Genomic DNA, 115,343 nt, shown 5'->3' on the forward strand with positions numbered 1-115,343 from the left:
AAGGTCACTCTGTAGAACCATCTGTTAGCTTGGTTCCAGTAAACGACCCAACGCTTTTGTGGATTAACTCAGGGGTTGCCACTCTTAAGAAATACTTCGACGGAACCATCAAACCTGAAAATCCACGGATTACCAATGCTCAAAAAGCCATCCGTACCAACGATATCGAAAACGTAGGGAAGACTGCCCGTCACCATACCATGTTTGAAATGTTGGGGAACTTCTCTATTGGAGATTACTTCCGTGATGAAGCCATTACGTGGGCTTATGAGCTTTTGACAAGTCCGGAATGGTTTGATTTCCCTAAAGACAAACTTTACATGACCTATTACCCTGACGACAAGGATTCATACAACCGTTGGATCGCTGTTGGGGTAGATCCAAGTCACTTGATCCCAATCGAAGACAATTTCTGGGAGATCGGTGCGGGACCTTCTGGACCAGATACAGAAATCTTCTTTGACCGTGGAGAAGCCTTTGACCCTGAAAACATCGGTCTTCGTCTGCTTGCGGAAGATATCGAAAACGACCGTTACATCGAAATCTGGAACATTGTCTTGTCACAATTTAACGCTGACCCAGCAGTTCCTCGTAGCGAATACAAGGAATTACCACACAAGAACATTGATACGGGCGCAGGTTTGGAACGTTTGGTAGCCGTTATCCAAGGGGCGAAGACTAACTTTGAAACAGACCTCTTCATGCCGATCATCCGTGAAGTGGAAAAGATGTCTGGTAAAACCTATGATCCAGATGGCGATAACATGAGCTTCAAGGTGATTGCTGACCACATCCGTTCGCTTTCATTTGCGATTGGAGATGGGGCTCTTCCAGGTAATGAAGGACGCGGTTACGTTCTTCGTCGTCTCCTCCGTCGTGCTTCCATGCATGGTCAAAAATTGGGGATTGAAGGAACCTTCTTGTATAAATTGGTTCCAACCGTTGGGAAGATCATGGAAAGCTACTACCCAGAAGTACTTGAAAAACAAGACTTTATCGAAAAAATTATCAAGAGTGAAGAAGAATCATTTGCTCGTACCTTGAACTCTGGTCAACACTTTGCCCAAACCATCGTTGAAGACTTGAAAGCCAAAGGTCAAACAGTGATTGCTGGTCAAGATGTCTTCAAACTCTATGATACATACGGATTCCCAGTGGAATTGACAGAAGAAATCGCAGAAGAAGCAGGTATGACAGTCGACCGTGAAGGTTTTGAAGCAGCCATGAAGGAACAACAAGAACGTGCGCGTGCATCAGCTGTTAAAGGCGGATCCATGGGGATGCAAAATGAAACCCTTCAAAACATTACAGTTGAAAGTAGCTTCAACTACAATGCTAGCCAATTGCCTTCTAAGTTGGTGGCTATTGTAGCGGACAATGCAGAAGTAGAAGCTGTATCTGAAGGGACTGCATCACTGATCTTTGCAGAAACTCCATTCTATGCTGAAATGGGTGGACAAGTTGCGGACCATGGTCAAATCTTGGATGCTCAAGGAAACGTCGTAGCGACTGTAACAGATGTACAAAAGGCACCAAATGGACAACCGCTTCATACGGTTGAAGTTCTTGCTCCTCTTGCCTTGAACCAAGAATACACCTTGGCGATCGATACCAATCGTCGTCATCGTGTCATGAAGAACCACACTGCGACTCACTTGCTCCATGCGGCTCTTCACAATATCCTTGGTAACCATGCAACCCAAGCAGGATCTCTCAACGAAGTAGAATTCCTTCGCTTTGACTTTACCCACTTCCAAGCCGTAACTCCTGAAGAATTGCGAGCTATTGAACAACAAGTCAATGAAAAGATTTGGGAAGCGATCGCAGTCGAAACAATTGAAACAGATATCGATACTGCTAAAGAAATGGGAGCCATGGCCCTCTTTGGTGAGAAATACGGTAAGGAAGTCCGTGTTGTCACTATTGGTGATTACTCTGTTGAGCTCTGTGGTGGTACTCACGTAGGTAACACTTCTGAAATTGGTCTCTTCAAGATTGTCAAAGAAGAAGGGATCGGATCAGGAACTCGTCGTATCTTGGCAGTGACTGGTAAGGAAGCCTTTGAAGCTTATCGTGAACAAGAAGATGCTCTGAAAGCAGTCGCAGCAACTTTGAAAGCTCCTCAACTCAAAGAAGTCCCTCACAAGGTGGAAGGTCTTCAAGAACAACTCCGTCAATTGCAAAAAGAAAATGCAGAATTGAAGGAAAAAGCAGCAGCAGCGGCAGCAGGTGATGTCTTCAAGAATGTTCAAGAAGCAAACGGACACCGTTACATTGCCAGCCAAGTTTCTGTATCAGATGCAGGTGCCCTTCGTACCTTTGCGGATAACTGGAAACAAAAAGATTACTCTGATGTGCTTGTTCTTGTCGCAGCCATCGGTGACAAGGTCAATGTCCTTGTAGCCAGCAAGACAAAAGATGTGCATGCAGGTAATGTGATCAAAGAATTGGCTCCAATCGTCGATGGACGTGGTGGTGGTAAACCAGACATGGCCATGGCAGGAGGAAGCAACCAAGCCAAGATCCAAGAATTGTTGGATGCTGTAGCAGGTAAATTGTAATTATCGAAGAGGTTGGATGTTTGTTCAACCTCTTTTTTCAAAAAAGAAGCAGATCCAATTAGAAAAAGATTGCAACAAAAAAACCTTTCCGTCTGGAAAGGTTTCAGATTGAAGATAAAGTCTTCTGAAAAACTTTCCTTAGGTGAGTACGGACGTCAGCGAACTTCTACGAAGTTCCATGACTAATTCTTGAGACTAAGGTCTCAAGAATTCCGAGTGTCTGAGACTACTATGTCTCAGACACTTTTCTCACGGCGGAAAGTTTTTAATCTTTAAAAAATAAAAGTCATTTTTTGAAAATCATCTATCTGTTTTATGTAAAACAATAGGTTGTCTACATTTAAAAACCTTTCCAAACGGAAAGGTTTTTCTTCTTATAGTCCGTAATTGTAATCGTCATCCTGCATGGCTTCTACTTCACCGAGAAGGTAACCATTTCCGACTTGAGAGAAGAAGTCGTGGTTAGATGTACCGGTTGAGATTCCGTTCATAACGATTGGGTTGACGTCATCCGCTGAGTCTGGGAAGAGTGGATCTTGTCCCAAGTTCATGAGGGCTTTATTAGCATTGTAGCGAAGGAAGGTCTTGACTTCCTCTGTCCAGCCCACACCGTCATAGAGGCTCTCTGTATAGCCTTCTTCATTTTCATAGAGGGTATAGAGCAGGTCATACATCCACTCTTTGAGTTTTTCTTGTTCTTCTTCTGGTAATTCGTTAAATCCAAGTTGGAACTTGTAGCCGATATAGGTTCCGTGAACTGATTCGTCCCGAATGATCAACTTGATGATCTCAGCTACGTTGGCCAATTTGTTGTTTCCAAGATAGTAGAGAGGTGTGAAGAAACCAGAGTAGAAGAGGAAGGTCTCAAGGAAAACGCTGGCGACTTTCTTTTCAAGGGGAGTCCCATTGAGATAGATTTCGTTGATGATTTCTGCCTTCCTTTGAAGGAAAGGATTGGTGTTGGTCCATTCGAAAATCTCTTCGATTTCTGACTTGGTATTCAAAGTAGAAAAGATAGAAGAGTATGACTTAGCATGGACAGATTCCATAAATTGGATGTTGTTAAAGACAGCTTCTTCATGGGGAGTACGAATATCCGCACGAAGGGCTTGAACACCTGTTTCAGATTGCATGGTATCTAGAAGAGTTAATCCCCCAAAGACTTTACCAACTAGGTCTTTTTCTTTATTAGATAACTTTCTCCAGTCATCCAAGTCGTTTGACAAAGGGATACGTGTATCCAACCAGAATTGCTCTGTCAGTTTTTCCCAGGTCGATTTATCGATGACATCTTCGATCGCATTCCAGTTAATGGCTTTGTAGTATGTTTCCATTTGCATCACTTTCTTTTTCTATTCATTCAATCGTTACTATTCTACCATAAATTGATAGAATACCGCACAAAAAGTCGGCGAACCGACTTTTGATAGCTATCTAGGATAGCGGATTAGATGACACAGCTTTCACATTGGTTGGCGCCAACTTCTCCACCATCATCTGTAAAGGTACGGACGTAGTAGATAGACTTGATACCCTTGTTAAAGGCGTAGTTCCGAAGGATAGACAAGTCACGAGTGGTTTGTTTGTTTTCAGTTTTCCATTCGTAAAGACCCTTTGGAATATCGCTGCGCATAAAGAGAGTCAGTGAAAGACCTTGGTCTACATGCTCAGTTGCAGCAGCATAGACATCGATGACTTTTCGCATATCCATGTCGTAGGCAGAAGTGTAGTAAGGAATCGTTTCCGTTGACAATCCTGCTGCAGGGTAGTAGATCTTACCGATTTTCTTCTCTTGGCGTTCTTCAATCCGTTGTGTAATTGGGTGGATAGAAGCAGATACGTCATTGATGTAGCTGATAGATCCATTTGGTGCGACAGCTAGGCGGTTTTGGTGGTAAAGACCATCTGCTTGAACTTTAGCACGCAGTTCTGCCCAATCCTCAGCACTTGGGATAAAGATATCTTTAAAGAGTTCTTTGACGCGATCAGATTTTGGTACAAATTCTCCAGTCGTGTACTTATCAAAGTAAGTACCATTGGCATAATCAGATTTTTCGAAGTTGTGGAAGGTAACACCACGTTCGCGCGCAATGTTGTTTGATTCTACGAGAGTCCAGTAGTTCATGAGCATGAAGTAGATGCTCGTAAACTCAATAGACTCCGGTGATCCGTATTCGATCAATTGTTGGGCAAGGTAGCTATGAAGTCCCATGGCTCCAAGACCAAAGGTATGCGCCAGTTTATTTCCGTGGTCAATAGTTGGAACGGCTACGATATGAGAGCTATCTGTAACGAAGGTCAAAGCACGAACCATGGCACGAATCGAACGACCAAAATCAGGTGAAGTCATCATGTTAACTACGTTGGTTGAACCAAGGTTACAGGAGACGTCTGTTCCCATTTGAACAAATTCTTGGGCATCGTTGATCAAGCTTGGTTCTTGAACTTGAAGGATCTCTGAACACAAGTTACTCATGATGATTTTTCCATCAACAGGGTTTGCCCGGTTAGCAGTATCAATGTTGACTACATATGGATAGCCAGATTCTTGTTGCAATTTAGAAATTTCAGTTTCCAAATCACGTGCCTTAATTTTAGTCTTGCGGATATTTGGATTAGCAACCAACTCATCGTATTTTTCAGTGATGTCGATGTAGTTAAATGGTACTCCGTATTCACGTTCCACAGAGTATGGGCTGAAGAGGTACATTTCTTCATTCTTACGCGCCAACTCGTAGAACTTGTCTGGCACGACGACCCCAAGTGAGAGAGTCTTCACCCGAACTTTTTCATCAGCATTTTCTTTCTTAGTTGAAAGGAAGGCGATGATGTCTGGGTGGAAGACGTTGAGGTAAACCACCCCAGCCCCTTGGCGTTGTCCCAATTGGTTAGAGTAAGAGAAGCTATCTTCGAAGAGTTTCATAACTGGAACCACTCCAGAAGCGGCTCCTTCATACCCTTTGATTGGTGCTCCAGCTTCACGAAGGTTGCTGAGTGAAATCCCTACACCACCACCAATACGTGAAAGTTGAAGAGCTGAGTTGATAGAACGTCCGATAGAGTTCATATCATCTGTAACCTGGATCAAGAAACATGATACCAATTCACCACGACGTGCACGTCCAGCATTTAAGAAAGAAGGAGTAGCTGGTTGGTAGCGTTGGTGAATGATTTCATTTGCGATGTCTTTAGCAATTTCTTCATTTCCATCCGCAAAGTAGAGAGCATTGAAGAAGACGCGGTCTTCCATGCTTTCGAGATAGTACTCTCCATCATTTGTTTTCAGAGCATACTGGTTATAGAATTTATAGGCAGCCATGAAGGACTTGAATTGGAAGTTTTGATCTTTGATAAATTGGGCCAATTCTTCCAAAAATTCAGGACGGTATTTCTCGATAAAAGCTCTCTCAATGTAATTGTGCTCGAGAAGGTACTGAATCTTGTCTGTAATCGAGTCAAAGGTTTTAGTATTTGGTACAACATTTTCTTTAAAGAACGCATCCAAAGCTTCTTTATCTTTATGAAGCATGATTTGGCCGTTTACTGGACGGTTGATTTCATTGTTAAGACGAAAATACGTCACATCTTCAAGAGATTTTAATCCCATAATAATCCTTTTCTAGTTCAAAAAATGAAGAGGAGAAGTCCTCTCTTTCCAAGTAAAAAGTCTAGTGTTAGGTTGCTAACGCTAGACCCTATTTAAGCAAAATACTGTGTTAATTAAGAAAGTTTCTTCAACTTAGCTGGTTGAAAACCAGAAAATACTTCATCCGGTGTTTGAATAACTGGAGCAGCATTGAAACCAAGGTTCTTAACATGCTCTACAAATTCTGGCTGTTCATCTAAGTTAATTTCGCGGTATTCCACATGATTGCTATCGAGGAATCGCTTGGTCATTTTGCATTGAATACAATTATTTTTTGAATAAATGGTTACCATTTCTTTTCCGTTCTCCTATCGAAATATAAATCTGTAAACAGTATAAACAAAATCCAGCAACTTGTCAACAAAATAAAACTAAATATTGTGCAAAGAGATGAAATGGAGTTTTCAAAGCACAATATATTGTGGTGAGTGAAAAGTGTGAAAATCGAAGAAATGGGATAGGAATAGGCTTTAAAGCATCTTTAATTAGTTATAATTTTTTGGTGAATCAATATCCTGTGGTTAAAGAGCTTCTTTTCATTGAAAGCGGAGGAAAATGTTACTTATAATATAGTAGAAAATTGAAAAGATATTTCCTCTGTTCTTCAAGTGCTTCTTAAAATGTATCTAAATTGGGATTTTTCGCAGTCTTTTTCTGTAAGTCAGTGATAAAAATCTTGAAAAAAATTTCAAAAGATGATATAATACCAAATTGTAAGGGTTATCAAAAGGTAACTCAAAAACTATTTTTAAAAAGGAGAGTCAAACTATGGCTTCTAAAGATTTCCACATCGTGGCAGAAACAGGTATCCACGCACGTCCAGCAACTTTGTTGGTTCAAACTGCTAGCAAATTTGCTTCAGATATTACTCTTGAATACAAAGGTAAATCAGTTAACTTGAAATCAATCATGGGTGTTATGAGCCTTGGTGTTGGTCAAGGAGCAGACGTTGTAATCTCTGCAGAAGGTGCTGACGCTGATGATGCTATCGCAGCTATCTCAGAAACAATGACTAAAGAAGGATTGGCTTAAAATATGACAAAAATGCTAAAAGGAATTGCAGCATCTGACGGTGTTGCCGTTGCTAAGGCATATTTGCTCATTCAACCAGACTTATCATTTGAGACTGTTTCAGTCGAAGATACAAGTGCAGAAGAAGCTCGTTTGGATGCAGCTCTTGAAGCTTCACAAAACGAGCTTTCTCTTATCCGGGAGAATGCAGTAGCAAGCCTTGGTGAAGAAGCAGCGCAAGTTTTTGATGCGCATATGATGGTTCTTGCTGACCCTGAAATGATTGGTCAGATCAAAGAAACAATTCGTACGAAAAAAATCAATGCAGAAGCAGGCTTGAAAGAAGTCACTGACATGTTCATTGCGATCTTTGAAGGAATGGAAGACAATCCTTACATGCAAGAACGTGCGGCAGATATTCGTGACGTTACCAAACGTGTCCTTGCCAACTTGCTTGGTAAGAAATTGCCAAACCCTGCTTCTATCAATGAAGAAGCAATCGTGGTTGCGCATGACTTGACTCCATCTGATACAGCGCAGTTGAACAAAAAGTATGTAAAAGCTTTTGTTACGAATATCGGTGGACGTACCAGTCACTCAGCTATCATGGCTCGTACACTTGAAATCGCAGCTGTTCTTGGTACAAATAACATCACAGAACTTGTCAAAGATGGTGATGTTTTGGCTGTTTCAGGGATCACTGGTGAAGTGGTGATCAACCCTACTGAAGAACAAATTGCAGAGTTCAAAGCAGCTGGTGAAGCTTATGCTAAACAAAAAGCTGAATGGGCTCTCCTTAAAGATGCGAAAACAGTGACTTCTGATGGAAAACACTTCGAGTTGGCTGCCAACATCGGTACACCTAAAGACGTTGAAGGTGTAAACGATAATGGTGCAGAAGCTGTTGGTCTTTACCGTACAGAATTCTTGTACATGGATTCTCAAGACTTCCCAACGGAAGATGACCAATACGAAGCCTACAAAGCAGTTCTTGAAGGTATGAATGGTAAACCTGTGGTTGTTCGTACAATGGATATCGGTGGGGATAAAGAACTTCCTTACTTCGACCTTCCTAAAGAAATGAACCCATTCTTAGGTTTCCGTGCTTTGCGTATTTCTATCTCTGAAACTGGTAATCAAATGTTCCGTACCCAATTGCGTGCCTTGCTTCGTGCATCTGTTCACGGTAAATTGCGGATCATGTTCCCAATGGTTGCTTTGTTGACGGAGTTCCGTACTGCTAAAGGTATTCTTGAAGAAGAAAAAGCTAAATTGCTTGCTGAAGGTGTTGCTGTGGCAGATGATATCCAAGTAGGTATCATGATTGAAATCCCAGCTGCAGCAATGCTTGCGGACCAATTTGCTAAAGAAGTTGATTTCTTCTCAATCGGTACAAATGACTTGATCCAATACACAATGGCTGCTGACCGTATGAACGAACAAGTTTCATACCTTTACCAACCATATAACCCATCAATCCTTCGTTTGATCAATAACGTGATCAAAGCAGCTCACGCTGAAGGCAAATGGGCAGGTATGTGTGGTGAAATGGCCGGTGACCAAACTGCTGTTCCACTTCTTGTCGGAATGGGCTTGGATGAGTTCTCTATGTCAGCGACATCTGTCCTTCGTACACGTAGCTTGATGAAGAAACTCGACACAGCTAAAATGCAAGAATACGCTAACCGTGCTCTGACTGAATGTTCAACAATGGAAGAAGTTCTTGAACTTTCAAAAGAATACGTGAACGTAGACTAAGAGTCGATCAAGACTAAGACAAATTTGTCTTAGTCTTTTTTTACATTGTACATAAAAATGTTCATTTTATTCGTAATAAACTAGTTAGTAATAAAAATAGTGATTTAAATGTTCGGTTTTTTGTTTAATTTTCCTCGTATATATAGTATAATCGTAAGTAAGATTAGGAGGAAAGCGAAGGAATGAAGTAAAAGGTTCGGGAAAGAAAATGGAAAAACTTTTCCTGATAAATTTACATGATTTTACAGGAATCAACTTGAAAATTAAGTGATTTTATAGTAAAATAAAAACAACTAGAAAACGCTTTCAAAAAATAAAGAGGTGAGTATATGGATAGAAGCACAGACTTATGGACATTTGGAAGAGGGGATAATTTCCATCTTCAAGAGTACTTAGGAGCTCACAAGGAAACAAGGGGAGAACAAGAAGGCTTTACCTTCCGTGTTTGGGCTCCCAATGCTCAGGCGGTGGATCTGATTGGTGATTTCACTGATTGGGAAGCTCATAAAATTCCAATGGTTCGTAATGAAGGAGGCGTCTGGGAAGTCTTCTGTTCCGATGCAAAAGAGGGAGATATATACAAGTATTTGGTGACTCGACAAAATGGTCATCAGGTGCAAAAAATCGATCCTCTAGCGTTATGGATGGAAAAGAGACCCAATACAGGATCTATTATTAAGACCATTCCAGAGAAAAACTGGAAAGATGGTCTCTGGAGAGCACGCCGTAAAAAACTTGGTTTTAAGGAACGACCTGTTAATATTTACGAGGTTCATGCAGGATCTTGGAAACGAAATGAGGATCACAGTTCCTACACCTTCAAACAACTAAAAGATGAACTCATTCCGTATCTGGTAGAGATGAACTACACCCACGTGGAATTTATGCCAGTGATGGCCCATCCATTGGGCTTGAGTTGGGGCTATCAGCTCATGGGATATTTTGCACTCGAGCAGACTTATGGTAGCCCAGAAGAGTTTCAAGACTTCGTGGAAGAATGCCACCTCAACAATATCGGAGTGATCGTGGATTGGGTACCAGGACATTTCATTATCAATGATGATGCCTTGGCTTATTATGATGGAACACCAACCTTTGAATACCAGGATGAACATCGTGCCCATAACTACGGATGGGGAGCCTTGAACTTCGATTTAGGGAAGAATCAAGTCCAGTCATTCTTGATTTCTAGTTTGAAGTTTTGGATTGATACCTATCATTTAGATGGGATTCGGGTCGATGCTGTGAGCAATATGCTCTATCTTGACTACGATAGTGGTCCATGGACACCAAATATTGATGGTGGAAACCTCAACTACGAAGGCGTTCATTTCCTTAGACGTTTGAATGCGATTATCAAGAACGAACACCCAGATGTCATGATGATTGCAGAAGAAAGTTCTGCTGGTCAAAAGATCACGGGTCCTGAAGAAGAAGGTGGACTTGGTTTTGACTATAAATGGAATATGGGGTGGATGAATGATATCCTTCGATTCTACGAAGAAGATCCCATCTACCGGAAATTTGACTTTAACCTGGTAACCTTTAGTTTCATGTATGCATTTTCTGAAAACTTCTTACTACCATTTTCACATGATGAAGTGGTGCATGGTAAGAAGAGTTTGATGCATAAGATGTGGGGAGATCGTTACAATCAATTTGCTGGACTCCGTAACCTCTTGACCTATCAGATTTGCCATCCAGGTAAGAAATTACTCTTTATGGGTTCAGAATTTGGTCAATTTTTGGAATGGAAGTCAGAAGAGCAATTGGAATGGGGCAATCTAGAGGATGAAATGAATGCTAAGATGCGTCGTTTCACTTCTCAGCTCAATCATTTCTACAAAGAACACAAGGAATTGTGGGAGATTGATGATAGCTTTGATGGCTTAGAGATTATTGATGCAGATAACCGGGATCAGAGCGTCTTGTCTATGATCCGGAAAAATCGTAAGGGTGATCTTTTGGTGTGCGTCTTTAATATGGCACCAGTAGAACGCAAGGACTTTACGATTGGTGTGCCTATATCAGCGGTCTATGAAGAAATTTGGAATACAGAATTAGAAGAATGGGGAGGTGTCTGGAAAGAGCACAATCCGACAGTTCAGTCTCAAGATGGACTGTGGAAGGATTATGAACAAACTTTGACCTTTACTTTGCCGGCTTTAGGAGCTAGCATTTGGAAGGTGAAACGGAAGGTTCGCAAAACGAAATCTAAAACATCAGATAAAAAATGATGATCGGTTGACTCTAAGGGAGTCCAAGCTTTAAAAAGAGGAAGTAGTCAATGAAGAATGAAATGCTCGCTTTAATTCTTGCCGGTGGGCAAGGAACACGTCTTGGAAAATTAACCAAAAACATCGCGAAACCTGCGGTTCAATTTGGTGGGCGCTATCGGATTATCGATTTTGCTCTCTCAAACTGTGCCAACTCAGGAATTCACAATGTTGGTGTGATTACACAGTATCAACCACTTGCCCTTAACAGCCATATTGGGAATGGTTCCAGCTGGGGTTTAGATGGAATCAATACGGGTGTGTCTATTCTCCAACCTTATTCAGCTAGTGAAGGAAATCGTTGGTTTGAAGGAACTAGCCATGCTATTCTTCAAAACATCGACTATATCGATAGCATCAATCCGGAATATGTCTTGATTCTATCTGGGGACCACATCTATAAGATGGATTACGATGATATGCTTCAAGCGCACAAGGATAATAATGCAAGCTTAACTGTTGCCGTCCTAGATGTACCTTTGAAGGAAGCAAGCCGTTTTGGAATCATGAATACAGATGCCAATAATCGGATTGTCGAATTTGAAGAAAAACCAGCTGAACCAAAATCTACCAAGGCTTCCATGGGGATTTACATCTTTGACTGGGCTCGTCTCCGCAATATGTTGGTTGCTGCTGAAAAGAGTGATATCGATATGTCAGACTTCGGTAAAAATGTCATTCCAACGTATCTAGAATCAGGCGAAAGTGTTTATGCTTATGAATTCAATGGTTATTGGAAAGACGTTGGTACGATTGAGTCTCTTTGGGAAGCCAATATGGAATATATCGATCCAAATAATGCCTTGGATAGTCGCGATCGTCACTGGAAAATCTATTCACGCAACCTCATTTCTCCACCGAACTTCTTTGGGGAACATGGCCACGTCGAAGATTCTCTTGTCGTCGACGGTTGTTCGGTAGACGGTACAGTCAAACACTCCATCTTATCAACAGAAGCTCAAGTTCGTGAAGGAGCAGTTGTCGAAGATGCTGTCGTGATGAGCAATGCCATTATCGGTAAAGGAGCTGTCGTGAAACGCGCGATTATCGGGGAAGGTGCAGTCATTGCAGAAGGTGTCGTGATTGATGGAACAGAGGAAGTACAAGTTGTCGGTTACAATGAAAAAGTGGGGGTAGCAACAGATGAAGATTGATAAATATTCAGCCATTTTAGGAAATACAGTTGGGTATCATGATATGTCCACTTTGACCAGCCATCGTCCGGTAGCATCTCTACCATTTGATGGGAAATACCGCTTGATTGACTTCCCGTTGTCTAGTCTTGCGAATGCTGGTATTCGTAGTGTTTTTGGGATTTTCCAACAAGAAAATATTAGTTCGGTCTTTGACCATATTCGTTCAGGTCGTGAGTGGGGCTTGTCTACTTTATTGAGCCACTATTACCTCGGAATCTATAACACTCCTGTTGAAAATACAAATGTAGGGCCAGAATACTACCAACAATTATTGACCTATTTGAAACGGTCTGGTTCCAACCAAACAGTTGCTTTGAACTGTGATGTCTTGATGAATATTGACCTCAATCAAGTTTTCCACTTGCATAATAGCGTTGACCGTCCGATTACAGTGGTTTATAAGAAGTTGCATCTTCAAAATATCTCTGAAGTCAATGCTATCTTGGAAATTGATGAAACAGACCATGTTACAGAGCAAAGACTTTTCGATGGCAAGGATCCTGACGAAGTCTACAACATGTCGACAGATGTCTTTATTGTGGATACTCCTTGGTTGATTGAAAAAATTGAAGAAGAAGCCAAGAAAGAATACCCACAAAAATTGCGCTATATCTTGCGTGATTTGGCGGTGGAATACAATGCTTTTGCTTTTGAATATACAGGTTACCTAGCCAATATTCATTCAGTTGAATCCTACTACCATGCAAACTTGGATATGTTGGAAAACCAAAAATTCATGAAGCTCTTTTCACCAAACCAAAAGGTGTATACGAAAGTGAAGAATGAAGAACCAACGTATTATTCCAAGACTTCACATATTAAAACGTCTCAATTTGCTTCGGGTAGTATTGTAGAAGGAACCGTTGAACGCTCCGTTGTTTCACGGCGGGTACACCTTCATGAAGGTTCAGAAGTCCGCAGTAGTCTTCTCTTCCCTGGTGTTGTGATTCATGAAAATGCAATCGTCGAATATGCCATCCTGGATAAGGGTGTCGAAGTGGCTGCTGGTGTGACGATTCGTGGGACAGAAGAAGCACCTGTCGTGGTTAAAAAAGGAACGATTGTTACAGAGGATATTGTCTAATGAAACTATTATTTGTTGCAGCTGAAGGTGCACCATTTTCTAAAACAGGCGGATTGGGAGACGTTATTGGCGCTCTTCCTAAATCCTTAGCGAAAAGTGGTCATGATGTGCGCGTGATCCTCCCTTACTATGATATGGTAGAGACTAAGTTTGGAGATCAAATCGAAGATGTTTTGCATTTTGAGACCAAGGTTGGCTGGAGAAGTCAATATGTTGGTGTGAAACGTATTGTGCGTGATGGAGTCACCTTTTACTTTATTGATAACCAACATTATTTCTTTAGAGGTCATGTCTATGGTGACTTTGATGATGGAGAACGCTTCGCCTTCTTCCAGCTCGCGGCTTTAGAAACGATGGAACGGGTTGACTTCATTCCAGATGTTCTTCATGCCCATGATTACCATACGGCGATGATTCCTTTCTTGCTGAAGGAAAAATACCGTTGGATTCAAGCTTATCATGAAATTAAAACAGTATTGACTATCCATAATTTGGAATTCCAAGGTCAGTTCGACCCAGGAATGTTGTGGGACCTATTCGGAGTTGGATTTGAACGCTATGCAGATGGAACGCTTCGGTGGAATGATTGCCTGAACTGGATGAAAGCCGGCATTCTATATGCTGACCGTGTAACAACGGTTTCTCCTAGCTATGCGCATGAGATTATGACTGCTGAATATGGTTGTGGCTTGGATCAGATCCTTCGGATGGAGTCTGGCAAGGTGACCGGAATTGTTAACGGGATTGATGCAGATCTGTATAATCCTGAAACGGATCCACTCTTGACGTATCACTTCAGTCTCTCAGATCTTTCAGGTAAAGCAGCTAGCAAACGAGCTCTTCAAGAACGTGTTGGTCTACCTGTTCGCGATGATGTTCCTTTGTTTGGGATCGTCTCTCGTTTGACACGTCAAAAAGGTTTTGATGTGGTGGTAGAAGAGTTGCATCAACTCTTGCAAAAGGATATTCAGATTGTTTTGCTCGGTACAGGAGATCCTGGATTTGAAAATGCCTTTGCTTGGTTTGGTCAAGCCTACCCAGATAAACTTTCAGCGAATATCACATTTGATGTCCAATTGGCTCAAGAAATCTATGCAGCGTCGGATGTCTTCTTGATGCCAAGTCGCTTTGAACCGTGTGGCCTTTCTCAAATGATGGCCATGCGTTATGGAACCCTTCCTTTGGTGCATGAAGTCGGCGGACTTCGTGATACCGTTCAACCGTTTAATGCTGTTGATGGAAGTGGAACAGGCTTTAGCTTCAATAATTTGTCTGGTTATTGGTTTAACTGGGCGGTTGATGAAGCCTTGGCTGTCTACTACAATGACAAACAGGCTTGGTATGGTCTCCAAGAGCAAGCTATGACGCGTGACTTCTCATGGGATACGGCTAGTCAACGATACAATGATTTGTACCAATCCTTATAAATAGATCTATAATACAAACGCCTTTCGAGGCGTTTTTTGTGTTGCTTTCTTCCTATAAAGAAAACGGTTTATTTTTTTGAGTTTTAGAGCTTGCTAAAATAGAAGAAAAAAGATAAGATAGGTAAAGGTAAAAAATCCCGGGAAGGTTCTTATTTCTAGAAAGGATCCCAACCTCTCTAAAAACAATCAGGTCCTTGCTTGAGGGTTAAATATTACTATATAGGAATTTTAGGATGAAAAAAGCGAAACAAACGTTTGAAAAAATGACCAAATATTCGATTCGAAAATTATCTGTCGGTGTTGGTCCGGTAGCCATTGGAGTCTTTTTATTAGGAGGAAGCTTGTTAGGAGCTCGTCCTGTCAAAGCAGATCAGGTGACTCTACCTGCTCATGTGCACTTAGGATATGTGACAGAAGAAGAGCTGACTGCTGAAGAAAAAGCACAGGTGATTCATGCAATCCCTGAAGCATATCAAAATGAAGATACTTTCTATCTCGTCTATAAGAAGAAGGAAGCAACTCAGTCGGTTCTTCCTCAAACAGGAAGTCAGGAAGTCGCTCTTTTTGGGTTAAGTCTAGCCACAGCTTCCTTTGCGGTCCTCTTACTTTCTAAAAAGCACCGAAAGAAGGTTATGGGCGTCCTTTTGATTGGAGCCATGGGACAAAGTCTTCTACTTCCAGTTGAAGTCGCAGCCCTACAAAATCAAGTTTTGCGCGCTTATAACCAGGATCTTGCGATCGCATCGAGCGAAGATCTTGCAGATGGTGTGATTCAAATTGATGGCTATGACTATGTGGGCTATCTGCGCTACCCGTCAGTCCAAAAGACGAGCTTACGAGAGCCAAAGGCTATGCAGGAAACGAAACCTTCTGTAGAAGGAACGATCAAAACAAGTACAGGTATTCCACAAGTGGAAGCACAAGCGCGTGTGACGCCAGAAGTCGCTCCAGCCTTTCCTCAAGTTAAAAAACCAAGCCTGGAAGTCTCTACTGAGCCTGTGCCATTTGAAACCGTCAAGCAAGCTGATCCTACATTAGCCAAAGGGCAAACCAAGGTGCTGACTGCTGGCCAAAATGGGGAGCGTACCATATTGACGGAAGTGAGTGTGGTAGATGGACAAGAAGTTCGCAGAGTAGTCGAAAGCAAGGTCACCAAAGAACCAGTTTCACAAATTCTTGCTGTTGGGACAAAAGAAGATGCCCAACCAACCCCTCAACCCAGCCCTTCTCCAGTTGTAACGGCTAAGGGGACACAAGAAGAAGGCCATGTCGGCGAAGCTCCTGTTCAACCAGAGAATCAAGCCTATACAGGTGTGGTGGAAGCCAAGGGGACACAAGAAGAAGGCCATGTCGGCGAAGCCCCAGTTCAACCGGAGAACCCAGTCTATACAGGCGTGGTAGAAGCCAAGGGAACACAGGAAGAAGGCCATGTCGGTGAAGCTCCTGTTCAACCAGAGACTCCAGCCTATACAGGTGTGGTGGAAGCTAAGGGAACGCAGGAAGAAGGCCATGTCGGAGAAGCTCCTATTCAACCGGAGACTCCAGCCTATACAGGTGTGGTGGAAGCAAAAGGGACACAAGAAGAAGGCCATGTGGGAGAAGCTCCCGTTCAACCGGATAATCCAACCTATCAAGTTACGGAAGGGACGGTAACAGAGACAGAAACGGTAATCCTTCCATATGAAACAGAGTATGTAACGGATGCCAATCGTTACACCGATGAAGAAAGCCTTCTTCAGAAAGGCGAGGCTGGTAGTCAGGAGATTCGTCGTGTTTATAAGACGGTCAATGGTGAGAAGATTGGCGAGCCCGTGAGCACGACAACTGAAACGGTAAAAGCTCCTGTGACAGAAAAAATTAGTCGTGGGACTAAGGCGATTGAAGGCCAAACAGAGGATGTTTCGTATGAGGAAATTCCATTTAAGACGGTAACCGAACAAGATGCCACCTTGCTAAAAGGATCAGAAAGGGTTTCTCAAGCCGGTAAAAATGGGAAGAAGAAAATCACCAAGGTTTACAAGACCATCAAGGGGGGTAAAACGGCGGATGCTCCTACGATTTCTGAAGAAGTAGTTGAACAGGCGCAAGATCAGATCATTCAACAAGGGGCCAAAGAACTTGACAAGCCAACCTTGACCTTGACCCAGGTCGATAAGGAAGAATTGAAGCGCAGTGCTAAAGCTACTTATCGTTTGGACAAACCAGACGGTGTGACCATCAAGTCCATCCAGGCTGTATTGAAGAAGGGTGATCAAGTGGTGAAAACCCTGACCCTTTCAGAGACGGACTTGGCAGCTGCTTTAGCGGACTTGGACTACTACAAGGATTATACGCTCGCAACGACCATGGTGTATGACCGTGGAAATGGGGACGAAGAAGAAGTTCTTAAGGAAGAACCACTGAGAATCGACCTTAAAAAAGTCGAAGTCAAAAATATTAAGGAAACAAGCTTAATCAGTGTGGATGACCAAGGAAATGAGACCGATAGTAGTCTCTTGTCTGAAAAACCATCGAATGTTAAGCCTTACTACTTAAAGGTCACCACCCATGATAATAAGGTTACAAAACTAGCCGTTGATAAAATTGAAGAAGTAACGGTAGATGGCGTGACCCTATACAAAGTAACAGCCAAAGCTCCTGATCTCATTCAACGGACTGCGGACAACCAGTTCAGTGAGGACTATGTCCACTATATTGCGAAACCCAAAGCACATGAAGGTGATGTCTACTACAATTTCAACGAACTTGTAAAAGCTATGCAAGCCAATCCGACTGGCACCTTTAAACTGGGTAGCAATATGAATGCGACTAATGTCCAGCCAGCAGGAAAATCCTATGTAACCAATGCCTTCAAGGGAATTTTGGAAAGTACGGATGGAAATACATTTGCCATCCATAACATTACAAGACCATTATTTGGTAACATCGAAGGTGGCTCGGTTAAGAATCTCTTGCTTGAAAATGTCAATATTGACCTACCTGGGACAGATCGAGTAGCACCAATCGCAGGTGTCATCAAAAACAATGCAACTGTTGAGAACGTTAAAGTAATAGGAAGTGTTGTCGGGAACAATGACGTAGCAGGAATTGTCAATAAAATTGATGGTAGCGGGAAGGTCAGCAATGTTGCCTTTATCGGGAAACTGCATGCTGCTGGCAACAAAGGTGGCTATCTAGCGGGTGTTGTTGGTGAGAACTGGAAAGGTGTCGTTGAAAAAGCTTACGTTGATGCTGAAATCACTGGTAACAAAGCCAAAGCTGCAGGTTTAGTTTATTCTTCTCAAAATGGTGGAAATAACAATACGTTAGGTAGAGAAGGAGTTCTCAGAAATTCAGTTGCTAAAGGTTCAATCGAACTGAAAGAAGCGGTTCAATCTGGTGGCTTACTGGGGACCAACTGGGCCTTGGGGGCTATTGAAGACAACATCACCATGATGAAAGTCAAAACAGGTGAGATGGTCTTCGGGCATTCGGATATCGACGCAGATGATTACTTTACTTACTCAAGAACCAAACGCAATTACAGTGTGGAGGGCGTGAGTGAAGGTAAGAAAACCTATAACAACTCTCGTAAAATCCCTAGCATTTCCCTTGCAGAAGCTGAGAATAAAATTGAAGCAATGGGGATTACTGCTAATACATTCACCAGCGACAAACCGATTGAAGATAGGCTCAATCACCTTGTTAGCAAAGACGATCAATACAAGGCCATCACTGCTTACGATGCGACTCGTGAGTTAGCTTACCGCAATATTGCTAAATTGCAACCATTCTACAACAAAGAATGGATTGTCGACCAAGGGAATAAATTGGCTGCAACGAGTCCTCTCTTGACCAAGGAAGTCTTGTCTGTGACCGCTATGAAGGGCAATGATTTTGTCACTGAACTAGCTGATGCCGACCACATTCTGATCCATTACTCGGATAAGACAAAAGATATCTTTAGCATTTCACCGAAAGATTCAAAAGTCAAACAAGTCAAAGAGTACAGTGTAGCAGAACTTGGTGAAGTAGTCTACACACCGAATATGGTGGACAAGGACCGGACGGATCTCATTAGCGCCATTGTTGAAACATTAAATCCAATCGAATTGCAATCAGACCCTATTTACACACATCTAGGAAGAACAGGACCTAACAAAGTCAATGCTATTAAGAACCTCTATCTGGAAGAATCCTTCAAAGAGGTGAAGGATAATCTGACTCACTTTGTAAAACAGTTGGTTGAAAATGAGGATCATCAATTAAACACAGATGAGGCTGCCAAACGGGCGCTTATCAAGAAAATTGAGGATAACAAGGCAGCGGTTCTCCTGGGTCTTTCTTATCTCAATCGTTATTACGGAGTGAAGTTTGATAACTTGAATATCAAGCAACTCATGTTGTTCAAGCCAGATTTCTATGGGAAGAATGTTGATGTCTTAGACCGCTTGATTGAAATCGGTTCAAAAGAAGACTATATCAAAGGGACTCGTACCCACGATGCCTTCCGTGAAGTCGTGGCTAAATCGACTCTTTCTGGAAATCTTAATGACTTCTTGCAATACAATATGGAACTCTTTACAAGTGATAGAGACTTGAATGATTGGTTCATCAAAGCAACCAAAGACAATGTCTATATTGTGGAGCCTGAGACGACCAATCCAACCTTCGCATCAGCTAAGCATAGAGCCTATGAGGGCTTAAACAATGATGTTCACGGTAAAATGATCTTGCCACTCTTGAACTTAAAAGATGCCCATATGTTCTTGATTTCAACTTACAATACCATGGCCTACAGTTCCTTTGAGAAATATGGTAAAAATACGGAAGCGGAACGAACTGCCTTCAAGGCCGAAATTGACAAGGTGGCTAAAGGACAACAGAATTACCTAGATTTTTGGTCACGTCTAGCAACGGATAAGGTTCGCAATCAGCTCCTGAAGAGCAAGAATATGGTGCCGACCCCTGTTCTCGATAACCAAAACTATAAGGGCATCAGTACAGATCGCTATGGTCATACCAACAGTGGCAAAGATGTGGCTCCAATCCGTGAATTGTACGGGCCTACCGATCGTTACCATGCGACAGATTGGCGCATGGGGGCTGTAGCTCGAATTTACGGAAATCCATATAAAGACGACTCTGTCTTCTTCATGGTGACCGATATGATCAGTGACTTTGGGGTGTCTGCCTTTACGCACGAAACGACGCACGTCAATGACCGTATGGTTTACTTAGGTGGGTGGAGACACCGCGAAGGAACAGATATTGAAGCCTTTGCTCAAGGAATGCTTCAAACACCATCTGTATCCAATCCAAATGGGGAATACAAGGCCCTAGGTCTCAACATGGCCTATGAACGTCCGAACGATGGCAACCAATGGTACAATACCAATCCAAACGATCTTCAATCACGTGATGAGATTGATCGCTACATGAAAGGTTATAACGATACGCTCATGCTTCTAGATTACCTAGAAGGAGAAGCTGTATTGGACAAACATAGTAAGGACTTAAACAATGCTTGGTTCAAGAAGGTTGATAAACAATACCGAGGAGCTAACACCAAGAATCAATTCGATAAGGTTCGACCGTTGAGTGATGAGGAAAAAGCCATCGCCTTGCATACGGTAGATGACCTCATTACTAACAACTTTATGACCAACCGTGGTCCTGGAAATGGAGTCTATAATCCATCAGACTTTGGTTCAGCCTATGTGACCGTGCCGATGATGACAGGGATCTATGGTGGGAACACCAGTGAAGGGGCTCCTGGAGCCATGTCCTTCAAACACAATACTTTCAGGATTTGGGGTTATTATGGCTATGAAAAAGGATTCCTGGGTTATGCTTCGAACAAGTATAAACAAGAATCCAAACAAGCTGGACATGCCACTCTAGGAGATGACTTCATCATTAGCAAGATTTCTGATGGAAGATTCAGTAACCTTGAAGACTGGAAGAAAGCTTACTTTAATGAAGTTGTGACAAGTGCCAAAAATGGACTTCAGGCTATTGACATCGATGGTAAAACGTACAGTAGCTATGAAGACTTGAAACGTGCATTTGCTGATGCAGTGGATAAAGATAAGGCTACTCTAAGTAACGGTTCTGTCAAATTTGACAATACGGTTGCACTGAAAGAAAAAATCTTTAGGAAATTGCTACAACAAACGGACAGTTTCAAAACCTCTATCTTTAAATAATTGAATTCTCTCATCTGCTGAGCAGGTGAGAGTTTTTTAGAAGAAAAAATGAATAGAGGTGGACAAAGTGTCTAAAAATTAAAAGGAATCAATCGTAGATCGGAAAAATTATCATATTAAAAAAATAACGTAATTTAACAAAAACGCTTTCTTTTCTAGGAAATATTTGACTATTATATCTTTTAGGAGTAAACTAAGGAGGTAAAATTAATAAAAGGAGAATTCATCATGAATTTAACATTTTTAGGTCTTTGTTTAGCCTGTTTTGGTGTATCACTGGCAGAAGGTTTGATGATGAGCAGCTTATTGAAATCTGCGTCTCGTCAACCAGAAATTATTGGTCAATTGCGTAGCCTCTTGATTCTTGGTGTTGCCTTTGTCGAAGGTACTTTCTTCGTAACCTTGGTTATGGCCTTCATTATCAAATAAGCACTTCTATTTTAGAAAAGGAGGTGTCAAAACTTGGAAGAAAGTATCACTCCAACGATAACTCTTGGACCTGTAACTTTTAATTTGACCCTACTTGCTATGACCTTGATTGCTGTTTTAGTGGTTTTTGGCTTTATTTATTGGGCCAGCCGTAAAATGACGATCCGACCAAAGGGCAAACAAAATGTGCTGGAATACGCATATGACTTTGTCGTAGGCTTCACCAAAGGAAATATTGGGGAACATTATATAAAGGACTATTCCTTGTTCTTGTTTGTTCTTTTCCTATTTCTTTTAGTGGCCAATAACATTGGATTGATGGCTAAAATCGAAACGACCAATGGTTACAATTTGTGGACATCACCAACCGCTAACCTGGGTTATGACTTTGCCTTTTCATTTTTGATCACCTTGATCGCCCATGTAGAAGGAATTCGCCGACGTGGTGTGAAGGAATATTTAAAGGCTTTTGTGACACCTGGATTTATGACCCCCATGAATATTTTGGAAGAATTAACGAACTTTGCCTCCTTGGCACTTCGGATCTTCGGAAATATCTTTGCGGGTGAGGTATTAGCAAGCTTGCTCGTGAACTTATCACACCAAGCTTTCTATTGGTATCCATTTGCCTTTATTGGTAGCATGGCATGGACTGCATTTTCAATTTTCATTTCATGTATCCAAGCCTATGTGTTTACCATGTTGTCATCAATCTATATTGGTAAGAAAATTAATGGCGAAGAGTAAGTAGAGGAGGAGTAGAAGAATGCATGTATCAATGAGTGAAATTATTGGTAACTTTATTCTCATTGCTGGTTCCTTCCTATTATTAATCTTTTTAATAAAGAAATTTGCATGGAACAATATCAATGGAATTTTAGAAGCGCGTGCCAAAAAGATTACAGATGATATTGATGGAGCAGAATCAGCTCGTCAAAAAGCTGAGGAACTGGCAAGTAAACGTGAAGAAGAGTTGGCAGGTAGCCGCAAAGAAGCTGCGTCTATCGTCGAAAATGCAAAGGAAACTGCGGAAAAGAACAAATCGCAAATCCTTTCAGAAGCCACTCAAGAAGCTGTACGTTTGAAAGAAAAAGCGCAACAAGAAATTGCGCACAACAAAGAAGAAGCATTGAACAGTATCAAAGGCGATGTGGCAGATCTCACTGTCAATCTTGCCAGCAAATTGTTGAGCCAACAGCTGGATGCTGAAGGTCAACGCCAACTGATCGATCGCTATCTTGATGAATTAGGAGAAGCCTAATGGACAAAAAGCAACTGATGGTGATTGAGAAATATACCCAGCCTTTTGTTCAATTGGTCTTTGAAAAAGGAGAACAAGATCTTGTCTTTGAAAAATTGACCCAAATCAAGGGCATTTTTGAGGAGACTGGACTTGCTAACTTCTTAGCTCATATCGGTGTAGAGGATGAAGAGAAAGCAAAAAGTCTAAGACTTTTTCAACCCTCGGATTCACAATTACTCGACCATTTGATTGAAGTGGTTATTCTCAATCATCGTGAAGCCTTATTTTATGACATTGTAACGATTTGTTTGGATCAGATTCAACTGTTGAGCAACGCATTTGTCGTCACTGTTACGACAGTTGCTGGTTTGGATCCTGTTCAAGAGCAAAAGCTAGTACCCATTATCGAAAGAAAATTTGGCATTCAGGTTCGCTCAATCCAACAAAAGATCGATCCAGATTTAATTGGTGGTTTTGTCGTGACAGCCAATCATAAAACATTGGATACCAGTCTCAAACACCAATTGCAAGTCATAAAATCTAAATTGAAATAGAAAGTGGTGTGAATTTTGGCGATTAACGCACAAGAAATCAGCGCTTTAATTAAGCAACAAATTGAAAATTTCCAGCCAAACTTTGACGTCACTGAGACAGGTGTTGTAACCTACATTGGTGACGGGATTGCCCGTGCTCATGGGCTTGAAAACGCAATGAGTGGTGAGTTGTTGATCTTTGAAAATGGCTCATACGGGATGGCTCAAAACTTGGAAACAACGGATGTCGGGATCATCATTTTGGGTGATTTTACAGATATTCGTGAAGGGGATTCTGTCCGTCGTACGGGTAAAATCATGGAAGTCCCAGCAGGGGATGCCTTGATTGGGCGTGTTGTCAACCCACTTGGCCAACCAGTGGATGGTTTGGGTGAGATTGTGACAGATAAATTTCGTCCAGTTGAAACACCAGCTCCTGGCGTTATGCAACGGAAATCTGTCTCAGAACCACTCCAAACAGGTTTGAAAGCCATTGATGCCCTCGTTCCAATTGGACGAGGCCAACGGGAATTGATTATCGGGGACCGTCAAACAGGGAAAACTTCGATTGCCATTGATACCATCTTGAACCAAAAGGGTCAAGACATGATCTGTATCTACGTGGCGATTGGTCAAAAAGAATCAACAGTTCGTACGCAAGTAGAAACTCTCCGTAAATACGGAGCTATGGATTATACGATTGTGGTAACTGCTTCGGCTTCTCAACCATCTCCATTGCTCTACTTGGCACCTTATGCTGGGGTTGCCATGGCAGAAGAGTTCATGTATAACGGTAAACACGTTTTGATCGTCTATGATGATTTGTCAAAACAAGCCGTAGCCTACCGTGAATTGTCCCTTCTTCTTCGTCGTCCACCAGGACGTGAAGCCTTCCCAGGGGATGTCTTCTATCTCCACAGCCGTTTGTTGGAACGTTCTGCGAAAGTTTCGGATGAATTGGGTGGGGGTTCTATTACAGCTCTTCCAATCATTGAAACCCAAGCAGGGGACATCTCCGCTTATATCGCAACCAACGTGATTTCGATCACAGACGGACAAATCTTCTTGCAAGATAGTTTGTTCAATGCCGGTATTCGTCCAGCCATTGATGCCGGATCTTCTGTTTCCCGGGTTGGTGGATCTGCTCAAATCAAGGCTATGAAGAAGGTTGCTGGTACCCTTCGTATCGACCTCGCTTCCTACCGTGAGTTGGAAGCCTTCACGAAATTTGGTAGTGATTTGGATGCGGCCACTCAAGCGAAATTGAACCGTGGTCGTCGGACAGTGGAAGTCTTGAAACAACCTGTTCATGAACCATTGACAGTTGAAAAACAAGTCGTGATCTTGTATGCCTTGACTCATGGTTTCTTAGATAGTGTTCCAGTAGACGACATTCTTCGTTTCCAAGAAGAGTTGTTTGATTACTTTGAAGCACATTATCATCAAATCTTTGAGACGATTCGTTCGACACATGATCTTCCAGCAGAAGAAGAACTGGATGCAGCCCTTACTGAATTTGTCAACCAGTCAAATTTCAAATAGAAATAGGAGTGGAAGATGGCAGTTTCATTAAATGATATTAAAAATAAAATTGCATCCACAAAAAACACCAGTCAAATCACCAATGCCATGCAGATGGTCTCTGCTGCTAAACTCGGGAAATCTGAGCAGGCAGCCAAGGATTTTCAGGTTTATGCTGCTAAGGTTCGTAAGCTCTTAACAGACTTGCTCCATGGCCATGAAACAGAAAATGCCAAGTCCCATCCGATGTTGGTGAGTCGCCCGGTAAAAAAGACAGCTTATATCGTGATTACATCTGATCGTGGTTTGGTCGGGGGGTATAATGCCTCCATCCTTAAAACCATGATGGAAATGAAGGCAGAATACCATCCAACTGGAGATGACTTTGAAGTGATCTGTATTGGAAGCGTCGGTGCGGATTTCTTCCGTGCCCGTGGGATTCAGCCGGTTTATGAATTGCGTGGTTTGCCTGATCAGCCTAGCTTTAAGGAAGTTCGCAAGATCATTTCGAAAACAGTCCAAATGTATCAAGAAGGTTTGTTTGATGAGTTGTATGTCTGTTACAACCACCACGTCAACAGTTTGACGAGTCAAATGCGGGTGGAACAAATGCTTCCAATTATTGATTTGGACCCCAATGAAGCGGATGAGGACTATGCATTGAATCTAGAATTGGAATCTAGTCGAGATGCCATTTTGGATCAATTGCTCCCTCAATTTGCTGAAAGCATGATCTATGGTGCCATTATTGATGCTAAAACAGCTGAAAATGCTGCTGGGATGATGGCTATGCAAACTGCAACAGACAATGCCAAGAAAGTCATTGATGAATTAACGATTCAATACAACCGTGCTCGTCAAGCAGCGATTACACAAGAAATTACCGAAATCGTTGCTGGTGCTAGCGCCCTTGAATAGTTGTCGGATACAATTTTAAATACAAAAACAGATGCTCGAAAGAGAACTTTTGAGCAGTAGAAATTACTTAGAATAGGAGAATGACATGAGTTTAGGCAAAATTTCTCAGGTCGTAGGTCCCGTCGTAGACGTTGCCTTTTCCGTTGGAGATAAACTTCCTGAGATCAATAATGCGCTTGTAGTCTATAAAAATGACCAACAAAAATCAAAAGTCGTTCTTGAAGTAGCTTTGGAACTTGGTGATGGGGTCGTACGGACCATCGCCATGGAATCAACCGATGGTTTAACACGTGGAATGGAAGTCTTGGACACAGGTCGTCCAATCTCTGTTCCTGTCGGAAAAGAAACCTTGGGACGTGTCTTCAATGTTCTTGGAGATACCATTGACTTGGATCAACCTTTTGCTGAGGATGCTCCTCGTGACTCCATCCACAAAAAAGCTCCATCCTTTGACGAGCTCTCTACTTCAGAAGAAATTCTTGAAACAGGGATCAAGGTCATTGACCTCTTGGCCCCTTATTTGAAAGGTGGGAAGGTCGGACTCTTCGGTGGTGCCGGAGTTGGGAAGACCGTCTTGATTCAAGAATTAATCCATAATATTGCCCAAGAACATGGTGGTATTTCTGTATTTACCGGTGTTGGGGAACGGACACGTGAAGGAAATGACCTTTACTGGGAAATGAAAGAATCTGGCGTTATTGAAAAAACAGCCATGGTCTTTGGACAAATGAATGAGCCACCTGGAGCACGGATGCGTGTTGCTTTGACTGGTTTGACCATTGCGGAATACTTCCGTGATGTCGAAGGTCAGGACGTTCTCTTGTTTATCGACAATATCTTCCGTTTCACTCAAGCCGGATCTGAAGTATCAGCCCTTTTGGGACGGATGCCTTCAGCCGTTGGTTACCAACCTACTTTGGCAACTGAAATGGGGCAATTGCAAGAACGGATTACGTCAACCAAGAAAGGTTCTGTTACTTCCATCCAAGCCATCTATGTGCCAGCCGATGACTATACAGACCCAGCGCCAGCAACCGCCTTTGCCCACTTGGATTCAACAACTAACTTGGAACGTAAATTGGTACAATTGGGGATCTACCCTGCGGTGGACCCATTGGCATCAAGCTCACGTGCCCTTTCTCCAGAAATCGTAGGAGAAGAACACTATGCAGTAGCTTCTGAGGTCAAACGCGTCCTTCAACGTTACCATGAATTGCAAGATATCATTGCGATCTTGGGGATGGATGAATTGTCTGACGAAGAAAAGACCTTGGTTGCTCGTGCTCGCCGGATCCAATTCTTCTTGTCACAAAACTTCAACGTGGCCGAACAATTTACCGGTCAACCTGGTTCATACGTACCTGTTGCAGAAACTGTTCGTGGTTTTAAAGAAATCTTGGACGGAAAATATGACCATCTTCCTGAAGATGCCTTCCGTGGTGTTGGATCGATCGAAGATGTGATTGCCAAAGCTGAAAAAATGGGATTCTAAGAAGAGGTGAAAGATGAGTCAAATGAACGTCCAAATCGTTACACCGGATGGACTGGTTTATGATCATCATGCCGCATTTGTATCTGTCAAGACAATTGATGGTGAATTAGGGATTTTACCTCATCATATCAATACCATTGCGGTTTTGGCTGTAGACCAAGTAAAGGTTCGTCGTGTCGACGATGACAAACATATTGATTGGATTGCAGTCAATGGGGGGATTATCGAAGTAGCAGATAATGTCATTACCATTGTTGCCGATTCTGCCGAACGTGCTCGAGATATCGACATTAGTCGTGCAGAACGTGCCAAACTGCGAGCTGAAAAAGCGATTGAAGAAGCCAAAGATCAGCATTCGGTTGATATGGAACGTCGTGCTAAAATTGCTCTTCAACGCGCCATTAACCGGATTAATGTCGGAAATCGTTTATAACATATTAAAAAATAAGGTAGAGGTCTTGTCCTCGCCTTATTTTTGTTGAGTGAGAATCAAAAGAAGAAAGTGAGAATCAAATATGGTATAATAGCTGTATGATCCAAATGATTTTTAACTTTTCAAGCCATTTATTGTTTATCTTTTTTGCCTATTACCTATTGTTGAACCTGGTTCAATGGGAAAAGTTTTTAAAAGTAAGTACTGAAAATGCTGTTAAAATCCGTTTTTTGATCCTGATGCTCAGCATTGGAATCGGCTATATAGCTAGCTCATTTTTTATCAGCGTGTATGAGATGAGTCGGCAGATTTTTATTGGCCAATTCTAGCCACATTTTATCAAAAATATGGTATGATAGAAGTCGTGACTTTAAGAAATTGGAGAACAATCCCGTATGGAAAAAATAATCGTTAATGGTGGAAATAATCGACTAGTTGGAACTGTCAAAATCGAAGGAGCAAAAAATGCTGTCCTTCCGCTTCTTGCTGCAACAGTCCTTGCAAGTGAGGGCGTGACAACCTTAAAAAATGTCCCTGTTTTATCAGATGTCTTCACAATGAACAATGTCGTTCGTGGCTTGAATGCACAAGTGACCTTCAATGAAGAAGAAAATACGGTTGTCGTAGATGCGCAAGAAAAATTATCAGAGGAAGCACCTTATAAGTATGTGAGCAAGATGCGGGCCTCTATCGTTGTCTTGGGTCCTGTCTTGGCACGCAATGGCCATGCTAAAGTCTCCATGCCTGGAGGCTGTACGATCGGTAGTCGTCCGATAGACCTCCACCTGAAAGGTCTGGAAGCTATGGGAGCTGAAATTACACAAACGGCCGGTTATATCGAAGCGAAAGCAGACCGACTTCATGGAGCGCATATCTATATGGATTTCCCTTCTGTAGGTGCGACACAAAATATTATGATGGCCGCAACCTTGGCAGATGGAGTCACTGTAATTGAAAATGCAGCTCGAGAACCTGAAATTGTTGACCTAGCACTCTTGCTGAATAAAATGGGTGCTAATGTCAAGGGGGCAGGAACAGAGACCTTAACCATAGTCGGAGTGGAGAGTTTGCATGGGGCGGACCACAATGTTGTGCAAGACCGTATCGAAGCTGGAACCTTTATGGTTGGGGCAGCCATGACGGGTGGAGATGTCTTGATCGAAGATGCTATTTGGGAACACAATCGTCCGCTGCTGTCTAAGATGCAGGAGATGGGCGTGACGGTCACCGAAGAAGAAAATGGGATTCGGATTCAATCCGATATCAGTAAACTTCATCCAGTGACCGTTAAAACTCTTCCCTACCCAGGATTCCCAACTGATATGCAGGCTCAATTCACAGCCTTGATGGCCATGGCTAAGGGTGAGTCCACCATGATTGAAACGGTCTTTGAGAATCGCTTCCAGCATTTGGAAGAAATGCGTCGAATGGGCGTTCACTCAGATATTATGCGGGATACAGCTCGCATTGTAGGAGGCGAAAGCTTCCAGGGTGCAGAGGTCATGTCGACCGATTTACGAGCAAGTGCAACCTTGGTCTTGATGGGCTTAGTGGCAGAAGGAGAAACAAAGGTCAGCAAATTAAGTCACTTAGACCGTGGTTATTATCAATTCCATGAGAAATTGGTGGCACTAGGTGCAGACGTGAAACGTGTAGAGGAAGAAGACGATGAAAACTAATCTTCGCTATGTTGGAAAACAGCTAGGAATTGTCCTTCTGTTGGCTGTGATTGGCATTATCATTTTTGCAATTGGTTTGGTCATTGGCTATGGAGTGATTGGCGATGGAAAAAATCCATGGTCCATTCTCTCTCCGGATACCTGGTCAGAAATCATTGGAAAGCTAACAGGCAAATAAGATTTAAATAACATTGAGTAAAAAGGAGAGCAGCGAATCGAGTCAGTGACCCATCTAGCGCTGCTCTTTTTTGGAGAGAGGCATGACAAAACAAACAGTAACCAAACGAACCAAACAAACCTTAGCAGGTTTTGTGGTGGCAACAGCCCTGGCTATCGGGGGCTATTATTTTAATCAACCGACGGTAAAAGAAGCGACAGATCAGGTTGTTTCGGTGGTGACTAGTAGCCAACAAGAAACACCTAGTAAAGAGTTAGCTAGCTCTGTACTAACGAAATCTGCTCGTTCACAATTAGGAAATGACATAGAATGGAATGGAGCTGGAGCCTTTGTCGTTAAGGGCAATCGAACAGATTTGGATGCCAGTGTGGCTAGTCAACCCTATGCGGATAACAAGACAAAAGAAGTGAATGGAAAGACTGTTCCGACAGTTGCCAATGCCATCATGAGCAAGGCGACTCGTCAGTACAGAGATCGCGATGCAACAGGAAATGGCCTAACCGATTGGAAACCTGCAGGTTGGCATCAGGTTCATAATCTGTCAGGCGAGTACGACCATGCTGTGGATAGAGGTCATCTATTGGGTTACGCCTTGATCGGCAATCTCAAAGGCTTTGACGCCTCTACTAGCAATCCCAAAAATATCGCCGTGCAAACGGCTTGGTCCAATCAAGCCAATGATCCTCATTCCACTGGTCAAAACTACTATGAGACCCTGGTTCGAAAAGCACTAGATAAGAACAAGCGGGTCCGCTATCGGGTCACTTTGATCTACAATCAGCCGGAAGATCTGATTCCTTTAGGTTCTCAGATCGAAGCCAAATCGAGTGACGGGACCCTTGAGTTCAATGTCTTTGTTCCCAATGTTCAAAGTGGAATGAGCCTGGATTACCAGACAGGAAAAGTAACCGTTCATCAATAAGCTGGAAAGTGGATTTGCTTAAGCTTTTTTTAAGCATGAGGTGTTACAATTGCATACCTTCTTTAAGAGAAAGGAGAATGTATGAGAACCATTTTTCGATTTGTCAGAGGAAGCCTTCGCATGGCTTGGAGTCTCTTTTGGGGATTTTTCTGGACAATTGCGATCAGTTTTCTAATTTTAGTGGGGATTATCTATTTCACAGATTCTCCTAGTTCTGGTATGGATGGGGTTGGACGAGCTGCGCAAAAAGTGGTCTATCAGGTTGGAAATTTATTTGGCGATCAGGGCTTTGTATCGCGCTTTGGGATGGCACCTAGCTCACAGACGACGCAGACGGACAATCATGAGCATAGTGGTGCTCGCTGGGAAAAAGCAGAGGCTACGGTTTATCTAGATCCCAATATCAGTCAAACTTTTATAAAAGCCTATCGGGATGCCATTGAGGCTTGGAACCAAACAGGTGCCTTTACTTTCAAGCTGGTCACAAATGAAAAAGAGGCCAATGTGGTCTTGACCGAGATGGACAACGCATCTGTTTCTGCAGCAGGAGAGACTGCCTCTCAAACTAACCTCTTAACCAATCGGTTCACCCACATCACAGTTCGCCTCAATCGCCATTATCTGTTAAATTACGTCTATAACTATAGTTATGATCGGATTGTCAATACAGCTGAGCATGAGCTAGGCCATGCGATTGGGTTGGACCACACAGATGGAGAATCGGTTATGCAACCAGCTGGCTCTTTCTACAGTATCCAGGATTCAGATGTAGAAGCAGTCCGGCAATTATACAAGGAAGAATGAGTTTTAAAATACTTGCTAAAAGTTCTGGGCCTCAAGGGGCTCGGGATTTTTTTGATGCTTCGTCTTCCCTTGTTTAATCCGTAAAAAGATAGTAAAATAGGGACATGATTATTTTACAAGCCAACAAAATTGAACGCTCTTTTGCAGGGGAGGTTCTTTTTGATAATATCAGCCTGCAAGTGGATGAACGGGACCGGATTGCCCTGGTTGGAAAGAACGGAGCCGGTAAGTCCACGCTCTTAAAAATCTTGGTCGAAGAAGAAGAGCCGACTTCTGGGGAAATCAATAAAAAACGGGACCTTTCTCTTTCCTATCTAGCCCAGGATAGTCGCTTTGAGTCGTCCAATACCATCTACGATGAAATGCTTCATGTCTTTGACGATCTTCGTAAGACGGAGAAAAGTTTGCGGCAGATGGAGCTGGAGATGGGGGAAAAAACAGGGGCTGACTTGGACAAACTCATGCAGGATTATGACCGGCTATCGGAAGAATTCCGTCAAGCTGGTGGCTTCACCTATGAGGCAGATATCCGAGCTATTCTAAACGGCTTCAAGTTTGATGAGTCCATGTGGCAGATGAAGATTGAAGAGTTATCTGGTGGGCAAAATACCCGTCTGGCTCTGGCCAAAATGCTCTTGGAAAAGCCAAATCTCTTGGTATTGGACGAGCCGACCAACCACTTGGATATTGAGACCATTGCCTGGTTGGAAAATTACTTGGTCAATTATAGTGGGGCCCTTCTCATTGTCAGTCACGACCGGTATTTCCTAGATAAGGTCGCAACCATTACACTGGACTTGACCAAGCATTCTTTAGATCGCTATGTCGGCAATTACTCCAGTTTTGTCGAGCAAAAAGAGCAAAAACTCCTGACCGAAGCCAAGAACTACGAGAAGCAACAAAAAGAAATTGCAGCGCTTGAAGACTTTGTCAACCGTAATTTGGTGCGGGCGTCGACCACCAAGCGGGCTCAGTCTCGTCGCAAGCAGTTGGAAAAAATGGAGCGCCTAGACAAGCCCGAAGCTGGGACCGAGTCTGCCCATATGACCTTCCATTCTGATAAGGCCTCTGGCAATGTCGTTTTGACAGTAGAAGAGGCAGCTGTCGGCTATGACGATCAAATCCTGTCCGAGCCTATTAATTTGGATATCCGCAAGATGAATGCGGTTGCTATTGTGGGACCAAATGGGATTGGGAAATCGACTCTTATCAAGTCCATCGTCGGGCAGATTCCTTTTATCAAGGGGGAAGCCCGTTTTGGAGCCAATGTCGAGGTGGGCTACTATGACCAGACCCAAAGTAAGCTAACCCCTCACAATAGTGTCTTGGATGAGCTCTGGAATGACTTTAAACTGACACCAGAAGTAGAAATTCGCAATCGCCTAGGAGCCTTTCTTTTCTCAGGCGATGATGTCAAGAAAACTGTCGGCATGTTGTCAGGTGGAGAGCGGGCGCGCCTACTTTTGGCTAAACTGTCCATGGAGAATAACAATTTCTTGATTCTCGATGAACCGACCAACCACTTGGACATCGATAGCAAGGAAGTGCTGGAAAATGCCTTGATTGATTTTGATGGGACCCTGCTCTTTGTCAGCCACGACCGCTACTTTATCAATCGGGTGGCGACACAAGTCTTAGAACTCTCAGAAGAGGGCTCGACTCTTTACCTAGGAGATTATGATTATTATCTGGAGAAAAAAGCAGAGTTAGAGGCCCTTGCTGCAGCGCAAGCAGAAGCTGAACCCGCTTCATCAACGGAAGAAGTCGTCAGCAATGACTATCACTTACAAAAGCAAAACCAAAAAGAACTCCGTAAAATCACTCGTCGCATTGAGCAATTGGAAGCGGAGATGGAAGAGTTGGATCAAAAAATCCAAGCCATCACCGAAACCATGCATAACACCAATAATGCAGAGGATTTAGTTCAACTGCAAAGTGAGCTTGACCAACTAACTGTCCAGCAGGAAGCGGTTCTGGAAGAGTGGGCAGAACTGTTAGAGCAGGTGGAATAGATGGAAGATCTTGGAAAAGTTTTTCGTGAATTTCGAATAAGTAAGAATTATTCGTTAAAAGAAGCTGCAGGAGAAGCTTGCTCGACCTCCCAGTTATCCCGTTTTGAATTGGGAGAGTCGGATCTGGCTGCTTCGCGCTTCTTTGACATTTTGGACAATATCCATGTGACGATTGAGAATTTTATGGATAAGGCCAGAAATTTTCAACACCATGAACATGTCGCTTTGATGGCTCAGATTATTCCGCTTTACTACTCAAATGATATTGCAGGTTTTCAAAAGCTTCAAAGAGAACAACTTGAAAAAGCCAAACATTCCACCAATCCCCTCTATTTTGAGCTGAACTGGATCCTGCTACAAGGCCTGATTTGCCAGAGAGATGCCAGCTTCACGATGAAGCAGCGTGATTTGGATAAGGTGGCAGATTATCTCTTTCAAACGGAAGAGTGGACCATGTATGAATTGATCCTCTTTGGCAATCTCTACAGCTTTTATGAGGTGGACTATGTTACACGGCTTGGGAGAGAAGTGATGGAGCGTGAAGATTTCTACAAAGAAATTGATCGCCATCGAAAACTGGTCTTAATTCTGGCCCTGAATTGCTACCAGCATTGTTTAGAATACCGTTCTTTTGAAAATGCTAGCTGTTTTGAAGCTTATGTAGAAAAGATTATCGGCAAGAGCATCAAGCTCTACGAACGCAATGTCTTTCATTATCTCAAGGGATTTGCCCTGTATCAAAAGGGGCAAACAGAAGAAGGGCGGCAGCAAATGCAGGAAGCCATGCATATTTTTGACGTGCTGGGACTGCCAGAGCAGGTGGCCTATTATCAAGAACATTTTGATAAATTTGTAAAAAATGAATGTTCTAAATAGGACAGTGATAAAGGAGATTTTATGAATCGACATGCGGTCCAATTAATTAGTCGTGGAGCTATTAACAAAATTGGAAATATGCTCTATGATTATGGGAATAGTGTCTGGCTGGCCTCGATGGGGACTATAGGAAAGACGGTATTAGGGATCTATCAGATTTCTGAGTTAGTGACAGGGATTCTTGTGAATCCTTTTGGAGGAGTGATTTCAGACCGTTTTTCTCGTCGCAAGATTTTGATGACGACCGACCTGGTTTGTGGACTTCTTTGTTTGGCGATTTCTTTTATCACAAATGATAGCTTGATGATTGCGGCCCTGATTTTTGCCAATATTATTCAGGCCATTGCCTTTGGTTTTTCTCGACCTGCCAATAAGGCCATTATTACCGAGGTAGTAGAGAAAGACGAGATTGTGACCTATAACGCCCACTTGGAGTTAGTCTTACAGGTTGTCAGTGTCTGTTCACCTGTTTTTTCTTTCCTAGTTCTACAATTTGCCAGTCTTCATATGACCCTCTTGTTAGATGCACTGACCTTTTTCATTGCTTTTGTCCTAGTGGCTTTCCTTCCGAAAGAAGAAGCTAAGGTGCAAGAGAGGAAACAGTTTACCGGGAAAGATATTTTTTCTGATATCAAGGATGGCTTAGACTATATCTGGCATCAGAAAGAGATTTTCTTTCTCTTGTTGGTGGCTTCTAGCGTCAATTTCTTTTTTGCAGCTTTTGAGTTTTTACTTCCCTTCTCGAATCGTCTATACGGGGTTAAAGGAGCTTATGCGACTATTTTAACGCTAGGAGCTATTGGATCTATTCTAGGAGCGCTTGTTGCCAATAAAATGAAATCAAGTATGAAAATTCTCCTGTTTTTACTGCTTATGGCAGGGATAGGAGTGTTCATAATGGGCTTGCCCCTTCCACCTTATCTTTCCTTTTCAGGAAATCTGGTCTGTGAATTTTTTGTGACCATTTTCGACATCCACGTTTTTACCCAAGTACAAACCAAGGTGGAAGATGATTATCTGGGGAGAGTCTTGAGCACAATTTATACCTTGGCTGTTCTCTTTATGCCCATCGCCAAAGGGTTGATGACTTTGTTGCCAAGCGTCCGTATGGAATCATTTCTCTTGATTGGAGCTGGGATTATTCTCTTTTCACTCTTGGCTCAGCTAGTAGCTAAGCAGCTTCAATTAAAAGAACAGTAGGGATCCTTTGATAAATTTGTAAACCATTATTTTTCCCAAATAGGGGACAAAATGAAAACCTCTTTCATGAACTGATACAATAGTTTCAGAAAATGAAGGAGGTTTTTTATGAATCGACATGCAGTCCAATTAATTGCTCGTGGGGCGATCAATCGAATGGGAAATATGCTCTATGACTATGGGAACAGTGTTTGGCTGGCCTCGATGGGGACGGTAGGAAAGACAGTGTTGGGGATCTATCAGATTTCTGAACTCGTCACTTCCATTCTAGTCAATCCATTTGGTGGCGTGATCTCAGACCGGTTTTCCCGTCGCAAGATTTTGATGACGACCGACTTGGTTTGTGGTCTCCTTTGTTTGGGCATTTCCTTTATCAGGAATGATCGTTGGATGATTGCAGCCCTGATTGTTGCCAATATTGTCCAGGCCATTGCCTTCGCTTTTTCTAGAACTGCCAATAAAGCTATTATCACAGAAGTTGTAGAGAAGGATGAGATTGTGACTTATAATGCCCGCTTGGAGTTGGTCTTACAGGTTGTTGGTGTCAGCTCTCCTGTGTTCTCTTTCCTTGTTTTACAATTTGCCAGTCTCCATGCGACCCTCTTACTGGATTCGCTAACTTTTTTCATCGCCTTTGTTCTAGTGGCATTCCTTCCGAAAGAAGAAGCCAAGGTTCAGGAAAAGAAACGGCTTACGGGAAAAGATATTTTATCGGATATCAAGGATGGATTGCACTATATCTGGCATCAGAAAGAGATTTTTTTCCTCCTCTTGGTGGCTTCCAGTGTCAATTTCTTTTTTGCAGCTTTTGAGTTTTTGATTCCTTTTTCGAATCGCCTTTACGGGGTCAAAGGAGCCTATGCGACCATCCTAACCATGGGGGCTATTGGCTCTATCATCGGAGCCTTGATCGCTAATAAATTTAAATCAAGCATGAAGGCGCTTCTCTTCTTATTGATTTTAACAGGAGTGGGAGTGCTAATGATGGGCTTACCTCTTCCGCCCCTTCTTTCCTTTTCTGGAAATTTGGTCTGTGAACTCTTTATGACGATTTTTAACATTCACTTTTTTACCCAAGTTCAAACCAAGGTAGAAGGAGACTATCTGGGCCGGGTCTTAAGCACGATTTTTACCTTGGCCATTCTCTTTATGCCTGTGGCTAAAGGATTGATGACCTGGTTACCAAGTGTCCGTGTAGAATCTTTTCTCCTGATAGGAGCTGGTGTCATCCTCTTTTCACTCCTAGCTCAAGTAGTCGCCAAGAAATTACAAGCAAAAGAAGGTATATCAGCATGAAAAAAGCACCGATCGGTGCTTTTTAGTTGTTTTCTTTTTCTTCTGTCTTGATTTATTTCTTTGCTTCTTCCAGTTGTTTTTGAGTGCTCTTGAGTTCTCTTTTTAGGGAGAAGCCCTTTGAAAAATTAATCAAATTCATGACGAATGCACCTAAGAGGACACAGAGCAAGATCAGAATGATCAAAGGCAATTTAAATTGGACCAAGAGGAAATTTACGGTAACCGATTGCATGTTTGCAAGGGAAATACCAGCAATCAATAAAATTAAAAGTAATAAAGCAATGTAGTGTAGATTATTTTTGTTCATCATTATCTCCTTATTGTTCAGCAGGGGCCTTGCTTTTCACATCAGCGTATTCTTCCGGCTGCTCTAGGCTTAGAATCTCCTCATAAGCCGGTAGGGAAAGGTCCTTGCCATATTTATTTTTTAAAGCAGTGCTCACTAGGCGATAGGCCAAATTGGCATTTCGGGACAAGATAGGACCGTGGAAGTAGCTACCAAAGACGTTTTTGTAATGAACCCCTTCGCATCCATCTTCTTTGTTGTTCCCATTTCCATAGACAACCTTGCCCAGTGGTTTTTCATCCTCAGCCAAGAAGGTCCGACCTTGGTGGTTCTCAAAACCATAATAGGTTTCGTTAAATTCTTCGTTATGGATTTTGATATCACCGATATAGCGGTTGTTGACTTGGTTAAGCGTATAGTGGCCCATAATACCGAGGCCCTCAATACGTTTGCCAGAAGCTTCAATGTAGTATTGGCCTAGAAGCTGAAAGCCACCACAAATAGCAAGGACTACCCCGTCGTCATGAATGAAGCGTTCGAGGTCTTCTTTTTTATCTGGTAGGTCCTCAGATACAATGGTCTGCTCGTAGTCTTGTCCGCCGCCGAAAAAGGCGATATCGTAGGCATCAGGATCGAACCGGTCTTTGAGAGAGACGATATCAACAGTGACATGGGCTCCAAGCTTTTCCGCAACGTACTTGAGCATGAGGATATTTCCATTGTCCCCATAGGTATTCATTAAATTGCCGTAGAGATGGGAAATGCGCAGGCTGTAGGGATACTGTGCCTGATCAGAAGATTCTAGGGAAGTATATGTCATTAGTGCATCTCCTTTTCAATCAGGTGTTCTTGGGCCAAGAGTTCACGAAATTCTAGCATGGCTGTATAGGTAGCTAAAATGTAAGCGTGAGGGGTTTCCTGTTGCTGGATACGTTGGAAGACCTCTTTTAATTCAGCCATTTCTGTGATCTTTTCTGCAGGATAGCCAGTGACCCGAAGTCGCCGAGCGATCTCAGAGTGGCGTACTCCTCCGGCGTTAATCTCTGGGATGTCCATCTGGGCGATTTGCTCAAAGTCCGCATCCCAGATCCAGCTTGTGTCGATCCCATCTGCATAATTCGCGTTGAGAAGCACAGACAAGCTGAAGGAATACGGCGCTAGTTTGATCATTTCAATAGCCTGAGTAGCTCCAACTGGATTTTTGATCAGGACTAGGGTACATTCCTTATCCCCAATCTTAAAGGTTTCCTGACGACCGAAGACAGCACGACTGCGATCAAATCCTTGCTTAATCACTTCAGGTTGAACCCCAAAGAATCCAGCAACGGAAACAGCTGCTAAGGCATTATAGATGTTGTAGAGACCACCGATATTGATGTGGTAATCTTGCCCTTGGATCCGGAAATTGGAAGATCGATGAGTTAAAGAGAGGAGGTCCGATACGGCATAGGTCAGAGGGGGCCGGTGGAAACCACAATGCTCACAGATATAATCTCCCAGGTTAGCATAGGTATTGAGCTTGTACTTGAGGATGTTGTGGCAATGCGGGCACAGGATTCCTTCGGTATTGTAATGGGCTAGTTGAGGCTCTGATTTTTCTGTATCAAATCCATAATATTGGATTTGATTGGACAAGGTCTGACTATTAAAGAGCGGACTATCTCCATTTAACAGAACCGTTGCAGTTGGGACCTTGTGAATGGCATCCAAAATCATTTGGTAGGTCGTATAGATCTCTCCATAGCGGTCCATCTGATCCCGGAAAATATTGGTGACCACAAAAAGGCTGGGCTGGATATAATCACAAATCCGAGAGAGGCTGGCCTCGTCAATTTCAAGTACCGCGATCGGTCGATTTGCTTTCGAACGCTTAGCCCGTAAGAAGGTCGTTGTAATCCCAGAGATCATATTGGCCCCGCTTGGATTGGTTAAAATCGGTCCAAAAGCTTCTTGGAGAATACCTACGGTTAGCGCAGTGGTAAGGGTTTTTCCATTTGTCCCTGTAATCACAACAATCTCATAGTTTTTGGCCAGTTGACTGAGAATATCTTTATCAAATTTGAGGGCTACTTTACCTGGTAGGGTTGATCCCCGCCCCATTTTTTCTAGAATAGAGCCGGAAAGCTTTCCTGCCAGAAGGCCCAAGGTTGTATTTATCTTCATAAATCATATTTTATCATAAAAAGCATCAGAAGGTTACAGAAAAATCTGTTGAAACATGTTATAATAAGGTGATGTCTTTTAGAGAAGTGGTAGGTATGAGAATATGAATATTCAACAGTTTACAAATCCACAATTTTGGACCAGTTTGTTCCCGAATTGGTGGAGTATTGTTATCAATATCATCGATATTGCCCTGGTGGCTTGGTTGTTGTATTTTTTGATCAAGGCCATCGTAGGGACTAAGATCATGATTTTGGTTCGTGGGGTCATTATCTTTTTCCTGGTTCAGTTTTTGGCCAATTTCTTAGGACTCACGACAATTTCTTGGCTGATCAATCAAGTGATTACTTATGGGGTTATCGCCCTGGTTGTGATTTTCTCTCCTGAGATTCGGATTGGTTTAGAGCGTCTGGGTCGAGCGACAGAATTCTTTACGACGAGTGAAGTCAGTCAGGAAGAGAAGATGGTGCAGGCCTATGTAAAGGCAGTGGCTTATATGAGCCCACGTAAGATTGGTGCCTTGGTAGCCATTCAAGGAGCCAGAACCCTTCAGGAATATATTTCCACAGGGATTCCTCTGGATGCAGATATTTCAGGAGAATTGCTGATTAATATCTTCATTCCTAATACTCCCTTACACGATGGTGCCGTCATTGTTCGCAATGATAAAATCGCTGTTTCTTGTGCCTACCTGCCCTTGACGGAAAACACTGAGATTTCAAAAGAGTTTGGAACGCGTCACCGTGCAGCTATTGGCTTATCTGAAGTTTCTGATGCCTTTACCTTTGTGGTATCAGAAGAAACGGGTGGCATCTCTATGACCTACAACGGAACTTTTCGTCATGATTTAACTTTAGAAGAGTTTGAGTCGGAATTGAGAGCCTTCTTGGTTCCTGAAGAGAATAAAACGATTAGTTGGAAAGAGCGTCTATTTGGGAGGGTAACAAAATGAGATCGAAAAAAGAATTTCTTTATGTTTTCGCCTCCGTCTTATTGTCCTTTATCTTATTTATCAATGCGTCTTCCTTTAATTTTCAAAATAATAGTAGCGCTAGACAAGTGAGTTCAGAGACCTACACCAATACATTGACCAATATTCCAATTGATGCCAAGTACAATGACAAGACATACTTTGTCAGTGGGTTGACATCAGAGGTAACGGTCTTTCTGAAAGGTTCAAACCGGGTTGCTCTTGCTAGTGAGATGCAACCGGGCACTCGGAAGTTTCGTGTGGTAGCAGATCTTCGTAAGGCCAAGGAAGGCACCGTAGAAGTTCCGTTGATTGTAGAAGATCTTCCGTCTGGTTTGACAGCAACCGTAGAACCTCAGAAAGTTTCTGTAAAAATCGGGAAGAAAGCGAAAAAATCGTTTGCGGTCAGGGCCACAATCCCGGACAATCAAATTGTGGATGGAATAACGGTATCGGATATTACTCTTGAAACCACCAAGGTAGAAGTGACCAGCGATCAAGAAACCTTGAGTCGCATTGATCATGTCGAAGCTGTCTTCCCATCCAGTGAGATCATCAGTGGAAATTATAGTGGAACTCTTTCATTAAATCCGGTAGATGCTCAAGGAGATGGTCTACCAGGTCTGGTAAATCCGAGTGAAACACGGATTAAAGTAACCACAAAGACTAGCTCGTCTACGTCAAGCTCTAGCAGTTCGTCGTCGACCTCTTCCAGTTCAAGTAATTAGAAAGTAAAAAAGGTAATGAAGAATGGGTAAATATTTTGGAACGGACGGTGTCCGTGGAGAAGCAAATGTAGAATTAACGCCAGAATTGGCTTTTAAACTAGGCCGTTTCGGTGGCTATGTGTTGAGCCAACATGAAGAAGAAACACCCTTGGTATTTGTTGGACGTGATACGCGTATTTCTGGTGAAATGTTAGAGCATGCCTTAATTGCTGGCCTCTTATCTGTTGGAATTCGCGTCTACAAGTTGGGTGTGATTGCAACACCAGGTGTCGCTTATCTAGTTCGTACGGAAAAAGCCAGCGCCGGAGTGATGATTTCTGCCAGCCACAATCCAGCCTTGGATAATGGCATCAAATTCTTTGGTGGTGATGGCTTCAAATTGGATGACGATCGCGAGCTTGAAATTGAAGCCTTACTTGATGCGGCTGAAGATACGCTTCCACGTCCAAGTGCCCAAGGTTTAGGAACGGTCATGGAATATCCGGAAGGCTTGCGTAAGTATCAAGAATTCCTTGTATCGACAGGTGTCCAACTCGAGGGTATGCACGTAGTCTTGGATACAGCAAATGGTGCAGCCTCTACTAGTGCCCGTCAAATCTTTGCAGATTTGGGAGCTCAATTGACCGTCATCGGTGAAAACCCAGATGGTTTGAACATCAATGATGGGGTTGGTTCTACTCACCCAGAGCATTTGCAAGAGAAAGTAAAAGAAGTAGGCGCAGCGATTGGTCTTGCCTTTGACGGAGACAGCGATCGCTTGATTGCAGTGGATGAAAATGGAGAGATCGTAGACGGAGATAAGATCATGTACATCATCGGTTCTTATCTTTCAAGCAAGGGCTTGCTCGAAAAAAATACGATCGTCACAACCGTCATGTCCAATCTCGGCTTCCACAAGGCATTAGATGCGAAGGGGATTCAAAAAGAAATCACAGCTGTCGGAGACCGCTATGTTGTTGAAGAAATGCGCAAGTCTGGGTACAATCTAGGTGGTGAACAATCTGGTCACGTAGTCATCATGGATTACAACACAACAGGTGATGGTCAATTAACAGGCGTTCAATTGACAAAAATCATGCAAGAAACCGGCAAGAAATTATCTGAATTGGCTGCTGAAGTAACCATTTATCCACAAAAACTGGTCAATATCCGGGTTGAAAATAGCATGAAAGACAAGGCGATGGAAGTGCCTGCTATTCGTGAAATCATTGAAAAAATGGAAGCGGAAATGGCAGGAAATGGACGCATCCTCGTGCGTCCAAGTGGAACTGAACCCCTCCTTCGTGTGATGGCAGAAGCACCTACCCATGAAGAAGTGGACTACTATGTAGATACCATTGCTGCAGTTGTTCAAGCAGAAATCGGACTTTAACCTTGTAAAAAACATGGCTCGCAAATAGGCGAGCAGAGGAGGTATACATGAAACAGGTTCGTCAAATTGTATGGGCACTTGCCTTAGTGCTAACGATTCTATTCACAGCTGGTTTGACTAAAACAATTCATGCTGCAGAAGTCTCATCATATACACAGACAGCACGTCTAACGAAAGACGGTAACACGCTAACAAATGGGAGCAAGGTGTTGACAAATGAAAAATTGTCAGCAAGTATTTATTTAGCCTTTCCAGATTCGCAAACTATTCAAGCTGGTGATACCTTAACTCTTAGTTTGCCAAAAGAATTAGCCCTCTACACAGCACTGGAATTCAATGTTCTCGAAGAAGGTCAATCAAATGGCCAAACTGTGGGGAAAGCGGTCGTTGATACAGCTAAGAAAACAGTAACTGTCACCTTTAATGATTATTTCGCATCTCATCCACTCAACAAACGAGTTGCTCTTCATTTTGATGTAAAAGTAGACTCAGAAGTAGTTACAAAAACATCTCCAATCCAGTTTAAACTAGGAAATACAGATTTTTCATTGAATTATGAAAAAACAGCTGGAGAAGCTGGAGACTATGAGATGAAATACGGTTACCAAGATAAGTCTGATCCAACCATTATCAAATGGCGGATTCTCTTAAATGCTCGCCAAGATATGCTTCGTGGAATGGTCATTAAAGACCAATTCGGAGATGGCTTAACATTGGTTGAAGGTAGCTTACGCGCTGTTCGTTATGCTCCTGTACAAGGTGGGATTAAGAACGAAGCTCAGATATTAAGTCTCCCAGTTCTGGATAACTTTACTAAAAAAGCTGTTTTCAATAAGAATGCAGATGGAAAGACCACTGGTTTTACAATTGAATTTGGTGATAACTACAATTGGCCAATGTATATTGAATATTCTACGAAAGTGGCACCTGGAACGAAAGTAGGCGATATTGTCCATAATACGTTAACATGGACAGCAACCAATTTCCCAGCACCTCGTACCTTGACCCGTGAGGTGAGATTGGAAACAGGATCTGGAGAGGGATTAGGTGAGAAAGAACAAACACCACCGACACCTAGCTCAACCTCCTCAACGAGTTCTAGTTCTTCATCAAGCTCATCATCTTCAACGAGTTCTAGTTCTTCATCAAGCTCATCATCTTCATCGAGTTCTGGTTCTACATCGAACTCAACATCCACATCAAGTTCTTCATTGAAATCATCTTCATCTTCTGTTAAAGAAGAAACTCCAAAACCTGGTAAGAAAAAAGTTCTTCCAAGTACAGGTGAAAAGATGACACCGGTAGTTCTTGTCATGGGTGTCTTCCTAGCAATTCTATCGGTTGGCGTTTTACGTGTAGGAAAAGATTCTTAAATCTATCCATAAAAGATCAGATCTTTGTCTGGTCTTTTTGTGTAGGCTCGATTTGAAAAATCCCCTATTTCGTGGTAAAATAGGGCTAATGAATTTATAGTAATCGAGGTATTAGAAGTGGCTTTTGGAGATAACGGAAAACGTAAAAAAACACCATTTGAAATGATCACGATGGTTGTCATTGTGATTATGTTGATTGTAACGGTTGGTGCAATCTTTGCAACCGCAATTGGTGCTCTTTCTTACTAAGACGCACACAGAAATAAAGGAAATCATCTATTTATGAGTATGTTTTTAGATACAGCCAAGATTAAGGTCAAGGCTGGAAATGGCGGCGATGGCATGGTGGCTTTTCGCCGTGAAAAATATGTCCCTAATGGCGGACCTTGGGGTGGTGATGGAGGTCGTGGTGGCAATGTCATCTTCGTAGTAGACGAAGGCTTGCGCACTCTGATGGACTTCCGTTATAACCGGCATTTCAAAGCCCAAAATGGGGAAAAAGGAATGACCAAAGGGATGCACGGAAGGGGAGCAGAAGATCTCTATGTACGAGTCCCTCAAGGAACGACCGTCCGAGACGCTGAGACTGGCAAGGTCATTACGGACCTAGTTGAAAATGGACAAGAGTACATTGTTGCCCACGGTGGCCGTGGCGGACGTGGAAATATTCGTTTTGCTACTCCAAAGAATCCAGCTCCAGAGATTTCTGAGAACGGGGAACCTGGCCAGGAGCGCGAACTCGAATTAGAACTCAAGGTCTTGGCAGACGTTGGTTTGGTTGGCTTCCCATCAGTAGGGAAATCAACTCTTCTCAGTGTCATCACTTCAGCCAAACCAAAGATTGGAGCTTATCATTTCACTACCATCGTTCCAAATTTGGGAATGGTTCGGACGCCATCAGGTGAATCGTTTGCAGTCGCAGACCTTCCTGGATTGATTGAAGGAGCTAGCCAAGGAGTCGGACTCGGAACCCAGTTCCTTCGCCACATCGAGCGCACACGAGTTATCTTGCATGTTATTGATATGTCAGCGAGTGAAGGACGCGATCCTTACGAAGATTATGTTCAAATCAATAAAGAGCTTGAAACTTATAATCTTCGTTTGATGGAGCGACCTCAGATTATCGTGGCAAATAAAATGGATATGCCAGAAAGTCAAGAAAACTTGAAAGAGTTCAAGAAGAAATTGGCAGCCAATTACGATGAGTTTGATGAACTGCCACAGATCTTCCCGATCTCTAGTTTGGCGCATCAAGGTTTGGATAACTTGTTAGAAGCAACGGCAGAATTGTTAGACAAAACACCAGAATTCCTCTTGTATTCAGAAGACGAAATGGCCCAAGAAGAAGTCTACTATGGCTTTGATGAAGACCAGCCAGCCTTTGACATCAGTCGGGATGACGATGCTGCTTGGGTCTTGTCTGGTGAAAAACTTGAAAAGCTTTTCAATATGACAAATTTCGATCGTGATGAAGCGGTCATGAAATTTGCTCGTCAATTGCGTGGCATGGGTGTTGATGAAGCTCTCCGTGCGCGTGGAGCAAAAGATGGCGATATCGTTCGGATCGGTAAATTTGAATTTGAATTTGTAGATTAAGTTAGATCCCCAGTGGATCAAGGATTCCAAATAAGAAGTGAGGCTTTTTCAGTGGGAGATAAACCAATATCTTTTCGAGATGAAAATGGAAATTTTGTTTCAGCAGCCGATGTTTGGAATGCTGAAAAACTAGAAGAACTCTTTAATACGCTAAATCCTAAGCGCAAATTGCGCTTACAAAGGGAAAAATTAGCAAAAGAAAACCAGCAGAAGTAAATAGACTTGGAGAATACTATGGCAAAAACAATTCATACAGATAAAGCACCCGCAGCAATTGGACCTTATGTTCAAGGGAAAATCGTAGGGAATCTTCTCTTTGCAAGTGGACAAGTTCCCTTGTCACCTGAAACAGGTGAAATCATTGGAGAAACCATCCAAGAACAAACAGAGCAAGTCTTAAAGAACATTGGGGCTATTTTGGAAGAGGCTGGAACAGACTTTGACCACGTGGTGAAAACCACTTGTTTCTTAAGTGATATGAATGACTTTGTACCTTTTAATGAGGTCTATAAAACAGTCTTTACTACAGAGTTTCCAGCTCGATCTGCTGTTGAAGTAGCACGCCTGCCACGTGATGTGAAGGTTGAAATTGAAGTTATTGCGGAATTAAAGTCCTAATAACCATTCAAAGACAAAAAGACAGAGTGGAGAGCAGGAAACTGTAGGCCACTCTGTTTTATTTATGGGAGGAGAAAATGACAGAAAGTAAGATTCAACTGGTCATGGTAACCGGGATGAGCGGTGCTGGAAAGACCGTCGCCATCCAATCGTTTGAGGACTTGGGTTACTTTACCATCGATAATATGCCACCGGCGCTCTTGCTGAAATTTATTGAGCTCATGCGCCACAGTCCCGATAACAATAAATTAGCCGTTGTTGTGGATATGCGGAGCCGTTCTTTTTTCAATGAAATTCGCACCATTTTGGATGAATTGGACAACCAAGAAGACCTCGATTTCAAGGTCTTGTTCTTGGATGCCACTGATAGTGAGTTGGTAGCACGATACAAGGAAACCCGTCGTAGCCATCCATTAGCGGCAGATGGCCGTGTCTTAGATGGGATTACCCTAGAGCGCGAACTCTTGTCCCCTTTAAAAAATATCAGTCAAAATGTGGTGGATACGACTGAGTTGACACCTCGTAATTTGAGAAAAACGATCGCAGAACAATTTGCCAGTCAAGATAATCAGCCAGATTTTCGGGTAGAGGTCATGTCATTTGGGTTTAAATATGGCCTTCCGATCGATGCTGACCTTGTCTTTGACGTGCGTTTCCTTCCAAACCCCTACTACAAATTGGAACTTCGGAATTTAACCGGTCAGGATCCAGCAGTCTATGATTATGTCATGGATCACCCTGAATCAGAGGACTTTTATCGTCACCTTCATGACTTGATTATTCCTATTTTACCGTCCTATAAACGTGAGGGTAAATCCGTTCTCACCATTGCTATGGGATGTACCGGTGGGCAACACCGTTCAGTAGCCTTTGCAGAGCGCTTAGCGCATGATTTAGAAAAAAATTGGCAGGTCAATTGTAGTCATAGAGACAAGGACAGACGGAAAGAAACGGTGAATCGCTCATGAGAAAACCTAAAGTAACCGTTATTGGAGGAGGAACAGGGATTTCTGTTATTCTCGATAGTCTGAGAAAGAAACCGGTCGATATTACTGCTATTGTAACCGTTGCAGATGATGGCGGGAGTTCAGGTGAATTGCGGAAGAACATCCAAAAATTGACACCACCTGGAGATCTTCGAAATGTGCTGGTTGCCATGTCAGATATGCCTCGTTTTTATGAGAAAGTCTTTCAATACCGCTTTGCAGACGATGATGGCCCTTTAGCCGGACACCCTTTGGGAAACTTGATCATTGCAGGGATTTCAGAGATGCAAGGCTCGACCTATAATGCCATGCAGTTGTTAACCAAGTTCTTTCATACAACCGGCAAGATCTATCCTTCCAGTGATAGTCCCTTGACCCTTCATGCCGTTTTTCAAGATGGAAAAGAAGTGGTAGGAGAAAGCCACATTGCCAACTACACCGGCATGATTGATCATGTTTATGTGACCAATACCTTTGATCAAGAGCGCCCAAAAGCTAGTAAGAAAGTGGTGGAAGCTATTCTTGAAAGTGATATGGTCGTCTTAGGTCCTGGTTCGCTCTTTACCTCGATTCTTCCTAATTTGATGATCGATGAGATTGGGAAAGCCATCCTTGAAACCAAGGCCCAAGTAGCCTATGTGTGTAATATCATGACCCAAAGAGGAGAAACCGAGCATTTCACAGATAGTGACCACGTTGCCGTTCTCCATAAACATTTGGGAGAGAAGTTCATCGATACCGTCCTTGTCAATATCAATCAGGTTCCGGCAGCTTACATGAACAGCAATAAATTTGATGAATACTTGGTGCAGGTAGAGCACGATTTTAAGGGGTTGCACTCGCAAGTTCCCCAAGTGATTTCTTCTGATTTCTTAAAGTTGGTCAATGGAGGAGCCTTTCATGATGGTGAAAAAGTAGTCGAAGAGTTGATGCAGATCGTGCAGGTGAGAAAATGAGTTTTACGGTTCGTGTAAAAGAAGAATTATTGTCTCTCAAGCGATTTGAAAAGAGTGAATTGGCTGCCATTATCAAGATGTCTGGAAGTCTTGGGATTTCAATGGGGGGCTTGACGCTCTCGGTAACAACAGAAAATGCCAAGATCGCTCGCCATATCTATGAATTGTTGCATCATTTCTATGAGGCCAAATCGGATATTCGCCACCACCAAAAAACCAATTTGAAAAAAAATCGTGTCTACACAGTATTCTTGGATGAAAAGGTGGAAGAGATTCTTGCTGACTTACATTTGGCAGATGCCTTTTTTGGGATTGAGACAGGCATTGATGCCAGTGTTTTAGAAGATGAAGTAGCCAGTCGTGCTTATCTTCGAGGGGCTTTTCTGTCGAGTGGTTCCATCAAGGATCCTGAAAAAGGGAAGTACCAGCTGGAAATTCATTCTGTTTATACAGACCACGCGGAAGGAATTGCCCTTCTCATGCAAGGATTTTTACTAGATGCGAAAACCATCGAGCGGAAAAAAGGAGTGGTGACCTATCTGCAACGAGCGGAAGATATTATTGATTTTCTCATTGTGGTAGAGGCCATGCAAGCTATGCAGGAATTTGAGTCTATCAAGGTCATGAGAGAGACGCGCAATGACCTCAATCGGGCCAATAATGCCGAGATGGCCAATATCCAGCGCACAGTCACAGCTAGCATGAAAACCATTAATAATATTAGTAAAATTGTGGATACGGTCGGTCTAGGAAGCTTACCAAGTGACCTGCAAGAAGTTGCCTATATCCGGATGAACCATCCAGATTATTCCATCCAGCAGATCGCTGATAGTTTGCAAAAACCTATTTCAAAAAGCGGTGTCAATCACCGCTTGCGTAAGATCAATAAGATCGCAGACGATTTAGACAAATAAAAAAGGCCAAAGGCCTTTTTTAGATTGAAGAAACTATTTTAAAGTAAAATAAGTTAATCGATTCTAAAAGTAAGTAAAAATGAGTTCCTATTTTTAGAATGAATCAAGAAAATACAAAAACTTTCCGCTGTGAGAAAAGTGCCTGAAACAATATGTTTCAGGCACTCGGAATTATTGAGCCCTTGGGCTCAATAATTAGTCATGGAACTTCTACGAAGTTCGCTGACGTCCGTACTCACTTAAGGAAAGTTTTTTAAAAAGACTTTATCCTCATTATGAAAGTCCAAAGGCCTTTTTTATTATAAACTGGTTGAATGCGTTGGTTGGACTTTCTTATCTGGATAGATGTAGTTGATGGCATTGTTTACGGCTGTTGGAGCTTCCCCCAGACCTGTAGCGATGAGATCAATCTTTCCTTCGTAGAAGCAGCAGTCTCCACAGGCATAAATTCCAGGAAGGCTGGTTTCTTGTTTTTGGTTCACCTTGATTTTATGGCGTTGCAATTCTACACCCCATTCTTTCAAGTTTCCGATTGAAGATTTAAAGCCATAGTTGACAAATAAGTGATCAATCGGGATAAGTTCGGTTTCATCGGATTTGACTTTTGTGATTTCAAGGTGTGTGGCATGACCATTTTCTCCAATCAAGTGGCTAGGAACAAATGGTGTTTTGATGCTGACAGAAGATTGTTTGAGTTCTTCTACGCTATGTTCCAAGGCACGGAAGTTGTCCCGACGGTGAACGATTGTAGTTGGAGCAATCTTGTCAAAAGCAAGAGCCCAGTCCACAGCAGAGTCCCCACCACCAAGGACGGTCACTTGCTGTCCTTCATATTGCTGGATATTTGAAACATGGTAGTGGACATTATCGAAGTCTTCAGCCCCCTCGATATCAAGAGCACGTGGTTTAAAGGCACCGCCACCCATGGCAATGATGACGGCTTTAGACTGATGCACTTGGCGAGAAGTAGTGATAGTGAAGAGGTTACCCTCTTTTTGAATATCCTCTACAGTTTCATTGAGGAAGATCGGTGTATCGAATCGTTTGACTTGCTCGATCAAGCGGTCGCTTAATTCTTCACCTGTTAAATTGGTAAATCCGGGTACATCGAGGATATTTTTTTCTGGATAGAGAATGGCTGGTTGCCCTCCAAGTTGAGGCAAGGAATCAATCAGTTTGACTTTAACTTGGCGCATATTGCCATAAAAAGCAGCAAACAGACCAACTGGTCCGCCCCCAACAATCGTAATATCATAAATTTCTGACATGGTATCTCCTTCAGGGTTTTCTATGTTTCCATTGTATCATAAAATAGGAAGAATGAAAAAGTCTGAAAAAAGAAACGGCATGAAGGCTAGGAAGGCTAGAAAAGTTTCAAAAGATCTTGACAGCATCTTTAAAGTGTGATAAAATAATTAAGATTTTAGGCTTGAAGGGAGTGAAAAATATGTCAAAAACAGTAGTACGTAAGAATGAATCTCTTGACGATGCTCTTCGTCGTTTCAAACGTGCGGTTACTAAAGCTGGTACTCTTCAAGAAACACGCAAACGTGAATTCTATGAAAAACCTTCTGTAAAACGTAAACGTAAATCAGAAGCAGCTCGTAAACGTAAAAAATTCTAATTGAATACAGAAACAGACTTCGGTCTGTTTTTTGTTTTTTCTCATCCATCAAAGACAAAAAAACCGACCTTCTAACTAGAAGATCGGATCTTTTTATCTGATTATTTGTTTGCAAGCAAGTCGCGGATTTCAGTAAGCAACTCTTCTTGAGTAGGAGCAGCAGCTTCTTCTTCAACAGCTTCTTCTTTTTTACCAAGGTTTTGTGCTTTTTCAGCAGCTTTAACGATAAAGAAGAGAACAGTTCCAATGACGATGAAGTTGATTACAGCGCTCAAGAAGCTACCGTATGCAACACCGTTCCATGTCAATTCAGCAATCTTTTCAACACCAGCAGCTTTCAAAGCTGGGTTCAAAATAAGCGGTGTGATGATGTCGTTTACAAATGAAGTAACGATAGCTCCAAATGCAGCCCCGATAATCACAGCAACAGCAAGGTCAACAACGTTTCCACGAAGGAGGAAAGCTTTCAATTCTTTTAACATATCCTAAATATGTCCTTTCATAATAATTTTTTACTATGATAGTATAACGGAAAAATATTCGACTGACAAGGAATATGCCTCATTTTTTTTAAAATTAGTGATAAAGGTTGAAAATCTTTTCTTTTATGTGTGAAATCGGTAGGAAAAAATTTACTTTTACTAACTTTTAGTATAAAATATAAAGTGATAATCTATGGTAAAATGGAGGCACTGTTTATGGTTGATAAAGAGCTGATTGCAGAAATTAAAAACAGTGTAAACATTGTTGAAGTTATTGGAGAAGTTGTTTCTTTGACCAAGGCTGGCCGTAATTTTTTAGGGCTCTGTCCTTTTCATGGTGAAAAGACTCCTTCTTTTAATGTCGTTGAAGACAAGCAGTTTTACCATTGTTTCGGATGTGGTCGCTCGGGAGATGTCTTTAAGTTTATTGAGGAATACCGTGGAGTTGCCTTTATGGATGCGGTTCAGATCGTAGCAGAAAAAGCGGGTATTGCGCTTCAGTACCAAGCAAGGCCGGCTCAACCAACGTCTATCAATCCCAACCAAGAACTTTATGAGATTCATCAGGAAGCCAGTAAGTTCTACCAGGCGATTCTGATGACGACAAAGATGGGAGAAGAAGCGCGAAATTATCTGCATGAACGTGGTCTGACGGATGAGGTCATCCGACATTTTCAATTGGGCTTAGCCCCAGCAGAAGGGAATTATCTCTATCGAAATCTCTCTGAGAAGTTCTCTGAGAAAGTGATTACCGATTCGGGGTTATTCACAATCTCAGATGCTGGAACAGTTTTTGATGCCTTTCAGGATCGGATTATGTTTCCTTTGACGGATGATAGTGGACGTGTCATTGCTTTTTCTGGTAGGCTGTGGAAACTAACGGATGATGGCAGTCATCAAGCCAAGTACAAGAATAGTCGAAGTACCCGTCTATTTAATAAGAGTTATGAACTTTATCATTTGGATCAAGCTAAGACGAGCGCCAAAAAGCAACATGAAATGTATATCATGGAAGGCTTTATGGATGTCATTGCGGCTTATCGAGCTGGGATTGAAAATGCAGTCGCTTCTATGGGGACAGCCTTGACACCAGAGCACGTCCAGCACCTGTCTCATTTTACCAAAAAGGTCATTCTGACCTATGATGGGGATAAGGCGGGACTTGAAGCAACCGCTAAGGCCTTGGATGTCTTGCAGGATCTGGAGTTGGAGATTGTCCGTATCCCTGATCAGATGGATCCCGATGAGTACCTCAAAAAGACCTCCCCAGAAGATCTAGCTTCCCTCTTGAAGAATTCGCGGATCAGTAAGGTTGAATTCTTGATGCACTACTGGAAACCCCAGTATATTGAGAACTTGCAGGCACAGATTGAGTTTGTCGAGAAGCTGGCACCGATGATCGCCCAGACACGCTCCATCACAGCGCAAAACACCTATATTTATAAGTTGGCAGATTTATTGCCAGACTTTGATTATTTGCAGATTGAGCAGATTGTCAATAATAGTCGCTTGCATCAACGGCAGGAGGCTCAAAGTGGTGGACGATCTAAAACATCGCATTTTTCAGTAGAGCTCTTGCCGAATCGTGGGATGACGCGCTTGATCAAGGCAGAAAATCATTTGTTAAGTAGGATGAAGGATTTTCCAATGGTGCTCAATGATTACCGTTTGCGACCTGATTTTGCCTTTGACACGCCGGAGTTACAGATCTTGTATCAATTGCTCTGTCAAAATGGAGAAGTCACCTCTCAGGATTTATCTGAGCAGCCTGAAGGGGTCCAGCACGCCTGGTACCGCATGTTAGAAGAAGATTTACCAGATGAGATAGCAGATGGTGAGTTAGAAGAAGTAGAAGCGACACGGAATCGTGAGCTTCTTCGCAAAGAAAGTCAACAAATTGGAAATAAAGTGAAGGAAGCTTCCTCAATAGGGGATGCGGAAAAAGCTTTATTGGAACTCGAGCGTTTAATCGCTCAAAAAAGAAGAATGGAGTAAGAATGGCTAAAGAACAAAAAGATATTACAACATTGGACGTTCAAATTGCAGAATTTATTCGTAGCCACAAGAAAAGCGGAACTGCAACAGATGATGAAATTAATGACCAATTGGTTATTCCATTCACGCTAGATGCAGATGGGATTGAAGATCTTTTGCAACGTATTCAAGATGCAGGGATTTCGATCACTGATAAAGACGGCAACCCAAGTGCGCGTGTGTTGAACAATGAGGAAGAGCCAGAGTTGTCAGATGAGGAATTGCTTGGAAGCAACTCTGCTAAGGTCAATGACCCGGTACGGATGTACTTGAAAGAAATTGGGGTTGTTCCTCTTTTGACCAATGAAGAAGAACAAGAATTGGCTATCTTGGTGGAACAAGGTGATTTGGAAGCTAAGCAACGTCTAGCAGAAGCCAACCTTCGTTTGGTTGTATCCATTGCGAAACGTTATGTTGGTCGTGGAATGCAATTTTTGGATTTGATCCAAGAAGGAAACATGGGCTTGATGAAGGCCGTTGATAAGTTTGACTATACCAAAGGGTTCAAGTTCTCTACTTATGCTACTTGGTGGATCCGTCAGGCCATCACTCGTGCCATTGCAGACCAAGCGCGTACCATTCGGATTCCTGTTCACATGGTGGAAACCATTAACAAGTTGGTTCGTGAACAACGCAATCTCTTGCAAGAATTGGGACAAGACCCAACACCAGAACAAATCGCTGAACGCATGGATATGACACCAGACAAGGTGCGTGAAATCTTGAAGATTGCTCAAGAGCCAGTTTCTCTTGAAACTCCAATCGGGGAAGAAGACGATAGCCATTTGGGCGATTTTATCGAAGATGAAGTGATTGAAAATCCAGTAGACTACACCACTCGTGTGGTACTACGCGAACAATTGGATGAAGTCCTCGATACTTTAACAGACCGTGAAGAAAATGTTTTGCGTCTTCGTTTTGGTCTTGATGATGGAAAAATGCGGACATTGGAAGATGTGGGGAAAGTCTTCAACGTGACCCGTGAACGGATCCGTCAGATCGAAGCCAAAGCCCTCCGCAAACTCCGCCACCCAAGCAGAAGCAAACCATTGCGTGACTTTATAGAGGATTAAAAAGGTCCGGGGGACCTTTTTAACGGTCGCCTAGAAATGTAAAAGCGACCCAGGTCCAGGGGACATTTTTAACCCGAGCCGAAAAATTCGGAAGCGAGGAAGGTCTGGCGGATCTTTTTAACGGTCGCCTAGAAATGAAGAAGCGACCCAGATCCTGCGGACCTTTTTAACCCGAGCCAAGAAATTCTATCGAGAGTAAATAGCAGAAAAAGGAAGTCATATGGCATATACAACTGAGCAAATTGAAGAAATTAAAAATAAAATTTTAAATGCTTTGGAAGAGGTAATCGATCCTGAGCTTGGGATTGATATTGTCAATTTAGGTCTTGTCTACGAGATCCATTTTGACGGTGAAACTGGAGCAACCGTCATTGATATGACCCTAACGACCATGGGGTGTCCATTAGCGGACCTTCTGACAGATCAGATTCATGATGTTTTAGCAGAAGTAGAAGAAGTGACATCTGTGGATGTGAAGTTGGTCTGGTATCCAGCTTGGACGGTTGAAAAGATGAGCCGCTATGCGCGGATAGCACTTGGAATTAGTTAACCATTCTATGCATCAAAACAAATCAGAGGTTGGGGCTTCCCTAACCTCTGATTTGTTTATCCCTGTTTTTTTGAACAAGCATTTACAAATTCTTAGCAAATTTTCAGATAAAGTTGCAATCATCAAGGGGACAAGGTATAATAGCATAAATAGAAAATAAAGGAGATTTACATGAATCAGTATCCTTTGGTCTACTTGGACCATGTGACAAAGAATTATGGGCATGAAGTTGCTCTCATGGATGTTAGTTTGAACATCCAACCTGGCCGTATTATTGGCCTTTTGGGTCCCAATGGTAGCGGGAAAACAACCATCATTAAATTGATCAATGGTTTGTTGCAACCAAGCCTTGGAAATATCTATATTCATGGGCAATTACCATCCCCAGCTTCTAAAAAAGTGGTTTCCTATTTGCCAGATACGACTTATCTGAATGAAAATATGAAAATTGTCGATGCTATTCGCTATTTCCAAGATTTTTATGCAGATTTTAATGTCCAACGTGCCTACCAATTGCTTAATGATTTGCATTTGCATCCAAATCAAAAATTGAACAGCCTTTCAAAAGGGAACAAGGAAAAAGTGCAATTGATTTTGGTGATGAGTCGTGAAGCTGACTTGTATGTTCTTGATGAACCAATCGGTGGGGTTGACCCAGCGGCGCGTGATTATATTTTGCGGACCATTATTCAAAACAGACGTCCAAACTCTTCTGTCTTGATTTCTACTCACTTGATTGCTGATATTGAGCAAGTTTTGGATGAGGCCATTTTCATCAACCAAGGAAGAATCCTCTTGCATGAAAATACGACTGTTATGCGCAATCAACACGGAAAATCAATCGATGAGATCTTCCGTGATCAATTCCGTGTTTATTAGGAGGAACCCATGTTTGGTAAATTATTAAAATATGAATTTAAATCGACAGCTAAGTGGTATTTATTGATCACCCTGATCGCACTAGGTTTGTCAGTACTAACAGGTATTATTGCTGGAAGTTCTTCAACAACTATTAGAAGTTGGGATCTAGATACCATGCAAATGGTAGCAGGAACTATTGGGATTCTTATTTTTGGAGGAGTCATTGGTCTTTATCTTAGTAACTACTATATTATTATCCGTCGTTTCTATTCCAACTTATACGGACGTGAAGGTTACTTGACATGGACCCTTCCAGCTAGTCCTCATGCGATCATTTTGTCTAAATTTGTGGGAGCTTTAGTAGCGAGTCTTTACTGCCTATTCCTTCTATTTTTTAGTGGTCTTCTTACAATTATTGTGATGGGCGCTGTCGTTGGACAAGACCTCTCTCCTGTATTTAGTATTATCGCTGAGGCTTTTAGTTATTCTATAGCTTATTGGATGATCATCTGGTGGATTTTCACCACAGCTTCAGGAATCTTCCTATTTTATGTATCGATCGCACTTGGCCAACTCTTCCAAAATCGTCGTGGATTGAAAGCGATTCTGTTCTTCTTTCTTTTGTGCCTTGTCTTAAGTATCATTGGTACAGCGGTCAATCCATTTAAGGATTCATATGCTGTCGGGTATGCATTGGTTTATGGAAAGTTTGATGAATTTGGAGCAAACTTCATTCCAGGTCTTATCTATGAAGTCATTAAGATTGTTTCTATGTACTTCACCATCCACTATATCAGCAAGTACAAGTTGAATCTTCAATAAGAACAGCAAATTGAGCAAGGAGCTTCCCAGTGGAAGCCTTCTTGTTCAATTTTTTCTTTTGCTTTTTTAGCTACATTTTGATATACTAATTGTATTCGTTTTGGGGTCGTTACGGATTCGACAGGCATTATGAGGCATATTTTGCAACTCATCTAGCGGATGTAAAACGCCAGTTAAATATAACTGCAAAAAATAATAATTCTTACGCTTTAGCTGCCTAAACACCAGCAGGCGTGACCCGATTCGAATCGCTCGTGTTTGATGACAGGTCTTAATTTTAGCGAGATACGATCTAGCTTGGTCTAGGAGTTAGATAAGAGATTGATAGACTCGCAGGTACAGGGCTTGAGTTATGTGTCATGTAGCTGTTAAAAGAAGACATAACCTATGGTTGTAGACAAATATGCTGGCAGGTGTTTGGACGTGGGTTCGACTCCCACCGGCTCCATATTTTTATTCATGGAAGATTACTCAAGAGGCTTAAGAGGCCGTGTTGGAAACGCGGTAGGCGTGTAAAAGCGTGCGTGGGTTCGAATCCCATGTCTTCCGTTGTTGAGACATCATTGTGTAGCAGTGGTGTTTTTTTGTACAATAAAGAGTCCCAAAAATAGACAAGTGAGGGAGGAGAAAAAGTGATTGCACAGCTAGATACCAAATCAGTCTATACCTTTATGGAAAGCCTTGTGACTATAAAAGACTATGTCCAAGTGGCTAAAAGCATGGGGTATGGCGCATTGGGAATCATGGATATAGATAATTTATATGGTGCTTATGAATTTATCGAAGCCTGTCAGGCCCACAAGCTCAGCCCCTTGGTCGGTTTAGAAATTGGACTAGAGGTAGACAATGAAACAATTCCGTTTCGGATGATCGCTCTGTCAACGAAGGGCTACCAGAATCTGATGAAGATGTCGACCGTCAAAATGATGGGGAAGAGCAATTGGGAGGATGTGAAGCACCTAACAGAAGGCGTAGCAGTTATTGTCCCAGCTCCTTTTGCTAGTGTAGACTTGCCGCTTGGTCTAGATTACTTCATCGGAGTTTTTGCGGATACGCCGGTCCAAGAGTTTAGCCACCCTGTGCTCCCTCTTCATACTGTGCGTTTCTTTGAGGTGGAAGATGTGGAAGCCATGCAGATGCTGGCAGCCATCAAGGACAATCAAAGCTTGACAGAAACAGGACCGATTGACCCTACAACAGTCCTAAAAACTCCTCAGGATTTAAAGAGTGATTTTGCAGAGCGATTTCCTCAAGCCATCACAAATCTGGAAAAACTAGTCCAAGGGATTCAATACGATATTGATACTCAGTTGAAATTGCCTCGCTTCAATCCTCAGAAACCAGCAGTTGAGGAACTGAGAGAACTAGCCCAAGCGGGTCTTCTTCGAAAGAACTTGACCAGTCCGGTCTATCAAGAACGTCTGGAGCATGAATTAGACATTATTCACCAAATGGGCTTTGATGATTATTTCTTGATTGTCTGGGACCTTCTTCGTTTTGGACGGAGTCAAGGTTATTATATGGGGATGGGACGTGGGTCAGCTGTAGGCTCACTGGTAGCCTATTCCCTAGGGATTACAGGGATTGATCCTGTGGAGAAGAACCTCCTCTTTGAGCGCTTTTTAAATGTGGAGCGCTACACCATGCCGGATATTGATATTGATATTCCTGATATCTATCGTCCAGAATTTATTCGCTATGTGAGAGACCGTTACGGGAGTTACCATGCAGCTCAGATCGTGACCTTTTCAACATTTGGGGCCAAACAAGCCATTCGAGATGTCTTCAAACGTTTTGGGGTACCAGAGTACGAATTGACCTCCATTACCAAGCGGATTGGGTTTAGGGATACACTGACGACAGCTTATGAACAGAATATAGCTTTTCGACAAGTGATTCATAGCCGAGCAGAATTTGAGCGTGGCTTTGAAATTGCTAAAAGAATTGAAGGCCAACCTAGACAGACCTCGATCCACGCAGCTGGGGTTGTGATGAGTGACCAGGATTTGACGGAGCACATTCCTCTCAAGTATGGAGAAGACATGTTTGTCACCCAGTATGATGCCCATGCGGTTGAAGCCAATGGTCTGTTGAAGATGGACTTTTTGGGTCTGCGAAATTTAACCTTCGTTCAGAAAATGAAGGAAGCGGTCTATGAAAAGTACCAAGAAGAGATCGTGATTGAAGCCATTGATTTAGAAGATCCAGGAACCTTGGCCTTGTTTGCTGCTGGGGATACCAAGGGGATTTTCCAATTTGAACAGGCTGGAGCCATTCGCCTCTTGAGACGAGTGAGACCCAATCATTTCGAAGAAGTGGTAGCGACCACCTCTCTCAATCGTCCAGGGGCTAGTGATTACATTGATAATTTCGTCAAAAGAAAGCACGGCCAGGAAAAAGTTGAGATTTTAGATCCAGCTATTGAAGAAATCTTAAGGCCCACTTATGGGATCATGCTCTACCAAGAGCAGGTCATGCAGGTTGCCCAGCGTTTTGCAGGCTTTAGTCTAGGGAAAGCCGATATTTTACGTCGGGCTATGGGCAAAAAAAATGCAGCTGAAATGCATCAGATGGAAGACGATTTTGTCTCAGGTGCTCTTAAACTTGGGCATACGGAAGAAAAAGCCAAAGAGGTCTTTGCGATCATGGAAAAATTCGCAGGCTATGGGTTTAACCGCTCCCATGCCTATGCCTATTCTGCCTTGGCCTTTCAGATGGCCTATTTCAAGGTCCATTATCCAGATGTTTTCTTTGATGTCATGCTCAATTATTCGAGCAGCGATTATCTGACAGATGCTCTCCAGTTTGATTTTAAAGTCGCGCCATTATCCATCAACACCATCCCTTACAGAGATAAGTTCCAGGATCGAAAAATCTACTTGGGAATGAAAAATATCAAGGGACTCCCAAGAGATTTAGCGTATTGGATCATTGATAATCGCCCCTTTGAAAGTGTCGAAGATTTTATTTTACGACTCCCCAATCAGTATCATAAATTGCCTTTGTTAACACCTTTAGTGGAGCTTGGACTGTTTGACATCTTTGAAAAAAATAGACGCAAGGTGCTTCACAATTTGCCGAATTTGTTTGTCTTTGCTGATGAGCTAGGCAGTTTGTTTGCGGATTCTAACTATTCCTGGACAGAAGCGGAGGACTTTAGCCAGGCTGAAAAATATGAGAAGGAAGAGGCCATTATTGGCGTCGGGCTCAGTACTCACCCATTGGTTGCGATTGGGCAAACGAGTCCCTACGAGATACAACCAATTTCTCAATTAGTTCAAGGAGAGCAGGCACGCATTCTCATTGAGGTACAAAACATTCGAACGATTCGAACCAAGTCGGACGATCTCATGGCTTTCTTACAAGTCAGTGATACAAAGAAAAAATTGGATGTGACACTTTTCCCTGAAACCTACAATCGATTTTCCTCCTTGATAAAAGAAGGTGGCTTTTATTACTTGACAGGGAAGATACAAGAGCGTGATGGGCGCTTGCAGATGATTCTAGCAGAGGCACAACTAGCGACCAATGAAAAGTTCTGGATCCAGTTGCTCGATCATCGTCAGGATAAAACGATTCTTTCTATCTTGAAAAAATATCCGGGCCCATATCCTGTGATATTACGCTATGAAGACGAGAAAAAAACTCTTCAATTGAAGGGCTATACAGTCCAGAAAAACAAAGAATTGGAAGATGAATTAAAGAATCTCGTTATGAAAACGATTTATCGGTAAAAACTGCGAAAAATACGAGAATTTTAGTCTTCTTTGTGTTATAATTACGTAGAATGTAAAAGAAAAAAAGGAGCAAACAACGAAATGAAACGTATTGCTGTTTTAACTAGTGGTGGAGATGCCCCTGGCATGAACGCTGCCATCCGTGCAGTTGTTCGTCAAGCAATTTCAGAAGGAATGGAAGTTTTCGGTATCTATGATGGATATGCGGGAATGGTTGCTGGTAAAATTCAGCCCCTTGACGCCTCATCTGTTGGAGATATTATTTCCCGTGGTGGTACCTTCCTTCATTCAGCTCGTTACCCTGAATTCGCACAACGCGAAGGTCAATTAAAAGGGATCGAGCAATTGAAGAAACACGGGATCGAAGGTGTTGTCGTTATTGGTGGAGATGGTTCTTACCATGGTGCGATGCGCTTGACTGAGCTTGGATTCCCAGCTGTTGGTCTTCCTGGTACGATCGACAACGATATCGTCGGAACTGACTTTACAATTGGTTTTGATACGGCAGTCACAACTGCAATGGACGCGATCGATAAGATCCGTGATACTTCATCTAGTCACCACCGTACTTTCGTAATTGAAGTTATGGGACGTAATGCTGGAGATATCGCTCTTTGGGCAGGGATTGCATCTGGTGCAGATGAAATCATCATCCCTGAAGAAGGATTCAAGATCGAAGAAGTTGTTGAGAGCATCAAAGAAGGTTACGCAAAAGGTCGTACCCACAACATCATCATCTTGGCTGAAGGCGTGATGTCTGCAGATGAATTTGGTAAAGCGTTGAAAGAAGCTGGTGATGAAAGTGACCTTCGTGTGACTGAGCTTGGCCACATCCAACGTGGTGGTTCACCTACAGCGCGTGACCGTGTTCTTGCATCACGTATGGGAGCACACGCAGTTAAATTATTGAAACAAGGAATCGGTGGTGTAGCCGTTGGTATCCGCAATGAAAAAATGGTGGAAAATCCAATCCTTGGTAACGCAGAAGAAGGAGCCCTCTTTAGCTTGACAGAAGATGGTAAGATTGTGGTAAACAATCCACATAAAGCTGATCTTGGTCTTGCCGAGTTGAACCGTAGCTTGTCTTCAATTTAATTTTATTTCATAAATTCGTTAACCTTGTCTTAAAAAGACAGATATATTTAAAAAGGAGTCATATATATCATGAACAAACGTGTAAAAATCGTTGCAACTTTGGGTCCTGCGGTAGAAATCCGTGGTGGTAAAAAATTTGGTGAAGATGGATACTGGGCTGAAAACCTTGACGTTGAAGCTTCAGCACAAAACATTGCTAAATTGATCGAAGCTGGCGCTAACACTTTCCGTTTCAACTTCTCACACGGTGACCACCAAGAACAAGGTGAACGTATGGCAACTGTTAAACGTGCAGAAGAAATCGCTGGTAAAAAAGTTGGTTTCCTTCTTGATACAAAAGGTCCTGAAATCCGTACTGAATTGTTTGAAGGTGAAGCTAAAGAGTATTCATACAAAACTGGTGAACGTATCCGCGTTGCTACAAAACAAGGCATCAAATCAACTCGTGATGTTATCGCATTGAACGTTGCTGGTGGACTTGACATCTTCGATGACGTTGAAGTTGGACACCAAGTATTGGTTGACGATGGTAAATTGGGTCTTCGTGTTGTAGAAAAAGACGCTGCAAAACGTGAATTTGTCGTTGAAGTTGAAAATGATGGTATCATCGCTAAACAAAAAGGTGTCAACATCCCTAACACTAAGATTCCTTTCCCAGCACTTGCTGAACGCGATAACGACGATATCCGCTTCGGTTTGGAACAAGGTATCAACTTCATCGCGATCTCATTCGTACGTACTGCAAAAGACGTAAATGAAGTTCGTGCAATCTGCGAAGAAACTGGTAATGGACACGTTCAATTGTTTGCGAAGATCGAAAACCAACAAGGTATCGATAATTTAGATGAAATCATTGAAGCTGCAGACGGTATTATGATTGCTCGTGGTGACATGGGTATCGAAGTACCATTTGAAATGGTTCCAGTTTACCAAAAAATGATTATCACTAAAGTGAATGCTGCTGGTAAAGTTGTTATCACTGCAACAAACATGCTTGAAACAATGACTGAAAAACCACGTGCAACTCGTTCTGAAGTATCTGACGTCTTCAACGCTGTTATCGATGGTACTGATGCTACAATGCTTTCAGGTGAATCTGCAAATGGTAAATACCCACTTGAGTCAGTTACAACAATGGCTACAATCGACAAGAACGCTCAAACTCTTCTTAAAGAATACGGACGTTTGAACTCAGATTCATTTGAACGTAACTCTAAGACAGAAGTTATGGCTTCAGCTGTTAAAGATGCTACAAACTCAATGGATATCAAATTGGTTGTAACTCTTACTAAGACTGGTCACACAGCACGTTTGATTTCTAAATACCGTCCAAATGCTGATATCTTGGCATTGACATTTGACGAATTGACAGAACGTGGATTGATGTTGAACTGGGGTGTTATCCCAATGTTGACAGAAGCTCCATCATCAACTGATGACATGTTTGAAATTGCTGAACGCAAAGCAGTTGAAGCTGGTCTTGTACAATCTGGTGATGATATCGTTATCGTTGCAGGTGTACCACTTGGTGAAGCAGTTCGTACAAACACAATGCGTATCCGTACAGTACGTTAATAGACAATTATATCTGAAAGCCTTGCTGGTTGATCTGAAAGGATTGACCGCGAGGTTTTTCTTTTTATTGTTTAGTGTGTTGACAAGAATTCTCACTAATGCTTACTTTCTCTTTTTTAAAGATCAAAAACATGGTATAATAAATAAAAAGGAAGGGAGACATACATGCCAAGGAGAGATTTAATTAGAAATGTCATCATTGTTGGTGTACTGGTTTTGGCACTGATTTTGCTTCGAATCTTTGTATTTCATCCATTTAGTATCAATGATAAGATGGCCAATGCTTCTGTGAAAACTGGAGATCTTGTGGTAGCGACTAGAAATGCTCAGGTAGATCGCAGTGATTTGGTCTTATACAAGGTCGGTGGAAAAGAATACCTTGGACGTGTCATTGCCAAAGAAAACGACGAAGTCAGCTACGTAGATGACGTCCTCTATTTGAATGGACAGGCAACACCAGAACCTTACCTAAATAAAATGCTGAATAAACACTTGGCGGCTCCAACGAGTAATGGGTATTATACGGATGATTTCTTCTTATCAGAGTTAAAGGGAACCAAGGCTGGCCGCGTACCATCGGATACTTACTTGGTTTTAAATGATAACCGTGGGGATACAGAAGATAGTCGGGAATTTGGGTATATCCATAAAAATCAGATCGAAGGAGTTGTCAATCTCCGCCTCTACCCCCTCAATAAATTTGGATTTATAAAAGTTGAAGAATAGCCGAAAGGCTATTTTTTCTTACAAAAAAACTACTGCAAAAAAGAATTGCAGTAGCTTTTTATTCTGGTTAGATTGAGGTAGAGGGTTCTATTTTTTCTGTTTACTGGTAATTTGGTGAAAGACCTTTTGCCAGTGTTCATGACGCCGCCAGAGACTGGTATGGATCTGGTCATTTAACTCATAGCGAATCAATTTGGTCTTTTGACTGATAGATTCAATTTCGAAATTCTTAAAGGGAATTTGATGTTCTTCCTGCAAACGGACCAGGTCCTCTTTGTGGCTTTCTTGGCCATACTCATTGATGAGGGTGAAGTTGTCTGCTAGGAGGGTTTGGTATTCCTGCTGAGCCTGCAAGCGTTCCTCATAGGTCTTTAATTTGAGAAGGACATTGTCCAGAATCTCATCTTCAGGGATAGAACTTGGCTCCACATGGACATCGATATCAAAGACGCTAAACTGTTCTTTGAGAAGGCGCTCGACCTCTTCGGTAATAGCATGGCTCTCATAAACAGAGAGGTCTGGATTCATTTCGATGACGACATCTAGGTAAATGTTGCTTCCGTAAGTCCGTCCCCGTTGGGATTTGACCCGGCTGACCTTTGGCAATTCCAGAATAGCCGCCTTGTATTTATCCAGGAGACTTTCATCAAAACCATCGGAGAGGCTGAAGGAGGATTCAATGAAAATGTCGTAGGCAGTTTTTAGGATAAAGAAGGTAATAACGATGGCCACTAATTGGTCCACAATCGGATAGTTAAGAGCACTAGCTCCAATCGCAACAGAGGTTCCTAAAGAAGTGACCACGTCAGACAGGTTGTCTTTGGCAGCTGCCTTGAGGGCCTTGGATTGAGCTTTCTTAGCTAAAGTCCGGTTATAAAGATAGACCGCAAACATGACAAGGGCTGATCCAACTCCGACAATGGCCCCTAAAGGATCAATGACAGTGGTTTCCCTACTGAGGATTTTCTGAACGGTATCTCGTAGGACATCGAAGCCCACATAAAACATGATGATGGAAGTTACCAGGCTAGCTAGATCTTCAATCTTCCAATGACCAAATCGGTGGTCGCGGTCAGCTGGCTGGCGGGCCATGCGAATGCCGATGAGAAGGGCGACGTTACTGATAATATCGGATAAGTTATTAAAACCATCCGCGACCAAACTGGAGGAGTGAAGGAGATGTCCTGTTGCTAATTTAGCTGCGGAAAGAATCAGGTAGGCGACAATACTGATCAGGGCTCCACGTTCGGCTAGTTTTAAATTACTTTGTGATTGATTCACTGATAACTCCTCCAGACTTCTGTAGATTTCCTCCTAAGCGAAAAACTTGGATCGTTGTTAATGAGGAAATATTCGTTCTTCTTAAGCTTTTATTATAGCCTTTTTGAGTGCAAAATTCAAATGATGCCAACTGTTTCCAAAAGGAGAAAGGGCGAAAATGTGGTATAATAGAACGATTGAATGAATGAGGAGTATGAGATGAATCCTTTATTGAATGGTATGAATGATCGCCAGGCAGAGGCGGTCCAAACGACAGAAGGTCCCCTTTTGATCATGGCGGGAGCTGGTTCTGGTAAGACACGTGTCCTGACCCACCGGATCGCTTACTTGATCGATGAAAAAATGGTCAATCCTTGGAATATTTTGGCCATTACCTTTACCAATAAAGCCGCTCGGGAGATGAAGGAGAGGGCCTATCAGTTAAACCCAGCGACTCAAGATTGCTTGATTGCCACCTTCCACTCCATGTGTGTGCGTATCCTCCGTCGAGATGCGGATCATATTGGCTACAATCGCAACTTTACCATTGTCGACCCAGGTGAGCAACGGACCTTGATGAAGCGGATTTTGAAGTCCTTGAACTTGGATCCTAAGAAATGGAATGAACGGACCATCTTGGGGACCATTTCCAATGCCAAAAATGACTTGATTGATGAAGTGGCCTATGCTGCCCAGGCTGGAGATATGTATACCCAGATTGTCGCCAAGTGCTATGAGGCTTACCAAAAGGAACTCCGTCAGTCAGAAGCAGTGGACTTTGATGATTTGATCATGTTGACCTTGCGTCTCTTTGACCAGCATCCTGATGTGCTGACCTATTACCAGCAGAAGTTCCAATACATCCATGTAGATGAGTACCAAGATACCAACCATGCCCAATACCAATTGGTCAAACTGTTGGCTTCTCGCTTTAAAAATATCTGTGTTGTTGGGGATGCTGACCAGTCTATTTATGGCTGGCGGGGAGCGGATATGCAGAATATCTTGGACTTTGAGAAGGATTATCCTGATGCCAAGGTCGTTTTGTTAGAGGAAAATTATCGTTCCACTAAAACCATCCTACAAGCAGCTAACGATGTTATCAAAAACAATCGCCACCGCCGTCCGAAGAATCTCTGGACACAAAATGAAGACGGGGAAGAAATTGTCTATTACAGGGCTAATGATGAGCAGGATGAAGCTGTCTTTGTTGCTAAAACGATTGAAGAGCTTAGTCGCGAAGCTGGCTACAAACACCGTGATTTTGCCGTTCTCTACCGGACCAATGCTCAGTCACGGACCATTGAAGAAGCGCTACTCAAGTCCAACATTCCCTACACCATGGTGGGGGGCACCAAGTTCTACAGCCGAAAGGAAATTCGGGATGTCATTGCTTATCTGAACTTGATTGCCAACCTCAGTGACAATATCAGTTTTGAGCGCATTATCAATGAACCCAAGCGGGGAATCGGGCCAGGTACAGTGGATAAGATTCGCGACTTTGCCCAAATGCAAGAGTCCTCACTCCTAGATGCTTCAGCCAATATCATGCTCTCTGGCATCAAAGGAAAGGCAGCCCAAGCCATCTGGGACTTTGCCAATCTCATTCTTGATTTGAGAGAAAGATTGGACCAGCTGACCATTACAGAGTTGGTCGAAGAAGTCCTTGACAAGACAGGTTATATGACAGCCCTAACCAATCAAGGGAATCTAGAAAGTCAAGCCCGCATCGAGAATATCCAAGAGTTCCTGTCTGTTACCAAGAATTTTGATGAAAACGGGGAAACCGTCGACGACGAATCAGGCGTGGAAACCTTGAGTCGTTTCTTGAACGATTTGGCTTTGATTGCCGATACAGATGATGGGGCCCAAGAAACTTCAGAAGTGACCTTGATGACTCTTCACGCGGCTAAGGGATTGGAGTTCCCAGTCGTCTTCTTGATTGGAATGGAAGAAAATGTCTTTCCTCTTAGTCGTGCAGCAGAGGATCCAGACGAGTTGGAAGAAGAACGTCGTCTGGCTTATGTAGGGATTACACGGGCAGAGAAGGTTCTCTTCTTGACCAATGCCAACTCACGTTTGCTCTTTGGACGAACCAGCTACAATCGTCCGACGCGTTTCATCAATGAAATTAGCTCGGATTTATTGACCTACCAGGGATTAGCACGTCCAGTCAACACTAGCTTTAAGGCTTCTTATAGTAATGGTGGCGGAACGACCTTTGGAAAAGGCATGAGCCTGTCACAAGCCCTTCAAGAGCGCAAGAGACAAGCAGCCCCAAGTGCTCTCACCTCCTCAAGCCTCCCCTTTGGCAATAGCAACCGAGCTGGTGACAAAGAAAGCGTCGCTTGGTCCATTGGCGACATTGCCATTCATAAGAAGTGGGGTGAAGGAACTGTCCTAGAAGTCTCTGGTAGTGGCAGTACCCAAGAGCTCAAGATCAACTTCCCAGAAGTGGGCCTCAAAAAACTCTTGGCCAGTGTCGCGCCAATTGAGAAGAAATAAACTGAAACCAGTAAGCTTAGCTTGCTGGTTTTGTCCTTTTATCAACTTCCCTTAGGTGAGGGCGGACGGTAGCGACTCCCTTTGGGATTCCATACCTTAGATTTGAGCCTTCCGTCTCAAATCTACCGAGCAGCAGAAACAAATTTGTTTCTACTGCTTTTCTCACGGCGGGAAGTTTTAATGGTCATTGTTCTTCTTTCTTAAATTCTCTCATTTACTCTATTCACTGTCATAAACTAATTGTGAAGGGAAATAGTAGGAGTAAGCCTCGTTTGCTGGTTTTGATTTTACTGCTGGCATGATATAATATACTAAGAATAGAGAAAGAGGCATGCTATGAACGAAATCAAGTGCCCCAACTGTGGGGAAGTCTTTACAGTCAATGAAAGTCAATACAGCGAGCTCTTGTCACAGGTACGGACAGCTGAGTTTGACAAGGAAATTCATGAGAGGATTCGCCAAGAGTTGGCTTTGGCTGAGCAAAAGGCCCTTAATGAGCAACAAGAGAAGTTAGCCAAGAAGGATCAAGAAATTGCCCAGTTACAAAACCAGATTCAACAGTTTGATACTGAAAAAGAATTGGCCAAAAAAGAGGTGGAGCAAACAGCTAGCCAAAGCCTGCTAGAGAAAGAAAAAGAAGTGCAAGCACTGGAAAATCAGTTGGCCACCTTGCGCTTGGAGCATGAGAATCAACTGCAAAAAACACTGTCTGATCTAGAGAAAGAAAGAGATCAGGTCAAAAATCAGCTCCTATTACAAGAAAAAGAAAACGAGCTTTCTCTGACTTCTGTTAAGCAAAACTATGAGGCTCAGCTAAAGGCGGCCAATGAACAGGTCGAGTTCTACAAGAATTTTAAGGCCCAACAATCAACCAAGGCCATCGGGGAAAGTCTGGAGCAGTATGCGGAAAGTGAATTCAACAAGGTTCGCAGTTTTGCCTTCCCAAATGCCTATTTTGAAAAGGACAACAAGGTCTCTGCACGTGGGTCTAAAGGCGACTTTATCTTCCGTGAATGTGATGAAAATGGAGTGGAGATTATCTCCATTATGTTTGAGATGAAGAATGAAGCTGACGGGACAGAGAAGAAGCATAAGAATGCGGATTTCTACAAGGAGTTGGACAAGGATCGTCGAGAAAAGAACTGTGAATATGCCGTTTTGGTGACCATGCTTGAGGCAGATAACGACTACTTCAACACAGGAATTGTCGATGTCAGTCATGAGTATGAGAAGATGTATGTGGTCCGTCCTCAGTTCTTTATCCAGATCATTGGACTCTTGCGCAATGCGGCCCTCAATTCCCTGAAGTACAAGCAGGAATTGGCGCTTGTCCGTGAACAAAATATTGATATTACCCACTTTGAAGAGGACCTAGATGCCTTTAAAGTAGCCTTTGCTAAGAACTACAATTCTGCTTCTGTCAACTTTGGCAAGGCCATTGATGAAATCGACAAAGCCATCAAACGGATGGAAGAAGTCAAGAAATTCTTGACCACATCAGAAAACCAACTCCGCCTCGCTAACAACAAGTTGGATGATGTTTCCGTTAAAAAATTGACACGGAAAAATCCAACCATGAAAGCTAAGTTTGATGCTCTGAAAGGAGAATAATCTTTGTATTCAGCTAAGAACGCTACCTTGTCCATGAATGGGAAAACCATGGACTATGTAACATTTGGTAAAGGTAAACAGCCATTAGTAATCATACCAGGCTTGGGTGATGGACTACAGACGGTTAAAGGTATGGCTATGCCTTTTTCAATCACATACCGTATACTTGCCAAACGTTACAAAATTTATGTTTTTTCTCGAATCAATGAGCTGAGACAGGGCTATACAACGCGGGATATGGCAGCAGATGTAGCAGAAGCAATGGAGGCGCTGAACTTAGATACATCTTATGTTATGGGGATTTCGCAAGGTGGAATGATTGCCCAATGGTTGGTGGTGGATTTCCCTGAAAAGGTTCAAAAGCTCATCTTAGCCGTGACTACTGCAAAACCTAGTCAACTTGCTAGAGAGCGAATTGAGCATTGGCAAAAGCTTAGTCAATCTGGAACTTTTAGAGACCTCATTCTGGATATTGCAAAGCATTCTTACACGCAAAAGAGTTATCAAAAGTGGCGGTTGCTTTATAATATTATGGGTCGCTTGGGGCGAATCAAAGATGAAAATAGAATAGCCATTCAGTCTCAGTCTTGCCTGGAACATAATAGCCTTGAGGTCTTAAAAGAAATTCAGTGTCCAACCTTGGTCCTTGGTGCGCTTGAAGATGATGTGATTGGTGTGAAGGGATCCAAGGAACTGGCAAAAGCGATTTTGGGTTGTCAGCTCCTTATTCTAAAGCATTCTGGGCATGCTCTTTATGAAGAAAATAAAGTATTTCAAGAGGCTGTCTGTGAATTCTTAAACTAAAAAACGCTGGAAAATTTTTCCAGCGTTTTTATTCTATTTAAATCGCAAAGAGATCGTTTAGGTTTTCTGCCATGGTTGGGTGGGTAAAGATTTGTTTTGCGATGTAAGTATAAGGGATCTTGTTGTCCATCGCCATGGTAATCAGGTTGATGAGTTCGCCTGCAGCTTCTCCAAAGAGCGTCACTCCAAGAATTTCTTTAGTTTCTGGGTTGACCACGGCTTTGAAGGCACCTCGAAGGTCTGCATTGACGTGTCCGCGTGGCATAGCAGCAACTGGCAATTCTTTAACAGCAACTGGAAGTTCTTTGTCACGTGCTTCTTGCTCGGTCAAGCCGACTTGGGCAAGTGGAGGAGCAATAAAGAGTGTTGTCGCATAATTTCTACGAGTTTCGAGATTGTAGCTACCATCGCCTGTGAGGTAGTTGAAGACAATGCGGAAGTCATCGAGTGACATGTAGGTGAATTGAGGGCCACCATTGACATCTCCAACTGCAAAGACACCAGGGACGCTGGTTTCCAAATGACGGTTGACTTGGATCGCTCCACGATCAGTGACTTGGATGTCTGTGTTTTCAAGACCAAGTCCAGCTGTGTTTGGCTTACGACCTGTTGCGTAGAGAAGGATATCGAACTCAAAGTCTCCCTTATCTGTGACAACCGTTAAGCTGTTTTGGCCATCTTTGATTTCTTGGGTATGAATGCCTTGCAAGAATTGAATACCGTCTTCTTCAAGGTAGCCTTTTGCAAGAGCTGCGATGCTTGGCTCGATCCGTGGCAAGAATGCTTCAGAAGCATCCAATACTGTTACTTGGCTGCCCAAGGTATTGTAGAGATGAGCAAATTCCAATCCGATAGGCCCACCGCCAAGGACACCGAGGCGTTTAGGTAGGCTTTCCAAACGTTGAATGCCGGTTGAATCCACAGCAAATTTACTTTCAGCCAAACCTGGGATTGGAAGGATAGTTGGCACAGCACCAGTATTAATAATAATGGTTTCAGCTGTCAATTCTTCCTTTTCATCCCCAGCTTGAATTTCGATGACCTTGTTGGAAAGGAAACGAGCAGTCGCATCGATGATATCTACACCAGTTCCAGCAATCGTTGCGTAGTTCTTGCCGTTGAGACGAGTAGTGACTGCATTTTTTTCGCTCATAGCTTGTTCAAAATCCAAGCCTTTTTCCGCTGCGACGATCAAGGTCTTGGTGGGAATACAAGCGATATTGATACAAGTACCACCATACATAGACTTGCTCTTTTCAATCAGAGCGACTTTTTTTCCTTGGCTTGATAATTTCGCTGCAAGAGTTTTACCAGCTTTACCAAATCCAATAACAATAACATCATACATTAACATATGTTACACCTTCTTTCGTTTTCTATTGTATCAAACCCACTTTAAAAAGTCTGAAATCTGCTACGGGATTTTTTGGGAGCTTATCAGGAAGAGGAAACAGGGACAAGAAGTCTTGTTTCGTGGTATAATAAAGGGTCGGTGACCCGGATGGTCACACAAGAGTTAGAAAGAGCAAATCAGATGGACGGAATTATCAATGTAAAAAAAGAAGCAGGCATGACCTCACATGATGTGGTCTTTAAACTGCGAAAAATCTTAGGAACTAAGAAGATCGGCCATGGGGGAACGCTGGATCCAGATGTGGTGGGAGTGCTTCCGATTGCAGTTGGAAAGGCGACCCGGATGGTCGAATTCATGCAAGATGAAGGCAAGGTCTATGAGGGAGAAATCACTTTGGGCTTTTCTACCACGACGGAGGATGCCAGCGGGGAAGTCGTAGAGCGGACCCCAGTGGAAGCATCTTTAGATGCAGAAGAGGTGGACCGCATGATTGCTCAAATGGTGGGAGAAATGGAGCAGGTACCGCCTATGTATTCAGCGGTCAAGGTCAATGGACGTAAGCTCTATGAATATGCGCGGGCAGGAGAAGAAGTGGAACGCCCTGTCCGACAGGTAACCATTTATGAATTCACACGCACCAGTGAGATTAGCTATGAAGAAAGTCTAGCCCGTTTTCGTTTCCGGGTTAAATGCAGTAAGGGCACCTATATCCGGACCTTGTCGGTGGATTTGGGTCAAAAACTGGGCTACGCAGCCCATATGTCTCATCTGACACGGACCAGTGCTGCCGGTTTGTCACTGGAAGATGCCCTGACCTTAGAAGAGGTGGCTGAAAAAGTAGGGCAAGGAGATTTGAGCTTCCTTCACCCACTTGAAATTGGCACCGGGGATCTGGAAAAAGTAGAGCTGACAGTAGAAGAGGTTGGCGAAGTCCAAGTGGGACGCTTTATTCCAGTTGAGAGCGAAGCCAGAGAGTTAGCTGCGTTTTACCAAGGGAAATTGGTAGCCATTATGGAAAAAAGGGAAGAACTTTACAAACCTCGCAAGGTTTTTCTGACAGAAAATGTGTTACAATAAATTCATGAATATTCGTACGATAACTACTGCTAACCAGATCCATTTGGAGAATGAGACAGTTTTGGTTCTGGGCTACTTTGATGGCCTGCATCTGGGGCATCAAGAACTCTTTAAAAAGGCGCGTCAGATAGCGGATGAAAAAGGCTTGAAGGTCGCTTTGTTAACCTTCCCTGAATCTCCTAAGTTAGCCTTTGTTCGCTACCAACCAGAATTACTACTTCATTTGCAGAGTCCTGAGGATCGGTTCCAAAAATTAAACGAACTAGGAGTGGATGAGCTCTTCCTCATTGATTTTACGACCGATTTTGCTTCTAAAACTGCGAAAGAATTTGTTGATCAATTTGTCAAAGCATTGAGGGCCCGAGTTTTAATTGCTGGATTTGATTATAGTTTTGGCTCTGATAAGAAAACGGCCTCTGACTTATCTGCTTATTTTGATGGTCAAGTGGAAGTCATTTCTCCTGTATTGGATCAGGGGGAAAAGGTTAGTTCGACCCGAATTCGTCAAGCTGTCCTAGAAGGACGCGTCAAAGAAGCTGCCCGTCTACTTGGTCACCCTTTATCCAGTCGGGGAATCGTCGTGCACGGGGATGCGCGTGGCCGCACCATTGGCTATCCTACCGCCAATCTAGCACCGATTGATCGGACCTATCTCCCATCAGATGGGGTTTATGTAGTCGATGTCGATTTTAAAGGGCAGACCTACCGTGGGATGGCTTCTGTCGGGAAAAATGTCACCTTTGATGGGAAAGAGCTTCGTTTCGAAGTCAATCTCTTTGATTTTACAGGAGACATCTATGGTCATACCCTGACCATTCATTGGTTAGATAAGATTCGAGAAATGGTCAAATTCGATGGGATCGATCAACTAGTGGCGCAACTAGAAGAAGATGAAGCAGTTTCACGAAACTGGAACGAGGATTAGGAACTTTCCTAATCCTTTTTTGTGTGCCTCTTCTTGAGAATAATGAAAGGGATTTCTTTTTTCCACTGAAATCCAGAAAAATCGTCGAGAAATCAAAAAAGCGCTTTTCAAGCACCTATTTTTTTTGTATAATAGAGTCAGATAGTTATATATAAAAAAAGAAGTGAACCACATGATTACATTATTTTTATCACCGAGTTGTACATCATGTCGAAAAGCTCGGGCTTGGTTAAAAAAGCACGATGTTCCATTTAAAGAACACAATATTATGACAAGTCCTTTGAGCAAACAGGAGTTGACAAGTATATTGGCCTTGACCGAAAACGGAACAGACGACATTATTTCAACTCGTTCAAAAATTTTTCAAAAATTGGATGTTGATGTTGAAGATTTATCCATCTCAGCCTTGATCCATCTGATTGAGGAAAATCCTAGTCTCTTGCGGAGACCGATTATTTTAGATAACAAACGTATGCAGATTGGCTTTAACGAAGATGAAATTCGGGCCTTCTTGCCACGGAGTTATCGCAAACAAGAGTTACGCTCTGCCACTCTAAGAGCAGAAATAAACTAAGAAGTATGTCGAATGCAAAAAAATTATAGTTACCCACTGGACTTATCGTGGAGCACTGAAGAGCTTGCTTCAGTGCTTTCTTTTTTCAATAAAGTTGAAGAAGCTTATGAAAGTAAGGTAGAGGCCAAAGAATACATGGAAGCCTACCGCGCTTTTAAGAAGGTCGTACCTAGTATCGGAGAAGAAAAGCGTCTTGGACGGGAGTTCGAAGAAGTGAGCGGTTATTCTCTCTATCGTGCGACCCAGACTGCAAAGCAAAAAGAGGAAGGATGGTTTTCTCTTGAAGAATAAATTAGAGTTTGCCAAACAAATCGTTTTAGAGGCTGGAGACTACTTGCGTCTTCATCTCCATGATGACTTGATGATCTCAAAAAAAACTGGGCCGACAGATTTAGTAACCCAGATGGACCAACAGGTTCAAAAGGATTTGGTTGAAAAAATCAAACATCGCTACCCAGAAGATCGGATTTTTGCGGAGGAAGATGGCCTTCGATCCCCAATTTCAGAAGGAGCCGTTTGGGTGATTGATCCCATTGATGGGACCAATAACTTTGTGACCCAAAAGGAAGATTTTGCGGTCATGGTGGCCTATTTTGAAGACGGAATTGGTCGGTTTGGCCTGATCTACGATGTGATGCGGGATCACCTTTTTTACGGGGGTGGAGAATTCCCTGTTTATCGCAATGATCTTGAACTGACGCCCTTTGTAGATCAGCCCTTAGAGAACTTTCTGATTGCGTCAAATATCGGTATGCTTGAGAAAAATGACTGGGGCATGGCCGATCTTGGAATGGATTCACTAGGAATCCGGGTCTATGGCAGTGCCGGTATTAGTTTTTCAAAAATTCTCTCAGGTGGCATTCTGGCCTATTTTAGCTACATCTGGCCTTGGGATTATGCTGCTGCTGCGATCATGGGGGAACAGTTGGGCTATACCGTTTTAAATCTAAATGGAGATAAACCTAATTACCAGTCAGTGGAACCGATTATGATGGTTCCAAAAGTGAAGTTGACAGAGATTCAAACCTATCTTAAGAAAGGGAGAAGTTAAATGAATTTTCCCAATGGTTTTAAAGAAAAATACCAGCATCTTCTAGGTGAGGATGCTGCTGCTTTTTTTGCGACCTTTGATCAAGAAGCAGTAGCAGCCTTTCGCACTAATCCCTTGAAAGAAGCGCAAAAATCATTTGATGATCCGATACCCAATACCCCTTGGGGCCATTATGGAAAGGTCTCAGGTAAATCCATCGAACACGCGACGGGCTTGGTCTATTCACAAGAACCAGCAGCTCAGATAGTGGCCCAAGTCGCCCAGCCAAAGCCTGGGATGAAGGTTCTAGACTTAGCCGCAGCACCTGGTGGTAAGACGACGCAACTCTTGTCTTATTTGGACAATCAAGGACTCTTGGTCTCCAATGAAATCCACAAGGGACGCTCGAAAATTCTTGTAGAGAATGTCGAACGATTTGGTGCGCGAAATGTGCTGGTGACCAATGAGTCTGCCGATCGTCTGGCCAAAGTTTTCTCAGGCTTTTTTGATCTAATTGTACTGGATGCCCCATGTTCAGGTGAGGGGATGTTTCGTAAGCAACCAGATGCCATGGACTATTGGTCTGTCGATTATCCTCGAGAGTGCAGTCTCCTTCAAAGAGAGATTCTAGAGAATGCCCTCAAGATGTTGGTTCCAGGAGGTTCCTTGGTTTATTCAACCTGTACCTGGGCTCCTGAGGAAAATGAAGAGATCGTATCCTGGCTTGTGGAAAATTATGATCTGGAGCTGGAAACGATCGAGAAGATCAATGGTATGGCAGAAGGCATCGACCATCCAGAAACGGCGCGCATGTATCCTCATCTCTTTAAAGGGGAGGGACAATTTGTTGCTAAGTTCCGTTATCTAGGAGAGAATCGTCCTGCCAAAATCCTTTCCAAAAAGGACCAATTATCTGCGGAGCAAAAGAAATGGTGGCAGGAGTTTTCTAAGAAACACTTGAAGATCACTCTAGAAGGTGTCCTCGAAACCTTTGGTGACGAACTCTACTTGGTTCCGCTTGATTTACCAGATTTGCGAAAAGTAAAAATCGCCCGAAATGGTTTGCACCTAGGGACCTTCAAGAAAAATCGATTTGAACCTAGTTTTGCCTTGGGCCTTGCTCTGAAACCGAGTGAGGTAAAAGAGACCGTTTCGATCACGCCTGAAGACTTTGTTCATTATGTGGCGGGAGAGACGGTTCAATTGAAGGAAACGCATCCAAATGGATGGTACCAGGTCCTTGTCGAAGGCAATGGTTTGGGCTTTGCCAAAGTGACCGGACAGACCCTGAAAAATTTCTATCCAAAGGGGCTTCGTTTTAGGTAAAATGCTGGGCAAAGAACTCGTTCTATGATATAGTGGAAGTACAGTTTTTTTTGAAAAAAACTTGTCAAAATCATAAGTGAAATAGTGAAATATCAAGGAGACATGATTTGAAAAAGTCTAAAAAGCTGATCCTAGGACTAGCGACGATCGCATTAGCAGGAAGTTTATCTGCTTGTGCTTCTTGGATCAATCGCGGAGAATCCATCACTGCTGTTGGATCCACTGCCTTGCAACCCTTGGTTGAAGGAGTGGTAGATCGCTACATTGAAGAACATCCTGGTAAGATTGTGAATGTACAAGGAGGAGGTTCTGGTACAGGACTTTCACAAGTTCAATCAGGTGCTGTGGACATCGGAAATAGTGACCTGTTTGCAGAGGAAAAGTCTGGGATCGATGCCTCTAGTCTGGTCGATCATCAGGTAGCCGTAGCAGGGACAGCCATCATTGCCAATAAAAATATCTCGATCGACAATCTGACAACGGAGCAATTGCGAAAGATCTTTACAGGTGAATATACCAACTGGAAGCAGTTGGGTGGTCCAGATCTTGAGATCACGATTGTGAACCGTGCTGTAGGTTCTGGTAGCCGTGCTGTCTTTGATGCCATTATCATGGATGGCAAACAACCCAAGCAGGCCCAAGAGCAAGACTCTAATGGAATGGTGAAAAACATCGTTTCTCAAACTCCAGGAGCCATCTCTTATCTAGCCTTTACCTACTTGGATAGCAGTGTCAAAACCATGAAGCTCAATGGTTATCAACCAACCAAAGCCAATGTCGTCAACAATAACTGGCCAATCTGGTCCTACGAACACATGTATACCAAAGGAAAACCCAATGAGTTGTCTAAAAAATTCATTGACTACATGATGACCGATGAGGTTCAGCAAAAGGTTGTTGGTAAGATGGGCTATATCCCAATCAATGATATGAAAGTCACCCGTGATTTAAAAGGGAATGTGACAAAAAAATAAAAGAATTAGGTAAAAAATGAACGAAGTAGCAAAAAAAATGCTGACGAAATCAAAAAACTCCCGCCTAGAAAAATTTGGGAAAACCATTACCTTTCTATGTATGAGTTTGATTGTTGTCGTCGTTGCCATGATTTTGATTTTCGTGGCCCAAAAAGGTTTATCGACTTTCTTTGTTAATAAAGTCAATATCTTTAGTTTTCTATTTGGGAGTACTTGGAATCCTGCTGCAAAGGAATTCGGAGCCCTACCAATGATTCTAGGTTCCTTTATTGTAACCTTGCTTTCTGCCCTCTTGGCAACGCCGTTTGCCATTGGTGCAGCAGTTTTCATGACAGAAGTCTCTCCTAAAGGAGCTCGTTTCTTGCAACCAGCCATTGAGCTCTTAGTGGGGATTCCTTCAGTTGTTTACGGATTCATTGGCCTTCAAGTGGTCGTCCCATTTACGCGTAGTCTCTTTGGAGGGACTGGTTTTGGGATCCTCTCAGGGGTCTTTGTCCTCTTTGTTATGATCCTGCCAACTGTTACCTTTATGACGACCGATAGCCTTCGAGCTGTGCCCCGTCATTACCGGGAAGCTAGTATGGCTATGGGTGCGACCCGCTGGCAAACCATTTGGCATGTCACGCTCAAGGCAGCCCGCTCAGGAATTTTTACAGCGGTTGTCTTTGGTATGGCGCGTGCCTTCGGGGAAGCCTTGGCGATCCAGATGGTGGTCGGAAACTCGGCAGTGGTACCAACCTCGCTCACAACACCAGCTTCCACCCTCACCTCTATTTTGACCATGGGAATTGGAAATACCGTCATGGGTACGGTCAATAACAATGTTCTTTGGTCACTCGCCTTGGTATTGCTCCTCATGAGTCTTGCCTTTAACAGTGTGATTAAACTGATTACGAAAGAAAGAGGTAAGAAGAACTATGCACGCTAAACGAATGGATAAAATTGCGACAGGAGTGCTGTATGCTATTTCAGGGATCATCGTTGCGATTCTTGCCTCATTGATCCTTTATATCTTGGTCCGTGGCTTGCCCCATGTATCTTGGCACTTCTTGACTGGGAAATCTTCTTCTTACCAAGCAGGAGGAGGGATCGGAATTCAATTGTATAATTCCTTCTTCCTCTTGGTCATTACCTTGGTGATTTCCTTCCCACTTTCTCTTGGGGCTGGGATTTACCTCTCTGAGTATGCTAAAAAAGGTCGCTTGACCAATTTGGTTCGTACCTGTATTGAGATCTTGTCTTCTTTGCCATCTGTCGTTGTAGGTCTCTTTGGTTACCTGGTCTTCGTTGTCCAGTTCAAATATGGATTTTCGATCATTTCAGGGGCCTTGGCCTTGACCGTCTTTAACCTGCCACAGATGACTCGCAATATCGAAGATAGCTTGCAGCACGTTCACCATACACAGCGCGAAGCAGGTCTAGCTCTGGGCTTGTCTCGCTGGGAAACTGTGATTCATGTCGTGGTACCAGAAGCTCTTCCAAGTATTATCACTGGGGTTGTCTTGGCCTCAGGACGGATCTTTGGGGAAGCTGCAGCTTTGATCTATACAGCAGGTCAATCGGCTCCAGCTCTTGATTGGTCAAACTGGAATATCTTTAGTGTAACCAGTCCGATTTCGATCTTCCGTCAGGCTGAAACCTTGGCCGTCCATATCTGGAAGGTCAACAGTGAAGGAACTATTCCAGACTCGATCGAAGTCTCAGCCGGTTCTGCCGCAGTTCTTTTGATCTTTATCTTGATCTTTAACTTTGGAGCACGCAAACTCGGAAGTTACCTCCATAAAAAACTAACATCTGCTTAAAGGAGAAGAAATGTCAAAATACAATTGGGATGAGAGACACATCATTACTTTTCCTGAAGAAAAGGTGGTCCTATCGACCAAAGATTTGCATGTCTATTATGGAACAAACGAGTCCATTAAAGGCGTTGACATGCAGTTTGAAAAGAATAAGATTACAGCCTTGATCGGTCCTTCAGGATCTGGGAAATCAACCTACCTCCGTAGTTTGAACCGGATGAATGATACCATCGATATTGCGCGTGTAACGGGTGAAATTTGGTATGAAGGAATCGATGTCAATCGTCCAGATATCAATGTTTATGAAATGCGCAAGCACATTGGGATGGTTTTCCAACGGCCCAATCCTTTTGCCAAATCGATTTATAAAAACATCACCTTCCCGCATGAACGCGCTGGAGTCAAAGACAAGAAGATCTTAGACGAATTGGTCGAAACTTCTTTGAAACAGGCAGCCCTATGGGATCAGGTCAAGGATGACCTTCATAAATCAGCCTTGACACTTTCAGGTGGCCAACAGCAACGGCTCTGTATCGCGCGGGCTATCTCTGTGAAACCAGATATCTTACTCATGGATGAGCCTGCTTCAGCGCTTGATCCGATCGCGACAGCGCAATTAGAAGAAACCATGCTTGAGTTGAAGAAGGATTATACCATTGTCATCGTGACCCACAGCATGCAACAAGCAGCCCGTGCTAGCGATTATACCGGTTTCTTCTATCTTGGAAACCTCATCGAGTACGATAAGACTTCGAATATTTTCCAAAATGCGAAATTGCAATCGACCAACGATTATGTATCGGGTCACTTTGGATAAAGTAAAATGACAACAAAAAGGAAAATAGAATGACAGAACCAATTTTGCAAGTCAAGGACTTGTCGGTTTATTACAATAAAAAGAAGGCTTTGAATAGTGTCTCCTTGGACTTTGCTCCAAATGAGATCACAGCCTTGATTGGTCCTTCAGGATCAGGGAAATCCACCCTTTTAAAAGCCATTAACCGCATGGGGGACCTTAACCATGAGGTCACAACCACAGGCACCATCCTCTACAACGGTCACAATATCTACGGACCACGGACCGATACGGTCGAATTGCGTAAGGAAATCGGAATGGTCTTCCAACAGCCCAATCCCTTTCCAATGTCCATTTATGATAACGTGACCTACGGCTTGATGATTAATGGTGTCAAGGACAAGGCTGTCTTGGATGAGGCGGTTGAAACCTCACTGAAACGCGCTTCCTTCTGGGATGAAGTCAAGGATCGCCTGCATGATTCAGCGATCGGACTTTCCGGTGGTCAGCAGCAGCGGGTCTGTGTGGCGCGGGTCCTTGCGACCAGTCCAAAGATTATTCTTTTGGATGAGCCAACTTCAGCGCTGGACCCAATTTCAGCTGGGAAGATTGAAGAAACCTTGTATGGACTAAAAGACCGCTACACCATGCTCTTGGTGACACGTTCCATGCAACAAGCAAGTCGGATTTCCGATAAAACTGCCTTTTTCTTAGATGGTGATTTGATCGAGTACAATGACACCAATGAAATGTTCTTGAACCCAGCTAAGAAAGAAACAGAAGACTATGTCTCTGGTAAATTTGGATAGGAAGAAAATAAAATGTTACGAGTTCAATTTGAAGAAGATTTAGAGAAGTTGCATAACCAGTTTTATGCAATGGGAAATGAAGTGTTGAGTCAGATCAACCGTACGGTTCGTGCTTTCGTGACCCATGACCGTGAATTGGCCCGTCAGGTCATCGAAGATGATGCGGAGATCAACGAATACGAAGTGAAGCTAGAGCGTAAGTCTTTTGAGATTATCGCCCTTCAACAGCCCGTTTCACAAGACCTTCGTGTCGTGATGACCGTCTTAAAAGCAGTCTCTGACTTGGAGCGGATGGGGGACCACGCAGTATCGATTGCCAAGGCAACGATTCGCATGAAAGGGGAAGTCCGTATCCAATCTGTTGAGGAAGAAATCAGCAAGATGGGCCGTGAAGTCAAAGATTTTGTCGAAGCGACACTAGATGTTTACCTCAAAGGCGATGTGGATTTGGCCTATGAAGTTGCTTCACGAGATGAAGTCATCAACCATTACTTTGATAGCATCCAAGAATTAGCAACAGAAGAAATTCGGAAAAATCCAGAGTCCATCGTGACCGGACGTGATTATTTCCAAGTGATCAACTTCTTGGAACGCATCGGAGATTATGCAAAAAATATCTGTGAATGGGTAGTTTATTTTGAAACAGGTAAAATTATCGAAATGTAAGATCATGGAGTCTTTTCGATCTCAGACAGGCATTGTCATGCTTGTCTTTTCTTTTATCCCAACTTTGTGATAAAATAGTTTTATTAGGGCTTTTGATTGGAAAAGCGTGAAACATTTAAAGGAGGAAATTATGCAAGCAGTTGCACATTTTGTAGAAACATTCGTTCCAGAACATTATGAAGTGTTTTTGGATTTAAGTCGTAAAACCAAGACCTTTAGCGGTCGTGTGGTGATCACGGGTCAAGCCAAGGCGGACAAGATCTCGCTTCACCAAAAGGATTTGACGATCGAAACAGTAGAAGTAGCCGGTCAAGCTCGTCCATTTACGGTTGATGATGCCAATGAAGCGGTTTATGTTGAATTGGAAGGCACAGGTCAAGTGACAGTTACCCTGACCTATTCTGGTAAGATTACAGACAATATGACTGGGATTTACCCATCTTACTACAGCATTGATGGTGTGAAGAAGGAAGTCCTCTCGACTCAGTTTGAGAGCCATTTTGCGCGTGAAGCCTTTCCAAGTGTGGACGAGCCTGAAGCTAAAGCAACTTTCGATCTTTCTTTGAAATTTGACCAAGAAGAAGGTGAAATTGCCCTTTCAAATATGCCTGAAATCGATGTAGAAAACCGCAAAGAAACAGGAATTTGGAAATTTGCTACGACTCCACGGATGTCTTCTTACCTCCTTGCCTTTGCAGCTGGAGATCTTCAAGGAGTGACAGCTAAGACCAAGAATGGAACCCTAGTCGGTGTCTACTCTACCAAAGCTCACCCATTAGAAAACTTGGACTTCTCATTGGATATTGCCGTTCGTGCTATTGAATTTTATGAAGACTACTATGGCGTCAAGTATCCAATCCCTCAATCCCTTCATATCGCCCTTCCAGACTTCTCTTCAGGAGCGATGGAAAACTGGGGCTTGGTAACCTACCGTGAAGTCTACCTTCTAGTAGATGAAAACTCTACGGCCCAAAGCCGTCAAACAGTAGCTTTGGTGGTGGCTCACGAATTGGCTCACCAATGGTTCGGGAACCTCGTGACCATGAAATGGTGGGATGATCTCTGGTTGAATGAAAGCTTTGCCAATATGATGGAATATGTCAGCTTGGATGCCATTGAACCAAGCTGGAATATCTTTGAAGACTTCCAAACAACTGGAGTGCCTGCTGCCTTGAAACGCGATGCTACAGATGGCGTTCAATCCGTCCATGTGGAAGTCAAACACCCTGATGAGATCAACACCCTCTTTGACCCAGCAATCGTTTACGCCAAGGGTAGCCGTCTCATGCACATGCTTCGCCGTTGGTTAGGCGATGACGCCTTCCGTAAAGGGTTGAAGATCTACTTTGAAAAACACCAATACGGCAATACTATCGGTCGTGACCTTTGGGATGCTCTTGGGCAAGCTTCAGGTCGTGATGTCGCAGCCTTTATGGATTCTTGGTTGGAGCAACCAGGATACCCTGTTGTTTCAGCTTCTGTGGAAAACGATACCTTGATCATCCGTCAAGAGCAGTTCTTCATCGGAGAAAGAGAAGAAAAAGGTCGCAAGTGGGTTGTTCCTTTGAACAGCAACTGGACAGGTATTCCTGATACTTTGGAAACCGAAGTCTTAGAAATTCCAAACTACAGTGCCTTGAAAGCAGCGAACAGCGGAGCTCTTCGCTTTAATACAGAAAATACGGCTCACTATATCAGTGACTACCGAGGGGAATTGTTGGAAGACATCCTCGCTGACCTTGCTAGCTTGGATAGCACTTCGAAATTGCAAGTGGTTCAAGAACGCCGTCTCTTAGCGGAAAGCGGTCAAATTTCTTATGCCAGCCTCTTGCCAGTGATTGAACACTTGACAGAAGAAAGTTCCTACTTGGTTGTTTCAGCTGTTTCGAGCGTCTTAGCCGGAATCAGTCTCTTTGTGGATGAAGGAACGGAAACAGAAGCGGCCTTCCATGAGTTGCTGAAACTCTTGAACCGTTACAACTTTGAACGCTTGGGTCTGGAGGCTAAGCCTGGTGAAACAGAAGAAGACGAAAAAGTTCGTCAGCTTATGATTGCTAACATGATCAAGGCCAATGATGAAGCTGCACAAGCACAAGCGAGCGCTATCTTTGAAGTGCATGCCTCTGATTTGGAAAAACTTCCAGCTGCCATTCGCTTGCAAATCTTAGTCAACCAAATCAAGCACCATGAAACCAAGGCGCTTAGCCAACAATACCTAGATACCTATGTGAAGACAGTTGATGGAAACTTTAAACGCCAGTTGGCAGCTGCTCTTTCTTACACCAAAGATGAGGAAACTTTGGAAAGTCTATTGAAGGAGTGGAAGAACAAGGATGTGGTGAAACCTCAGGACTTGGCTATGAGTTGGTACTACAACTTCTTGCACGATGACTTTACCCAAGGAAGAACTTGGACTTGGGCGCGTGAAAACTGGGATTGGATCAAGAAAGCCCTCGGTGGTGATATGAGCTTTGATAAGTTTGTCATCTACCCAGCCAATACCTTCAAAACAGCAGAGCGCTTAGCAGAATTCAAAGCTTTCTTTGAACCACAATTGTCTGATATGGCTATCAGCCGAAACATCAGTATGGGAATCAAGGAAATCGCAGCGCGTGTGGATTTAATCCAACGGGAAAAAGCAGCAGTAGAAGCCGCTATCCTTGCGACAAAATAGATTTAAAAAAATCGGTACAGAAATTTCTGTATCGATTTTTTAGTGGACTTTGTATCTTATTTGAAATACCAGTGGTGTTTGAGGCTGGCAAAAATTGCCTTGCTGGTGATCGTGATGATGACTAGTTTGATGAGGTCAGCAAGGATAAAGGGAGCAACGACCAAAGTAAATGCTTTTTGGAGATCGGTATGCGTGACCAGCATAAAGCCGATAGCTCCTGACACAAAGAGGAGAGCACTACTGAGGAGATTGGCCAAAAAGATAGTGACAAGGCTGGATTTAGCACTCGTGAACAGAGACGTGATCCATGCTCGGAATGGGAAGAAGAGGAGGAAACCAGCAGTAGGACCAAGGAAATGCGAAGCGCCACCAGCACCGCCGGCAAATACTGGAAAACCTAAGAAGCCTAAAAGTAGGTAGAGACAGACTGTGACAAAGGCATGGCTGGGTTTATAGATGGTCCCGATGATCCCGATCATGAGTGTCTGCAGGGTCAAAGGAATTGGACCAAAGGGAATGGTGAATTGAGATAGGACGGAGATCATGGCCACTCCAATGGAGATGAGAACTAAGGAAAAGATTTTCTTCATAACAGTTAACCTCGTATTTATTTTATGGTAACTATTCTACAATAAGGGGCTCAACCTGTCAATAGCCCACGCTGTTTTAGGATTTTTTAAGTAAAAATTTAGGTAGGCTTAAGACTCCTGAAGTATAATCGCTTTACTAAAGGATCGAGCTCCCTTTAAATTTTAAAAGACAAGTACTTGTACAAAAAGATAAAAGGTAAAAAGATGAATCAAAAAGAAACAAAACAAGTAGTCGAAACGCAAGAATCCAAAGAAAAAATGGTTGTCCTAAAACGAAGTCCTAAGTGGTGGATTGGCATAGCAGCAGTTGGTGGATTGTTGGTCGGTGCTGGAAGTGGCTTTGGTGTCGGAGTCATCGCTTCTCAATCTTCCAATAACCAACAATTTTCTCAACCGGTCCAAACGGGTCAGAACCAAGGATCCAATCAGCAACAAAATAGTCAAAATGGCCATGCTTCACAAGGAAACCAGCAAAATGGTGGCCCACAGGATGGCGGTCCTCAAGGCGGTGGTCCACAAGGTGGTGGCCAAGGACAAGGCGGCCCACAAGGTGGCGGACCTGGTCAGATGCCACAGGAAGGCAATGGTGGCCCAAAAGGGAATGGTCCAGATAACGGCATGAACCAATCTGGCGGACAAGAAGGGAACCAGGGTTCCTCTAAAAAGTCCAATAAGAAGAATTCAAAAAATAAAAACAAGACGAGTGATAGTCAAAGTAACAAAGAAAACACGACAAATTCATAGAATAAGCCTTCCTCAGGCAGGCTGAATGTGATCATAAAACCAGGTTCTAAAGTATAGGAAATGAAGGCAAGTCGTGTTATAATGGTTAAGAATAGATTAGAAAGACTCGCTCACGAAAGAGAAGAGGATACGACAATGATTAAAATTCTATTGGTCGAAGATGACCTTGGTTTATCAAATTCAGTATTTGATTTTTTAGATGATTTTGCGGACGTCATGCAGGTCTTTGACGGAGAAGAAGGTCTTTATGAAGCAGAAAGCGGGATCTATGATTTGATTTTGCTGGACTTGATGCTTCCTGAAAAAGACGGTTTCCATGTCTTGAAAGAATTACGTGAAAAAGGCGTGACAACCCCTGTTTTGATCATGACAGCCAAAGAAAGTCTGGATGACAAGGGGCACGGCTTTGAGCTGGGGGCAGACGATTACCTCACCAAGCCTTTCTACCTAGAAGAGCTTAAGATGCGGATTCAAGCCCTCTTGAAGCGCTCAGGAAAGGTCAATGAAAACACCCTCAATTATGGCAATTTGAAGGTCAACTTATCTACCAATTCGACTTATGTGGATGGGAAAGAAGTGGAACTTCTTGGGAAGGAATTTGATCTTTTGGTCTATTTCCTTCAAAACCAAAATGTCATCCTTCCAAAGACCCAGATCTTCGATCGTCTCTGGGGCTTTGATAGTGACACAACCATCTCAGTGGTTGAAGTCTATGTTTCAAAAATCCGTAAGAAATTAAAAGGTACTGATTTCGTTGAGAACTTGCAAACATTGCGCAGTGTGGGGTATATCTTAAAAGATGCTAACCAGAATTAAGAAAACCGTCGGGGAAGATGATTTTTCCTACTTCATCCGATATTTTGGGCTCTTTACTTTGATATTCTCAGCCATGACCTTGATTATCATTCAGGTCATGCGCTCGAGTCTTTATACAACTGTTGATGAGAACCTCAAGACTCTCAGTCAGGATCCCTACTCGCTTGTAGCGATTGCTTATCGAGACCAGCGACAGTCAAATACCAAAGGAGATGATAATGATCATGAGATGATGATCCCAGATCATGATAAATCAGAACCTAAAGGGGATGTCACATCCAATACCACTGTTGTTTTGCTCAATAAAAAATATGAAAACTTAACAACCGGTAATGGGTTTTTAAACTTCAAAACGGTGACGTTTGGTCGAAAGCTCCTCAACAAGGTTTCCCAGCTTCAAATTACAAATAGCTATGGGAAAAAAGAAAGTTACCGGGCCTATATGGCAGAGTTGAGTTTATCTGATGATGAAAGTGATAGTGACATCAAGTATGCGGTTGTCATGACCAATATCAGTCAGCTAGAGCAGACCAGTGAAGAGCACGAAAGTCAAATCGCCCTCATCATGATCTGCTTCTGGGGAATCTCCTTATTCGCTAGTCTCTTCTTAGCACGTCTCAGCGTCAAGCCCCTTCTTGAGAGTATGCAAAAGCAAAAGGCTTTCGTGGAAAATGCTTCCCATGAGTTGCGGACGCCTTTAGCAGTTCTACAAAATCGCCTTGAAACGCTTTTTAGAAAGCCTGAAGCGACCATTATGGAATCGAGTGAGAATATTGCATCCAGCTTGGATGAAGTTCGAAATATGAAGCTCTTGACCACCAACCTTCTTAACATTGCCCGAAGAGATGACGGCTTGAAACCAGAGATGGAAGATATCGAACCAAGCTTTTTCGATCAGACCTTCTCGAATTTTGAGATCATTGCGGAAGAAAATGGTAAACTCTTCCGAGGAGACAATCAGGTGGACAAAGTCATTTGTTCTGACAAGACACTCCTCAAGCAATTGATGACCATTCTCTATGACAATGCCTTGAAATATACCGATGAAGATGGTGAGATCCAGTTTGAAGTTCAATTGAAGGATAAAAATCTTCTTTTGAGGGTACTGGATAATGGTACAGGGATTCGAGATGAGGATAAGAAACGGATCTTTGATCGTTTTTACCGGGTCGACAAGGCCAGAACCCGTCAAAAAGGTGGATTTGGTTTGGGGTTGTCCCTCGCTAAGCAGATCGTAGAAGCCTTTAAAGGGACCATTCAAGTCAAAGATAATAAACCAAAAGGGACCATCTTTGAAGTGAAATTATCCATTAAGACGGAAAGTCGTAAAAAAAATCGTTCATAATCTTAAAAAAATAGAAAAGAGGAAAACCTATGAGTTCAAAAATGTTGCACACTTGCCTTCGTGTGGAAAACTTAGAAAAATCAATCGCTTTTTACCAAGATGCTTTTGGTTTTGAAGAAAAACGTCGGAAAGATTTCCCAGACTACAAGTTCACGATTGTTTATTTGGCCTTGCCTGGAGATGACTATGAGCTGGAATTGACTTACAATTATGATCATGGTCCATATGTCATCGGAGATGGCTATGCTCACGTTGCCTTGAGTACTCCTGATCTAGAAGGTTTGAATGCGGAACACAAGGCTAAAGGCTATGAAGTGACAGAACCAAAAGGTCTTCCAGGGACGCAACCGAATTACTATTTCGTTGTAGATCCGGATGGGTATAAAGTAGAAGTCATTCGCGAAAAATAAGAGGGATTAACAATAAGGGCCGCTGTCGGCTACGACAGTCGCCCTCTTTTTTATGAAACCATTTACAAAAAAGGAATGTTTTTTCGAGAGAAATTTGCTATAATAAAGTTATGAGATTCAAACACACGAAAACTATTTTATTAATCATTACAAATCTCCTTTTATTGAGTCTTTTGTATATCGGCTATCAAAAGATTCAAAGGGTTCGTGAACAAAAAGCCTATCAGGATCAGTTTGCTAAGGTTACCCAACTTGAGAAAAGCTCTGAAAAAGGGAAAGATGTTCAAGTTCAGGAAGGGATTTTAGGAACTTCTTATGTGACGGCTTATTATCCTACTAAGGATGGACAGCCTGTTGAGATTGTGAAAGAGAAGATCCAAGAAGACCTTCAGCGTCTAGGATCCGATGAAAAAACCAAAGAACCAAAGCATTTGACCTTCTACCATAGTGAAGAAGCAGAAGCGCCTTTTGTTGGTTATCACCCGATCCAAATCAAACGGGCGGAGTACCAGTACAAAAAAGGGAAATTCATCAAAGATGAGACGGTGAAGTTGCCCCTCTTTTACTTGGATGATGAGAACAATCCTCTGACCCTGAGCCAAGTTTTTGCGGATCCAGATGGAGCCAAGCAGATCTTTTTGGAGGAATTACGGGGAAATCTAGCCTTTCGTCAGCTGGACGAGGAAAGCATTGATCAAATGGTTGCCCACTTCTCAGAGTTGGATTTGAGCCAATGGGAATTCCAATATGAAAAAGGAAATTTCACCATTCCATTTCCAACCAAGGTTAAGGGAGATGATACCTTCACTGTTCCCTTGTCTAAATTCTATGATGTGATCGATTCAGAGCGCTTGCTTCCTGATGATCTAGCTTCTTACCAATCCTATATAGAAGAACGCCACCGTAAGATGATTGCCCTGACTTTTGATGATGGACCAGATCCAACGACGACCCCTCAGGCGCTAGCCATCTTAAAGAAATACAATGCCAAAGCTACCTTCTTTATGGTCGGAAAAAATGTCAGCGCGAATCCGGATATTGCTAAGCAAGTCCGCAAAGAAGGTCATCAAATCGGGAACCATACCTGGGATCATCCTCAGTTGCCAAAATTGAGCTTGGATAATGCTAAAAAAGAAATCTTGGATACCCAAGAAGCTATTCAAAAAGCGACAGGTGTGCAGACCAAGATTACCCGTCCTCCGTATGGAGCTATCAATAACGCCATCCAATACGGTGTCGACCAGTCCTTCATCATGTGGGATGTAGATAGCCTAGATTGGAAGACACATAATACGACGGCCATTCTCAATGAAGTGAAAAAAGAAGTCAAACCGGGTTCGATTATCCTCATGCATGATATCCATCAAACCACGATTGACGCTCTACCGACCGTCCTTGACTACCTCAAATCACAAGGCTATACCTTTGTAACGGTGGATGAATTGTTGGATTATCAACTTGAAAGTCATCGCATTTATTACAATGGAAATTAACATAAAAATCCTCTGCAGTTCATTCACTAGCAGAGGATTTTCTTATTCGTTTAAAAAGAGTTCGGAATTTTTTAAAATCAATTCACGTACAGAAGCGTATTTTTTTAAGGATTTGAGTTCTTCTGGGTGGGTGATAAAGGTGATTACATAGCCCTCACGCCCCATTCGTCCTGTACGACCGGCGCGGTGGGTATAGGTCTCCACATCACGAGGAATATCGTAGTTAATCACACACTCAAGATGTTCAATATCGATTCCACGAGCGACCAAATCGGTGGCCAGCAAGAGGGTCAGCTGATGGTCTTTGAAGCGTTCCAGAATGACCTTGCGGTATTTGACATTGACATCACTGGCCAGCGACACGGCCTCAACACCACGGTATTGTAGTTTTTCTTCAGCACTACCCAGATCAGACAGGCTATTGAAAAAAGCCAGACCACGAAAATCTTCGACGTAGGCGAGTTTGCGGAGCAATTCGACCTTGTCCCGCTTATCCACTTGCATATAAAAATGTTGGATATTGTCCAAAGAAACTCCATCAACCGAAATGCGAAGAGTATTTTCTTCTAGCTGGTCTGGATCGACCTTGGCTGTGGCGCTCATATAGATATATTGGTGGTCACGGGGAGCATAGTGGCTGATCTTGTCGACGAAGTGGTACTGAGAATCACTCAGTAATTGGTCGAATTCATCTAAAATGATGGTTTCCACATTCATCATTTTGATCTTTTTCAGCTTGATCAGTTCAAAGATCCGACCAGGCGTCCCAACCAGGATTTCGGGTCCTTTTTTGAGGCGTTCGATTTGCCGTTTTTGACTAGATCCTGAAAGGAAGAGTTGTGTCTGGAGACCGAGAGGCTCTGCCCATTGTTTGGTGACATCAAAAATTTGTCCCGCTAACTCTGTATTAGGAGCTAAAATCAAGAGTTGTTGGGCCTTCTTCGATTTGAGTTTGAGCAAGCTTGGAAAGAGGTAGGCGAGTGTCTTACCAGTACCGGTAGGACTGATCCCGAGGACATTTTCTCCTTCATAGATAGGGGAGAAGATTTGTTCCTGAATTTCAGTGAATGTATCAAATCCGAGTGTTTCTAACTGGTCTTTCCAGCTTTGTGGAAATTGTTCTTTCATTCTTTTTCATCCTTAAATTGTATTCCAGCGCTTTGACGCATTTGGTAGAGGGTTTCATGGACCTGCTCAGCTGTTTGTAACCATTCAAGATAAGCAGCTGGCTTTTGATGAGCGATGGCAAGGGCAAAGGCTTCCGCCTCTTCTTGCATTTGGTGTGGGCAGGACTGGATCGGAAGGTCGATAACTTCCCCAGAATGGCTGACGAAGCGAGCCTGGTTGATGGCTGCTACAGCATTGAGAGTCAGCGTTCCAGTCTTGGTGTAGATTTCAGCAGGTAGATGGCTGGTGATATTTTTCCCTGCCTGAATGGCAACCTGAAACTCTGGATAAATCAAGACACCTTGACCATAGAGATCAACCGAATTGGGTAATTGCTGAGCGGTGTAGTGACTGGAGATCGGTTCTCCAAAGAAGCCAATCGCCAAGTAGAGGCAGTAGACACCCAGATCCATCAAAGCTCCACCTGCATAGACATCTGAGAAAATATTGGGAATCTCACCTGCAAGAAGGGCTGGCAATTTGGAAGAATATTTGGCAAAGGTGAAGTTGGCGCCCAGTATTTCCTGATTAGAGAGGAAGTCTTTAACTACTTGAAATGCTGCTTCTTGGTAATTTCTGGCAGCTTCAAAGAGATAGACCTGGTGCTCCTTAGCGAGCTTGACCAGTTCCTTCCATTCAGAAGGCTTGGTCACAGCCGGTTTTTCAATGATGACATGCTTCTTGGCCAGAATAGCAAGCTTGGCCTGAGCGAAATGAAGAGAATTGGGGCTAGCAATGTAAATCACATCCAGCTCACTGTCTAAGAAGTCGATGAAATCCGTGTAGCAAGAGACCGCCCCATAAGGCTCACAAAACTCTTGAGCTGTCTTCATCTTTCTCGAATACACAGCATGCAAGTGATAGTGGCCTGTCTGATGAGCAGCTGTAATAAATTCATGTGAAATCCAACTCGTACCAATAATTCCCAGCTTTAACATAAGGTGTCCTTCCGTAATCGATTCACTCTATTATACCATGAAAAGGGGGAGGGGACAGTATAAAGTAGAAAATATGCACTGATTATTGTATAATGAAGTGATATGCTTAGAAGGGAAAACAATAGGATTGAGAAATTCAGAATTACTGATCATTATTCCTGCTTATAATGAGAGTGGAAATATTGAAAAAACAATCAAGATGATTGAAGAACATACACCTGAATTTGATTATGTCATTATCAATGATTGTTCTACAGATCATACACTTGAAATTTGTCGCAATAACAACTTTAACGTTATCGATTTACCGATTAATTTAGGAATTGGTGGTGCTGTCCAGACTGGTTATCAATATGCAGTTAAAAATGGCTATCAATATGCTGTTCAAGTGGATGGAGATGGTCAGCATAATCCTGAATTTATCAGAAAGATGCTTCAAGTCCTTCAAGAGAAGAATGTGAACATGGTGATTGGCTCTCGTTTCATTGAAAATCAAGGTTTCCAATCCTCCTTCGCGCGACGGATTGGAATTTCATTTTTTGAAAAATTAATTAAGATTTTAACCGGTCAAAAGGTAACAGATCCAACCTCAGGATTGCGGGTGGCTGATCGAAAAGTGATTGAAGAATTTGCTAAACAATATCCAAGTGATTATCCAGAACCAGAGACGATTGTGTCCCTCTTAACCTCAGGCTATTCCGTTGCAGAAGTACCCGTATTAATGAACGAGCGAGAACACGGAGAATCATCGATTACATTCAGTAAGTCTGTTTACTATATGATCAAAGTGACAATGGCAATGCTATTGGCTAGAATTGGTGGAGGATATAAGAAATAACATGTTAAATATTTGGTTAACCCTTATTGTAATTATTTTTATCGTTTATATTCTACGCCTAGTTGCAAAGAAAGTCGTTGAACTGAGAAATGTCATTTCTTGGCTCATTCTTTGTTTGCTATCGTTGCCAGTCATTTGGTTTCCTAATTTGATTGGACAGGTATCAAAAATGTTAGGAATTCAAGTTCCAAGCAATCTAATCTTTTTCTTAGGCTTCTGTTTACTTGTCTATTTAAACTTCTCTTTGACTCGGATTACCTCAAAACAATCCGTTCAAATTCGACAATTGTCTCAGAAAATTGCATTACAGGTAAAAGAGCATGAAGAATAATCAACCTGTTTCAACGGAGAAGGTGTATTTTTGGAATCTGTTAGGGAACTTGGCATTTGCTGGATCATCTGTACTATTTACATTGATCGTTACACGCATGACCTCGCCAATGGAAGCAGATTCCTTTAGTCTTGCCTATGGGATTGCTGCGATTCTAGTAGTAGTGGGCATGTTTCAAGTTCGAAGCTACCAAGGGACAGATGTTCTCTTTAGACACTCCTTTACCAGTTACAGTATTGCCAGATGTCTCTCTCTCCTACTCATGATGGCGATCTTTTTTCCTTACCTATTTGTTTCAGGAATTGACCTACATGAGAGTTCAAAAATTGCGATTATTGGCTTATACGTTCTATTTCGTATGTGTGAGGCAATTTCAGATCTTTTCCAAGGATTGTTTCAACGTCACGAACGATTAGATATCGCTGGCAAATCAATGACCATTCGGTATTCTTTCAGCACGATTCTTTTGTTGGCATTTTTGCTTATTACAAAGTCATTAACACAATCATTGCTTTACTTAGTTGTTTTAAACTTTATCTTTGTATTTTGTTATGATTATGTAAAATCAAAAGAATTTGAAACAATTGATTTCTCAGTAAAAGATCTCAAAAGAGACCTATTTGATGCGATCACTATTTTAAAGAATTGTATTCCTCTCTTTATCAGTGGATTTTTACTAGCTTATATTTTCAATGAGCCTAGAATCGCGATTGACTCTGAAATTAGATTGGGACACTTTATTGCAGGGACACAACGGGACTTTAATATTTTGTTTATGCCTGTGTTTTTTATGAGTCTCTTTATTTTAATTCTTAGACCCTTAACAACGCAATTAGCGATCTTATGGAAGAATAAAGAATTGAAAAAATTTGATGCCATCATTGCGAAGATGTTTGTCATTGTTTTGGGTGTCGGCTTGGTATTAACTGTGCTAGCTTATTTGATCGGGACGCCGATATTAAGTCTTGTTTTTGGTTTACCTTTAAACCAGCATAGTACTACCCTAGCCATCCTTGTTTTTTCTGGAATTCTGTATTCTATTGGGATTGTTTTTGGGGATGTCATGACGGTTATTCGAAGACAAACGTATCTATTACCTGTGTATTTATTCATGTTTATAGCTTCCAAATTGACAAATAATGATTTGGTACAAAAAATGGGACTTCTAGGTGCATCTTTAAGCTTTTTCATTGTGATGTCCGTTTATTTTAGTGGAAGTTTACTTGCTTATTTTATTGCAAGCAAAATAGAAAGGAAGGGCTATGCTCGTTAATCAACAACATACTTGGGTGATTTGTGCTTATGGAGAAAGTGAGTACTTAGAAGCTTGTATTCAATCCTTGAAGAAACAAACTCTCCAATCACAGATTATCTGTTATAGTTCAACACCGATGGATTCGATCAAGGAACTTTGTCAGCGTTATGCTATTCCATTTTACACCAAGCAAGGTGGAGGAATTGGGAAAGATTGGAACAATGCCATGTCTTTCGTAGAGACGAAATATGCTACCATCGCTCATCAGGATGATTATTATGAGCCGGAATATGCTGAGAAAGTTTTGTCTAAGATGGAAAAGCATTCGGATGTGTTAATTGGCTATTCTGATTATTTTGAAGAAAAAGACGGTCATAAAATTCCTGCGAATACAAATCTGAAGATCAAAACCTTGATGTTAAAAACTATGAATCTTTTTCCTGCTAGTCACTTTTGGCGAAACCGTGTGATGGCTTTTGGAAATCCTATTTGTTGTCCAGCTGTTACCTATAATCGTGAAAATTTGAAGAATTTCTATTTTGATGAAGGGATGAGAGTGAGTTTGGATTGGTACGCATGGTATAAGATCAGCGAGTATAAAGGTCGCTTTGCTTATGTATCTGACAAGCTCATGTGCCACCGTATCCATGGAGAGTCTGAAACATCAAAAACGATTGCAGACAATACGCGTAGTAAAGAAGATCTATACATGTATGAACTCTTCTGGCCTAAATGGATGGCCAAGTTATTGATGAGACAATATGTGAAGAGTCAAAATTCGAATAAGTAGGAGAAACTGATGGGATATTTTGTTGATAGTTATGAGCGAAATAAAAAGTATTTAGTAGCTTTCGCAGTTTTGGCCTTTTGTATTGCAGTGATTTATACAAAGCGCTTAGTAGATTTTCCTAAAATTGGTGTAGCGTTATTTGTTGTATTGGCTTTTTTCATTTTTCTTTTACCGAAGAAGAATGTTGGGACCTTCCTTGCGATGCTCATTGGTGGTCTGTCCTTTGCTTTTATTACACCCGTTTTGAATACGCCAGATGAACAAGTTCACCTTTCAAGAACGATTCATATTGTGGAAGGCAACGTCAATATGGGAAATAAAAACATCCATATTACGGAAGATTACTTTGATGTTTATAAGAATTTCAAAAAACCATTTACCAAATCTTCTTTATTTGAAGAAGGGCAGACGACCAAACAAGTGAAGTTTGGGAAAGAAACGGATTACAGGGCAACCAACTCATATTGGTTTATTGGTTATATCCCTCAGGCTCTTGGATTTGGGATTGGAAAATTTTTGAATTTGAGTGTAGGAGTCTCCTATTATCTTGGTCGAATTTTTAATGTCATTGCTTACTGTATTTTAGCTCTTATTGCTATTAAATTAAGTGGGAAAGCGAAGCAGTTGATGACAATGGTAGCGATGTTTCCAATGAATCTGGTTCTAGCTGCTTCTTATAATCAAGATAGTGTAGCCTTAGGTTTAACCTACATCATTATTGGATTGTTTTTGAACTATGTGACGGATGATGAAAAAGTAGTTAAAATAAAGGATTTATTGCTTTATGCTTTCCTTTGCGTGATCCTTGTAACAATGAAGCTTCCTTATGTCTTGCTTGTAGGATTATTGCTATTTATACCGAAAAAGAAAACGCAATGCAAAAACTACTATCTCATTTCTCTCGCTTTGATTGCTGCAGTCTTTGTCTTTACGATTTTTTGGTATGTTCTTACCCAGCAAGTTCGAATTGAGAACTTTAAACTAGATGGAGCGGATGTGAAGTCTCAGGTGATTAGTATCATTTCGAAACCTCATTGGTATCTTCCAGTGATTTTGAAGGAGATGCTATTATCAGTCAGTCATTTGAATCAACTCTATACATTTGGTTGGTTAGATTTGTCGATGTCAGAAGTCCTTATTCCAATTTATGCTCTTTATAGCTTGATTACTTTTTCAAATTTTGGGAAGATCAAACTTCCAAAAGTATCAGTAGTAGGAGCAAGTTTAGTTTCTTTCGCAATTATTGGTTTAATTTCTTTGACCTTGTATCTGACCTGGACACCAGTTGGAAATTTTGAAGTTTTAGGAGTTCAAGGCCGATATTATTTGGGTGTTGTTGCTCTTTGTCTACCAGTTATTTGTAGTTTATTTAAGCAAAGAGTTCCAGATGAACAAAAGTTCTCTGATCATTTTGTAGTACAAAGTAGTCTCATTATTTTATCTCTAACATTACTACAAACCATCTCTGTTTTATATTCTGCAGTTTAATTAAAAGACTAAAATAAGTTATTACTAGGGGAAACCCTAGTTTTTTGTTACAATAGAAAGTGAATAAGTCAAGGAGTAAGAGATGACCATATCAGTTGTAGTCCCATGTTTTAACGAAGAAGAATCAATTCCATTGTTTTATCGAGAGATGGAACGTGTTCGGATGAAGATGGGAGAAAAGTTTGAATATATTTTTATAAATGATGGCTCTTCAGATGGTACACTATCTGTTCTTCGAAAGCTACATGTTACAGATTCAAGTGTGCACTACCTTTCTTTTTCTCGAAATTTCGGGAAAGAGGCGGCGCTGTATGCTGGACTTGAGTGTACTAGTGGTGAATATGTGACAGTTATGGATGTAGATTTGCAGGACCCACCGGAGTTATTGATCGAAATGAAGCAGAGGTTGGAGGAACAGCCGGATTTAGACTGTGTCGGAACGAGACGCGTAACCCGTGATGGGGAACCACCGATTCGCTCTTTCTTTGCACGGATGTTTTATAAATTGATCAATCATATTAGCCAAGTGGAAATGGTTGACGGGGCGCGTGATTTCCGTTTGATGCGCCGTCCCATGGTCGATGCTATCATGGAGTTATCGGAGTACAATCGTTTCTCAAAAGGGATTTTTGCATGGGTAGGATTTGAGACAGAATACCTCGAATATAAAAATGTCGAGCGCGTGGCAGGAGAGACGTCATGGAATTTTTGGTCCCTCTTTAAGTATTCGATTGAAGGGATTGTCAATTTCTCGGATGCACCATTAAACATTGCCTTTATTGGTGGACTGTTATCTTGGATTTTGGCCTTTATCATGATGATTTTGATTGTAATCCGCACCTTGGTCTTTGGGGATCCTACTTCAGGTTGGCCATCCCTCATGACAGTGATTCTTTTCCTGGGAGGGTTCCAATTATTGACCATCGGGATTTTAGGGAAATATATTGGTAAGATCTTCATGGAAACCAAGAAACGTCCAATCTATGTTATCAAAGAGAAAAGTGAAGAATGAAGAATATCCTAAGTATGAGTCTTGCTGCTAAGCAAAAGATAGACAGATTTTACGAGGGAGTTGATCGGCTCCTCGATAAAATCAATCAGTTGGATATGGTAAAAGTGATCCGCAGTCATATTGACCGGCTTATAGATGTTTTCAACCAAATCAGTAATAAGTTGGTCTACCTATTACTAACTTCCTATGCGCTCATTTTTACATTTGTATCCTTCAATCTGATCAATTTTCAAAGTCGCTCATATGACTATGTCTTTCATTTATCCCGCATTGTCGGCTTAGCAGAGTCCATTGAGCATTGGGATTTACTCCCCAATCTGAATTTTTTATTTGCATTCGGTACGGGATATGCTTCTCCTATGTTTTATGGAAATTGGCAGTTTTATCCGTCAGCCATCGTTTATATGATGACCAACGATGGAAATCTTGCTTATTCTATATTTGCATTTTTGATCACTCTTGGTACAAGCCTAACAAGTTATATTGTTATTTCAAAAATAGTAAAAAATAAGGTGACTGGTATAGTAGTGGCCTTGACCATTCCTTGTTATTACACCTTATTTGGTTTTGGAATGACCATGGTAGTGCCACTTGTCCCAATTCTTATTTATTCTATTTATCGAGTGCTCTACTTAAACAAAAAGAACCCTCTCTATTTAGGGATTGTAGTAGCGCTTTTAATTCAAACCCATATTTTATCAACGATCATATTAGCAATTTTTTCTGCGGTATTTTTATGTTTAAATTATAAAAGGATCACACTGGAAAAGATTATCTCTTTTGTATTTTCTATCTTGTTTGCCTTATGTTTATCGGCAGGATACATTTTTCAATATCTGGAACAGGTTTCATCACAAAAATTTTTCTTCACATGGACAGCGAGAAATTTTCCTGTCAATGTGAAAGATACCTTTTTGGTTCCTTTTCCATTTCAAGCAGATCGATATGGTTTTTATAAACCTTTCACACCATTAGAGTGGCCGATCCATCAATTCGTACGAGATGGCCTATTCTATGCGAGTATGATGGTGATCTTATTTTATCGCCGTCTAGGGAGTTTAAGTAAAACCATATTTTGGACTTGTTGGATCTTATATTTTTCTGCAACGAGTCTTCTGCCTTGGAATTCCGTATTGAAATACACTTTTTTAGGGAGTATGCAGTATTCAGGGCGTCTATTGTTTTTCATTCCCCTCTTGTTCCTATTCTTTCTTGCTGTAACAAATAGAAATGGATTTTTCTCTATTGTCTTATGCATCTTGAGTTTAACTTTCTATTTCAATCATGTTGTCCCTCAATTTGATACCTCTTCAAAAAACTATAAACAGATGCGGGATGATAATAAAAAGAATGAAAAATTACTGAAATCAGTATATAGAGGGGACAAATCAAAATATATTGATCCTGTAGGTGATGAATATTATAATCTTGATATCAATAACCAAGATATACGCTTACCACAATTTACAGAATTTCAAACAGCTAAGGATGTAAAAATATCAACTATTAAAAAGAGATACAATCTTTTAGAATTCGATATAGAGGTTCCTGATGATAAAAAAGAAACAACTATTTCTATACCAATGATATGGTACAAAGGATATCGCGCAGAATATTCTAAGGGTGCAGAAGGTTCTCAACCTGTGTTGAAACAGCGTGCTTTTACCGAATCAGAATTAAAAGAAAATAAAAAAGATCGGAAACCAACTGTCTCAGAAAAGGTTTTAAATAACGGAAAAATTTATTTATCTATTCGAAATTCTGGCCATGTCAAAGTTTCTTATCACAAGACATTTATACAGAATCTTGGTTTCATGATAGAATGGATCTCTTGGATACTGGTATTCTTTATTTTTAAGCAGAAGTATTCAAAAAATAAGGAGCAATTCCCATCTTAAAAAGCAGAAAACTTCTGCTTTTTTTGCTATAATGATAGGGAAAAAGCATTTGAAAGGAATTTAACATGATTTTAATTACAGGTGCAAATGGTCAACTTGGAACGGAGCTTCGCCATTTGTTAGATGAACGAAATGAAGAATATGTAGCTGTTGATGTAGCTGAAATGGACATCACAAATGCAGAGAAAGTAGACGAGGTATTTGAGGAAGTAAAACCAACCTTGGTATATCACTGTGCTGCCTATACAGCTGTTGATGCGGCAGAAGAAGAAGGAAAAGAGTTGGACTATGCCATCAATGTGACTGGTACGGAAAATGTAGCAAAGGCATCTGAAAAGCATGGTGCAACCTTGGTCTATATCTCAACCGACTACGTTTTTGACGGTAAAAAACCAGTTGGACAAGAATGGGAAGTAGACGATCAACCAGATCCTCAAACTGAGTACGGTCGTACCAAACGTATGGGAGAAGAATTGGTTGAGAAACATGTTTCCAATTTCTATATCATCCGTACAGCTTGGGTCTTCGGGAACTACGGTAAGAACTTTGTCTTCACCATGCAAAACCTTGCCAAGACTCACAAAACACTTACGGTCGTTAATGATCAACATGGTCGTCCAACCTGGACACGTACTCTTGCAGAGTTTATGACTTATTTGGCTGAAAACCGTAAGGAATATGGTTATTACCACTTGTCAAATGATGCGAAAGAAGATACAACTTGGTATGACTTTGCAGTTGAAATCCTCAAAGATACGGATGTAGAAGTGAAACCAGTGGATTCTAGCCAATTCCCAGCTAAAGCGAAACGTCCACTGAACTCAACAATGAGTTTGGCAAAAGCGAAAGCTACAGGATTCGTTATTCCAACTTGGCAAGATGCCTTGAAAGAATTTTATAAACAAGAAGTGAAATAAGAGAAATTTGAAGCGGCCCTTGAGGGTCGCTTTTCTGTTTGGATTAGGCAAAAAGCCTAGAAAATGGTATAATTGAATAGACTGTAAATGATTTGAAAGGGAACTCTATGCAACATGTTTTTATTATCGGAAGTCGTGGGCTTCCGGCTCAATATGGCGGTTTTGAGACTTTTGTGGACCAATTGGTTTCGTATCAAGTGTCTCCAGATATCCAGTACCATGTTGCCTGCCTTTCTAATGATCAAGCTTTTCAACATTTTGACTACAAGGGTGTCGATTGTTTTACCATTAAAGCCCCTAAGCTTGGGCCTGCGCGTGTCATCGCCTATGATATGATGGCCATCAACTATGCCTTGAAGCTTATTAAGAAACAAGGAATTGAACAGCCGATTTTTTACGTCTTGGGCAATACAATCGGAGCCTTTGTGGCGCCTTTTGCGCGCAAGATCCATAAGATAGGCGGACGATTTTATATCAATCCAGATGGACTGGAGTGGAAGCGGGCCAAGTGGGCCAAGCCGATCCAAGCCTATCTCAAGTATTCTGAAAAGATCATGACGCGCCATGCTGACTTGGTGATTTCTGACAACCCGGGTATTGAGTCTTATATCAAGGAAGCCTATCCTTGGTCCAAGACGACCTATATTGCCTATGGGACGGACTTGTCTCCAACCAGCCTAAGTAGTCAGGATAATAAGGTCCGAGAATTCTATCACAAGTGGCAGACTCAGGAGAAAAACTATTACCTAATTTTGGGCCGTTTTGTCCCAGAAAATAATTACGAGACCGCCATTCGTGAATTTATGGCCTCTTCCACCAAAAGGGATTTGGTGATCATTTGTAACCAGGAAGGCAATCCTTATTTTGAGGAGCTCCGAGATTGTACTGGATTTGATCAGGATCCACGCGTCAAGTTTGTAGGAACGGTCTATGACCAAGACCTGTTGAAGTATATCCGTAAAGAAGCCTTTGCCTATATCCATGGTCATGAAGTGGGCGGAACCAATCCGGGTCTCTTAGAGGCTCTTGCTCACACGGATCTGAATTTAGTTTTAGGAGTCTCCTTTAACCAAACGGTTGCAAAGGACACAGCTCACTATTGGACTAAAGAAACTGGAAATTTGGCGCATTTGATTGATCAGGTCGATCCTTTAGAAGATGTATCTGAATGGGGTCAACGTGCCAAGGCCAATATGAAGCAAAACTTTACCTGGGAAAAAATTGTAGGTGAGTACGAGGAATTATTCTTATCATGAAAGTAAATATCTTGTTGTCCACCTATAATGGTGAACAGTATCTAAAAGAGCAGGTCAAAAGTATCCAAGACCAGACTTATCAAGACTGGCAACTCTTGATCCGAGATGATGGGTCGACAGATGGTACGGTGAAGATTATTCAAGAGTTGGTGGCCCAGGATGAGCGCATTCGTTTTATCAATCAAGGAGCTATCGAAAATCTCGGTGTTATCAAGAGCTTCCATGCGCTTCTGAAATACGAGAAAGCAGATCTTTATTGCTTCAGTGACCAAGATGATGTCTGGCTTCCTGAAAAAATTGCTCTTCAAGTAGCAGAAGCGGCCAAGCACCCTCAAGAAATGCCTTTGCTGGTCTACACCGATTTAAAAGTAGTCGATGAAAACTTGAATGTTCAGCATGAGAGTATGATTCGCACCCAGTCTGATCATGCCAATACAGAATTGATTCAAGAGTTGACGGAAAATACGGTAACTGGCGGTGTAGCCATGATTAACCACGCGCTGGCTGACTTATGGACGGGTCAAGAAAAACATGCACTTCTTATGCATGATTGGTATTTGGCCTTGTTGGCAACTGCATTTGGGAAGCTCATCTATATCGATCGGCCAACAGAATTGTACCGTCAGCACAGTAGCAATGTTCTGGGGGCTCGTACCCTTAGAAAACGGGTTAAAAATTGGGTTCGCCCTCATATTCTTTTTGCTAAATATTGGAATCTCATTGAGTCCAGTCAAGAACAAGCAAAAAATCTATTGGATCTGCCTGTCAGTTCCCAAACTAAAGAAATCATTGAAAACTTTGTCACCATTATGGATGTTTCACTAAAAGAACGTTTGAGACGGATTCGTCAGTACGGTTACCGGAAGAACCGGGCTTTTCATACGGTTGTGTTTACCAGCTTGATTCTGACAAAGTTTGCATATCGAGGTAAAAAATAATGTTTGACGTTTTTAGTCAGAAAAATCGAATTTTATTAAGAGAATTAATCAAAACAGACTTTAAATTACGTTACCAAGGATCAGCAATCGGTTATCTTTGGTCGATTTTAAAGCCCCTGATGACCTTTACGATCATGTATATTGTCTTCATCCGATTCTTACGCTTGGGTGGAGATGTGCCCCATTTCCCAGTTGCCCTCTTGTTGGCCAATGTAATCTGGGGCTTCTTCTCAGAAGCCACATCTATGGGGATGGTGTCGATCGTTAGTCGAGGCGACCTATTGCGGAAGTTGAATTTCTCCAAACATATCATCGTCTTGTCTGCGATTTCAGGAGCAGCCATCAACTTTGTCATTAACCTGGTTGTTGTCTTAATTTTTTCATTCTTTAATGGGGTGACATTCTCTTGGACAGCTTTGATGGTGATTCCGTTGTTCTTTGAGTTGTTCTTGATGGCGACAGGATGTGCATTGATCTTAGCGACATTTTTTGTTCGTTTCCGTGACCTAGGTCAAGTCTGGGAAGTACTCCTGCAAGCCGGCCTGTATGCGACGCCAATTATCTATCCGATTACCTTTATTGCAGACCGCAATCCATGGGCTGCTAAGTTGGTCATGATGAATCCTTTGGCTCAAATTATTCAAGATATGCGTTATTTCTTGATTGATAAGGCCAATACCCCTGTCTGGCTTTTGGTGGAAAATAAGTTCTTGGTTTTGATTCCTTATGTTTTACCAATTCTTATTTTTGTTGCTGGCTTTGCTTACTTTAACAAACATGCTAAGAAATTTGCGGAGATTCTCTAATGATAGATAAACAAATTGCAGTAAAAGTAGACCATGTCAGCAAGTACTTTAAGTTGCCAACAGAGGCGACCAATAGTCTTCGAACTGCCCTGGTCAATCGCTTCAAAGGAATCAAAGGCTATAAAGAACAACATGTGCTTAAGGATATTTCTTTTGAAGTAGAAAAAGGAGACTTTTTCGGGATCCTCGGAAGAAATGGTTCTGGAAAATCGACTCTCTTGAAAATTATTTCTGAAATCTATGTGCCAGAAAAAGGCACCGTCACCATCGATGGGAAACTGGTGTCCTTTATTGAGCTTGGAGTGGGCTTTAACCCAGAACTGACAGGTCGAGAAAATGTCTATATGAATGGAGCTATGCTGGGTTTCTCGACAGCTGAAATTGATGCCATGTATGATGATATCGTAGACTTTGCTGAGTTGCATGAATTCATGAACCAAAAGCTTAAGAACTACTCATCAGGCATGCAGGTTCGTCTAGCCTTTTCGGTTGCCATTAAGGCCCAAGGCGATATCTTGATTTTGGACGAGGTCCTTGCAGTAGGAGATGAGGCCTTCCAGCGCAAGTGTAACGATTACTTCCAAGAACGCAAGAAATCAGGGAAAACCACGATTCTCGTTACCCATGATATGGGAGCCGTCAAGAAATATTGTAACAAGGCTGTTTTGATTGAAAATGGATTGGTGAAGGCCATTGGTGATCCTTTTGACGTTTCTGATCAATATAGTTTTGACAACTTGGAATCGAATTCACATCATCATGGAGATGAAGATGAGGGCTTGGTCACAACGGAAGTTGAAGATTTTACAGCTAGATTGCTTTCTCCTAAGAAAGTAACTCCTGATGATGAGGTGGTGATTGAGTTTTCATTTAATCTATTAGATGAGTCTGTTAATCCTCATATAGCCTTTTCATTTGTTGATATTTCTACTGGGAATGGACTGTATAACGATAATTCCATGGATGTTCCATTATCTGGTGTCGGACCTAAAAAAATCACTTATAAATGTAAGTTGCCGTACTTTAATCATGTGAAGTTAAGACTAGTAGCATTTTTAAGAGATGAAAATCAAGAAAACTTAGCAATATTGTCAACAACGAACCCTCCAGTCTTTTCAATAGATCGGGTAGTCGATCGAACAAATCGTTCGGAGTTGGATTCTTCGACTGGTTTGTTGATCCGTCAAGGCAAGTGGGAATAATTTCTTTGGTGTAGGCTATGAAAATTTTATTTGTATCTCCTGTTGGAGCCATGTTTAGTGGAGCAGAAGTATCAATCGTGAACCTAATGAAATTGTTGGTTCAGCAAGGTCACGAAGTTTATAATGTGATACCGGATAATGCCCCACACATTGATAAAGACTATCTCCGTCATATGGATACAACTGGAATTAAATTATTTCAGTTAAAAAACAATCAGTGGTGGTGGCCTGAATCTAAGACGCTGAACATTTCAGAGTTAGAAATCCAAACTTCTCAACAAAAGAATATTGAGGAAGTAAGAGAAATTATCCGGAATGAACAGATCGAATTGGTCATTTCGAATACAGTCAATGTTTTTCAGGGGGCCATTGCAGCTGCATGTGAACAGGTCAGACATTTTTATATTATTCATGAATTTCCTTTTGGCGAGTTCGGTTATTATAAGGACCTGATTCCCTTAATTGATGATTTGTCTGATAAAATTTTTGTAGTAGAAGGGGAATTGTACCACACTCTAACGAATTATTTTACGACTGACAAATTGATTCCCTTTATTCCCTATACAGAAGTTCAAGAACGTCCTCTTAAGAATTCTACTATTTCTCGTTTTGTATCCATCGGTGGGATTAACGAACGAAAAAATCAGCTTGAGTTGCTTGCAGCCTATAATCACTTAAATCGGAAGGAGATCGAACTGGTCTTCATCGGAGGATGGGATGAGCAGTACAAAAAGTTGATGGATGACTATATTCAAACGCATCATCTAGATCGTGTGACTTTTGTTGGTTTTCACTCGGATCCATGGTCCTTGGTGACAGATAAAGATATCCTCGTCTTGCCTGCTAAATTAGAAACATTTTCTTTAGTATTTGTGGAATCAGTCCTCAATGGAGTTCCGGCAATCATTTCCGATAATTTAGGTCATTTGTCTTCCAGTAAATTTTTAGAATCTGGGAATTTATATCCACTAGGAGATAGAGATCTACTAAGTCAACAAATGGCTACAGTGATTGAGAATTTTGATAGCTATAAAGAAAAACAATTACTGGATCAAGAACTCGCTCGAAAGAAATATAATCTCGAGTCCATCTATGCTGTTTTTAAAGATAACATTGAAGTAGAAACGCCAATTGGTAACCAAAAGCTTTCCTCTAAGTATGCTCGATTTTTGGGCATGAAATTCAATAATCGTGATCTCGAAGTAATTGGTAAATCTCAGGTGGTGATTTCAGCTTCACAGGATGGACTTCACTCAGCCTACCATGAAATATCAAAAGAGAGGATGGAAAATAAGGGCTCTATTATCTTCCAGCTTGAAAAGGAAAAGAGTCTAAAAATATTACTTTCAGAATTTCCGGGATCCTATAAAAAATTGTCATTGATTGCATTGGAGGATCAAAGAGAAATTCCTCTTGTAACTTCAAACGGAATTGATTTCGAGGATGTTTTGGTTTTCTTTAATACCCATCCACATATTCTTTTTGATCTTTCGAATAGTTCAGGTAATCAATTTCAATTCTCCTATGAAAAAGAAAGTGACGAAGAATTTAGCAGACACCTATTCAACTTACATGAGAATTATAAAAAGTTATCTCATGAATACAATTCCATCATCCATTCTCGCCGTTGGACCATTCCAACAAAGATCTTGAAATTCTTTAGAATAAGGAAATAATATGCAACGTTTACTTTTATATGTTCACTACAATAAGTTTAATTTTATTAGTGGGCATGTACTTTACCAATTAGAAAAGATTCGTCCCTTGTACTCACGAGTGGTCTTTATCTCCAATAGTCAGCTACCAGAAGATGTGAAGTCTAATTTAGTAGCACAGCATCTGGTGGACGATATTCTAGAGCGCCAAAATAGTGGCTTTGACTTTGCGGCTTGGCGGGATGGAATGAAGACAGTCGGCTTTGACCAACTGGCTCATTTTGATTCGGTTACCCTCATGAATGATACCTGCTTTGGACCTCTTTGGGATCTAGAACCAATCTATCAGCGGTTTGAAAATGATACTGAAGTGGATTTCTGGGGAATGACCAATTACCGGAAAGACAAGGATTTTAACGAGCATATTCAGAGTTATTATCTTAGTTTTAAAAAACAGGTGCTGACATCTAGTGCCTTCCATGAATTTTGGCAAGGTGTTCAGGACTTCACCAATGTTCAAGATGTGATTGATAACTATGAAACCAAGGTCACAACGAATTTCTTGGATGCAGGTTTTCACTATAAGACGGTCTTTGATACCATTCATGAAGACACCACAGGGATGCTCTATCCGGACTTTTCTTACTACAATCCTACAGCGATTCTCAATCATAAGGTTCCTTTCATCAAAGTCAAAACCATTGCAAACAATGAAGGAATTATGCCTTATATTTTCGACGAGTTGGAGCGTGTATCGAACTACCCATTAGACTTGATTCTCAACCACATGTCTATGATTGATCGTCCGGACTATCCTTATCTCTTGTCTCGTAAGTACTTGAAAAATCAGGAATTAGCTGGAGAGTTCGGTAAAAAAGTTGCAGTTCATCTTCATGTCTTTTATGTGGACCTCTTGGAAGAATTTCTAAATGCTTTTCAAGACTTTCATTTCGCTTATGACTTATGGATCACGACAGATGTAGAAGAGAAGAAGCAGGCTATTGAGCAAATTCTTTCTAATCGGGCGCAAGAAGCGACGGTTGTGGTGACTGGAAACATTGGACGAGATGTGTTGCCAATGCTGCTCTTAAAAGAGCAACTCTCAAAATACGATTATGTTGGTCATTTCCATACCAAGAAATCCAAAGAAGCAGATTTCTGGGCAGGTGAATCTTGGCGGAAAGAATTGATCGAGATGTTGGTCAAACCGGCTGATCAAATCCTAGCCAATATGGAAGCCAATCCAAAAGTCGGAATCACTATCGCAGATATTCCAACTTTCTTCCGTTACAATCGAATAGTGGTTGCTTGGAATGAGGCTCTTATTTCACCAGAGATGAATAAGCTCTGGGAACGGATAGGAGCGACCAAGACGATTGACTTCAAAAATCTCAATACCTTTGTCATGAGTTATGGGACCTTTGTTTGGTTTAAATATGATGCTTTGAAACCACTCTTTGATTTGAATTTGACAGCAACAGATGTTCCAGCTGAACCTCTACCTCAAAATTCGATATTGCATGCGATCGAACGTTTGTTGATCTACATTGCTTGGGATCAAAAATATGACTTTAGGATCTCTCAAAATCCTCATGTCCTGACACCATTTATTGATAATAAGCAATTGAACAATCGTGAAGATCTCCAACCGCATACCTTTGTGGACTTTAATCAAATTGGGGGGATCAAAGGAGCCTTGAAGTATATCGTAATCGGTCCTGCAAGAGCTGTGAAATATATACTAAAAAGAATGATAAAGAAAGTGAAATAATGAAACGGAAAAAAGAGTTTAATTTTAAAGAATTTATCCTCTTAGCATTATCGAAAGTCTCAAGAACTCAGTGGTATTATGGGGTTACTTTCGTTCTATTTTCTTTTTTTAATTTTTACCTAGCTCAGAATAATCTTGCAGTTCATAACAAAGCAACAGGAACTGTCCTACAATATGTTAATTTTTTAGGAATTCTATTTGGAATTAGTTTCTTGCTATTAATTCCAATATTATCCCAGTTCAATTTTAAAAAATGGTTTCCTCTTAAACTGATTGTCAGTTATTTGGTCTACAATACCCTTTCTTATTTGACAGAAATCACGATTTATTTGAATAATCCAAAATACAAGGTTTGGAATTTTGATCAGAATCCATTCTTTAGAACGGATTCCTTCCTTGTCATTTTCCTTCTGTTTGCTTCTACAGGTGGTTTGGTTCTATTGCGACAGCATTATGATAAGCTACCAAGTCGGAAAAAAGGAGGAGAAGAGATTGGCGAGAACTATCAGTATCTGGTCTTGTCGCAACTCTTGATCACCTTTATCGTAACAGACAAAAATTTTTCGACCCTGATTTACAGGACAGATAATTTTTTGTATAAGGCCTTTGAAATTGGCAAATACTCAGCTCAGCAATTTTGGTTAACAAATGAATTCTTATACATTCTCTTTCCATTGATTTCCTTACTTGGCTTCTTATATACAAAGGGACAACGAGATTTCGTCAAGAACAAACCGAGTTTCTCTTTAGTGTTCTTCTCTAGTACCACTATTGCAATTGTATTGAATTATTTTATCCAATTCAGTTTAGGTCGAACAGAACCCTTCTTAGGCGTTCATTACACGATTCCAGATGCCATCTTATTTCAAATTCTCATTCTGACAGCGATACTTATCTTTGTTTACATTTGTATCAATCAATATTGGATTGCTACCTGTCTCATTTCCATTGTTTCCATTGCTTTTGTAGTTGCAAATTCCATCAAGTTTGGCATGAGGAATGAACCAGTTTTACCGAGTGATTTAACTTGGTTAACCAAGCCAATGACGCTTTTGAGCTTTATGGACAAAGCGCAAATATTTTACATCTTTTTATTGGTGGTCTTTCTGGTTTGTCTACTGATTGTCGGGAAAAAGTACCTCTTTAAAGGAAGAATTATTTCTTCATGGAAAATACAAATCGGAGCTATTGCAGTGATGCTCTTATGCTTTAAGAGTGTCAATGGGATATTCAGTGATAAAGAAAACGGGAAGATCAAGGATAATGTACCAATTATTAGCACCCTGAACAATTACCAAGATATTAATTGGCTAGGGAATACGACCAATGCTCGTTACAAAGGATTGTCTTATGTTTGGATGAATCAATTGACGACGGAGGTTGTTCCAAAACCGGATGGTTATTCCAAAGAACGTCTTGAGAAAATAGCCCAAAAATATACCAACTTGTCTAATGCGATCAATAAGGAGAGAAGTAACTACTTAAACGATCAAACGGTCATTTATATTCTGAGTGAAAGTTTTTCTGATCCTAGAAAAGTCGAGGGAGTTGAGCTTACGCAAAATCCGATTCCCAATATTGAGAACATCATGAAGACCCACACGAGTGGGCAAATGCAATCGGATGGATATGGTGGCGGAACTGCAAATATGGAGTTCCAGACTCTTACAGGTTTACCATTCTATAATTTATCACAAACTGTATCTGTCTTGTATACGGAAGTTCTTCCTAAGATCCATGATGTGCCGTCTATCAGTAATGCATACTCAAAAAAGAATAAGATTGCTGTTCACTTGGCAGGTAAATCGAATTATTCTCGGGATATCGTGTATTCGAGATTGGATTTCAAAGATTTTATTACGACGGATACAAAGGGAATCAAGTACAGAAAAGAAGGAATTAGTCCGAGTGATGAATCCACCTATAATATTGTGTTGGATAATTTAAACGATAAAAACGGACAATTCTTTTCTGTGATGACCATGCAAAATCATACTCCATGGTTAGAAGCAAATCCAGAAACCTTGGATGCAAAAGGTAAAGGGTTTAGTGATGAAGAAAATTCAAAACTGACTTTCTACAGTCGCTTGCTTTCACAAACCGACACCGCCACCCAATCCTTCCTGGAAAGTCTTTCTAAAATAGATAAGAAGATTACAGTGGTATTCTATGGAGATCACTTGCCAGGTCTTTATCCTGAGTCCGCCTTTAAGAATAATCCGGAGAGTCAGTATCAGACAGACTACTTCATTTGGAGTAATTTTGATGCACCGAAATTGAACTATCCTTTGGTCAATTCAAGTGATTTCTCTGCTATGGTCTTTGAACAGACCAATTCAAAAGTTTCGCCTTACTATGCTTTGTTGACGGAAGTGCTGAAAAAAGCAAGTGTCGATAAAAAGGCCCTAGAAGGAGAAGCACAAGAAATTGCAGAGGATTTGAAAATGGTTGAATACGACTTGATTAGTGGGAAAGGTTACCTTTCTAAAGACTTCTTTAAAGTTCCAACTAATAAATCCAATTAAAAGGAGAGCAAGCAGTTAAAAATCTTTGTGATTTTGGCTGTCTGGCTCCCTTTTTTTTGTTTTTTATGCTAAACTATTAGATGGGGGTACGCTCATGATTAAGATATTTGGAAAGGTCCATTATCATTGGCAACCGGACTTATCTATTCTTGTGACTTATTGGTCCATTGCAGTGATTCCGGTCTTTATTGGACTGGCCTTGATGTATGAGAGCTCTAGTGTGCCAACGCTAGTTTTGTTTTCGTTCTTTTTATTTATGGTCTTGCTCGCGATTGGGGTCCATCGTTACTTCACGATCTATGAGGATGGGATCTTGCGGATTATTACTGCCAATCCTTTTACTCCAATCAAAGTGAAGATTGACTCGATCGAAAAGGTCGAAGTAAATAAGAAATCGATCAAGCTCATATTTAATGATGGATCGCGCAGTCGAACATTCTGTATGCGTAAATGGCCGAAAAAATACTTTATCAATGCACTTGCCTTAAATCCTTATTTTAAGGGAGAAGTAATCCTGACGGACAATTTCATCCATGTGGATTACTACGAGATGTATTATGCAAACAAATAAAAAGCCCTCTTAATCTTTTAAGAGAGCATGAGTGGGGCATTCTTTAATAGCCTCGAGAACATCGTTTGTGACAGGGACTTCCTTTTCAAGGAGGTCGTCCTCTTCAGCAGCAAATTTAACGATGCCATTGTCATGGTAATCAAATAATTCAGAATAGGTCTGACAGAGACCGCAAGCGATGCAACGATCTGGAATTAACGTAACTTTCATACTTCTATTGTAATGATTTTTACGAGAAAAAACAAGGAGGAAGTCATGGCAAAAGAACCATGGGAAGAAGATATTTACGATGATGGAGAAGAAACATTGAAAAGAACGAGTAAGTTAAACGGAATCAAGGCAGACCGTCTATTGACGATTTTAGCCATTATTTTCTTTGTAGTAGTAGTGGCGATGGTCTGCTTGTTGATTTTCCTTTCAACAGGTGGCAGCAACAAATCAAAACAAATGTCTGGTTTCTACAATGGAGAGACTAAGGTTGAACAGAAATCATCAGCCCCTGCAGCACAAACTGACCAAGCGGCTAAAGACGATAGTTCAAAAGATGAGAACTCTGAAGAAGGTACGATCACTGTTCAAGCAGGTGAAGGGGAAGCAGCGATTGCTGCGCGTGCTGGTATTTCCATTGCCCAATTGGAACAGTTAAATCCTTCTCATATGTCTACAGGATCATGGTATGCGAATCCTGGTGATGTCGTTAAGATTCAGTAGGAGTTGAGGACAGCATGAAACAAATTCAAATTGCCATTGATGGACCGGCTTCTAGTGGAAAATCCACAGTCGCAAAGATCATTGCCAAGGATCTAGACTATACGTATCTAGACACGGGAGCTATGTATCGTGCAGCGACTTACCTAGCTTTGCAAAATAATCTGACAGCTGAACAGGTTGATGACCTCTTAGCCCTTTTAGATCAGTATCCAATTAGTTTCGGTCGTTCAGAAGAAGGAGAGCAGCTTGTCTTTGTAGCAGACGTGGATATTACCCACCCAATTCGCGATAACCAAGTGACCAACAATGTTTCATGGGTTGCAGCGCTTGCGCCAGTCCGTGAAAAACTTGTCGCTCTACAGCAAGAAATTGCAGCAGAGGGGGGCATCGTTATGGATGGACGCGATATTGGGACGGTCGTCCTTCCACATGCAGAGTTGAAGATCTTTTTGGTTGCTTCGGTTGAGGAGCGGGCAGAACGTCGTTATAAGGAGAATGTTGAAAAGGGCATCACAGCGGATCTTGAATTGTTGAAAAAAGAAATCGCTGAGCGGGACTATAAGGACAGCCACCGTGCCGTTTCTCCTTTGAAACCTGCAGCTGATGCCATTCATTTTGACACAACGGGTGTTGGAATTGCAGATGTTGTTGCCTTTATTGAAGAAAAAGCAAAAAAACTTCTTGACAAAGAATAAAAAACTTGATATCATATAAAAGTTGAGAAAAGCAGAAGTGAGAACTTCTCGCCTTGTGACGCAAGTTGCCTGGCCCCTACGGATCAAGTTTCAGAAATGAAATACATCATGTAGTTCGGGCCTGTTTTGCAGGTCCGTTCTTTGTTTTTCTCGAATAATAAAAAAGAGGTGAAAACCATAGCAAAGCAAGACTTATTCATCAATGATGAAATTCGTGTACGTGAAGTTCGCTTAATCGGTCTTGAAGGTGAGCAATTGGGTATCAAACCACTTAGCGAAGCGCAAGCACTTGCGGACGACGCTAATGTTGACTTGGTTCTCATTCAACCTCAAGCTAAACCTCCTGTTGCGAAAATTATGGACTACGGTAAGTTCAAATTTGAGTACCAGAAGAAGCAAAAAGAACAACGCAAAAAACAAAGCGTTGTGACCGTGAAAGAAGTTCGTTTGAGCCCAGTGATTGACAAGGGTGATTTCGATACAAAACTTCGCAATGCTCGCAAATTCCTTGAAAAAGGAAATAAAGTGAAGGTATCCATTCGCTTTAAGGGTCGTATGATTACCCACAAAGAGATTGGTGCTAAAGTTTTAGCCGACTTCGCTGAAGCTACACAAGATGTGGCGATCATCGAACAACGTGCTAAGATGGATGGACGTCAAATGTTCATGCAATTGGCGCCAGCAACTGACAAGAAATAATCTGTCAGAAAGTTAAAAAAAGGAGAAAATATCATGCCAAAACAAAAAACACACCGCGCATCAGCTAAACGTTTCAAACGTACAGGTTCTGGTGGACTTAAACGTTTCCGTGCTTACACTTCTCACCGTTTCCACGGAAAAACTAAGAAACAACGTCGTCATCTTCGTAAAGCATCTATGGTGCATTCAGGAGATTTCAAACGTATCAAAGCAATGCTTACTCGCTTGAAATAATCGCGTATTCGTAAGTAAAGAATTCTAGGAAATATTGGAGGAAATATAAATGGCACGTGTTAAAGGTGGCGTTGTATCACGCAAACGTCGTAAACGTATTCTTAAATTAGCTAAAGGTTACTATGGAGCTAAACATATCTTGTTCCGTACTGCAAAAGAACAAGTAATGAACTCTTACTACTATGCATACCGTGACCGTCGTCAAAAGAAACGTGACTTCCGTAAATTGTGGATCACACGTATCAATGCGGCAGCTCGTTTGAACGGACTTTCATACTCACAATTGATGCATGGTTTGAAATTGGCTGAGATCGAAGTTAACCGTAAAATGCTTGCTGACTTGGCTGTTAACGATGCAGCAGCTTTCACAGCTCTTGCAGATGCAGCTAAAGCAAAACTTGGTAAATAATATTTATAAGGCTGAGGAGTTTTCCTCAGTCTTTTTTTCTTGCTGATTTCATGCTATAATGAAAATAATCGTAACCGATATGAGGAGAGATGGAGGATACAAAGGTGACACACAATCGACTAGCATGGGATGAATATTTTGCAGCACAGGCCTTACTGATTTCGAATCGAGCGACATGTAATCGAGCGAAAGTAGGTGCTGTTCTGGTTAAGGATAATAAGGTCATTGCAACAGGGTATAATGGATCCGTTTCTGGGACAGATCATTGTCTAGAGGATGGCTGTCTTATGGTCGAGGGACACTGTGTCCGGACGATTCATGCGGAAGTCAATGCGATTTTGCAAGGAGCTGAACGTGGAATTCCTAAAGGCTTTACAGCTTATGTGACGCATTTTCCTTGTCTCAATTGTACCAAGCAGTTGCTTCAAGTCGGTTGCAAGCGAGTGGTATACATTCATCAGTACCGCATCGATGAATATGCCGAATACCTCTACCGCGAAAAAGAAGTAGAACTGGTTCATCTGCCGATTGAAGAAGTCAAAAAGGCTATTGCAGAGGCTGATTTTATTTAGGGAAGGCTTCCAGTCTATTTCATGATATGTTAGCAATCTAACTGGAAACCTGTCCAAATTAATGTTTAAGAGATAGCATTGAATAGATGGCTATCATGAAAAGAATGATGGAATCAAGAATAATGGTGTTAACGGAAAAACATAAAAATATAAGAAAGTTAGGAGAAAGTGATGACAAACCAAGAGAAACATCTTGAGGAAAATAAAGAACATAGTAAGATCAGTGAAGATTATCCCAATTTTGTATCTGTTCAGAATTCTCCAAAAGAAAATAGCTTACATTCTATTCTTCTTTCAGCGACATTTTACTTATCCATTATCTATCTTGTAATGTTTGTCTGTTACTTTGCACCTTGGGGTGATGGTTGGGGATTTGTCGTTTTGATTTTCCTTGGTCCAAACTTATTAAGTCTTGCGATTGGAGCCTTTCTAATTCGACTAGGGATGAAGAAGGGGAATAAAAGCCTTCTCTATGCGAGTATTGGACTCTATCTGCTGTCTATCATCTTGGCTTTTGATCCGGACTGGGAAATATTTCGAATTGCTCCCTTATGTTTAGGTATTTTGGATTTAATCGGAACACTCCTGGTTAAAGAAGTGAAAAGCTCTTAATTAAAAAATGGATATGGTCAACTCTACTCAATAAAAAATATTCGGGTCGATTAAAGCCCTAGTTAAATCAGTTCTTCCGCTCTATTTTTAAGCGCTATTATTTGAAAGAATAACTAAAAATGTTTGGAGAAAGTTATGACAGATCAACAAAAAAATCCTGAAGTAGATAAAGAAAATGAAGCATATGCTTCAGATGAAAGTCTTTTTCCGAACAATGAAATGAAGCCAGAGAAGAGAATTGGAAATTCTGTAATCCTTTCTATTGCTTTGTTTTTGGCCATTGTTTATATAGTTTTACTTTTATTAGGTCTCTTTTCAATGGGAGCGTGGGCTGGTGGCTTTTTGTACTTTTTGGGAATCCATATGATTAGCTTTGTGATAGCAACCATCCTGCTTTGGAATGGAATAGTGAATGCCAATAAAGCAACTCTTTATATGGCAGTAGCTATTTATGTTTTTTCATTTATTGCTGCGGGTGATCCGGATTGGGTGATTAATCATATACCACCGTTTGTGGTAGGAGTGCTGGTATTGATTGGAACTGTATTGTTAAAAAATGGAGACTGATGATAGGAGGTAGGGTGTTCAATCCTATCTTTTTTATTTATTTATTTAGTACTGATAACGCAATAGGAAAACGGTTACAAATTGTGTTATAATTTAAATAAATGAATCGTTAAATACTTTTCTTAGAAAGTGGAGGAGAATCTATGTCTAGAAAAAAATGGTATGGTATACTGCTAATTCTTGAAGCAATTCTTTATCTTGTTTCTTATGGTAGTAGTCTAGTAGAGAGCTATAATGCCCAAAATTTAAATGGAGATATACCACTGTTCACTGTCTCTAGTATTTTTTCTATATGGAATGGAATGATTATTTGCTGGGTAATTTGGAGAATCATGAAGCAGCGTTTAAATGTTGAAGGATTGATAGCTGCTCTTCTCCTCTCAATTACCCAACTACTGATGTTTTTTTTACCACCTTTCTCCCCAACAAATCTGATGAACATTTCCTTTGTACTAAATGTCATTTGTTTAATATGGATTTGCTTGCTTATAAAGAATGTAGAAATGAGGGAGCTTTTAAACAATTGGAAAAGTAAAGATAGTTGGAAATCATCGATAGCTTATTTAGTACTATTTGTTGCCTCTACAAATATTTCTCCACTATTTATATTGATTGGTATGGATAGAACGAGTGACATTTACGCTTTTACACTTCGATACATTGTAATGGAGTTAATGTTT

Annotated in this window: 106 protein-coding genes, 1 tRNA gene, 1 other RNA gene and 1 other annotated feature (2 of these 109 running past the window's edge); of the genes, 94 read left to right on the forward strand and 14 right to left on the reverse strand. The window is 41.8% G+C overall.

Features of this window, described 5'->3' with window-relative positions; all coding sequences use genetic code 11:
* Positions 1-2,561 carry the 3' portion of an alanine--tRNA ligase gene (gene alaS, locus P5Y91_RS02720; RefSeq protein ID WP_277838925.1) on the forward strand. Its footprint begins 58 nt before the window's first position, so only the last 2,561 of its 2,619 coding nucleotides appear in the window; the start codon falls outside the window, past its left edge; it ends in the stop codon at positions 2,559-2,561.
* Positions 2,562-2,935: 374 nt separating this feature from the next.
* Here alaS and nrdF read toward each other — a convergent pair whose 3' ends face one another.
* The 3 genes from nrdF to nrdH all read right to left on the reverse strand — a co-directional run bounded on the left by nrdF (position 2,936) and on the right by nrdH (position 6,500).
* Complete coding sequence (nrdF, locus tag P5Y91_RS02725; protein ID WP_031573445.1) at positions 2,936-3,895, reverse strand: class 1b ribonucleoside-diphosphate reductase subunit beta; 960 nt, start codon at positions 3,893-3,895, stop codon at positions 2,936-2,938.
* Between the two features lie 113 nt (positions 3,896-4,008).
* Positions 4,009-6,168, reverse strand: coding sequence for a class 1b ribonucleoside-diphosphate reductase subunit alpha (gene nrdE / locus P5Y91_RS02730; RefSeq protein WP_277838926.1), 2,160 nt, complete (start codon positions 6,166-6,168; stop codon positions 4,009-4,011).
* 113 nt (positions 6,169-6,281) lie between these two features.
* Positions 6,282-6,500, reverse strand: coding sequence for a glutaredoxin-like protein NrdH (gene nrdH, locus P5Y91_RS02735; protein WP_049483904.1), 219 nt, complete (start codon positions 6,498-6,500; stop codon positions 6,282-6,284).
* Between the two features lie 475 nt (positions 6,501-6,975).
* Here nrdH and P5Y91_RS02740 point away from each other — a divergent pair, with 475 nt between their 5' ends.
* The 24 genes from P5Y91_RS02740 to P5Y91_RS02855 all read left to right on the forward strand — a co-directional run bounded on the left by P5Y91_RS02740 (position 6,976) and on the right by P5Y91_RS02855 (position 36,683).
* Positions 6,976-7,239 carry a phosphocarrier protein HPr gene (locus P5Y91_RS02740; protein ID WP_003006411.1) on the forward strand — a complete coding sequence of 88 codons (264 nt, stop codon included), beginning with the start codon at positions 6,976-6,978 and terminating at the stop codon, positions 7,237-7,239.
* Positions 7,240-7,242: 3 nt separating this feature from the next.
* Complete coding sequence (ptsP, locus tag P5Y91_RS02745) at positions 7,243-8,976, forward strand: phosphoenolpyruvate--protein phosphotransferase (RefSeq protein WP_277838927.1); 1,734 nt, start codon at positions 7,243-7,245, stop codon at positions 8,974-8,976.
* A 329-nt stretch (positions 8,977-9,305) separates the two neighbouring features.
* Complete coding sequence (gene glgB, locus P5Y91_RS02750) at positions 9,306-11,213, forward strand: 1,4-alpha-glucan branching protein GlgB (RefSeq protein WP_118228344.1); 1,908 nt, start codon at positions 9,306-9,308, stop codon at positions 11,211-11,213.
* Positions 11,214-11,263: 50 nt separating this feature from the next.
* Complete coding sequence (locus P5Y91_RS02755) at positions 11,264-12,406, forward strand: glucose-1-phosphate adenylyltransferase (RefSeq protein WP_014713084.1); 1,143 nt, start codon at positions 11,264-11,266, stop codon at positions 12,404-12,406.
* A complete protein-coding gene (gene glgD, locus P5Y91_RS02760; protein ID WP_031573430.1) occupies positions 12,396-13,532 on the forward strand; it encodes a glucose-1-phosphate adenylyltransferase subunit GlgD in 1,137 nt (378 codons plus the stop codon). The genes P5Y91_RS02755 and glgD overlap by 11 nt, the downstream gene beginning before the upstream one ends.
* Positions 13,532-14,959, forward strand: a complete 1,428-nt coding sequence (glgA, locus tag P5Y91_RS02765) for a glycogen synthase GlgA (RefSeq protein WP_277838928.1) — start codon at positions 13,532-13,534, stop codon at positions 14,957-14,959. The genes glgD and glgA overlap by 1 nt, the downstream gene beginning before the upstream one ends.
* A gap of 233 nt (positions 14,960-15,192) precedes the next feature.
* Complete coding sequence (locus P5Y91_RS02770; RefSeq protein WP_277838929.1) at positions 15,193-21,147, forward strand: ZmpA/ZmpB/ZmpC family metallo-endopeptidase; 5,955 nt, start codon at positions 15,193-15,195, stop codon at positions 21,145-21,147.
* Positions 21,148-21,375: 228 nt separating this feature from the next.
* Positions 21,376-21,576 (forward strand): F0F1 ATP synthase subunit C, encoded by a 201-nt coding sequence (locus P5Y91_RS02775; RefSeq protein WP_003006433.1) that lies wholly within the window; start codon positions 21,376-21,378, stop codon positions 21,574-21,576.
* A gap of 33 nt (positions 21,577-21,609) precedes the next feature.
* The gene (atpB, locus tag P5Y91_RS02780; protein WP_004219958.1) at positions 21,610-22,323 is read left to right on the forward strand and encodes a F0F1 ATP synthase subunit A; all 714 of its coding nucleotides are present in this window, start codon (positions 21,610-21,612) and stop codon (positions 22,321-22,323) included.
* 19 nt (positions 22,324-22,342) lie between these two features.
* Entirely contained in the window at positions 22,343-22,837 is a 495-nt protein-coding gene (atpF, locus tag P5Y91_RS02785) for a F0F1 ATP synthase subunit B (protein WP_004219970.1), read from the forward strand.
* Positions 22,837-23,373 (forward strand): F0F1 ATP synthase subunit delta, encoded by a 537-nt coding sequence (locus P5Y91_RS02790; protein ID WP_013903319.1) that lies wholly within the window; start codon positions 22,837-22,839, stop codon positions 23,371-23,373. The genes atpF and P5Y91_RS02790 overlap by 1 nt, the downstream gene beginning before the upstream one ends.
* 15 nt (positions 23,374-23,388) lie before the next feature.
* Positions 23,389-24,894, forward strand: a complete 1,506-nt coding sequence (gene atpA / locus P5Y91_RS02795; RefSeq protein WP_277838930.1) for a F0F1 ATP synthase subunit alpha — start codon at positions 23,389-23,391, stop codon at positions 24,892-24,894.
* A gap of 15 nt (positions 24,895-24,909) precedes the next feature.
* Positions 24,910-25,791 (forward strand): F0F1 ATP synthase subunit gamma, encoded by an 882-nt coding sequence (locus P5Y91_RS02800; protein ID WP_014713090.1) that lies wholly within the window; start codon positions 24,910-24,912, stop codon positions 25,789-25,791.
* A gap of 85 nt (positions 25,792-25,876) precedes the next feature.
* On the forward strand, positions 25,877-27,283 hold the full coding sequence (gene atpD, locus P5Y91_RS02805) for a F0F1 ATP synthase subunit beta (RefSeq protein WP_013903321.1): 1,407 nt from the start codon (positions 25,877-25,879) through the stop codon (positions 27,281-27,283).
* Positions 27,284-27,296: 13 nt separating this feature from the next.
* Positions 27,297-27,716, forward strand: coding sequence for a F0F1 ATP synthase subunit epsilon (locus P5Y91_RS02810; protein ID WP_003002471.1), 420 nt, complete (start codon positions 27,297-27,299; stop codon positions 27,714-27,716).
* Positions 27,717-27,814: 98 nt separating this feature from the next.
* Complete coding sequence (locus tag P5Y91_RS02815) at positions 27,815-28,045, forward strand: DUF1146 family protein (protein ID WP_277838931.1); 231 nt, start codon at positions 27,815-27,817, stop codon at positions 28,043-28,045.
* A 66-nt stretch (positions 28,046-28,111) separates the two neighbouring features.
* A complete protein-coding gene (gene murA / locus P5Y91_RS02820) occupies positions 28,112-29,395 on the forward strand; it encodes a UDP-N-acetylglucosamine 1-carboxyvinyltransferase (protein WP_277838932.1) in 1,284 nt (427 codons plus the stop codon).
* Positions 29,385-29,573: a DNA-directed RNA polymerase subunit beta gene (locus tag P5Y91_RS02825; protein WP_049486327.1), complete on the forward strand. Its 189-nt coding sequence runs from the start codon at positions 29,385-29,387 to the stop codon at positions 29,571-29,573. Before murA ends, P5Y91_RS02825 begins: the two co-directional genes overlap by 11 nt.
* A gap of 82 nt (positions 29,574-29,655) precedes the next feature.
* Positions 29,656-30,495, forward strand: a complete 840-nt coding sequence (locus P5Y91_RS02830) for a DNA/RNA non-specific endonuclease (RefSeq protein WP_277838934.1) — start codon at positions 29,656-29,658, stop codon at positions 30,493-30,495.
* Positions 30,496-30,576: 81 nt separating this feature from the next.
* Positions 30,577-31,299: a M57 family metalloprotease gene (locus P5Y91_RS02835; RefSeq protein ID WP_277838935.1), complete on the forward strand. Its 723-nt coding sequence runs from the start codon at positions 30,577-30,579 to the stop codon at positions 31,297-31,299.
* A 104-nt stretch (positions 31,300-31,403) separates the two neighbouring features.
* Positions 31,404-33,311: an ABC-F family ATP-binding cassette domain-containing protein gene (locus P5Y91_RS02840; RefSeq protein ID WP_277838937.1), complete on the forward strand. Its 1,908-nt coding sequence runs from the start codon at positions 31,404-31,406 to the stop codon at positions 33,309-33,311.
* Positions 33,312-34,187 (forward strand): XRE/MutR family transcriptional regulator, encoded by an 876-nt coding sequence (locus P5Y91_RS02845; protein ID WP_070586554.1) that lies wholly within the window; start codon positions 33,312-33,314, stop codon positions 34,185-34,187.
* Positions 34,188-34,208: 21 nt separating this feature from the next.
* On the forward strand, positions 34,209-35,387 hold the full coding sequence (locus tag P5Y91_RS02850) for an MFS transporter (RefSeq protein WP_070586555.1): 1,179 nt from the start codon (positions 34,209-34,211) through the stop codon (positions 35,385-35,387).
* Positions 35,388-35,495: 108 nt separating this feature from the next.
* Positions 35,496-36,683 carry an MFS transporter gene (locus P5Y91_RS02855; protein WP_277838939.1) on the forward strand — a complete coding sequence of 396 codons (1,188 nt, stop codon included), beginning with the start codon at positions 35,496-35,498 and terminating at the stop codon, positions 36,681-36,683.
* 52 nt (positions 36,684-36,735) lie between these two features.
* Here the strand turns inward: P5Y91_RS02855 and P5Y91_RS02860 are convergent, their stop codons facing one another.
* From P5Y91_RS02860 to murT, 3 genes are read right to left on the reverse strand one after another with little or no spacing between them, the layout of a single operon-like run.
* The gene (locus P5Y91_RS02860) at positions 36,736-36,990 is read right to left on the reverse strand and encodes a LapA family protein (protein WP_031573378.1); all 255 of its coding nucleotides are present in this window, start codon (positions 36,988-36,990) and stop codon (positions 36,736-36,738) included.
* 10 nt (positions 36,991-37,000) lie between these two features.
* The gene (gene gatD / locus P5Y91_RS02865) at positions 37,001-37,789 is read right to left on the reverse strand and encodes a lipid II isoglutaminyl synthase subunit GatD (protein ID WP_277838940.1); all 789 of its coding nucleotides are present in this window, start codon (positions 37,787-37,789) and stop codon (positions 37,001-37,003) included.
* Entirely contained in the window at positions 37,789-39,132 is a 1,344-nt protein-coding gene (murT, locus tag P5Y91_RS02870; protein WP_277838942.1) for a lipid II isoglutaminyl synthase subunit MurT, read from the reverse strand. The genes gatD and murT overlap by 1 nt, the downstream gene beginning before the upstream one ends.
* Before the next feature lie 103 nt (positions 39,133-39,235).
* Between murT and cdaA the strand changes: the two genes are divergently transcribed.
* The 11 genes from cdaA (at position 39,236) to whiA (ending at position 48,645) form a co-directional block, all read left to right on the forward strand.
* On the forward strand, positions 39,236-40,084 hold the full coding sequence (gene cdaA, locus P5Y91_RS02875; RefSeq protein ID WP_277838943.1) for a diadenylate cyclase CdaA: 849 nt from the start codon (positions 39,236-39,238) through the stop codon (positions 40,082-40,084).
* The gene (locus P5Y91_RS02880; RefSeq protein ID WP_195623101.1) at positions 40,081-40,830 is read left to right on the forward strand and encodes a CdaR family protein; all 750 of its coding nucleotides are present in this window, start codon (positions 40,081-40,083) and stop codon (positions 40,828-40,830) included. Before cdaA ends, P5Y91_RS02880 begins: the two co-directional genes overlap by 4 nt.
* Before the next feature lie 22 nt (positions 40,831-40,852).
* On the forward strand, positions 40,853-42,202 hold the full coding sequence (gene glmM, locus P5Y91_RS02885; RefSeq protein ID WP_023917722.1) for a phosphoglucosamine mutase: 1,350 nt from the start codon (positions 40,853-40,855) through the stop codon (positions 42,200-42,202).
* Positions 42,203-42,249: 47 nt separating this feature from the next.
* Entirely contained in the window at positions 42,250-43,575 is a 1,326-nt protein-coding gene (locus tag P5Y91_RS02890; protein WP_277838945.1) for an Ig-like domain-containing protein, read from the forward strand.
* Between the two features lie 117 nt (positions 43,576-43,692).
* Positions 43,693-43,824, forward strand: a complete 132-nt coding sequence (locus P5Y91_RS02895) for a DUF4044 domain-containing protein (RefSeq protein WP_003011566.1) — start codon at positions 43,693-43,695, stop codon at positions 43,822-43,824.
* Positions 43,825-43,857: 33 nt separating this feature from the next.
* Complete coding sequence (gene obgE / locus P5Y91_RS02900) at positions 43,858-45,171, forward strand: GTPase ObgE (RefSeq protein ID WP_023917726.1); 1,314 nt, start codon at positions 43,858-43,860, stop codon at positions 45,169-45,171.
* A gap of 51 nt (positions 45,172-45,222) precedes the next feature.
* Positions 45,223-45,387: a hypothetical protein gene (locus P5Y91_RS02905; protein ID WP_003006512.1), complete on the forward strand. Its 165-nt coding sequence runs from the start codon at positions 45,223-45,225 to the stop codon at positions 45,385-45,387.
* An 18-nt stretch (positions 45,388-45,405) separates the two neighbouring features.
* Positions 45,406-45,789 carry a RidA family protein gene (locus P5Y91_RS02910; RefSeq protein ID WP_155125117.1) on the forward strand — a complete coding sequence of 128 codons (384 nt, stop codon included), beginning with the start codon at positions 45,406-45,408 and terminating at the stop codon, positions 45,787-45,789.
* A gap of 77 nt (positions 45,790-45,866) precedes the next feature.
* On the forward strand, positions 45,867-46,757 hold the full coding sequence (gene rapZ, locus P5Y91_RS02915) for an RNase adapter RapZ (RefSeq protein WP_155125116.1): 891 nt from the start codon (positions 45,867-45,869) through the stop codon (positions 46,755-46,757).
* A complete protein-coding gene (locus tag P5Y91_RS02920) occupies positions 46,754-47,731 on the forward strand; it encodes a YvcK family protein (protein WP_003017791.1) in 978 nt (325 codons plus the stop codon). The genes rapZ and P5Y91_RS02920 overlap by 4 nt, the downstream gene beginning before the upstream one ends.
* The gene (gene whiA / locus P5Y91_RS02925) at positions 47,728-48,645 is read left to right on the forward strand and encodes a DNA-binding protein WhiA (RefSeq protein WP_155125115.1); all 918 of its coding nucleotides are present in this window, start codon (positions 47,728-47,730) and stop codon (positions 48,643-48,645) included. The genes P5Y91_RS02920 and whiA overlap by 4 nt, the downstream gene beginning before the upstream one ends.
* A gap of 299 nt (positions 48,646-48,944) precedes the next feature.
* Here whiA and P5Y91_RS02930 read toward each other — a convergent pair whose 3' ends face one another.
* On the reverse strand, positions 48,945-49,913 hold the full coding sequence (locus P5Y91_RS02930) for an NAD(P)/FAD-dependent oxidoreductase (protein ID WP_045759270.1): 969 nt from the start codon (positions 49,911-49,913) through the stop codon (positions 48,945-48,947).
* 179 nt (positions 49,914-50,092) lie between these two features.
* On the opposite strand from P5Y91_RS02930, the gene rpsU reads away from it, so the two are divergent.
* A complete protein-coding gene (gene rpsU / locus P5Y91_RS02935; RefSeq protein WP_000048054.1) occupies positions 50,093-50,269 on the forward strand; it encodes a 30S ribosomal protein S21 in 177 nt (58 codons plus the stop codon).
* Between the two features lie 101 nt (positions 50,270-50,370).
* Here the strand turns inward: rpsU and mscL are convergent, their stop codons facing one another.
* Positions 50,371-50,751, reverse strand: coding sequence for a large conductance mechanosensitive channel protein MscL (mscL, locus tag P5Y91_RS02940; protein WP_155125114.1), 381 nt, complete (start codon positions 50,749-50,751; stop codon positions 50,371-50,373).
* Positions 50,752-50,967: 216 nt separating this feature from the next.
* On the opposite strand from mscL, the gene dnaG reads away from it, so the two are divergent.
* The 11 genes from dnaG to lepB all read left to right on the forward strand — a co-directional run bounded on the left by dnaG (position 50,968) and on the right by lepB (position 63,224).
* Positions 50,968-52,746 (forward strand): DNA primase, encoded by a 1,779-nt coding sequence (dnaG, locus tag P5Y91_RS02945; RefSeq protein WP_155125113.1) that lies wholly within the window; start codon positions 50,968-50,970, stop codon positions 52,744-52,746.
* 2 nt (positions 52,747-52,748) lie between these two features.
* Positions 52,749-53,858, forward strand: coding sequence for an RNA polymerase sigma factor RpoD (gene rpoD / locus P5Y91_RS02950; protein ID WP_003003251.1), 1,110 nt, complete (start codon positions 52,749-52,751; stop codon positions 53,856-53,858).
* Positions 53,859-54,078: 220 nt separating this feature from the next.
* Positions 54,079-54,408 carry a metal-sulfur cluster assembly factor gene (locus P5Y91_RS02955; RefSeq protein WP_049486316.1) on the forward strand — a complete coding sequence of 110 codons (330 nt, stop codon included), beginning with the start codon at positions 54,079-54,081 and terminating at the stop codon, positions 54,406-54,408.
* Between the two features lie 171 nt (positions 54,409-54,579).
* On the forward strand, positions 54,580-55,287 hold the full coding sequence (locus tag P5Y91_RS02960) for an ABC transporter ATP-binding protein (protein ID WP_045759273.1): 708 nt from the start codon (positions 54,580-54,582) through the stop codon (positions 55,285-55,287).
* A gap of 9 nt (positions 55,288-55,296) precedes the next feature.
* The gene (locus tag P5Y91_RS02965; protein WP_155125111.1) at positions 55,297-56,091 is read left to right on the forward strand and encodes a hypothetical protein; all 795 of its coding nucleotides are present in this window, start codon (positions 55,297-55,299) and stop codon (positions 56,089-56,091) included.
* A gap of 102 nt (positions 56,092-56,193) precedes the next feature.
* Positions 56,194-56,542: a transfer-messenger RNA gene (ssrA, locus tag P5Y91_RS02970) on the forward strand.
* 10 nt (positions 56,543-56,552) lie between these two features.
* Positions 56,553-56,640, forward strand: a tRNA-Ser gene (locus P5Y91_RS02975).
* Between the two features lie 83 nt (positions 56,641-56,723).
* Positions 56,724-59,825 (forward strand): DNA polymerase III subunit alpha, encoded by a 3,102-nt coding sequence (locus tag P5Y91_RS02980; RefSeq protein ID WP_277838953.1) that lies wholly within the window; start codon positions 56,724-56,726, stop codon positions 59,823-59,825.
* Between the two features lie 84 nt (positions 59,826-59,909).
* On the forward strand, positions 59,910-60,923 hold the full coding sequence (pfkA, locus tag P5Y91_RS02985; protein WP_118397106.1) for a 6-phosphofructokinase: 1,014 nt from the start codon (positions 59,910-59,912) through the stop codon (positions 60,921-60,923).
* A gap of 69 nt (positions 60,924-60,992) precedes the next feature.
* Positions 60,993-62,498, forward strand: coding sequence for a pyruvate kinase (gene pyk, locus P5Y91_RS02990; RefSeq protein ID WP_070589328.1), 1,506 nt, complete (start codon positions 60,993-60,995; stop codon positions 62,496-62,498).
* 165 nt (positions 62,499-62,663) lie between these two features.
* Entirely contained in the window at positions 62,664-63,224 is a 561-nt protein-coding gene (gene lepB / locus P5Y91_RS02995; RefSeq protein ID WP_003006560.1) for a signal peptidase I, read from the forward strand.
* 87 nt (positions 63,225-63,311) lie between these two features.
* On the opposite strand, the gene P5Y91_RS03000 is transcribed toward lepB, so the two are convergent.
* On the reverse strand, positions 63,312-64,505 hold the full coding sequence (locus tag P5Y91_RS03000; RefSeq protein ID WP_277838954.1) for a cation diffusion facilitator family transporter: 1,194 nt from the start codon (positions 64,503-64,505) through the stop codon (positions 63,312-63,314).
* A gap of 198 nt (positions 64,506-64,703) precedes the next feature.
* Here P5Y91_RS03000 and pcrA point away from each other — a divergent pair, with 198 nt between their 5' ends.
* The 3 genes from pcrA to P5Y91_RS03015 all read left to right on the forward strand — a co-directional run bounded on the left by pcrA (position 64,704) and on the right by P5Y91_RS03015 (position 69,404).
* Positions 64,704-66,989 carry a DNA helicase PcrA gene (gene pcrA, locus P5Y91_RS03005; protein ID WP_277838955.1) on the forward strand — a complete coding sequence of 762 codons (2,286 nt, stop codon included), beginning with the start codon at positions 64,704-64,706 and terminating at the stop codon, positions 66,987-66,989.
* A 336-nt stretch (positions 66,990-67,325) separates the two neighbouring features.
* A complete protein-coding gene (locus tag P5Y91_RS03010) occupies positions 67,326-68,600 on the forward strand; it encodes a DUF2130 domain-containing protein (RefSeq protein ID WP_023917750.1) in 1,275 nt (424 codons plus the stop codon).
* Between the two features lie 3 nt (positions 68,601-68,603).
* The gene (locus tag P5Y91_RS03015; RefSeq protein ID WP_442478249.1) at positions 68,604-69,404 is read left to right on the forward strand and encodes an alpha/beta fold hydrolase; all 801 of its coding nucleotides are present in this window, start codon (positions 68,604-68,606) and stop codon (positions 69,402-69,404) included.
* 37 nt (positions 69,405-69,441) lie between these two features.
* Here the strand turns inward: P5Y91_RS03015 and P5Y91_RS03020 are convergent, their stop codons facing one another.
* Positions 69,442-70,758, reverse strand: coding sequence for an FAD-containing oxidoreductase (locus P5Y91_RS03020; protein ID WP_277838956.1), 1,317 nt, complete (start codon positions 70,756-70,758; stop codon positions 69,442-69,444).
* A gap of 180 nt (positions 70,759-70,938) precedes the next feature.
* On the opposite strand from P5Y91_RS03020, the gene truB reads away from it, so the two are divergent.
* The 13 genes from truB to P5Y91_RS03085 all read left to right on the forward strand — a co-directional run bounded on the left by truB (position 70,939) and on the right by P5Y91_RS03085 (position 83,408).
* Positions 70,939-71,835: a tRNA pseudouridine(55) synthase TruB gene (truB, locus tag P5Y91_RS03025; RefSeq protein WP_045759281.1), complete on the forward strand. Its 897-nt coding sequence runs from the start codon at positions 70,939-70,941 to the stop codon at positions 71,833-71,835.
* A gap of 4 nt (positions 71,836-71,839) precedes the next feature.
* Positions 71,840-72,760: a bifunctional riboflavin kinase/FAD synthetase gene (locus P5Y91_RS03030; RefSeq protein ID WP_155125108.1), complete on the forward strand. Its 921-nt coding sequence runs from the start codon at positions 71,840-71,842 to the stop codon at positions 72,758-72,760.
* A 172-nt stretch (positions 72,761-72,932) separates the two neighbouring features.
* On the forward strand, positions 72,933-73,334 hold the full coding sequence (locus P5Y91_RS03035; protein ID WP_009732658.1) for a Spx/MgsR family RNA polymerase-binding regulatory protein: 402 nt from the start codon (positions 72,933-72,935) through the stop codon (positions 73,332-73,334).
* A 12-nt stretch (positions 73,335-73,346) separates the two neighbouring features.
* Positions 73,347-73,625: a UPF0223 family protein gene (locus tag P5Y91_RS03040; RefSeq protein WP_031577056.1), complete on the forward strand. Its 279-nt coding sequence runs from the start codon at positions 73,347-73,349 to the stop codon at positions 73,623-73,625.
* Positions 73,615-74,385, forward strand: coding sequence for an inositol monophosphatase family protein (locus P5Y91_RS03045; protein ID WP_118397114.1), 771 nt, complete (start codon positions 73,615-73,617; stop codon positions 74,383-74,385). Before P5Y91_RS03040 ends, P5Y91_RS03045 begins: the two co-directional genes overlap by 11 nt.
* Complete coding sequence (locus tag P5Y91_RS03050; protein WP_277838957.1) at positions 74,386-75,690, forward strand: RsmF rRNA methyltransferase first C-terminal domain-containing protein; 1,305 nt, start codon at positions 74,386-74,388, stop codon at positions 75,688-75,690.
* Between the two features lie 107 nt (positions 75,691-75,797).
* Positions 75,798-76,664 (forward strand): phosphate ABC transporter substrate-binding protein PstS family protein, encoded by an 867-nt coding sequence (locus P5Y91_RS03055; protein WP_003017442.1) that lies wholly within the window; start codon positions 75,798-75,800, stop codon positions 76,662-76,664.
* 16 nt (positions 76,665-76,680) lie between these two features.
* Positions 76,681-77,592 (forward strand): phosphate ABC transporter permease subunit PstC, encoded by a 912-nt coding sequence (gene pstC, locus P5Y91_RS03060; RefSeq protein ID WP_003003307.1) that lies wholly within the window; start codon positions 76,681-76,683, stop codon positions 77,590-77,592.
* The gene (pstA, locus tag P5Y91_RS03065; RefSeq protein ID WP_003006597.1) at positions 77,582-78,466 is read left to right on the forward strand and encodes a phosphate ABC transporter permease PstA; all 885 of its coding nucleotides are present in this window, start codon (positions 77,582-77,584) and stop codon (positions 78,464-78,466) included. The genes pstC and pstA overlap by 11 nt, the downstream gene beginning before the upstream one ends.
* Before the next feature lie 10 nt (positions 78,467-78,476).
* Positions 78,477-79,280 (forward strand): phosphate ABC transporter ATP-binding protein PstB, encoded by an 804-nt coding sequence (gene pstB / locus P5Y91_RS03070; protein WP_003006600.1) that lies wholly within the window; start codon positions 78,477-78,479, stop codon positions 79,278-79,280.
* 29 nt (positions 79,281-79,309) lie between these two features.
* Positions 79,310-80,068 carry a phosphate ABC transporter ATP-binding protein PstB gene (gene pstB / locus P5Y91_RS03075; RefSeq protein WP_277838958.1) on the forward strand — a complete coding sequence of 253 codons (759 nt, stop codon included), beginning with the start codon at positions 79,310-79,312 and terminating at the stop codon, positions 80,066-80,068.
* A gap of 12 nt (positions 80,069-80,080) precedes the next feature.
* Positions 80,081-80,734, forward strand: coding sequence for a phosphate signaling complex protein PhoU (phoU, locus tag P5Y91_RS03080; protein WP_003006603.1), 654 nt, complete (start codon positions 80,081-80,083; stop codon positions 80,732-80,734).
* A gap of 130 nt (positions 80,735-80,864) precedes the next feature.
* Complete coding sequence (locus tag P5Y91_RS03085) at positions 80,865-83,408, forward strand: M1 family metallopeptidase (RefSeq protein WP_277838959.1); 2,544 nt, start codon at positions 80,865-80,867, stop codon at positions 83,406-83,408.
* Positions 83,409-83,464: 56 nt separating this feature from the next.
* Here P5Y91_RS03085 and P5Y91_RS03090 read toward each other — a convergent pair whose 3' ends face one another.
* Positions 83,465-83,998 (reverse strand): biotin transporter BioY, encoded by a 534-nt coding sequence (locus P5Y91_RS03090; RefSeq protein ID WP_024055899.1) that lies wholly within the window; start codon positions 83,996-83,998, stop codon positions 83,465-83,467.
* A 204-nt stretch (positions 83,999-84,202) separates the two neighbouring features.
* Between P5Y91_RS03090 and P5Y91_RS03095 the strand changes: the two genes are divergently transcribed.
* The 5 genes from P5Y91_RS03095 to P5Y91_RS03115 all read left to right on the forward strand — a co-directional run bounded on the left by P5Y91_RS03095 (position 84,203) and on the right by P5Y91_RS03115 (position 88,806).
* A complete protein-coding gene (locus P5Y91_RS03095) occupies positions 84,203-84,742 on the forward strand; it encodes a hypothetical protein (protein WP_024055898.1) in 540 nt (179 codons plus the stop codon).
* A gap of 135 nt (positions 84,743-84,877) precedes the next feature.
* Entirely contained in the window at positions 84,878-85,558 is a 681-nt protein-coding gene (locus P5Y91_RS03100) for a response regulator transcription factor (RefSeq protein WP_021152983.1), read from the forward strand.
* A complete protein-coding gene (locus P5Y91_RS03105; RefSeq protein WP_129824196.1) occupies positions 85,542-86,903 on the forward strand; it encodes a sensor histidine kinase in 1,362 nt (453 codons plus the stop codon). The genes P5Y91_RS03100 and P5Y91_RS03105 overlap by 17 nt, the downstream gene beginning before the upstream one ends.
* Positions 86,904-86,932: 29 nt before the next feature.
* The gene (gloA, locus tag P5Y91_RS03110; protein ID WP_003006623.1) at positions 86,933-87,313 is read left to right on the forward strand and encodes a lactoylglutathione lyase; all 381 of its coding nucleotides are present in this window, start codon (positions 86,933-86,935) and stop codon (positions 87,311-87,313) included.
* A 110-nt stretch (positions 87,314-87,423) separates the two neighbouring features.
* Complete coding sequence (locus P5Y91_RS03115) at positions 87,424-88,806, forward strand: polysaccharide deacetylase family protein (RefSeq protein ID WP_277838960.1); 1,383 nt, start codon at positions 87,424-87,426, stop codon at positions 88,804-88,806.
* A 42-nt stretch (positions 88,807-88,848) separates the two neighbouring features.
* Here the strand turns inward: P5Y91_RS03115 and P5Y91_RS03120 are convergent, their stop codons facing one another.
* Together P5Y91_RS03120 and P5Y91_RS03125 are read right to left on the reverse strand one after the other, a co-directional pair.
* Positions 88,849-89,934: a DEAD/DEAH box helicase gene (locus P5Y91_RS03120; protein WP_277838961.1), complete on the reverse strand. Its 1,086-nt coding sequence runs from the start codon at positions 89,932-89,934 to the stop codon at positions 88,849-88,851.
* The gene (locus P5Y91_RS03125) at positions 89,931-90,911 is read right to left on the reverse strand and encodes a Gfo/Idh/MocA family protein (protein WP_070465673.1); all 981 of its coding nucleotides are present in this window, start codon (positions 90,909-90,911) and stop codon (positions 89,931-89,933) included. The genes P5Y91_RS03120 and P5Y91_RS03125 overlap by 4 nt, the downstream gene beginning before the upstream one ends.
* Positions 90,912-91,038: 127 nt before the next feature.
* Here P5Y91_RS03125 and P5Y91_RS03130 point away from each other — a divergent pair, with 127 nt between their 5' ends.
* The 16 genes from P5Y91_RS03130 to P5Y91_RS03205 all read left to right on the forward strand — a co-directional run bounded on the left by P5Y91_RS03130 (position 91,039) and on the right by P5Y91_RS03205 (position 110,164).
* Positions 91,039-91,749 (forward strand): glycosyltransferase family 2 protein, encoded by a 711-nt coding sequence (locus P5Y91_RS03130; protein WP_049472007.1) that lies wholly within the window; start codon positions 91,039-91,041, stop codon positions 91,747-91,749.
* Position 91,750: 1 nt separating this feature from the next.
* Entirely contained in the window at positions 91,751-92,080 is a 330-nt protein-coding gene (locus P5Y91_RS03135; RefSeq protein ID WP_031574209.1) for a DUF2304 domain-containing protein, read from the forward strand.
* Positions 92,070-93,353, forward strand: a complete 1,284-nt coding sequence (locus P5Y91_RS03140) for a lipopolysaccharide biosynthesis protein (protein WP_118398503.1) — start codon at positions 92,070-92,072, stop codon at positions 93,351-93,353. Before P5Y91_RS03135 ends, P5Y91_RS03140 begins: the two co-directional genes overlap by 11 nt.
* Positions 93,343-94,125, forward strand: a complete 783-nt coding sequence (locus P5Y91_RS03145; protein ID WP_118398506.1) for a glycosyltransferase family 2 protein — start codon at positions 93,343-93,345, stop codon at positions 94,123-94,125. Before P5Y91_RS03140 ends, P5Y91_RS03145 begins: the two co-directional genes overlap by 11 nt.
* Before the next feature lie 9 nt (positions 94,126-94,134).
* Positions 94,135-95,613 carry a DUF2142 domain-containing protein gene (locus P5Y91_RS03150; RefSeq protein WP_118398509.1) on the forward strand — a complete coding sequence of 493 codons (1,479 nt, stop codon included), beginning with the start codon at positions 94,135-94,137 and terminating at the stop codon, positions 95,611-95,613.
* Positions 95,614-95,695: 82 nt separating this feature from the next.
* Entirely contained in the window at positions 95,696-96,625 is a 930-nt protein-coding gene (locus P5Y91_RS03155; protein ID WP_118398512.1) for a glycosyltransferase family 2 protein, read from the forward strand.
* Positions 96,622-98,523: a putative glycosyltransferase family protein gene (locus P5Y91_RS03160; protein ID WP_118398515.1), complete on the forward strand. Its 1,902-nt coding sequence runs from the start codon at positions 96,622-96,624 to the stop codon at positions 98,521-98,523. The genes P5Y91_RS03155 and P5Y91_RS03160 overlap by 4 nt, the downstream gene beginning before the upstream one ends.
* Positions 98,524-98,588: 65 nt before the next feature.
* On the forward strand, positions 98,589-99,440 hold the full coding sequence (gene rfbD / locus P5Y91_RS03165; protein WP_061590794.1) for a dTDP-4-dehydrorhamnose reductase: 852 nt from the start codon (positions 98,589-98,591) through the stop codon (positions 99,438-99,440).
* Between the two features lie 107 nt (positions 99,441-99,547).
* On the forward strand, positions 99,548-100,696 hold the full coding sequence (gene cps2T, locus P5Y91_RS03170; protein ID WP_061590795.1) for a beta 1-4 rhamnosyltransferase Cps2T: 1,149 nt from the start codon (positions 99,548-99,550) through the stop codon (positions 100,694-100,696).
* Positions 100,693-101,634 carry a glycosyltransferase family 2 protein gene (locus P5Y91_RS03175; RefSeq protein ID WP_155125106.1) on the forward strand — a complete coding sequence of 314 codons (942 nt, stop codon included), beginning with the start codon at positions 100,693-100,695 and terminating at the stop codon, positions 101,632-101,634. The genes cps2T and P5Y91_RS03175 overlap by 4 nt, the downstream gene beginning before the upstream one ends.
* Complete coding sequence (locus tag P5Y91_RS03180) at positions 101,634-102,440, forward strand: ABC transporter permease (RefSeq protein WP_003003247.1); 807 nt, start codon at positions 101,634-101,636, stop codon at positions 102,438-102,440. Before P5Y91_RS03175 ends, P5Y91_RS03180 begins: the two co-directional genes overlap by 1 nt.
* Positions 102,440-103,642 carry an ABC transporter ATP-binding protein gene (locus P5Y91_RS03185; RefSeq protein ID WP_155125105.1) on the forward strand — a complete coding sequence of 401 codons (1,203 nt, stop codon included), beginning with the start codon at positions 102,440-102,442 and terminating at the stop codon, positions 103,640-103,642. Before P5Y91_RS03180 ends, P5Y91_RS03185 begins: the two co-directional genes overlap by 1 nt.
* A 17-nt stretch (positions 103,643-103,659) precedes the next feature.
* Complete coding sequence (locus P5Y91_RS03190) at positions 103,660-105,318, forward strand: glycosyltransferase family 4 protein (protein ID WP_277838964.1); 1,659 nt, start codon at positions 103,660-103,662, stop codon at positions 105,316-105,318.
* 1 nt (position 105,319) lies between these two features.
* Positions 105,320-107,068, forward strand: a complete 1,749-nt coding sequence (locus P5Y91_RS03195; RefSeq protein ID WP_277838965.1) for a rhamnan synthesis F family protein — start codon at positions 105,320-105,322, stop codon at positions 107,066-107,068.
* Entirely contained in the window at positions 107,068-109,593 is a 2,526-nt protein-coding gene (locus P5Y91_RS03200) for an LTA synthase family protein (RefSeq protein ID WP_125826279.1), read from the forward strand. The genes P5Y91_RS03195 and P5Y91_RS03200 overlap by 1 nt, the downstream gene beginning before the upstream one ends.
* Positions 109,594-109,687: 94 nt before the next feature.
* Positions 109,688-110,164, forward strand: a complete 477-nt coding sequence (locus P5Y91_RS03205) for an EbsA family protein (protein WP_023917814.1) — start codon at positions 109,688-109,690, stop codon at positions 110,162-110,164.
* Positions 110,165-110,173: 9 nt separating this feature from the next.
* Here the strand turns inward: P5Y91_RS03205 and P5Y91_RS03210 are convergent, their stop codons facing one another.
* Entirely contained in the window at positions 110,174-110,374 is a 201-nt protein-coding gene (locus P5Y91_RS03210) for a ferredoxin (RefSeq protein ID WP_003006690.1), read from the reverse strand.
* 45 nt (positions 110,375-110,419) lie between these two features.
* Here P5Y91_RS03210 and P5Y91_RS03215 point away from each other — a divergent pair, with 45 nt between their 5' ends.
* The 9 genes from P5Y91_RS03215 to P5Y91_RS03255 form a co-directional block, all read left to right on the forward strand.
* The gene (locus P5Y91_RS03215; protein ID WP_003006692.1) at positions 110,420-110,875 is read left to right on the forward strand and encodes an SAG1386/EF1546 family surface-associated protein; all 456 of its coding nucleotides are present in this window, start codon (positions 110,420-110,422) and stop codon (positions 110,873-110,875) included.
* Positions 110,876-110,889: 14 nt separating this feature from the next.
* The gene (gene cmk, locus P5Y91_RS03220) at positions 110,890-111,570 is read left to right on the forward strand and encodes a (d)CMP kinase (RefSeq protein WP_031574170.1); all 681 of its coding nucleotides are present in this window, start codon (positions 110,890-110,892) and stop codon (positions 111,568-111,570) included.
* 23 nt (positions 111,571-111,593) lie between these two features.
* Positions 111,594-111,722 (forward strand) — a sequence feature (ribosomal protein L20 leader region).
* A 16-nt stretch (positions 111,723-111,738) separates the two neighbouring features.
* Entirely contained in the window at positions 111,739-112,269 is a 531-nt protein-coding gene (gene infC, locus P5Y91_RS03225; RefSeq protein ID WP_003003721.1) for a translation initiation factor IF-3, read from the forward strand.
* 33 nt (positions 112,270-112,302) lie between these two features.
* Positions 112,303-112,503 (forward strand): 50S ribosomal protein L35, encoded by a 201-nt coding sequence (gene rpmI, locus P5Y91_RS03230; RefSeq protein WP_001125942.1) that lies wholly within the window; start codon positions 112,303-112,305, stop codon positions 112,501-112,503.
* Between the two features lie 49 nt (positions 112,504-112,552).
* Positions 112,553-112,912: a 50S ribosomal protein L20 gene (rplT, locus tag P5Y91_RS03235; protein WP_000124830.1), complete on the forward strand. Its 360-nt coding sequence runs from the start codon at positions 112,553-112,555 to the stop codon at positions 112,910-112,912.
* A 104-nt stretch (positions 112,913-113,016) separates the two neighbouring features.
* Complete coding sequence (locus P5Y91_RS03240; RefSeq protein WP_129824413.1) at positions 113,017-113,484, forward strand: deoxycytidylate deaminase; 468 nt, start codon at positions 113,017-113,019, stop codon at positions 113,482-113,484.
* A 171-nt stretch (positions 113,485-113,655) separates the two neighbouring features.
* Positions 113,656-114,096 carry a hypothetical protein gene (locus P5Y91_RS03245; protein ID WP_129824180.1) on the forward strand — a complete coding sequence of 147 codons (441 nt, stop codon included), beginning with the start codon at positions 113,656-113,658 and terminating at the stop codon, positions 114,094-114,096.
* 135 nt (positions 114,097-114,231) lie between these two features.
* The gene (locus tag P5Y91_RS03250; RefSeq protein WP_031574151.1) at positions 114,232-114,663 is read left to right on the forward strand and encodes a hypothetical protein; all 432 of its coding nucleotides are present in this window, start codon (positions 114,232-114,234) and stop codon (positions 114,661-114,663) included.
* 143 nt (positions 114,664-114,806) lie between these two features.
* A protein-coding gene (locus tag P5Y91_RS03255; RefSeq protein ID WP_277838967.1) for an ABC transporter permease crosses the window boundary here: on the forward strand, positions 114,807-115,343 show its 5' end (the start). The gene runs 690 nt beyond the window's last position; 537 of the gene's 1,227 nt are visible here — the first part of the coding sequence; it begins with the start codon at positions 114,807-114,809; the stop codon falls past the right edge of the window.

This window comes from Streptococcus taoyuanensis (genome assembly GCF_029589235.1).
Taxonomy (GTDB): domain Bacteria; phylum Bacillota; class Bacilli; order Lactobacillales; family Streptococcaceae; genus Streptococcus; species Streptococcus taoyuanensis.

Excerpts from the sequence above, each read along its gene's own strand:
- P5Y91_RS02815 (WP_277838931.1), top strand. The coding sequence starts at position 27,815 with ATGATCCAAATGATTTTTAACTTTTCAAGCCATTTATTGTTTATCTTT.
- rpoD (WP_003003251.1), top strand. The coding sequence starts at position 52,749 with ATGGCTAAAGAACAAAAAGATATTACAACATTGGACGTTCAAATTGCA.
- P5Y91_RS03215 (WP_003006692.1), top strand. The coding sequence starts at position 110,420 with ATGGCAAAAGAACCATGGGAAGAAGATATTTACGATGATGGAGAAGAA.
- P5Y91_RS03125 (WP_070465673.1), bottom strand. The coding sequence starts at position 90,911 with ATGTTAAAGCTGGGAATTATTGGTACGAGTTGGATTTCACATGAATTT.
- P5Y91_RS02960 (WP_045759273.1), top strand. The coding sequence starts at position 54,580 with ATGAATCAGTATCCTTTGGTCTACTTGGACCATGTGACAAAGAATTAT.
- P5Y91_RS03085 (WP_277838959.1), top strand. The coding sequence starts at position 80,865 with ATGCAAGCAGTTGCACATTTTGTAGAAACATTCGTTCCAGAACATTAT.
- P5Y91_RS02845 (WP_070586554.1), top strand. The coding sequence starts at position 33,312 with ATGGAAGATCTTGGAAAAGTTTTTCGTGAATTTCGAATAAGTAAGAAT.
- atpF (WP_004219970.1), top strand. The coding sequence starts at position 22,343 with ATGCATGTATCAATGAGTGAAATTATTGGTAACTTTATTCTCATTGCT.
- P5Y91_RS03135 (WP_031574209.1), top strand. The coding sequence starts at position 91,751 with ATGTTAAATATTTGGTTAACCCTTATTGTAATTATTTTTATCGTTTAT.
- P5Y91_RS03190 (WP_277838964.1), top strand. The coding sequence starts at position 103,660 with ATGAAAATTTTATTTGTATCTCCTGTTGGAGCCATGTTTAGTGGAGCA.
- pyk (WP_070589328.1), top strand. The coding sequence starts at position 60,993 with ATGAACAAACGTGTAAAAATCGTTGCAACTTTGGGTCCTGCGGTAGAA.
- cps2T (WP_061590795.1), top strand. The coding sequence starts at position 99,548 with ATGCAACATGTTTTTATTATCGGAAGTCGTGGGCTTCCGGCTCAATAT.
- P5Y91_RS03155 (WP_118398512.1), top strand. The coding sequence starts at position 95,696 with ATGACCATATCAGTTGTAGTCCCATGTTTTAACGAAGAAGAATCAATT.
- P5Y91_RS03185 (WP_155125105.1), top strand. The coding sequence starts at position 102,440 with ATGATAGATAAACAAATTGCAGTAAAAGTAGACCATGTCAGCAAGTAC.
- pfkA (WP_118397106.1), top strand. The coding sequence starts at position 59,910 with ATGAAACGTATTGCTGTTTTAACTAGTGGTGGAGATGCCCCTGGCATG.
- P5Y91_RS02755 (WP_014713084.1), top strand. The coding sequence starts at position 11,264 with ATGAAGAATGAAATGCTCGCTTTAATTCTTGCCGGTGGGCAAGGAACA.
- P5Y91_RS03160 (WP_118398515.1), top strand. The coding sequence starts at position 96,622 with ATGAAGAATATCCTAAGTATGAGTCTTGCTGCTAAGCAAAAGATAGAC.
- P5Y91_RS02910 (WP_155125117.1), top strand. The coding sequence starts at position 45,406 with ATGGCAAAAACAATTCATACAGATAAAGCACCCGCAGCAATTGGACCT.
- P5Y91_RS02955 (WP_049486316.1), top strand. The coding sequence starts at position 54,079 with ATGGCATATACAACTGAGCAAATTGAAGAAATTAAAAATAAAATTTTA.
- P5Y91_RS03115 (WP_277838960.1), top strand. The coding sequence starts at position 87,424 with ATGAGATTCAAACACACGAAAACTATTTTATTAATCATTACAAATCTC.
- P5Y91_RS02775 (WP_003006433.1), top strand. The coding sequence starts at position 21,376 with ATGAATTTAACATTTTTAGGTCTTTGTTTAGCCTGTTTTGGTGTATCA.
- P5Y91_RS03250 (WP_031574151.1), top strand. The coding sequence starts at position 114,232 with ATGACAGATCAACAAAAAAATCCTGAAGTAGATAAAGAAAATGAAGCA.
- pstA (WP_003006597.1), top strand. The coding sequence starts at position 77,582 with ATGCACGCTAAACGAATGGATAAAATTGCGACAGGAGTGCTGTATGCT.
- P5Y91_RS02810 (WP_003002471.1), top strand. The coding sequence starts at position 27,297 with ATGAGTCAAATGAACGTCCAAATCGTTACACCGGATGGACTGGTTTAT.
- P5Y91_RS02840 (WP_277838937.1), top strand. The coding sequence starts at position 31,404 with ATGATTATTTTACAAGCCAACAAAATTGAACGCTCTTTTGCAGGGGAG.
- P5Y91_RS03095 (WP_024055898.1), top strand. The coding sequence starts at position 84,203 with ATGAATCAAAAAGAAACAAAACAAGTAGTCGAAACGCAAGAATCCAAA.
- P5Y91_RS02825 (WP_049486327.1), top strand. The coding sequence starts at position 29,385 with ATGAAAACTAATCTTCGCTATGTTGGAAAACAGCTAGGAATTGTCCTT.
- P5Y91_RS03140 (WP_118398503.1), top strand. The coding sequence starts at position 92,070 with ATGAAGAATAATCAACCTGTTTCAACGGAGAAGGTGTATTTTTGGAAT.
- P5Y91_RS03210 (WP_003006690.1), bottom strand. The coding sequence starts at position 110,374 with ATGAAAGTTACGTTAATTCCAGATCGTTGCATCGCTTGCGGTCTCTGT.
- dnaG (WP_155125113.1), top strand. The coding sequence starts at position 50,968 with ATGGTTGATAAAGAGCTGATTGCAGAAATTAAAAACAGTGTAAACATT.
- murA (WP_277838932.1), top strand. The coding sequence starts at position 28,112 with ATGGAAAAAATAATCGTTAATGGTGGAAATAATCGACTAGTTGGAACT.
- P5Y91_RS02920 (WP_003017791.1), top strand. The coding sequence starts at position 46,754 with ATGAGAAAACCTAAAGTAACCGTTATTGGAGGAGGAACAGGGATTTCT.
- murT (WP_277838942.1), bottom strand. The coding sequence starts at position 39,132 with ATGAAGATAAATACAACCTTGGGCCTTCTGGCAGGAAAGCTTTCCGGC.
- rpmI (WP_001125942.1), top strand. The coding sequence starts at position 112,303 with ATGCCAAAACAAAAAACACACCGCGCATCAGCTAAACGTTTCAAACGT.
- P5Y91_RS03205 (WP_023917814.1), top strand. The coding sequence starts at position 109,688 with ATGATTAAGATATTTGGAAAGGTCCATTATCATTGGCAACCGGACTTA.
- P5Y91_RS02770 (WP_277838929.1), top strand. The coding sequence starts at position 15,193 with ATGAAAAAAGCGAAACAAACGTTTGAAAAAATGACCAAATATTCGATT.
- phoU (WP_003006603.1), top strand. The coding sequence starts at position 80,081 with ATGTTACGAGTTCAATTTGAAGAAGATTTAGAGAAGTTGCATAACCAG.
- P5Y91_RS03030 (WP_155125108.1), top strand. The coding sequence starts at position 71,840 with ATGAATATTCGTACGATAACTACTGCTAACCAGATCCATTTGGAGAAT.
- P5Y91_RS03180 (WP_003003247.1), top strand. The coding sequence starts at position 101,634 with ATGTTTGACGTTTTTAGTCAGAAAAATCGAATTTTATTAAGAGAATTA.
- nrdE (WP_277838926.1), bottom strand. The coding sequence starts at position 6,168 with ATGGGATTAAAATCTCTTGAAGATGTGACGTATTTTCGTCTTAACAAT.
- P5Y91_RS03105 (WP_129824196.1), top strand. The coding sequence starts at position 85,542 with ATGCTAACCAGAATTAAGAAAACCGTCGGGGAAGATGATTTTTCCTAC.
- gatD (WP_277838940.1), bottom strand. The coding sequence starts at position 37,789 with ATGACATATACTTCCCTAGAATCTTCTGATCAGGCACAGTATCCCTAC.
- pstC (WP_003003307.1), top strand. The coding sequence starts at position 76,681 with ATGAACGAAGTAGCAAAAAAAATGCTGACGAAATCAAAAAACTCCCGC.
- P5Y91_RS03035 (WP_009732658.1), top strand. The coding sequence starts at position 72,933 with ATGATTACATTATTTTTATCACCGAGTTGTACATCATGTCGAAAAGCT.
- P5Y91_RS02965 (WP_155125111.1), top strand. The coding sequence starts at position 55,297 with ATGTTTGGTAAATTATTAAAATATGAATTTAAATCGACAGCTAAGTGG.
- glgA (WP_277838928.1), top strand. The coding sequence starts at position 13,532 with ATGAAACTATTATTTGTTGCAGCTGAAGGTGCACCATTTTCTAAAACA.
- P5Y91_RS02855 (WP_277838939.1), top strand. The coding sequence starts at position 35,496 with ATGAATCGACATGCAGTCCAATTAATTGCTCGTGGGGCGATCAATCGA.
- P5Y91_RS02790 (WP_013903319.1), top strand. The coding sequence starts at position 22,837 with ATGGACAAAAAGCAACTGATGGTGATTGAGAAATATACCCAGCCTTTT.
- P5Y91_RS02800 (WP_014713090.1), top strand. The coding sequence starts at position 24,910 with ATGGCAGTTTCATTAAATGATATTAAAAATAAAATTGCATCCACAAAA.
- P5Y91_RS03200 (WP_125826279.1), top strand. The coding sequence starts at position 107,068 with ATGAAACGGAAAAAAGAGTTTAATTTTAAAGAATTTATCCTCTTAGCA.
- lepB (WP_003006560.1), top strand. The coding sequence starts at position 62,664 with ATGCCAAGGAGAGATTTAATTAGAAATGTCATCATTGTTGGTGTACTG.
- glgB (WP_118228344.1), top strand. The coding sequence starts at position 9,306 with ATGGATAGAAGCACAGACTTATGGACATTTGGAAGAGGGGATAATTTC.
- truB (WP_045759281.1), top strand. The coding sequence starts at position 70,939 with ATGGACGGAATTATCAATGTAAAAAAAGAAGCAGGCATGACCTCACAT.
- pstB (WP_003006600.1), top strand. The coding sequence starts at position 78,477 with ATGTCAAAATACAATTGGGATGAGAGACACATCATTACTTTTCCTGAA.
- P5Y91_RS03245 (WP_129824180.1), top strand. The coding sequence starts at position 113,656 with ATGACAAACCAAGAGAAACATCTTGAGGAAAATAAAGAACATAGTAAG.
- P5Y91_RS03195 (WP_277838965.1), top strand. The coding sequence starts at position 105,320 with ATGCAACGTTTACTTTTATATGTTCACTACAATAAGTTTAATTTTATT.
- P5Y91_RS02880 (WP_195623101.1), top strand. The coding sequence starts at position 40,081 with ATGAGATCGAAAAAAGAATTTCTTTATGTTTTCGCCTCCGTCTTATTG.
- pstB (WP_277838958.1), top strand. The coding sequence starts at position 79,310 with ATGACAGAACCAATTTTGCAAGTCAAGGACTTGTCGGTTTATTACAAT.
- cmk (WP_031574170.1), top strand. The coding sequence starts at position 110,890 with ATGAAACAAATTCAAATTGCCATTGATGGACCGGCTTCTAGTGGAAAA.
- rfbD (WP_061590794.1), top strand. The coding sequence starts at position 98,589 with ATGATTTTAATTACAGGTGCAAATGGTCAACTTGGAACGGAGCTTCGC.
- P5Y91_RS02930 (WP_045759270.1), bottom strand. The coding sequence starts at position 49,913 with ATGTCAGAAATTTATGATATTACGATTGTTGGGGGCGGACCAGTTGGT.
- P5Y91_RS03150 (WP_118398509.1), top strand. The coding sequence starts at position 94,135 with ATGGGATATTTTGTTGATAGTTATGAGCGAAATAAAAAGTATTTAGTA.
- rpsU (WP_000048054.1), top strand. The coding sequence starts at position 50,093 with ATGTCAAAAACAGTAGTACGTAAGAATGAATCTCTTGACGATGCTCTT.
- obgE (WP_023917726.1), top strand. The coding sequence starts at position 43,858 with ATGAGTATGTTTTTAGATACAGCCAAGATTAAGGTCAAGGCTGGAAAT.
- P5Y91_RS02850 (WP_070586555.1), top strand. The coding sequence starts at position 34,209 with ATGAATCGACATGCGGTCCAATTAATTAGTCGTGGAGCTATTAACAAA.
- P5Y91_RS02835 (WP_277838935.1), top strand. The coding sequence starts at position 30,577 with ATGAGAACCATTTTTCGATTTGTCAGAGGAAGCCTTCGCATGGCTTGG.
- ptsP (WP_277838927.1), top strand. The coding sequence starts at position 7,243 with ATGACAAAAATGCTAAAAGGAATTGCAGCATCTGACGGTGTTGCCGTT.
- mscL (WP_155125114.1), bottom strand. The coding sequence starts at position 50,751 with ATGTTAAAAGAATTGAAAGCTTTCCTCCTTCGTGGAAACGTTGTTGAC.
- rapZ (WP_155125116.1), top strand. The coding sequence starts at position 45,867 with ATGACAGAAAGTAAGATTCAACTGGTCATGGTAACCGGGATGAGCGGT.
- nrdH (WP_049483904.1), bottom strand. The coding sequence starts at position 6,500 with ATGGTAACCATTTATTCAAAAAATAATTGTATTCAATGCAAAATGACC.
- glmM (WP_023917722.1), top strand. The coding sequence starts at position 40,853 with ATGGGTAAATATTTTGGAACGGACGGTGTCCGTGGAGAAGCAAATGTA.
- P5Y91_RS02830 (WP_277838934.1), top strand. The coding sequence starts at position 29,656 with ATGACAAAACAAACAGTAACCAAACGAACCAAACAAACCTTAGCAGGT.
- rplT (WP_000124830.1), top strand. The coding sequence starts at position 112,553 with ATGGCACGTGTTAAAGGTGGCGTTGTATCACGCAAACGTCGTAAACGT.
- P5Y91_RS03145 (WP_118398506.1), top strand. The coding sequence starts at position 93,343 with ATGCTCGTTAATCAACAACATACTTGGGTGATTTGTGCTTATGGAGAA.
- gloA (WP_003006623.1), top strand. The coding sequence starts at position 86,933 with ATGAGTTCAAAAATGTTGCACACTTGCCTTCGTGTGGAAAACTTAGAA.
- nrdF (WP_031573445.1), bottom strand. The coding sequence starts at position 3,895 with ATGGAAACATACTACAAAGCCATTAACTGGAATGCGATCGAAGATGTC.
- P5Y91_RS02740 (WP_003006411.1), top strand. The coding sequence starts at position 6,976 with ATGGCTTCTAAAGATTTCCACATCGTGGCAGAAACAGGTATCCACGCA.
- atpD (WP_013903321.1), top strand. The coding sequence starts at position 25,877 with ATGAGTTTAGGCAAAATTTCTCAGGTCGTAGGTCCCGTCGTAGACGTT.
- P5Y91_RS03020 (WP_277838956.1), bottom strand. The coding sequence starts at position 70,758 with ATGTTAATGTATGATGTTATTGTTATTGGATTTGGTAAAGCTGGTAAA.
- glgD (WP_031573430.1), top strand. The coding sequence starts at position 12,396 with ATGAAGATTGATAAATATTCAGCCATTTTAGGAAATACAGTTGGGTAT.
- pcrA (WP_277838955.1), top strand. The coding sequence starts at position 64,704 with ATGAATCCTTTATTGAATGGTATGAATGATCGCCAGGCAGAGGCGGTC.
- cdaA (WP_277838943.1), top strand. The coding sequence starts at position 39,236 with ATGAATATTCAACAGTTTACAAATCCACAATTTTGGACCAGTTTGTTC.
- P5Y91_RS03050 (WP_277838957.1), top strand. The coding sequence starts at position 74,386 with ATGAATTTTCCCAATGGTTTTAAAGAAAAATACCAGCATCTTCTAGGT.
- P5Y91_RS03100 (WP_021152983.1), top strand. The coding sequence starts at position 84,878 with ATGATTAAAATTCTATTGGTCGAAGATGACCTTGGTTTATCAAATTCA.
- P5Y91_RS02860 (WP_031573378.1), bottom strand. The coding sequence starts at position 36,990 with ATGAACAAAAATAATCTACACTACATTGCTTTATTACTTTTAATTTTA.
- P5Y91_RS03090 (WP_024055899.1), bottom strand. The coding sequence starts at position 83,998 with ATGAAGAAAATCTTTTCCTTAGTTCTCATCTCCATTGGAGTGGCCATG.
- whiA (WP_155125115.1), top strand. The coding sequence starts at position 47,728 with ATGAGTTTTACGGTTCGTGTAAAAGAAGAATTATTGTCTCTCAAGCGA.
- P5Y91_RS03010 (WP_023917750.1), top strand. The coding sequence starts at position 67,326 with ATGAACGAAATCAAGTGCCCCAACTGTGGGGAAGTCTTTACAGTCAAT.
- P5Y91_RS03175 (WP_155125106.1), top strand. The coding sequence starts at position 100,693 with ATGAAAGTAAATATCTTGTTGTCCACCTATAATGGTGAACAGTATCTA.
- P5Y91_RS03040 (WP_031577056.1), top strand. The coding sequence starts at position 73,347 with ATGCAAAAAAATTATAGTTACCCACTGGACTTATCGTGGAGCACTGAA.
- P5Y91_RS03120 (WP_277838961.1), bottom strand. The coding sequence starts at position 89,934 with ATGAAAGAACAATTTCCACAAAGCTGGAAAGACCAGTTAGAAACACTC.
- P5Y91_RS02890 (WP_277838945.1), top strand. The coding sequence starts at position 42,250 with ATGAAACAGGTTCGTCAAATTGTATGGGCACTTGCCTTAGTGCTAACG.